The organism is Dietzia timorensis (assembly GCF_001659785.1).
Lineage (GTDB): Bacteria > Actinomycetota > Actinomycetes > Mycobacteriales > Mycobacteriaceae > Dietzia > Dietzia timorensis.
In genome coordinates this window covers 3,377,015-3,489,682 of the sequence record NZ_CP015961.1, presented here as the reverse complement: position 1 = coordinate 3,489,682, position 112,668 = coordinate 3,377,015, and the positions used below count along the sequence as shown (strand labels likewise).

Here is a 112,668-nt window from a genome sequence, read left to right as displayed (position 1 = left end):
ACGGCTGGCGTCGGTCAAGGCACGTTCTACAACCATTTCGCGGACAAGGGCACGTTCTTTCGGGACGCGCTCGAATACGGAGTGGACATCGTTGCCGACATGATCGACCGGGTCGTCTCGCCCGGCGGCGGCCACGCGCAGCAATGCTGCCAGGCATTTCGGGTAATCGGCCGGCTCCACCGCCAGGTGCCGACGCTGTCACTCGCCCTCATCAGGCGGGGCAGCGAGTTCTATACCGATTCGAGTAGTCTCGCCGTTCGCGTGCGCGAGGACATCGTCAAGGGCGTGGAGGCGGGGGAGTTTCACGTGCGCGATGTCGAAGGCGCCACCGGGACGATGTTGGGCGCGATCCTCATGCTTGGACAGCGGATCCACAACCATCCCGAGGAATCCGACGGCGCCGTGGCCGATGCTGTGTCCGGGGATTTATTGCAGCTTCTGGGCGTTCCCGGTGACCGGATCGAGGAACTTCTCGCCCTCCCGGTTCCGCTGCTCGAACTCTGATCGCTTCTGCTTGCTCAAGATCCAGGGGCTCACGCCCCGACTAAATTGACGATTTCGTCAGAAGGTGTTGACTTCTGACGAAATCGTCAATTAGCTTCGGGTGGTGCTGCGTCCGTGCAGCACACGCCGCCAGACGTGGCGGCCACGACAGGAGATCCGGAGCGAGTACGTGTCCTCATTTCTCTATAGCCTCGGCCGAGCGTGTTACCGGCTCGGATGGCGAGTGATCGCGCTGTGGTTCGTGCTGATCGCAGTATGCGCCGCGGGCGCGCTGGCCCTCGGCGCCGGTACGAATGACACGATCGAGATTCCCGGCGTCGAATCTCAGGAGGCGCTCGAGGACCTCAGCCGCATCTACCCTGAAGCAGCAGGCACCTCGGCCCAGGTGGTCGTCGAGCTGCCGGATGGCGTGACGACCGACGATGACGCCGCGCGGGCGGGTATCGACGAGGCTGTCCGCCAGTTGTCCGGTGTCGAACAGATCGCCTCGGTGGCGTCCCCGTACGACGATCTCGTCTCCGGCACGATCTCGGAAGATCGGTCCACGGCGATCATCACCGCGCAGTATGCGGTTCCGATGTTCGACGTCACCGAATCGTCCCTGGCGGGGCTCGAGCACACCGCGATGGCCGCCGAGGACGGGCTCCCGCAGGGTTCGCACATCCACCTGGGCGGGGAAGCGTTCTCGAATAACGTTCCCGAGCCGAGCGCGACAGAAGCGATCGGCATCGTCCTCGCACTCATCTTTCTCTACGCCCTGTTCCGTTCACTGAAGACCGCCGTCATCCCGCTGTTCACTGCGCTGATCGGCGTCGCGGCGACCGAGCTGCTCATCCAGGCGTCGACCGGATCGCTCGACGTGATGGCGACGGCGCCGATGCTCGCGTTGATGATCGGTCTGGCGGTCGGAATCGACTACGCGTTGTTCATCGTCTCCCGCTACCGCGACGAGCTGCGCGAGGGCGTGGACCCGGCGAAGGCCGCCGCCATCGCGACCGCGACCGCCGGTTCGGCCGTCGTCTTCGCCGGTGTCACGGTCATCATCGCGCTCATCGGCCTGTTCGTCGCGGGCATCCCCTTCCTCACGATCATGGGTGTCGCCGCAGCGCTGGGCGTTGCCATGGCGATCGCCGTCGCGGTCACCGCGATCCCGGCCATCCTCCGCTACCTCGGAAGGTCGCCCCTGGGACGTTCGGCGGCTCGAAAGCGGGACCAGGCCGAGAAGAAGCCGCGCCGGGCCCGCGCGACGCTTGGGGAGCGCTGGGTCGGGGTGGCCACACGGCACCCCGTCGTCACGCTCGTCGCGGGTTTCGCGGTGATCGCCGTCATGGCGCTTCCTGCTGCGGGGCTGCAGTTGTCGCTGCCCGATAACGGTTCCGAGCCCGCGGGCAACACCGCCCGGGACACCTACGACCTCGTGGCCGAGGAATTCGGCGAAGGATTCAACGGTCCGCTCATCGTCACGGTCGACCTGCTTGACAGCGTCGATCCGGTCGCGGACATGGACCGCCTCGGAGAGGATCTCGGCCGCATCGACGGCGTCCGAGAAATCGCCATGGCAACGCCCGAACCGTCCGGCTCGGTGGGGATCGTCCAGGTTATTCCCGACTCGGCGCCGGACTCAGCGGAGACCACCGACCTCGTTCATGAGCTGCGCGATGAGCGCGAGCGCATCGAGGCCGACTATCCGGTCTCAGACTTGCGGGTCACCGGGATCACCGCCGTGCAGGCCGACGTCTCCGAGCGGCTCAGCGCGTCGATCCTGCCGTTCGGCATCTTCGTCGTCGGTCTTTCCATCGTCTTGTTGATCATGGTGTTCCGCTCGATCATCGTGCCCATCAAGGCCGCGCTCGGGTATGTCCTGTCTCTCGCGGCGGGCCTCGGAATCACCTCGCTCGTCTTCGTCCACGGGGTCGGCGCGGACGCTCTCGGCGTCGCCCGCACGGGCAGCGTCGTCAGCTTCATGCCGATCATCCTCATGGCCGTGCTCTTCGGTCTCGCCATGGACTACGAGGTATTCCTCGTCTCGCGCATCGCCGAGGCACGGCACCGCCTGGGCGACGCGCGCGAGGCGATCCGGACCGGATTCGCCAGCTCCGCGCCGGTCGTCGCCGTTGCGGCGCTCATCATGGTCGGCGTCTTCATCGCGTTCGTCCCCGAGGACGACGCGACGATCAAACCCATCGCCCTCGCCCTCACCGTGGGTGTCGCCGTCGATGCGTTCATCGTGCGCATGACGATGGTCCCCGCTGTGCTCCAACTCCTCGGCGAACGCGCCTGGGGCCTCCCGCCCGCGCTCGAGCGCGGATTGCCGTCCTTCGACGTCGAGGGGATCGGCCTGCAGCACCAGTTGTCCCTCGAAGATTGGGGCGCGGACGCGGTTGTCGCAGTGCGGGATCTTTCGCTGGATGACGGCGGGGGCGCGCAGGTCGCCGGCCTCCACGAATTCCACGCCGAAGCCAGCGAGCTGGCAGTAATTTCAGGAGGCACGCCGGACGTTCGACGCGGGGTGATCATGGCACTCGCGGGGCGCCTCACCTCGTTCGGCGGTGACGTGAAATCCGCCGGATACGTCCTCCCCAACCAGGCGTGGCAGGCCCGTCGCCGACTGCCGCTCATCGCGAGCGAGAACGCCGCCGAGCTCCGCGCCGTGCTCGAGGTGCGCCCACCGCTGCTCTTCATCGACGACCTCCCGGCCGTCCTGGCCGCCGCCGACGTGCCCGATTCGGACATCGTCGCCGCCCTCGCAGACGGGGTCTGCGTCGTCACCACGGCGGAAGACGAGGACGCACTGAGCGCGCTGGCCGTGCCCCCGCCGGCGGCCACCGGCCACATCACCCAGCACGGCCTCCCGCAACGCGAAGGATCGCTAGTCCGATGAGCACGAACAACAAGCGAACGACCGGTCGCCCGAGCACCGAGCGCCCGGGTCTGCGCACGTGGATTGGTGTCGCCCTGCTTCTCCTGCCGACGGTGCTGCTCGCGGCGCTGCTCGTCGCGACCGGTAACCCAGGGGCGCAGGCGGCCAAGGTTTCCGCGGCGGTGGTCAACGAGGACGAGCCTGTGACGATCGACGGTCAACTCATGCCGCTCGGTCGGCAGTTGACCGCCGAACTCCTCCACCCGAAGGACGAAGACGCGAACATCGACTGGGTGCTCACCAACGCCGACGACGCGGCCGAAGGGCTGGCTGGCGGCGACTACAGCACGGTCGTCACGATCGGTAAGGAATTCTCCGCAGACGCCACATCCGTCGCCGCTACGGATCCGGCCACCGTGCGGAAAGCCACCATCGACGTCACTACCGCGCCTGACTCGCCGGTGGCGGACTCAGCCGTCACGGAAACTCTCCTGGACGCCGCCCGCGCCTCGCTCTCGGGCACGGTCACCGAAAGCTTCCTCGACAACATCTTCCTCAGCTTCAACGACATGCACGATCAGCTGGGCCAGGCCGCCGACGGGTCCGCGGCGCTCGCCGACGGCACGAACCAACTTCGCGACGGCACGCGCCAGGCGAAAACGGGAACCGGGCAACTCGCCGAAGGCCTGCCGCAGCTCGCCGGGGGCGCCGGCGAACTCGCCGGAGGTGCACGCGAGCTCGACTCGGGCGCCGGGGACCTCGGCTCGGGACTCACCACGCTTTATGACGGCGCCGGAAGCCTGTCGCAGGGACTGGGGGAGCTCTCGCGGCAGACGGCGGAGCTGCCCGCGCAGACCAGGGCGCTCGCCGATGGGTCCTCGCAGGTAGCCGAAGGGACGCAACAGCTCGCGGACCTCGCGGCCCCGCTATCCGCGACAGCCGGAGGGCACCTTGACGCGATCGGCGACTTCTCGCCGGCGGCGGCCGAGCTCAAGGAACTGGCCGATTCGTGCACAGGCGCCGCGGTATGCGGACAACTGCAGGACCTTGCCGAGCGAATTAGCGGAGAAGCTGCGAGCGCGGACGAACAGAAGCGTATGGCCGGCGAGTCGATCTCCACCCTGGCGGGGGATATCAATCGGCTCAACGACGGGGCGCATCAGGTGGCCGATGGCAACGCTCGGCTCGCCGATGCCTCCACCCAGCTTGTCGGCGGCATCGGCGCAGCGCGCGATGGCTCGAACGAACTGACCGCAGGGCTCGGCACGGCGAAAGACGGGGCCACACAACTGTCCGCGGGGGCGGGTCAGCTGTCCGGCGGGGCAACGGAATTGAGCGACCGCTCGCGCGAGGCCGCCGACGGTGCGCGGCAACTCGACGATGGAATGGTCGCGCTCACCGACGGTTCTTCTGGCGCCGCCGATGGGGCGCGAGAACTCGCCGACGGCCTCGGGGAGGCGCGCGGACAGGTCCCCACGTTCTCCGATGAGGGCAGAAAGGCGCTGGCCACGACTGCGGCCGACCCCATCCTCATGGCCGGCGGCGGGAAGGGCTATACACTCCCGCTTGCCGTTTTACTCGCCGCGCTGATTCTGTGGTGCGCCGCCACCGCGACCTCCGCGTACCTACGGCCGATCCCGGACGACGCGATGATGTCGGGAGAGACGACGGGTCGATTGTTGCTGCGCAATCTGCCGGTGCGCGCCGTCAACGCCGTAATCCATTCGGTGGTGGTGACAATCGCGCTTGTCATGGCGACGGGAGCCGGACTCGCCTCCGCGCCGTCGGTGTTCGGCTGCGCGCTCCTGACAATGGCCGTCTTCACAACCATCGCCCATGTGTTGCGAGCGTTGTGGCCGAGAGCAGGAGTCATCGTGATGCTCGGCGGGGCCGTCATAGCCGGAGTCGCCGGGGCGACCTCCTCCGGCCCGGGTTTCGTCCACTCGCTTGGTGATTTGTTGCCGCTGCGTCCCGCCGCCGACGCGCTTCGATTGGCGGTGGATGGCAGCGCCGGCGGCGCCGCACACGCCGCAGTACCGCTGCTGGTCTGGCTCGTCGCCGCGATGCTCGCGCTGTGGGTCGTCACCGAGCGCTCCCGATCGACGAGCGCCGAGAAATTCCTTCGCGCTCCGGTGTGAGACCTGCGCATCGGCAACAATGGCGGTAGCGCTGCAACGAATACGATGCTCGCGAGCCGGTACTCGTGGTGCTCGGCCACGTAACGCGCGACCTCGGCGCCGCCTCCGGTATCGAAAAACGTTGCTACGGAAGGGGTTGTCGATCCTGTGTGACGGCTGAGCCGGAATCCGCGCGAGCCGAGGCCGCCTGTACCTCAGATATTGATCTTGACGTCGGCGCCCTTACGCAGCTCGTCGGCCTTCTTCTGCATGGCCTCGGCCAGCTTCTGGTTGATGACCTGGTCCTGGAGCTGCGGGCGAACCTGCTCCATCGGCGGCAACTGCTGTGCCTGGCCGCCTTGGCCGCTCATCTGCTGCTGTTGCTGGACCTGCTGGTAGGACTGCTGCAGCTCCTCTTCCGAGGCGGTGAACTCGCCGTTCTCGGATTCGAGGAGTTTCTTGATCAGCGTCTGGGACTTGACCTCGTCGAGCACGCGCTTCTCGTCGAGCCCCTGTTCCTTGTTCGCCGCCATGAAGTCGTCGCGGCTCATCTGGTTGGTCTCGGCCAGTTTGGTGAGCTCCTGCTCGGCCTCGTCATCGGAGACCGAGATGCCCTGCTTCTCGGCGTCCTGTGCGAGGAGTTCGTTATCGACGAGCCCGTCGACGGTCGCCGACTTGAGCTGGTCCTGGTCGACCTCCTGTCCCGACATCTGCGACTGCATCGCCATCTGCTGGAACTGGCTCTCGTAGACGACCTTGAAATCGTCCTTCGAGATCTCCTCGCCGTTGACCTCGGCGACAACATCTGGGACGCCTTCGAGGTCCGGCTTCGGTTCGCCGGATTCGGCGGCCGGGTCGGAGCCTCCGGCGTCGCCTTGTTCGCTACTCGCCGCAGCCTGCTCCTCGGGCGGAGGGGTTCCCTCGCCGTCGTCGCCGGACGCGCCGCAGCCGGAAATAACGAAAGCCGTTCCGGCTACCGCGGCGATGAGCCGCTTCTTGCTACCAAGCACACAATCTCCTCATCGTGGGTGACTGGGGCGCCACCCTACACACGTGAGTTAAATGCGCAATGTGAAATCGAGCCTGCCGAGGGTCAGCGGCAGATCGCGCCCTCGGATGCCGGCTGCACGAGTTTCGAATACTTCGCGAGCACGCCGCGCGTGTATCGCGGGGGCAGCGGCTCCCAGCCTTCGCCTCGCGCAGCGATCTCGGCGTCATCCACCAGCAGATCGAGCGTGCCGTTTCCGACGTCGAGACGAATCCGGTCACCATCGCGGACGAACGCGATCGGCCCGCCGTCGACGGCCTCGGGCGCGATGTGACCGACGCACAGGCCGGTCGTTCCACCGGAGAACCGCCCATCGGTCATGAGAAGCACGTCCTTCCCCAGTCCGGCGCCCTTGATCGCGCCGGTGATCGCGAGCATCTCCCGCATCCCCGGGCCACCCTTCGGCCCCTCGTAGCGAATCACCACGACGTCACCAGCGGTAATGGTCCCGTCCGCGAGCGCATCCATCGCGTGGCGTTCGCGCTCGAAGACCCGCGCGGTCCCCTCGAACACGTCCGAATCGAAGCCCGCGGACTTCACCACGGCGCCCTTCGGCGCGAGCGAGCCGTGCAAGATCGTGATCCCGCCGGTCGGGTGGATCGGGTTCTCCATCGCGCGCAACACGAGCCCGTCGGGATCCGGCGGCGTGATGTCGGCGAGGTTCTCGGCGACCGTCTTGCCGGTCACCGTCAGGCAATCGCCGTGCAGCAGTCCCGCATCGAGCAGCGCCTTCATCACCACCGGCACCCCGCCGATGCGGTCGACGTCGTTCATCACGTGCGCGCCGAATGGCTTGACGTCGGCGAGGTGCGGCACCTTTGCGCCGACCCGGGCGAAGTCGTCGAGCGTCAGCTCCACCTCCGCCTCGTTCGCGATCGCCAACAGGTGCAGCACCGCGTTGGTGGACCCACCGAAAGCCATGACGACGGAGATCGCGTTCTCGAAGGCCTCCTTGGTCAAGATGTCCCTTGCCGTGTTCCCGAGGCGCAGCATCTCCACGACTGCCTCGCCGCTCTTCGCGGCGAATCCGTCGCGGCGGCGATCGGGGGCCGGCGGCGACGCGCTTCCCGGCAGCGACATGCCGAGCGCCTCGGCCGCGCTGGCCATCGTGTTCGCGGTGTACATGCCGCCGCACGCGCCCTCGCCGGGGCAGATCGAGCGCTCGATGGTGTCGACGTCCTCACGGCTCATCAGTCCGCGCGCGCACGCGCCGACCGCCTCGAACGCGTCGATGATCGTCACCTGACGCTCCGAGCCGTCCGAGAGCTTCGCAAATCCCGGCATCGTCGAGCCGGCGTAGAGGAACACCGAGGCGAGGTCGAGCCGCGCGGCGGCCATGAGCATTCCCGGCAAGGACTTATCGCAGCCTGCGAGCAGCACCGAACCGTCGAGTCGTTCGGCGCTCATCACGGTCTCGACGCTGTCGGCGATCACCTCGCGCGAGACCAGCGAGAAGTGCATCCCCTCGTGGCCCATGGAAATACCGTCGGACACCGAGATCGTGCCGAATTCCAGCGGATACCCGCCGCCTGCGTGCACACCCTCCTTCACCGAATCGGCGAGCCGGTCGAGTGAGAGGTTGCACGGCGTGATCTCGTTCCATGAGGACGCCACACCGATCTGTGGCTTGACCCAATCCTCATCGCCCATTCCCACCGCGCGCAACATCCCGCGCGCCGCGGTCTTCTCGATGCCGTCGGTGACGTCGCGGCTTCGCGGCTTGATGTCGACATTCTCGCCGCCGGACGGAGTCATCGAATCGGAATCAGTATTCTGCGTCGCACACATACCGACATCGTAAGTATCTCGACGTGCGCCCCGCGCCGTGTCGGCACGAGCACCCCCAAAGGCGCCACACCCCATGTATGACGGCGGACCCGGCGTGGCCACCGTGGCGCTATGTCCGCCTCTCGTGCAGCAAAATTCTGCGTGCCGACTATGAAGTAGTGGAGCGAGTAAGAGAGCGGAATGCAGTCGTGGAGCTTTCAAAACAGCGAAGCGCCCCGCTGTGAATGATGAGTTGGCTGTGGTCCGACCGAGTGCAAGTGGACAAGGTGCTCAATGTGACTGCAGTTGCACGCGATATAAGAGTCGAAAGTGCTGTCCGCCAACATGGTTCGATAGCATCGCTAACTTCAATCTGATCTTTGTGTATGAGCACAACCCGTGAACTGCATGTAAATGCACCGGACAATCTCAGTTCAAAATAAGGATGATTTTTTGTTACTTCTTATCTAGGTGACGGTCCTACTGTGCGGTGGCGCACGAAGCACATTCATCCCCTTCCGAGGAGAACTACATGCCACTGCACAATCCCCGCCGCCCAGGCGGGTTCTTCACCACCGGGCGGCGCGCGGCCGCCACGGGGCTGTCCTTTGCGGCAGCTGTGACCTTGCTGGCCACGCCGGCCACCGCCGCTCCGACGTCATCCATCCCCACCAGCTCCACCGAGCTACAGGGTTCGATCGAGGGACTGCCAGGCGGCTCGCTCGGCTCGGCCACCGGCTCGCTGCCCGGTGCCGGGCAGTCGGAGAACGAGGGGCTCTACGAAGGTAGTGTCCAGGTCGTCGATGGGGAAGCCGACGACCCGGAGACCCTCACGGGCCAGGTGTTCGACGACGTCAACAAGAACTCCACCCTTGACGGCGACGAGGCGGGCATCGAGGGCGTTCAGGTGTCCAACGGCGTCGATGTCGTCATTACGGATGCAGAGGGGCGCTACGAACTGCCCGTCCGCGAGCACTTCACCGCATTCGCGACGCAGCCGGCCGGCTACCAGGTTCCGGTCGATAGCCAGAACTTCGCACAGTTCAGCTACAACCACTCGCCGGAGGGGTCGACCGACCTCAAGTTCGGCGGGCTCGAGCCGACCGGCGAGACCCCGAAGGCCGTGAACTTCCCGATGGCGAAGTCGGCGCAGACCGCGCTTCCCGAGCAGACCTGCCCGGTCGCCTCGGACACGCAGACCTACGACAAGGAAGAGGTCGAGTACGCGCGCAAGGGCGCCGTTGCCGATCTCATGGCGCGCAACGACTACGCCAGCTGTGGCCTGCTTCTGCTCGGCGACAACGTGGGCGACGACCTGTCGCTCAATCCCGACCTGCGCGAACTCTACGAGAACGCCAACGGTCCGATCCGCGCGCTCCCGGGCAACCACGACATGGACTACGACGCGAAGGACGACGAGCAGGCTCTCGACACCTACCGCCAGGCCTTCGGCGCGCCGTATTACTCCTACGAGGTCGGCGAGACACACTTCGTGTCCCTCGACAACATCATCTACAAGGGTGCGAAGGAAGACGGCAAGAACGGCGGCTACACCGAGGCGATCACCGACGAGCAGCTCGAATGGCTGAAGAACGACCTCGAGTCGGTCGATCCGGGCAAGCGGATCGTCGTCAACGCGCACGCGCCGATCGTCAACTACTCGGGCGTCGTCACCGACAACGCAACCGAGCTGTATGACATCCTCGCGGAATTCCCGAACGCGACGACCATCGGCGGGCACACGCACACCCTGGAGCACCTGCGCAAGGGCGATAAGAGCGCGGACTGGGCCAAGGATGGCGTCGACGAGCTGCCGGTCGACCAGATCGTCGCCGGTGCCGTGTCCGGCTCGTGGTACTCCGGCGAGCTCAATGAGAATGGCGTCCCGCATGCCTACACCTCCGACGCCGCCGAGCCCGGTGTGCTCACCCTCGAGCTGGCCGGCAACGAGCTGACCGACTACTACACCGTTCGCAACGAGCCGCAGGACCGCCAGTTCCTCACCGGACTCAACTCGCCGTCCTGGCGCGAGTGGGCCGAGAAGGCTCAGAAGTGGCAGGACGACAAGAAGGAGGGCGACGGCCCGGGACCTGTGGAGACCGACGTCATCACCTCTGATGAGCTGGGCAAGGATTCGTGGCTGACCACGAGCTTCTTCTCCGGTGCGACGAATTCCGACGTGAAGATTGCTCTCGACGGCGGCGAGGCGGTCGACGCCGAGCACACCCAGCCGTTCACGGGCGAGGCGCTCAACAAGGGCTGGGAATTCACCGACCCGGTATCGGCGTCCCACAACCTGTCGAGCACAGGTGCCGTCGCACAGTCGAGCCCCCACCTGTGGCGCATCGCGCTGCCTGAGGATCTCGAGGCCGGCGAGCACACCGCCGACATCACCGCCACCGACAGCTACGGCAACGAGTACACCGAAACGTTCACGTTCACCGTGAGCGGTGAGGGCGAGGGCGAGTAACTGCCCGAGCACAACTGAAGTAATCCCAACTGGGCCGCCCCAGGGGATCACCGTCCCCGGGGCGGCCCTTTTTCGTATCGTCCGTCGGCTAAGTGCTGTCGCTGACACGGCGTGACGAGAAGAGTCGCCTTATCTCCCCTCGCTGGACGCATCCCGGAAGAGCCATCTGGAAATGGTGGTATACCAGTCGGCGGAATCTACATAGATTCTCTATCTATATTCTATTGTGCCGTCGGCCCCTAGGGTCGCCGGTAGTGAGGAGGCACCATGTGCGGAATCGCCGGATGGGTCGGTTTCGACCGTGACATCACGTCCCAGCGCAAGATCGTCGAGGACATGACCACGACCATGCAGTATCGAGGGCCGGATGATGCGGGCACCTACGTCGACACTCACGTCGGGCTCGGCCACAGGCGCTTGGCGATCATCGATCTCCCGCTCGGTAAACAACCGATGAACGTGCGGACGCCGTCTGGAGACGTCGCCATCGTCTACAGCGGCGAGGCCTATAACTTCCGCGAGCTCCGCGAGGAACTTGCTCGCCTCGGACATCATTTCGACACCGATAGCGACACCGAGGTCGTTCTTCATGGATACCTGCAATGGGGATCGTCCGTCGCCGAGCGGCTCAACGGCATGTACGCGTTCGCCGTGTGGGATGGGCGCGAAGAGAAACTCGTCATGGTGCGTGACCGACTCGGGATCAAGCCGTTCTACTACTCCGAGACCGATGACGGCGTGGTGTTCGGTTCGGAGCCCAAGGCGATCCTCGCCAACCCTTTGGTTCCCCACACTGTCGACGTCGATGGCCTGCGAGAACTCTTCGCCATGACGAAAACCCCTGGATGGGCGCTGTGGAGCCACATTCGTGAGGTCGAACCGGGATCTATCGTCACCGTCGATCGTGAGGGCGCCCGGGCGAGAACTTATTGGACTCTTCCCGCGTACGAGCACACCGACGATCTCGACACCACGATCTCCCACGTCCGGGACCTGATGACCGACATTGTCGATAGACAGCTGATCGCCGACGTACCTCGGTGCGTGCTTCTCTCGGGTGGGTTGGATTCCAGTGCTCTGACGGGACTTGCCGCCAACCGGCTGCGGGGCGAAGGGCTGAGCGTCAATAGCTACGCGGTCGACTTCACCGACCAGGAAGAGAACTTCCAGCCCGATGGCATGCGCGACACCCCGGACTCGCCGTTCATCCGTGACGTCGCACGCCACGTCGGCTCGAGCCACCGAGATGTCGTGCTCGACGCGGCGGAGCTCACCGATCCCGCCGTACGCCGCGAAGTGATCGCCGCCCGCGACATCCCGGCCGGCCTCGGCGACATGGACAATTCGTTGCTGCTGTTGTTCAAGGCGATCCGCGAAAAGTCGACCGTGGCCCTGTCCGGCGAATCGGCGGACGAGGTGTTCGGCGGCTACCGGTGGTTCTTCGACCCCACCGCGCAGCAAGCCGAGACATTCCCCTGGATGGCGTTCGCGGGCACGCAGATGCAGTCGCGAACCGCGATGCTCAATCCGGAACTCGGAAAGAAGCTCGACTTCGACAGCTATATCGCCGACGAGTACCGAAGCGCACTCGCCGCGGTGCCGAAGGTGGATGGCGAATCCGCGTCGGAACGCAAGATGAGGGAGGTGTGCCATCTCCACCTGACACGTTTCGTGAGGATGCTGCTCGACCGTAAGGACCGCACATCGATGGCCACGGGACTGGAGGTGCGCGTTCCCTTCTGTGACCACCGGCTGGTCGAGTACGTCTACAACACCCCGTGGTCCTTCAAGACCTTTGACGGGCGCGAGAAGAGTCTCCTGCGTGCGGCGACGAAACATGTGCTGCCGCAGTCCGTTGTCGACCGGACCAAGAGCCCCTACCCGTCGACGCAGGACACCAATTACGCGAAGGCCCTGCAGAAACAGCTCGCCGACGTCATTTCCGAGGACAGCGCCGTATTCGACATCGTCGACCGGGAAGCGGTGCGAGCGATGTGCGCCACCGAGCCCGAGGCCGTGACCGGAGAATTGCGAAACCAAATGGATCGGACGCTCGATCTCTACCACTGGATCGACATGTACGCGCCGACGCTCGAGATCGCCTGATCCACCCCGGGGCACGACGATGCTTTCTGGGGTGCACTGAGAGGGCATCCCACGAGCCGCGCAGCCCGTTTATGGTGGGGACATGGCGGCACGAGATCACACAGGAATCGCGGCAGGCAAGGGTGCCGTGCGTGAGTTCCTCATGTCCCGACGCGGGAAGATCACCCCGGAGCAGGCGGGGATCGCTACGCATGGTGAGCGCCGTGTCCCCGGGCTTCGCAGGGGCGAAGTAGCCGATCTGGCCGGGATCAGTCCCGAGTACTACGCGAAGCTCGAGCGCGGTGCCCTCGCCGGAGCCTCCCGCTCGATCCTCGACGCGGTCGCCCGCGCGCTGCAGCTCGACGAGGCCGAGCATGCGCACCTTCTCGACCTGGCGCGCGCCGTCGACGGCATCCCCACCTCGGGGCGGAGGCGTGGGCGTGCCGCGGCGACCGCCCAGGTGCGTCCGGGGCTCCGCGGCGTCGTCGATTCGATCACCGATGCCGTGGCTTTCGTGCGGAACTCCTATCAGGACATCGTCGCCATAAATTCTCTCGGCCGAGCGTTTTACTCGCCGGTGATCGGCTCCGGCGGTCGCACGCCGAACCTCGCCAGGTTTCAGTTCCTCGACCCCGCTTCCCGCGACTTCTATCCGGATTGGGAGTCGATGGCCCGGATGTGTGTCGGCGTGATGCGCACCGAGACTGGAATCGCACCGAACGACAGCACTCTGCAGAACCTCGTCGGCGAACTTGCCACGGGGAGCGAGGACTTTGCGCGGCTATGGGCCGAGCACGATGTGCGGATTCACGGCGCAGGCACGAAACGATTCGCTCACCCCGAGGTCGGCGAGATGGAGCTGAGGTTCGAAGAACTCGGAGTCACCGCCGACGCCGGCTTGAACCTCTACGTCTATAGCGCGCCGATCGGTTCGGCGGACCACGACAAACTTCAGCTCCTGGGCGCGTGGAGCCAGCCCGCCGCGGAGTTCCCCGCGGACGCGGTCGGCCCGCGGGCACGGGAAGCGACAACCAACGACTCGAAGGAGCACTAATGCGCGGAATCATCATGCACGGCAAGGGCGACGTCCGATTCGAGGAGCGCCCGGATCCGCGGGTCGAGCAGCCGACCGACGCCGTCATCAAGATCATCGCGGCGTGTGTGTGCGGCTCGGACCTATGGCCCTACCGCGGCTACGACCAGCCCGACCACCAGAAGATGGGCCACGAGTATGTCGGCCAGGTCGAATCCGTCGGCGACGACGTCACTACCGTGTCCCCCGGCGACTACGTCGTCGGCTCGTTCGTCATCTCCGACAACACGTGCGAGATCTGCGAGGCCGGTTACCAGTCGCGCTGTGTCAACGCCGTGTTCGTCGACGGCGAGATCGGCACGCAGGCCGAATACGCCCGCATCCCGCACGCCGACGGCACCCTCGTTGCGCTCCCGGGCAAGCCCGATGACGACCTCGTCCCGTCCCTCCTCGCCGCCTCGGACGTGCTCGGAACGGGATGGTTCGCCGCTGACGCCGCAGGTGCCGGTCCCGGCAAGACGGTCGCGGTCGTCGGCGACGGCGCCGTGGGGCTGATGGGCATTCTCGCGGCCAAGCAGATGGGCGCCGAGAAGATCATCGCCATGAGCCGCCACGAGCCCCGCCAGCAGCTGGCCCGCGAGTTCGGCGCCACCGACATCGTCGCCGAGCGCGGGGCCGAGGGCGTGGCGAAAATCAAGGAGCTCACCGACGGTCTCGGCGCGCACGCCACGATCGAGGCGGTGGGCACGCAGGAGTCGATGATGCAGGCTGTTCGCTCGACCCGCCCCGGCGGATCGATCGGCTACGTCGGCGTGTCCCACGACGTCGAGCTTCCGGGCGGAGAGCTGTTCTTCGGCCTCGTGCACCTACACGGCGGACCGGCCCCGGTACGCCGCTACCTGCCCGAACTCATCGATCTCATCTGGAATCGCACCATCGAGCCCGGCAAGGTCTTCAACATGGAGCTACCGCTGGCCGAGGCGGCGCGCGGCTACGAGGCCATGGACAACCGCGAAGCGATCAAGGTGCTGCTGCGGCCGTAGAACCGGCCGCGTGAGGATCGAGAAGAAGGGAACGACATGAGCTCGGACAACGGATCGCCCGCCCCCGTCGCGGACCTCATCTCCGCCCTGCGCGCCGGCGAGACCATCATCGGTGGCAGCGATCTGCACTTGGCGATGCACGGCGTCTCGCAGGAGGCGATTCGCGTGGCCACGGAACTCAACGGTTCCTACCACGACCAGGCCGGGGTGCGGGCGTTGCTGTCCGAACTCGTCGGGGAACAGGTCGACGACAGTGTCAGCCTGTTCCCGCCCTTCTACTCCGACTTCGGCAAGAACATCCATTTCGGTCGCGACGTGTTCATCAACATGGGCTGCAAGTTCCAGGACCAAGGCGGGATCACCATCGGCGACGGCGCGCTCATCGGACACAACGTGCTCATCGCGACGCTCAACCACGACATGGATCCGGCCAAGCGGGCGGACATGCACCCCGCCGCCGTCACCATCGGCAAAAAGGTCTGGGTGGGCGCGAACTGCACGATCCTCCCCGGGGTGACGATCGGCGACGGCGCGGTGATCACCGCGGCCTCCGTGGTCACCAAGGACGTCCCTGAAAACTCGCTCGCCGTCGGTTCGCCGGCGAAGGTCGTGCGCGAGGTCGTCCCCTCCGCCTAGAAGGGGAGCGGACTGTGGTCGGTAGGTACGATCAGCAGACCGACGATTCGCTGCTTTTCGTCCACGGCGACACGTCCCATAACCTCACCGGCTTCGCAGTTCACCGTGGTGACGCCGACAACGGTTCCCAGAACGCTGTCACCATCTTCAATTCGATCGCCTGCGGGCACGACGACGTGGGTGTCCTCGTAGGACTCCTTGCCGCCGATCTCACTGAGCACCTTGGCCCAGGTTTCGGCAATCACCTCTTGGGACAATTCCTTCCTGGCGTCGGGGTGGATGAGCTGTTCGAGCTCGTCGAGTTCTCCAGCGCCGATGTGATCGAAGACCTTCTCGGTGAACTGTTGAATCTGTGCGACGGTCATGGATCCTCCTGTGATCTTCTGGCCATTGGCCGGGTTGGTGACTTCTCCGAATCGTTTGAACGCCGCCTGGCGGCTCATGCCGAGCTCGTCTCCGATCTCGGCCCACGTTCGCCCGTTGCTCCGGGCCTCTCGAACGGTGGCGGTCAATTGTTCTCTGGCGCGATCGACCGCGCGCTGCGCCTTCGCGATTTCATCCATGGCCGTAGTCAACCAAAGGTTGACGGAATGTGTCAACCAATGGTTTACAACAACCGTGAGATCGAGTCGAAGGTTGCGTTCCAAGATGTGCCCCAGACCTCGCCCTCCCGCCATAGAATGCGGGTATGTCTGTGGCGCGCATGAAGGACCTGACGGTCCGGGTCGACACCGGCCGCTGGTCGGCAACAGTGGTTGACGGCGCGCGGCTAGACCTCGCCGGTGGAAGCGTGACCGCCCTGCTCGGAGACTCGGGCAGCGGTAAATCGATGCTGGCCAGGGCTCTCGCTGGAACGCTGCCGGCGACCGCCGAGGCGAGCGGAACTCTCGAGGTTCCCTCGGTCGCCTACGTCCCACAATCCGGAGCCGACGCGTTTTCCAGCTCTCACACCGTGGGTGAGCAACTGCGTGAGATCGCCGAGCCCCGGGGCACGGATCTCGCGGCCGCCTGCGACCGCGCTCTCTACCCGGCCGACCGGCTCGACCTCTACGTCGAGCAGCATTCGGGCGGCGAAATCGACCGCGCCGCGCTGGCCGCAGGGTTCCTCGCGGCCCCGGAATTGCTCATCGTCGACGAGCCCTCGTCATCTGTAGATGATGGCCTCGCCGAGGTGTTGTGGAGCGCCCTCGGCGCCTACCCGCGCGAGATGGTTCCCGGCGCGGCCGTCCTCGTCATTACCAGCGATATCGGGTTGATGAGCCACTCGGGGATTGTCGACAGCGTCGTCATGCTGCGCGATGGCCGAGTGATCGCCGACGACGAGGCCGCGGCCGTGCTCGGCAGCGATGACCCCTACATTTCGAGATTCCTCGGCGCGTATCTCGGCCGATAGTGGACTCGTAAGGCGAGACGGCGGCGCGATCAGCGCGCTGCGAAGTGCGCGGCCAACCTTCTGTGGCGATGGGCGAAGAACGCCTCCAATGTTCGGCGCAGGAGCGGACCGGCGGGGGTGAGAAGCATGCGCGGCGTCATACTGATCCGGTCCGTGACCAGCGTGGACCCGGACGACGCGGGTTCGACGGTGCGGTCGTGGACCCAGGCGCGCATGGAGGCCATGGTCGACTCCTCGCGAAAGCGGCGACCGGGTTCGAGGACGGCAATGGTGAGCAGGTCGTAGTCGAAGGGGACGAGGCCGAACAGCCGCAGCCAGGCGCGCCCGAGCGGCACGCCGACCGAGACGGTGTCGATGGTCAGGTTCGGGTGCCCGCGCGGGACCGACATCGACAACCACGGGTGCAATTCGTCGTTGATCCCCTCGGGGGTGACGACGCGGTTCCACACTTCGCAAGGGCTGGCGGCGATCTCGCTGCGATGGGTAAAAGTCCAGGTGTGCGCCATGTTCGTCTCCCGTGGCCGTGGCGTGGGACCCACCGTACCCGGAGTGGGTCGGCCCCTGTGGCGCAACGGCGAGGCGGCGTTATCGACTGTTACGGGGGTGAAGATTGATAACTACTGAGAAAATAGTAACGTTTCACAAAATCGTGCCGATGAATGTGTCGGTGTTCACCGACGACGGGAAAATCATGCGAAATAAATCTCAGAAGATGGCTGCGGCCCTCGTGTCCATGGCTGTTGTAGCCGCGGGTGGTTCCGCGCAGGCATTCGCCGCGGACATGGACAAGGCGCGCGCGGTGCAGAACGCTCCCGCCGCGCAGGGAGTCTCACCCGAGGGCGCTGCGACTCAGGCCGCCGGCACACTCGGCGCGATCAACCCCGACCAGCTCTCGCAGGTTCTCGGGTCCTCGGGCAACCCGGCGTTCGCCGGTTCGACCATCATGGGCTCGGCCGACGCGCTCGGCTTCTCGCCCGACCTCTTCGCCGGCAACACGCCGCTTCCCCCGGCTCCGGATCCGTCGATCACCGAGACGAAGGTGCTGCGCAAGACGGTCGACGAGGGCCGCTACGAGCAGTGGGAGATCGCCTACGCGCCGATGCAGCGCGTCATCACCATCGAGATCTACCGCGCCGCCACCGACGGCCCTGCCCCGAACCTCTACCTTCTCGACGGCGTCGGCTCCGAGCGTCCCAGCGGCTTCATGCTGTGGAACGCGAAGGAGCAGTTCAAGAACGAGAACGTCAACCTCGTGATCCCGACCGGCGGCCAGGCCTCCATGTGGGCGGATTGGCAGCAGCAGGATCCGAAGCTCGGAATCTCCAAGTGGGAGTCCTTCATCACCGAGGCGCTCCCGAAGCTCACCGCGGAGTCGCAGATCGGCCTCAAGCACAACGGCAAGAACGGTATCGGCGGCATCTCGATGGGCGCCGCGTCCGCGTATTCGATCGCCGTTCGCCACCCCGAGCAGTACCAGGGCGTTTTCGGCCTCTCGGGCTGCTATACGACCGACGATTTCGGGCAGATCCTCACCCGCTACACCGTGGAATCCCGCGGCGCGAACGTGCAGAACATGTGGGGCCCGCCCGGGAGCGAGGAATGGCAGGCACACGACGCGATCAGCCAGGCCGAGAAGCTGCGCGGCAAGGCGCTCTACCTCTCGTCCGGCACGGGCGCGGCGAAGGAAGGCGAGTTCGACGCCTACAACGGCGACATCGGTAACTTCGTCGCCGGCGCCGCGCTCGAGCAGGCGTCCAACGTGTGCACGCACCGCATGGATGAGAAGCTCAACGATCTGGACATCGATCACCGCTTCGACCAGATCCCCGCGGGCCTGCACAACTGGTCGCTCTTCGCGCCGCAGATGCCGATCGCGTGGAACCACATCAAGGGTGCTCTCGGGGCGTAGCGGCATGATGCTTTGGCACGGTCGACGCGCTCGAACGTTTGCCGGGGCATGCGCGCTGGTGGCGCTGTCTCTCTCGGCCTGCTCGAGAAAAGAAGAGCCCGAGGAGATGGCGTCTCCAGAGCAGACCCAGGCGGTGCTCGATCCGGCGATCGAAAAGATCTCGGAGTCGCTCGACATGCTCTCTGCGGCAGAGGGCGATACCTTCATGGCTTCTGAGACCGAGGGCGGGATGACCGAGTGCATGCTTACCGATGCAACCGTCGACGTGGACGCCATCAAACAAGGTAAGCGATACGAAGCCGGATCGACCACTGTCTTGACGCCGAGCTCCGGCAATTTCGAGGAGCTCATCGCGACCTTCCGGAGCTCCGCAGAAGAGCAGAATTTCGGCTCCTACGAGCTCGCGGAGAACGAAGCAGGCTGGAAGGAGCATTCAGTGAGCGACGCCGACGGCAATCGGATCATCCTCACCGTGGCTGAGTCCGTAGTCGAAGGGCAACCTCTATCGGCCATGCTCGGCGGGGAGTCGCGATGCATTTCCGACTCCGGTGAAGGCTGAGTGGTGAATCCGTCAGCGCACCTTGCTCTTGGGAATGGATAATTGGCACCATCCCGGTGGCCCGAAATTGCTTGACCTATCGAGAGGCGCGGAATCCACAGCAGGCCTATGAGCGCTACGAAAATTCGAAGCCCCGAAGCAACCAAACGGCGCCACGCTTGGTGGTGGTTCTTCGTATTGCTTGCGCTTGGCGCGTTGCTCGGCACTGCATTCGCGTTGTTCATGTTCATGCCCCTGGCCATGGCTACCGACGGGTGCTACGAGCGCATGATCGACGGAGTTTGTGGGCTGTCGGCAAACGGGCAACTTGTCTTGATCTTGATCCCCTGGATGAGCGTCATCGTGGGAATCATCACGGCGTTTTTGGGTGCTGTTGTAGCTACGCGCTTTCGGCGTACCCCGCTCTTCGGAATAGCAGCCGGCGTGCTTGGATATCTGGCCATGGTGGTCGTTGGCACTGTGATCGCGTATCAGATGTAGGACAAGAGCGTCGCCGCACAAACCCAACGAATGGTCGTCAGCTTAGCTTGCGAAGTGCATCCAGGTCCGCGATTGTCTCGGCAAGCGCCCGACGCAGTTGATCATGCTGAGCCGAAAGGGAAAATTCCGGTTTTGACCAATTCTCCGAAGGGTAAAGCCAGACAGGAAGATGGCGAACCTCGTCTGGTTCCCATTCATACCGCGGCCAAGCATGCGCATGAAGGAAACCGTGGGTATTGCCGAGGATCTCAAGATTGACCCTACGAAAGCTCGGATCCGCCTTACTACACACGCGCTCAATGGCCTCGCCGAGGAGATCCATATCGTCGAGAAAAGAAAGCCTGGCGAAGCGTTCCAGGTCGGAAAGTCGTTCGACCCCCGGTCGATCGGTGAGCAGCACGCAATACCCGGGAAGAAATTGAACGTCTCCGATCGCTGCGAAACCGGCGGAAAGGCGGGCCAAGATTGTGGGGTTCGTGCCGTCGATGGCGCTGCGCACTCGATCCGTCTTCCAAGCATCTGAGCTCATAAATTCACCCTAGAACAAGTCCAGACACAGCGAAGTCCGTGGACGAAGCCAGTCGTCCGTCGCCCACCGAGTTCCAGACCCGAACATGCCCACCTAGCCAGAACACGCTGGCGCTCGTAGCGTCGCAGGTGTGAACCTCTACGAAGCGCTCCGCGCCCGCCGCTCGCGCCGCGAATTCTCCGCCGAACCGGTCGCCCCCACAGACAAGGCAGCATTGCTCGACCTTGCCCGGGAGCGGCCGGAAGGCGGCTGGGCGTACCCATCTGCCCACGGCCTGCGCACCGTTACGCTGTATGACGTCGGGCCTCACGTCCCCCGCAACGCCGTCGAATCCGCCGTCTTCGACGAGCAGCCGTGGTTGCTTCATGCGCCGCTTCTGCTCGTGCTCTCGGCGGACCTCGGCCGCGCCCACGCCGAGTTCGACTTTCAGGATCCCAGCGGTAACCAGGCGCGCGATTTCGTCATGCTCGAAGCCGGTTGTCTCCTGCAGTCGGTGCTATTGACCTGCGCCGACCGCGGCCTCGCAGCCGTGCCCGTCGCGGGCCTGCGCAGGCCGGACATAGACGGGGTCTTCGGCCATCCCGCCCACGTCATCTCGTTGGTTGCCATCGGCCATACGGCCGCCAACTAATTGAAATCGGCAACCGCAATCTCACTATCACTTTGTCCATTGCGAGGGCCCGCTTCTCGCCGGATAGGGCAAGTGCGTCGAACGTGCCGCATTGTCTGCTCCGGGGTCGAGGTTGACGCTCGAAAAGTGCGAATCGAGAGCGTGAACACACGAAGGTACGATCAAGATCGAACCAGAAGAGGAGTTGGCATGGCGGATGAATACGGACATCCTTCGGTAGACGAAATGCGCATTGGCGACGTGCTCGCCGCCGTGGCCGATGACAACAGGCGGCACGTCGTTCGTGAACTCGCGCTTAGCGATGACACTGCCGAGCGCTCGTGCACGAGCTTTGGTCTCGACGTGTCGAAATCGACGAGATCGCATCACTTCAAGGTCCTGCGTGAGGCGGGAGTCGTTAGGCAAGTGGACCGCGGAAACAAAAGTGGCGTCACCCTGCGCCGGGACGATCTCGAACGTAGATTTCCGGGCCTGCTCGAACTGATTGCCGCAGAGGAACGATAAAGAGAGAATCCCGTAGGTTCGATTGACGGCGAACCTTGAGCCTTATAGGTTCGATATACATCGAACCTAGGAGGCTTTGTGCTTTCATCTCCATCGCGTCGGAGTCCGCTGGCGCTGCCTGTCATATTCTTGGCTCAACTCGTTATCCCCATGTCGATCGCGGGCACCGCCGTGGCTTTGCCGGAAATCAGCGGCGAGCTGGGCACCGTGTCCTGGCAGCTGCAGTGGGTCGTCAACGGATTCAATTTGGCTTTTGCCCTCATGACTCTCTTCTGGGGCAACGTCGCCGATCGAGTAGGGCACGACCGCACCTTTCGCGCAGGAATCGCGATCGCACTCTTCGGCGCGTTGGCCAGCACCGCTGCCGGCAATCTTCTCATGCTCGATGCGGCGCGCGTTATCGCCGGAATCGGTGCGGCGGCCGTGCTCACCGGTGCGGCGTCAATCCTCTCGCAAGCATGGAGCGGAGCCGAACGGCGACGAGCATTCGCTCTATTCGGTACCGCGAATGGGCTCGGCCTCGCGCTCGGCCCAAGCGTCTCCGGGGTCCTCGTCGATTCAGTCGGATGGCGGGGCGTCTTTGCTGCTCAGGTCGCGATCCTTCTCGTCGCATTCGTTGGCTCGGTACTTATTCCCCGTGTCCGCGCGGAGGAACCGAAAGAGACCGGACAAAGCGGAGACACGCTCAATCTGGCGCTGCTCAAGCACCCCGGATTCGCGGCGATGCTGCTCGTTCCCGTAGCTGGCTCCCTGGGGTTCGTTACACTCCTCACCTACTTGCCGAACGCCTTCTCGGCGGTCAAAGGCTTCCCCGCCGACACGGCAGGCTCGCTGATGCTGCTCGCCACAATTCCCGTCTTCGTGGCGCCGATGCTCGTCGGCGCACTGATGTCTCGGACGGGACTTCGAAGCGGCGTCGTGATCGTCGCCGCGTTCGCATTCCTAGTCCTGGGCAACCTCGGGGTGCTTCTTCTGGAACCGTCCGGAGACTTGGCGCCGGTTCTCATCTCGATGGTGTTTCTAGGGCTCGGGTTCGGCGTTCCTCTCGGGATTGTCGATGCCGAAGCTCTCGGCCAGGTGCCCGAAGAGAGGAGCGGCAGTGCAGCAGGCTTACTCAACTTTGTGAGGATCGGTTCCGAGGCAGTAGCCGTCGCGGCCTACGCAGCTGTTCTGGCAGGAATTATCGGTTCGCAGCTTGTCGACCAGCCAGAGCTCGCAGCGAAAGCGAAGGCCGGGCAGCCGGCGGCGCCTGATGTATACGCCAGCGCGCTCCACCTCGTAATACTGCTCGCAGTCGTGCTCGTGCTCCTGCTCGCCGTTGCTTTCGTTCTGCTCCGTAGGAAGAGCGTCAGAACTAGCTCGCAGACAATTGTCGAGTCGAACGCGAAAGGGTCTGGCGACTGCTGTGTCGACGCCCAGCGCTAGCGGAGCTACACCAACTCCAGCCTCCTGGCCATGTCGGACACGAATACGCCGTCGGGGTCAACGCGTCGGCGAACACTGATCCACTCGTCGATTCGTGGGTACATGGAATGGAACGTCGCCGCGCTCATGCGGGAGTCCTTCGCCGTGTACCCGCGACCGCCGAACTCGAGGACCTGCTTGTCGAGCGACTCGAGGAACTCGGCGAGCCCGCGCTTGTAGGGGAAATCCAGCGCCACGCTCCAGCCTTCGTCGGGGAAGCTCAGCGGTGCCTGGTTCCCCGGCCCGGAGAACTTCAACACGTTGAGCGCCGAATAGTGCCCGGAGCCCTGAATGGTGCGAATGATCGTCTTGAACTCCTCGATCGCACCCGGGGGAATGAGGAATTGGTACTGGCAGAATCCCGCCTTTCCGTACAAACGATTCCACTCTCCGACGAGGTCGAGCGGGTGGTAGAACTGCGTGAGATTCTGCACGAGGTTCCGTCCGCGTTTCGGCGTCTTGTAGTAGTACGCCTTCGACACGATCGTGAAATCGAGCTTGTTCGCCAACCCATTGGGAAAGACGTCGGGCACGTCGAAAAGGTGGGGCGCGTCAAAGGCGAGTGGATCTTTCGCCTTCTCGGGGGCGAACTCCTCGAGCTGCGCCAGCGTCGCGAGAGAGCCACGGGCGAGCCCCGCACGCCCGAGATGAGGCTCGTCGATAATCGAATCGAACCATGCAGAGGTATAGGTGTATGTCGATTCCGAACCGTCGGTATGCAGCTCGATCGTCTCGTCGAGATTCGCCGTGCGGTCGGTGTCCGCGAGGAAGTACGCGGTCTCGGTGTGGGTCATCTGCAGGTGGACCTCGAGGATGATCCCGGTCAGCCCGATGCCGCCGATCGTCGCCCAAAAAATCGACCCGTCCGGGTCGTCGAGCGACCCCTCCGGTCGCAGCGTCAGCACACTCCCGTCGGCGACGAGCAGATCCAGCTGGACGACGTGGTTGCCGAACGATCCCGCCGAATGGTGGTTCTTACCGTGGATATCGCAGCCGATCGCACCGCCGACGGTGACCTCTCTGGTCCCCGGCAACACGGGAACCCAAAGACCATGGGGCAGAGCTGCGCGCATGAGTTGGTCGAGGCTCACCCCTGGCTGCATGACGGCGATTCCCGATTCCGCATCGATGGAGTGAATGCGGTCGAGCCCGGAAAGGTCGATAACCAGTCCACCGGAGTTTTGCGCGTTGTCCCCGTACGAGCGTCCGAGCCCGCGAGCAACGACCCCACGCTTGAGGAAGTCCGGCGACGAGGCGTTGTGCTCGGCAACCGCGACGACCGCGTCGATAACCTCCTGCGGATCGCGCGGCGCGATGGTGTGACACACCGTCGAACCGCGCCTACCGAAGCCCCAGAGTCGCCGAACGTCCGGCGTGATCGCTTTGTCTGTCACTCATTCTCCTCGGGATCGTTTCAAGCAGAAACGAAAAGGCTACCGAGGGATCCTGAACGTAGTGCCCTCCGAAATCCGTGCATTGCGCAAGAGTGGGAACCGTGCTGGCTCCACGCTGAATTACCGACCGGGGAGCCACTGCGCGGTGAGGCGATCTGCGACGTCGCGCAGCTCGCGCTCGCGTTCGGTGTCGTAGGACTCGGCCGAGGACCACACTTCGCGGTCGCGGCTCACGTAGGCGCCGCTTGGGGCTCTCGCGTCACCTGTGACGACGTCCGCGAGCCACTGTCCCGCGTCGCGCTGGGTACTCGCGATCGGAGTCACCGTCAGCGCCGGGAGAACGTACTTCATGGACAGCCGCATGGGCAGCGGCGCATCGCGCATCAGGCCCGTGCCGGGTACCAACCCCGGGTTGAAGCCGATCACCGCTGGTCCGGCGTGCGAACCGGCGCCGTCCGTGCCGAATTCTCGGGCATAAGAATGCACCATGTAGATCGCCGCGAGCTTGCTCGTCGAGTAGGCGGTGCGACCGGCGGCGGTGGTCGTCGGTGCGCGAAAAGCGCCGGGCCGGGCGAGTTTCTCGGGCGAACGCCACTGCGGCCCGGGCATCACGCCGAGATTGTGCTGGAGGTCGCCGAAGTGGGTGTCGGACACCGTGATCACGATGCGGTCGGACGGATCCACGAGCGGGCCCAGATAGCGCACCAGCACGTGATTGGCGAGCACGTTGACGGCGAAAGTCCCCTCGAACCCATCGGTCGTGCGGCTCATCGCGCTGGGGTGCTGCACGCCCGCATTGAGCACCAGATGCCCGAGCGGCGGAAGCTGTCCCGACCGGATGCGCTCGGAGACATCGTGCGCCGCCTCGGCGACGGAGGACAGCGACCGCAGGTCGGCCGGGACGAACTCGGCTCGTACGCCGTCATCCAGCAGGGTTGTGACGGCGGCGGCGCCGGTCTCGGGGCGGGCGAGAAGTACGAAGGTCGCGTCCCGGTGGCGGTGGGTCAGTTCGCGTACGGCGACGAGGCCGATGCCGCGCGTCGCTCCGGTGATGACGATGGTGCGCGGCATGGGGCTCCTCGGTCTCGCTATTCGGATTCGGCGGGTTCTGCGCCGGTGAAGGAGGCGAGGATGTCCGGCAGCTTCTCGTGGACCGGCGTTCCGCCCGCCTGGCGGATGGTGTTCGCGGCGACGGCGGCCTCTGCTGCGGCGGCGATCATGTGACACCCGGCGACGTCGGTTCCGCCGCACGAGGCGTGCATGCGGGCGCCGAGCTGGGAATCGAGCGAGCGGCGCAAGCCCTCCGGGATCGGCACGTCGTGGTCGTGCGCGATGCGGAGCAGATCGTAGCCGAGGTCGTGGGTGCGGCACGCGTTGTCGAAGCTCGCGGGTAGCTCGACTGGGGACGAGCAGTCCCCGTCCGGGCGCATGGCGATGCCGTCGGCGACGCCGGGCTCGTAGCCGAGCGCGACTATCGTTTCGGGCGCGAAGTAGTCGGTCCCCGGCGTGCCGGCGGCGAGTTCGCCGGCCGCGCGCAGGGCCTCCGAGGTCTCCGCGGGCGGCGGCGCGATCTCGGCTCCGGCGCTGCCGATTCCGGCGGGGTTGAAGGCGATCGCGGCGATGCTCAGCGCGACGGCGACCTTACGCCTCGGTGATCGGGGCTTCGTCGTCGTGGATTTTCTGGGCATAGGGGTAGTTGTGCGGCCCGGCATCGCTGCGGAACGTCCGCGGACGCGTGGCCAACCTTTCGTGATCAACCCGGTCAGCGTACTCGATTTCCTGCCGTCGACGCAGCGATCGCTGCGCCCCCGGGCGCGTCTCGGCCATCGGCCGGGCCTTCCGGCGTGCAGTGCTCGGGCGGCAGCAGTGGCACGTAGGAGTGCGCTGTTCCAGGGGTTTTCGACTCCGAGCCGGGCAGCCGGGACAACACGCCCACGGCCTCCGCGGGATCTGCCAGGAGGTGCCACGATAGCTTCGTCACAGGATCGTCGCCGTTGACGGCGGAGATGGCGCAATCGCCGAGCGGCGCTGCGTTCGAGGCGCGCGAGAATTCCTCCCCGGGCCGTCCCTGCCACAGCACCGCCGAGACGAACGGCAGGAGGGCGCGGTCGGCGAGCGCGGCCTCGCCGGCCTGGGCGCCAAGGCTCTGTCCGTGCACGATCAGGCGAGGCCTTTCCCCGGGTTCCATCGTGCGCAGCCGCTCGGCGACCGCGGAGAGCAGCGCGTGGGCGGAGTCCTCGGCGACCTCCGGGCGCAGCGCGAACACCGCGCCGGAAGGCGCCCGGGAGTAGCGCATCGAGATCGTCGCGAGGTCGCCTCCGGCGTGGCGCTCGAGCGCGTCGACCTCCTTCGGGTCGACCCATCCCGAGCCCGTGGGCAGTGCGACGACGAGAGTGCTGCGGGCGAATCCACCTTCCGCGTCGAGCGCGTCGACGGCTTTCGCGGCTGACTCGCCTGGTGCCAGCTCCGGGGTATCGCCGTAGACGCGGACGGCACCGCTGGGGGAGGGCTCGGTGAGCACGATCTCGGGATCTCCGGTGAGCGGGCCGGAATTGAACGTCCACCACGCCGCGGACGACAGCGCGCCGATGAGCACGTAGGCGGCGAAAGCGACGGCCGCGGCGGCAAGCAGCCACGAAGACGCGCGCCGCGCGAGGCGCCGGGGCCGGCTCGCCACAGGAAGGCGTAGAGGGGCGAGGCGCAGCGGGCGCGTGGGCAGCGGATGGGCTACCACGGGAGTGACTCGCGGACCGGGGCGCCATTTCCCTGACGCATCGTGTTGATCTGGACCGCCTTATAGGCGATGGATGCCATCGCGTGGCATCCCGCGTTGTCGGCCCGTGCCCGCAGCGAGAAGCGGTGCCCGCCGGGCTCGCGTTCCCCGTGCTCGTCGCACGAGGCGTGGGTCGCGCGGGAGAACTGGGCGTCGAGTTCGTGGCGCAGGCCTTCGGGGAGCGGATCTCCGTGGCGGTGGGCGAGGCGGAGGAGGTCGTAGCCGAGATCGTGCGTGCGGCACGCGGGTTCGAAGGACGCGGGGAGTGGGATAGGCGACGAGCAGTCGCCGTCGGCCTTCGAGGCGATGCGGCCCTCCAGCGCCGGTGAGTACCCGAGCCCGGCGACGACGCTCGGCGGGAAATACTCGGTGCCTCCGACGTCATGGGCGAGGAGTGAAGCAGTGCGCACCGCTTCCGAGTCCGGCGCCGCGGTGGTGTTGGTGGAGAGTTGCCCGGCGTGGGCGCTGGGTTCGAGGGCCACGGCGCCGAGCGCGAGCAGGCCGCCGCACAGAGCGGCGAGGGCCAGGCGGCGAAGGCGGCGCATGCGGGATTCGGTGCGCAGATAGGGGCGGGGTTGGGCTGCGGGGAACGACTGGGGCGTGAGCATGCCGATCAAGCTATGGGCGCGGCATCGACGGCCGAATCCCCTGCGCAGGGGAACTTTCCCTCACTCCCGCGGGGTACTCCGGGCGGGGTAGGGGCATATCACTCTGTAGAGGGATTACGGGGTCGGGCGGGCGCACTAGCGTCGTAGGCATGAAACGTGCGGCGAAAGTAACGAAGGCGGTGGCGCGCTCCGGCGCGGCTAAAAGGGTGCGTGCCGAACTCGCGGGAAATTGGGGCGATCTCTTCTTCGTATTCGTCGCGCTGGTGTTCTTCGCGATCACGTGGCCAACGCTCACCGAAACCCACAACGTGATGGTGTCGGTGCTGCCGTTCCTGTCCGCGCTCGCGACGTGGCCGATCGCGTTGGTCAGGCGATTTCCCACCGCCGCGTGGGCGGTCGTCGCGTTCGCCTGCCTCATCGTCGTGCCGACGAGGGACAACCCCGAATACATGCTCGGCTGGCCGGTGACCTTCCACCTCGCCCTCGCTACCTGTGTCGCCGCAGTCGTCCTCACGGCTCCGCTCAGGCAGCTTCTGCTTGTCGTTCCGGCCACGGTCTTGCTCATGGGGCTCAACCCCACCTTCGAGATCAAGTTCGGGTGGATGCTCGGAGCGCTGATGTTCTCCGTGCTGTTCTTCCTGATCCGTTGGCTGGTGCTCTCGCGGCGCCAGCTGGCGACGTCCACCGTGCAGCTCGCTCGCGAGTCGGCGCGCTCCTCGGAGCAGGCGGACCTGCGCATCCTTGCAGAGGAACGCAATAAGCTCGCCCGCGATCTGCACGATGTGGTCGCCCACCAGATGTCGATGATCGTGGTCCAATCGCAGTCGGCGCCGTACCGGCTGCAGGGGGTCACGCCGGCGATCCACGCCGAGTTCGACACACTCGCCGAGACCGCACGCGGCGCGCTCGACGAGGTGCGCGGGCTACTCGGGGTGCTGCGCTCGGATGCCGAATCGCCGGAGGTCACCCCGGTCGGCGCCGACCAGATCTTGCCGACGCTGCACGCCGCGCGGCGCTCGGGGGTCGATGTCACCTGGACGGTGTCCGGGGAGATCGCGGATATCGACGAGACCGCGGGCGTCGCGCTGCAGCGGGTGCTGCAGGAGTCGCTGTCGAACGCGTCGCGGCACGCGCCCGGCGGCGCGGTGGTGGTGAATCTCGAGATCGGCGCCGACCAGACAGGTGGCTTCGGGGACGGTGCCAAGGTCGCGTCGATCGAGATCGACAACGGGCCCGCCGCCCCGGACGCGCTTATCGCGCCGGGCACGAGCGGCGGCTCAGGAATTCAGGGGATGTCCGCGCGCGTGCGGGCGGTCGGCGGCGCGTTTACCGCGCTGCCCGCCTCCGACGGCGGGTTCACCGTTACCGCGACCGTGCCGCTGCGTTCGCGCGCCCGCTAGCGGAGTCCGGCGCGACTAGGGTGAACCCATGACAATCTCGGTGATGATCGCCGACGACCAGGTGATGGTCCGGCAGGGCTTCGCCGCGCTCCTCGGCGCCCAGCCCGACATCGTCGTCGCCGGGGACGCGTCCAACGGCGTCGAGGCCGTGGCCGCCGCGCGATCGCTGCAGCCCGACGTCATATTCATGGATGTGCGCATGCCCGAGATGGATGGGCTCGAGGCGGCGCGGACGATTCTCGCCTCGGGGCTGGACCCGATGCCGCGGATCATCATGCTCACCACGTTCGACCTCGACGACTACGTCTACGAGGCGCTGCGGATCGGCTGCTCGGGGTTCCTGCTCAAGGACGCGCCGAGCGAGGAACTGTTCCGGGCGGTGCGGCTCGTCGTCACCGGGGAGGCGTTGCTCGCGCCGACGGTGACCAAGCGGCTCATTTCGGATGCGGTCGCAAAGCGGTCCCGCCCGCGCCACGCCCCGCGCGAACTTGAAAGTCTGACGCCGCGCGAGCGCGAAACCCTGGAGCAGGTGGCCACGGGGAAGACGAACGGGGAAATCGCCGACGAGCTGTTCATATCCGAGGAGACCGTGAAGACCCACGTGCGGCGGGTGCTGCAGAAGCTCGCGTTGCGCGACCGTGCGCAGGTGGTCGTGTACGCGTACGAGAACGGCGTGGTTTAAGAGCGGAAGCTGAACCGATTTGAAGAGATGACGCGTTTGCCGAAGTGCGTTAAGCGGCCATGCCGGTCAAAGATGGACACGAAGCGAATCAGCGAGCATCGGCAGATGTGTCTCCACGACATCGCGCACGACCTCGGAATCGACGCCGAAATATTGGTGCACGAGAATGTTTCGGAATCCTCGAATTTGTGGCCATGCGATTTCCGGATGCTCGTCTGTAATCGCAGAGGGGAGATGGTTCACGGCCTCGCCGATGATCTGAAGATTCCGCTCAATGGCATCCATCGCCATATCCACGAGTTGGGGATCGCCATCCAACAAGCGAAGGTATTTTTCGCACTTCGCGACCGCTTCGACAATATCCTCGATCCGCTGGTGAGAGCCTCGACTCACAGTGAAACCGATTCTGCGATAGCTTCGCGCGAAACCGGATTCTTGAGAAGCTGTGTAGGGAAAATGTCCACATCATCTCGCTCGAGAAGGCGTCGAGTTTCCTCCATGAGCCCCGATGCCCGCATCAAAAGATTGCCGTCTGCAGGATCCATATCGACGAGGATATCTATGTCGCTACCTTGATGGGCATCTCCGCGCGCGACCGAACCGAAGATGCGCGGATTCTTAGCACCGTACTTGTTCAAGAGAACCTGTAACTCGTCCGAACGCGCTTCAAGAAGCTTGCGTAGAGCAAGCGTTTCAGTCGTCGCTGAAATATCGGACATAGCTTCAGATTACCTAACGGGCCCGGCAAAGCGATGGCTTCTTAGATCCCCGTCGAATTCTCGAATTCGTAGAAAAGGCACGTTAGCGGAATCAATGTCTACACATCGCCGACGAAGTTTGATCGGCAAATGCTTGACCCTCACACGATGTAAGGGTGTTCTCTTGACGCCTGGAGGTGGTCGAGATGAACCCACAGCAGCAGACCAACGGCGCTCAGAGCGAGCGCATCGCGCAGGCGCTTGCGTACGGAGGCGCGTCGGTGCGCCTGAAGGCGGCGCTGGCCGCCGGGAGTGATCCAGATCCGGCGCTGGCTCCGCGACTTGTTGAAAGGTGCGGCGTCGAGCCCGATTTCTTCGTCCGCGACATGCTCACCTGGGCGCTCACTCGGCAGCCGCAGGACGTGGCAGTCCCACTCGTTCTCGCGGAGCTCGATTCCGCCACGCCGCAGGCGCGAAGCCAGGCGCTGCACACGCTGTCGAAGATTCGGCCGGCGGGCGCGTGGGACGCGCTGACCGACACCATGTTCGCCGATCCGGATGACGAGGTCGCCCGGGCGGCATGGAGGTCCGGCGTCATACTCGTGCCTGGTAAGGAACGGGCGAAGCTCGCGGCCACGTTGGCGACGCAGCTGGGGCGCGGATCCGCGGAGGTCAAGCGCAGCCTGGCGATGGCTTTCGTCGAGCTGGATTATGCGGCCGAGGACGTTCTCGAGGACGCGGCGCGCGCGGAGGACCCGGACACGGCGGCGCATGCGCGGGCGACTCTACATTTGCTGCGGAATCCGGAGGCGGGCTTCGGCTACGCTCTGGAGGAGGCGAACAGGGCCACGGCCCTGGGATTTCGGCAGATGGAGGCGGGGTAGCGATGCTCATCGGCGAGGTGTCGGCGCGCACGGGACTGAGCCGCCGCATGCTTCGCCACTACGACGAGCTCGGCCTCGTCTCGCCGTCCGCACGCTCGTCGTCCGGGTATCGCGAGTACTCCCGCGAGGACCTCGCGCGATTGCTGCACGTCGAGAGCCTACGCTCGCTGGGGATGTCGCTCGCCGAGGTGTCCGGCGCGCTGGCCGATCCCTCGCGGGGCGTCGAGAAGTCGCTCGCCGAGTTGGCGCGGCAGACACGGCAGCGCATTGAGCGCGAACGCGAGCTTCTCGCCCATCTCGAAGAGGTCGAGGCCGCGGGGCCCGGCGATTGGCAGGGCGTGCTGGCGGTGCTCGGGCGGCTGGGTGCGCTGCGGGACGCCGATCCCCGGTCGCGGCAGCGGGCCGTGCTCGACGCGGGCCCCGGGGTGGGCGCCGCGCAGCTCGTCGAGGCGCGCATCGGCGAGAGCGAGACGAACGTCGCGGGCGCGCTCGATTGGGCGATCGCCAGGGCCGGCGACGAGGCGTTGCCGTCACTCGCCGATGCCGCGCGCTCGCCCGACTCGCAGGTCCGTTCGCGGGTCGTCCGCGCGCTGGCGGCGCTCGACTCTTCGGGGTCTACGCAGGTGTTGCGCGAACTGCTCGACGACCCAGAACCCGGCATTCGCGCGGGCTCCGCGCTGGAGCTCGGTCGCCGAGGATTGCCGGATGTGGCCGGGCATCTCGTCGCCCTGGTGGTGGAAGGGAGGAATGACGTCGAAGCTGCCGAAATCCTCGGCGAGCTCGCCTCCCGCAAATCGGGGAACGCCGACATCGCGGCGTCGCTCATCTCGCGGCTCCACGATCCCGGCTGTTCGGCGGACGCGCGTTGCCGGCTGACGCAGGCGCTCGCCGAAATCCCGGGCGCCGACGTCAACCAGGAGCTGCGGGAACTCGCGCACCATGAAGAACTTCAGATCGCCATGACCGCCAAAGCCGTTCTCTCGATGCGCAGCGAAGCGAGCTCGGAGCGCTAGCGCGCGGATGCCGAGATCATGTGCAATACGCACGTAGTCCCGCCGGGATTGGAGAATCGATGCGGGCGATCCGCGCGGGCCGTGAGAGTGTCTCCGGTTTCGAGCGAATACTCCTGACCGTCAACCTCGTAGGTCACTTTTCCGCTGATGACGTGGAGCGTTTCCGACGTACTTTCCGCGTGCGCCGCGAACTGTGCCGAGGTCGCCTTGGGGGGAATGACGAACTTGATGAGTTCAATTCCGGGATCCGGGCGTGCCAGCGAGGTGCGCGAGATTCCGGCGTCATCTGTGTAGGTGGGCGCGTCGCCCGCGGGGACGAAGGTTGCCCGGGGAGGCGAGAGCAATGCGGACAGGTCCGAGCTCAGTGCACCGGCGATTGCGATGGCGTTAGCGAGGCTCGTCGACAACGCGTTGTTCTCGATGCGCGATAGCGTCCCGCGCGAGACGCCGGATGCCTCGGCCAACTGGTCCATCGTGATGCCGAGCTCGGCGCGTCTCGCCCTCACGGCGTGCCCGAAGTAGCCGATGTCCGAAGAATCCATGGGCAAGACTTTACACAGCGATGTTGTAAATATGGGAATTAATGTGCAGTATATGCACCATGGCTGTGCTGGCGTTCCTTCCGGTCTTGGTGCCGATGGTGATGATTGCCTTGAGGCGGCCTTCCATTCACGCAGCCTCGGTCGGAGTTGCGTGCGCGCTCGTCGTGTCAGCTCTCTGGTTCCCGGTCCGGCTCGGCGAGATCCCTGGCATGGCCCTCTCGTGGGCGCCTCTGCTTCTGGAAGTCTTGCTCATTGTGGCGGGCGGCCTGTTGCTCAGCGAGGCCAACCGAATCACCGGGCGGCAAGCTCTCTTGTCGGAATGGCTCGAGCGTTCGGTGGGGGCCGGTGTTGGCGCGGCGCTCATCGTCGTCCACGGGGTCACGCCCTTCGCTGAGTCGCTCACCGGCTTCGGAATCGGAATCACGGTCGCGGTTCCGCTGCTGGTGCGATTGGGATTCGGAAGTCGGCAGGCGGTAGCGCTGGGGCTGCTCGGGCTATGCGCCGTTCCGTGGGGCTCGATGGGCCCGGGAACCCTCATCGCCGCTGAGTTGTCGGGCATTGGTTTCCGCGACCTCGGCATTGCTTCGGCACTCGCCAATGGGCCGGTATTCCTCGCGGTCGGAGTAGCAGCAGCGCTGATCGCAAGCGGTAAACACGAGCGTCGAGGTGCCCTCTTGTCCGCCTTGGGCTCGGGGCTGGTGTTGTGGTTGGCGGTGACGGCGTCGAACTTTGTATTCGGGACGGCGACAGCCGGCGCGATCGGCTCCCTTCTCACCGTCCTGGTGCATCTGGCGTTCCATAAATGGAAGGGCCAGAAAGTCTCGATGGATTCCGTTCATTGTCGTGGACTTACCGGCTACGTCGTCCTACTTGGCGGCGTAATCCTCGCGAGCTTGCTGCTGGCGATCTTGGGCAAGACGGACGGAGCGGCCAGGTTTGCCGCGTCGCCGGCTTTGTGGCTATTTGTGGCAGCCGGATTTATCGTCTCCCGGCGTCACGCTCGGGAAGTGACGGTCAATGGGTTGAAGAAATGGGTGCACGTAGGTCCGGTGACGGGACTTTTCGTTGTCCTAGGGGTCGTCATGGCAGAAAGCGGGATGGCGACCGCAATCGCAGATGCGGTGTCCTCGATAGGTCCGGCCTACGCGCTGGCCCTGCCATTCGTGGCCGGAGCGGGCGGCTATCTCACCGGCTCGAACAGCGCGGCCAATGCCATGTTCGCGGCGCCGCATGCCCAGATCGCTTCCTCGTTGGGGACTTCGCTCGTGCCGACGATGGCCGTGCACAACGTGTCCTCGTCGATGTTCATGATGGCTTCACCGGGGAAAGTCGAGTTGGCTGCCCAACTTTCCGGGCAGCCGAATGAAGGGAGACGAGTCCTCGCGCAAGTGGGAACTGTCGTGCTTTCGACTGCCCTACTTCTTGGCATCGGGCTTGCTGCATTTAGCGTTCTCGTTAGCTAGCGTCGGCGCGATCGTGACGGGCGATTTTCTCGCCGACGAAATCGATTGAGTTCTTGATGAACTGCCCGTAGTCGTCGTCTCCGAGCGAGGAACACGCGCGTTGCGCGGCTTCGATATGCTCCTGCGCGGCGTCGAACGCCGACAATCGTCGAAGATTGTCCGCGATATTCAAGTGCAGGGATGGGTAGAACGCTGCTACCTGAAGGCCCGCCTCGAAACGCCTGGCGCGCTGGTCCGTGAGCTCGTCAGCGGCATCCAAAGCGCGGACGTCCCATATCAGCGCTTGAGCAGGATGCTTGAAAAGATCAGCAAGGTAGTGGGCGAGCGTGCACCGGTGGAATGGGTCTCCGTCAACGCCGATGTCGTCCCAAATGGAGAGCATCTCTAAGCGGGCAGACTCCGAGTCGCAGGCACGTCCCTTGGTTACGGAGGCGGTAATACGAGCCATGGTCTCGTCTGGATCTGGGGTGGAGTCTGCCATTGCACGCCTTCGATTCGATGTCCCTTAACTGACGAGCACCGTACCGATGGGCTCGGACATTTTTCGGAGTGTGAGGTCTTCGAGGCCAGGCGCGAATTGAAGAGCGCTACTTCTCCGGGAGTCGGAGCTTGTTCATGCGGTACAGATTCACCATCGGCGGGAAGAGCTTGCCCACCACACGCATGCCATGGCGGTACGTGAACGGCCACGTGCGCAGCACCTCCGGTTGCGGAGAGGCGAAGGTCCGCGTCTCGAGCAGCTTTGGACCCCAGTCTTCGATCTCGCGCGGGTCCTCGCACGTCCACTTCATCCTCGCGGTGACTCGCTTCATCGCCGCGTTCTTGTCCATCCCGTCCCTCATCGAGCTGTTCCCCGAATCGATGAGCAGAAGTGAACCGGGGAATCTATCGCACAGCTTCTCGAGGACAGCGCCCACCTCGTCCGGCGGGAAGTAGAGGAAGATCGCCTCTGCAACGAAGACCCAGGGTCCGCCGGTTTCGGCCACCTTGTCCATCCACTCGGTGTCGAACACCGACACCGGAAGCAGGGTGCGCCGATCGCCCTCGCTGAAGAACCGGCGCCACATCTTCGCGGTGTCCGGGACGTCGAGGTCGAACCAGCGCATGCGCTCGTTGTCGAGCCGCTCGAAACGGGTATTGAGCCCGCAGCCGATCTCAACGACCGTGCCCGTCGGATTCTCCGCGAGAAATTCCCGCACCCAGCCGTCGAAGATGGAGGAACGCAGCACCGAGCCGGACAGCGACGTTCCCCGGAACTTGGCGAAGTCGTAGTCGATGGAATCGACAATCTCTCGCGCCTTGACGTCGCCGAGCACAGATTTCCGCGACGCCGCGTCCTTCGCGCGGCCGTAGAGCGGGATGAGCAGGGTCTCCTGCACCTCGCCGAGATCGACGTCGATTTTGTCTTCCGGGTTCGTCCGCTCCGACATAGCACCTCAGCGTAGGGACCGGCGCCCCCGAAGTCAGTGGAAAATGTCGGGTTGGCCTGTCTCTCGGAGGCTACTGGGCCGATTGGGCGAAGGACTGCGCCTGCTCCATGTAGGCGTTGAAGCCCTTCTCGCTCGCCGAGGAATTCAGCTCCAGCCAGGCATCGATGTAGGCGTCGGGAAAGATCCCGGCCGCGCGGAGGATTTCCGCGGTGAACGCGATGGGGCGCAGTCCCGTCGCCGTCGTGATACCTCCATCGGTGATGGCGTCGACATGGCGATAGTGGCGTCCGCCGTCATACCCGGATTCGAGCAGGAAGCTGGGCGCGTTGCTGGTATGGGCGATGGAATCGAGGAGACCGTGCCGTGCGAGCGCAAACGTGGCGCCGCAGATGGCGCCGATCGGTACGTCCTCGGCGATAAGGCGGTCGACCGTTGAGAGGGCGTCGAGATGGCCCTCGGAGTAGGTGTCGCCGCCCGGCAACACGAAGGCGGCGGTGCTCGCAGCGTCGATCTCGTCGAGACCGAGATCGGGCGTGAGCGGAAGACCCCCGAGCGTGCGGATCGATCCTGTGTCGGCGCCTGCGAAACGGACGCAGAACCTGCCCGGACGGGCCCGCTCTGCCCGGGTGACTTCCGTTGTGAGGTAGGCGAACTCCCAGTCGGCCATGGTGTCGGTGGCGTAGATGATTATGTCGCGCATGTCGGTGTCCTCACTTCTGCTGGTCCCTCGTACTCCCAAGGCTAGGACAGCAACAGGACCCAATCGGTCCGCAAAGGGCATCTGCGTCCGCGTGTAGAGCAGGTCGGAAGGTATCGATGGATGGCGGGGCGGCGGAGCGGCCGTCACGTACCATCGAAGCCATGACTTCGACCTCCGATAACTCGTCAGTCGCCCTTCCACCGATGCGTTTCGACCTGTGGGGTACCGCGGACGAAGCGAAGCCGCTGAGCGATTCGATCAAGAAGCTTCTCTCGCAGGCGATGGGGGTCGATACCGATAAGGACCACACCGTCGATGCGGCGTCGGTGACGCTCACCGAGCCGCGGCTTTCGGAATCCGCGGTGCAGGATCTCGAGCGGATCGTCGGCGCGAAGAACGTGTCCCAGGACCGCGAACAGCGCATGGCGCGGGCGCGCGGGAAGTCCTCGCTCGACCTCCTCGAATGGCGCTCGGGGGATGTGGTCTCGGCGCCCGACGCAGTGCTGGTTCCGGGCACAGAAGACGAGGTCCTCGCGATCCTCGAGTACTGCTCCGAACACGAGATCGCGGTGGTCCCCTTCGGCGGCGGCACCTCGGTGGTCGGCGGCGTGAACCCCGTGTCCGGCGAATTCGACGCCGTGATCTCGGTGGACTTGCGCCGTTTCGACGCGATCGAGGACGTCGACCCGGTGTCCGGACTTGCCACGCTCGGCGCCGGGCTGTCCGGGCCGCACGCCGAGTTCCTGCTCGCCGAGCACGGACTGCAGCTCGGCCACTTCCCGCAGTCGTTCCCCTACGCGACGATCGGCGGCTTCGCCGTGACCCGATCGGCCGGGCAGAATTCTGCAGGCTACGGGCGCTTCGACGACATGGTGCGCGAGCTCACCGTCGTCACTCCGAAGGGCGTATTCCACCCGGGCAAGCAATCGCCGGCCTCGGCGGCGGGTCCGGATCTCAAGGAGATCGTCATGGGCTCGGAGGGCGCGTTCGGTATCGCCACCCGCGTCCGCGTCCACGTGCATCCGATTCCGCAGGTCAAGCGCTACGAGGCGTTCGTGTTCCCGAGCTTCGGGGTAGGCGCGGATGCGCTGCGCGCGGTCGAGCAGCAGGGGACCGGTCCCACCGTCATCCGCCTGTCAGATGAGATCGAGTCGGCGATCAACTTCACTTCTTCGGACGCGATCGGCGAGAAATCGCAGGCCCCGCAGGGGTGCCTGTGTATCACGGTGTTCGAGGGCACTTACGAGCACGCGGAGAGCCGTCACAAGGAAACCCGCGAACTGCTGCTCGCCTCCGGCGGCACGTCCGTCGGCGAGGGCCCGGCCCGAAAGTGGGAGGAGGGGCGCTTCGGAGCTCCAGTGCTCCGCGATTCCCTTCTCGACGCCGGGGCGCTGTGCGAAACGCTGGAGACGGCGACGGACTGGGCCAACGCGCCGCGGCTGAAGAAGGCGGTCGGCGATGCGCTGGCCACCTCGCTCAACGATTCGGGCACGATGGCGCTGGTCATGTGCCACATCTCGCACGTGTACGCGACCGGCTGTTCGCTGTACTTCACGATCGTCGCGGGGCAGGACGACCAGCCACTCGCGCAGTGGCGCGCGGCCAAGCAGGCGGTGTCGAAGGCGATCGAGGCGAACGGCGGCACGATCACCCACCACCACGCAGTGGGCACCGACCACATGCCGTACATGACGGACGAGATCGAACCTCTCGGCGTCGAGATTCTCCGCGGTATCAAGCGCACCCTCGACCCGGCGGGCATCCTCAACCCCGGCAAGCTCATCCCCGCCGGGGCGGAGTCGAATCCGTCATGACGGCGGAGAAGGACACCAGTGACGCGGCTGGAACCTCCGCAGCGCAGGACAAGTGGGGAGAGACGCCGATCCGGCGAATCGCGCTCCTCACCAATCCCGCAGCCGGCCTGGGTTCGGCGAAGGCCGTCGGCGCGAAGGCGCGCCGACGGTTCGCGGAGCTGGACATCGAGGTCTCCTCGATCGAGGGCGATAGCGGCGAGGCCTCGCAGGCGCTGGCCGCGGACGCCATCGCGGATCCCTCGATCGACGCTGTGGTGGCGTGCGGCGGAGACGGTCTCATCGGGCTGGCGCTGCAGGCGCAGGCGCAAAGTGGGAAGCCGTTGGGGATCATCCCCGCCGGGACGGGCAATGACCACGCCCGTGAATACCGAATCCCGACCGACACGAAACGCGCGTGCGACGTCATCGCGAAAGGCTTTTTCACCACCACCGACCTCGGCGTGATCCGCCCGGCAGGGGAGCCGGATGCCGACCCCTACTGGTTCGGGACGATCGCGTGCGCCGGCTTCGATTCGCGCGTGTCCGACCGGACGAACACCATCACATGGCCGCGCGGGCAGATGCGCTACAACCTCGCGATCGCGCTCGAGTTCTTCAACTTCCACTCGATTCCGGCGAGGATCGTGCTCGACCACACCACCGAGCTCACCGAGCCGTTGACACTCATCGCGGTCGGCAATACGGCCACCTATGGCGGCGGCATGCGGATCTGTCCCGACGCCGACCACCACGACGGGCTGTTCGACGTGACCGTGCTCGAGCGCATGAATCGCTTCCGCGCGGCGTCGAAGTTCGGGAAGATCTTTACCGGCTCGTTCGTCGAGGAAGAGGGCGTGAGCACGTACCGTGCGAAGCACGTGCGCATCGAGATGGAGGGGGTCAACGGCTACGCCGACGGCGACCGCTGGGGTCCGCTCCCGATGGACGTCGAGGTCGTGCCCGGCGCGGGGCGGTACCTCGTGCCCCCGCCGTAACTGCGTGTGGCTACGCGCCCTGCTCGCCAGTGACGTCGGAGTCCGTGTTCTCCTCGCCAAAGGGGATGCGGGTTTCGGGAAAAACGCCCGGCGAGGCCGGGGCTGCGGCGCGGCGCGCCGCGAGAATCCCGTCGGTGCGACTCACCTCGGCCGCGCTCGGGAAATTAAGCGCGCCGGCCACGGTGTTCGCCTGCGCGATCGCCGAGGCGCCGGGGTCGAACCGTGGGCCATGGGAGGACGTGGAGCCCGAGCTACTCCCGGTGAGCTTGGACAGCACCTTCGCGGTGAGCACGGGCTGCGAGACCTGCGCGCGGGTGGCGACGACATTGCGGACATAGTTGAGCGCGTTCACGCCTCCCAGTATGCCCGGTGATCGGAACCGGTCACCGGTAGATCGCTTCTCCGGCGTTGTCCAGAAAGTCTCCACTCATCGTTACTGCAGGCCCGGAGCTGTCTGCGCCTTCGATAAATGCGCAGAAGGCGACGTTGTCGACGATGCCCGCAAACCATCCGTGAGCGGACTTGCCATCGACCTCGGCGGTGCCGGTCTTGCCACCTAAGCCTTCGAATCGTGCGAGTGAACTCGCAGTGCCCGAGGACACGGTCTCCTGCATCATCGCACTCAGTGACTCGGCAAACTTCGGATCCATCGGCTGGGGAGATGCCGAAGCCTTTGTGTCCTCGCCGTCAATCAACCACGGGGGAACGACGGAACCACCATTGGCCACAGCTGCCTCCATGAGCGCAATGCCGAACGGACTGGCCGTCACAGTTCCTTGTCCGATGGCGGCCTCGACCCGTTCGGGCCCGTTCTTCGTGACCGGCACCTGACCAGTGATCGTGGTGATTCCGGGAGCGTCGAAATCCACTCCGAGCCCGAGCTGAGCCGCGGTGTCCTTCATGTCGTCAGCCCCGAGATCGGCCGACAGTATTGCCTGTGTCGTGTTGCACGACTGGGCGAAGGCGGTATGGAGTGGCACGTCGCCGAGATCGAAGTTCTCGTCATTTGGTATGGCTCGGCCGTCGACCGTTGTCTGCGCCGGACATGGCAGGACGGTGTCGGGATCGGCGGCACCTGTGCCAAGCGCGGCTGCAGTCGTCACGGTCTTGAATGTGGAACCGGGAGGAAATGAGCCGGACAACGCGATGGGGCCTTGCGCTGAAGCGGAGTCGTTCTGCGCGACGCCGAGAATGCCGCCGCTTGTCGGCTCCACCGCGACGATCACAGCGGGCTCTTGTCGGGCGTCCACTGCCTTCTGGGCTGCGGCCTGGATCGGAACGTCGATACTCGTACGGATCGACGGGAGTTCGTTGGGGCGCTCGGCGGCAATATCGAATGACCCTGCGGGTCCGGTTCCCGAGAATGACCAGCCGGCGCCGTCATCCAGCTTGTCGGTCCAGTATTCGGGCAGACCGGCGAAGGCTGGCGAGCTGATTTTCGGATCGGAGCCGAGGAGTTTTCCTTGCTCGCTGAGTGTGACACCTTCCAGTTGTTCAATTGTTGAGCGTAGCGGCGCGATGTCGTCTTCGCGCAGCGAAAGGGCCGCGAACCGTGTACCCGGTTCCTCAGCGTCGAGCTGCGCTCGGAAACCATCAGCGGTAATCGAGGGATCGATCGACGACGTTGTTTCGGCCAAAGCGTCGAGCGAATTTTCCGGAGTTCTCGAGTCGATGGAGATCGCCGTGACGGTGCTCCACTCCATGATCGGAATGCCGTGCCGGTCGACGATGGGGGTGGTCAAGGTCTTATTCTCGGCGAAGGTGAGGTGCCCGCCGGTACCGAGGCGGCCGTCGAAGAGCGCGGGTGACCACTTGATCTCCTCCGAGCGTCCATCGAGTGCGAAGTCCAGCGCACCTTCGCTGTGCGCTGTTTGGCCGTTTGGCAAGGTCCACGTGTTCGACAGCGAGTAACTGCGTGCGCCACCGTCGATGTCCGGTACGTCGATGTCGAGAGCGGAATCGCCCACATTGTCGAACGTCTTTCTGATATCCGCCTCCGCAGTCAGCGGATCGTTCGTCAATGACGCCGCACGAGCGAAATCCTTCGCGTGTAACGCATCGGCGAGCTCCTCGACCCTGTCCTGGCGCGGATTGTCGAATGGGTTGAGCGCGCTGCAGCCGGAGGTAAACCCAACGACGAAGGCGAGCGAGACGGCGGAAATTGGTGTGCTTGGACGCATAGTGTCCAAAAAACAGGGGTGGTTCGAGTTCGGCAATACTCTCGGCACCCGATTCGGCATTGTACTGGGTTATACGTGCAGGTCGTGTCTTTGTCGGAGTGCGTCGACAAGAACCCGGGCGATTCGGCCGATGGTCCTATCGACCTCGGGGAGTTCGGGCTCGGCACGCGCCGCCCTCGTGACGATCGAGAGGGCGATCGGGCGCTCACCGGATGGGGTGACGACCGAGGTTTCCGCCCGGACGCGATCGATCGTTCCCGTCTTCCCCGCGACTTCGAATCTGCGCGGGGAGAATCCGGAGGCGACGCGGTGGCGCCACACCTGCTCGGCAAGCAGTTGCCGCATGAAGGCGCATTGTGCGGCGTCGGCGGCAGTGTCCGTCCAGATGAGATCGAGGACCGTGCACATTTCTGCGGTGGTCGACTGTGAGTAGTACGCCGGGTCGAACTCGGTGCCGGCATCGTCGGCGGCGAACGCGGCAATCACGTACGCCGCGTCCTCGGCGGCAGTGGCGCCCGGCTCGGCCGATGCGGGTATCGAGCGCTCGCCGGGGTGGGGGAAGATGCGCGCCGCGGTCAATTCCAGTCTGGACAGAGTGTCTTCGAGTGCGCCGGAGGGGAGCAGTTCGTAGACGATCCCTGCCGATGTATTGTCCGACACGGTGATCATCGATCGGACCACATCGCGGAGGGAAACCTCGACGACGTCGGAAAACAGCGCGAAGCCGGTGGGGCCGGGTGCGTAACGCCCCGGCTCGACACGAATTCTGCGGTCGAAGTCGAGCAGGCCCTGTTGGTTGGATCGGCATGCGGCAACCATGAGGTGCACCTTGTACATCGACGAGATGACGACTGGGGCGCTCGAGCGGAGACCGATTCCCGTTCCGGGATCGCCTATGACCTGGGCATGGCACCAGCCATCGCAGCCTGCCTCGGCGAGCAGGTTTCGGATTGTTCGCGTCGTGTCGTCCATATCGCCTCGTTTATTCCCGGACCTGTGGGTTCGCTCGGCGTACCCCGCGGTCGAGGACAGAACGCACGTCCGTTCCGTCGGCGGCCACCTGGCGGTCGGGATGGACGAGCACGCGATATTGGGCCGAGAACGTCGCGGGTAATGGCACGAGCGTAGTGCCCGGCAACGCTGTTGCGCTCGCGTCGACCACCGCGAAACACGTCCTCCCCGCCACGGCGGGCAAAAGGTGATCAGTCGCTTCGACCTCGGTGATCGAGCGTGGCCCGGCGGCGTCTGTGAGGCGATCGGTGAGCTGATCCCAGGCCGCCGGCCCCAATGCACGAGGTGTTATGGCGAGATCAAGCCCGCTGACCTCGGACCACGGTGTCCGCGTCGACGCCGCGGAAGCGCGCCCTTCGGGAATCGCGAGCCGGCGCTCGGCGACATGCCCAACCCCCTTGACGAGATCGCCGAGCGGCGAAGGGAACTCGACGATCACCGCGGAGAGCTCTCCGGTCTCGACCTTCTCGATCAGGGCGGAATCCGCGCCGCGTTCGACAGCGACCCTGGTGGCCAGGGACGACGCCGCGCGGGCGGCTGCCGCAGCGACCCATGCCGGGGCGGCGAGTCCGACGCCGATGGAGATGGAATCTCGGTCCGAGGCGAGCTGGGTCGCCGCGAGCTCAAAACTATCCACATCGCGCACGACGACCCGGGCCAATGGGAGCAGCTGGCGCCCTTCTTCGCTGAGTACCGCGCCATCGCGGGTACGGCGGAACACCTCGAAACCTATCTGTGCTTCGAAGCGCCGGATGCTCTGCGATACCGAGGGTTGGCTGAGTCCGAGGTAATCCGCGGCCAGGCCGAAGCTGCGATGTTCTGCGACGGCGACGAAGATCCGGCACAGTCGTGTCACGTCGATGCGGCCGACACCGGTTGGCTCTGCACTAAATCCGCTCACCACCACATGATGCCCGCTAGGGGTGACGACCGGCCGACGGGGCGCAGCGGGGTTAGAGCGTATGCCGACCGTGCGGCGCGTCCGGCCAGGCGACCGAATAACTGCCGCTGAGCGAATTCGCTCGCAGCTTTTTCCACGCGAACCCGTAGATGTCGATGAGCGGGATCAGGTACGCGGCGGAGAACAGCCATGCCTCGAGATCTGTGTCCCGGGGGCCACCGCCGAGCACGTGCGCCCCGAGCGCGATGCCCAACACCGCCGTCATCAGTAGAAACAGTCGTTCGGGGCGGAACGCGGCCGAGTCCCGCGGGACTACGTACAGACCGCGACTCCTTGCCCGCGACCACAGGAACCTCGATGCGAAACTCACGCCGCTCAACAAAAATAGTGTGAGTATTACCGATTCACTCAACGTATCGGAAGACGAACCGATGAGGATGACGGCGAAGCCCGCGAATGCCAGGACGGCGCAGAGTGCGGGAGCGCGGGGCGCACGTCGGCGCGGTGCGCTCACGTCGCCGGGGAGCAGCGCAAGAGATCGGTCGACATACGTTCGTCCTCTCTCTGTGGCTGCCGGTTGGGTGGGCGTTGTCGGTGTGCGCGCGCTCTCGGCGCTTCGAACATACCACTGGAATATTTCGGTTCTCGGGCGGTGCGGGCAGGAATGCCCAGGTGTGCCGCTCTAGCAGGGTACTGGTGGCGATGCGATCGGCGTAGCCTGAGGGCATGAGAATTGCGGTGCTCGGTGCGACGGGCGAGATGGGCTCCAGGGTGGCGCAGAACGTGCGACGTCAGGGGCACGAGCTGGTGCCGGTGAGCAGATCGGCCGGTGTCGACGTCTACTCGGGCGAGGGACTCGGCGCCGCGTTTACCGGTGCGGATGCCGCGATCGATTGCCTCAACATGATGTCACTGAGCGCGAAGAAGGCAAGTGACTACTTCAGCCGGACCTCGCGCAACGTCGTCGCTGCGGCGCGCGACGCCGGCGTGGAGCGACTGGTGTGCTTGTCGATTGCCGGCGCCGCCGACCCAGAGGTCAACAAGATATTCGGCTACTACAAAGGTAAAGCCGCCCAAGAACGTGTGTACCTCGAAAGCTTTGCGGACTGCGTGGTGGTGCGCTCTACCCAGTGGTTCCAGTTCCTCGAGGTTCTCGTGGGAATGGCGGCGGTCGGGCCGGTCGCGTTGCTGCCGAAAATGATGATGGCCCCGGTGTCCGCCGATCGGGTGGCGTCATTGCTCGTCGACGCGGCCGTGTCTGGCGATCAATCGGAGGGAAGGACTCTCTCCATCCGAGGGCCGGAATCCGGGTACGCGGCGGATTTCGTCAAGCGGCAGCTCGCGGAGATCGGGAACGTCGCCGGTAAGTCGCCGCGCTTCGTGGGATCCGCGCCGTACATGGGTTCGGCGATCGCGAAAGGTGGACTCGTGCCGGGCGACGGCATCGTTGACGACATCACGTTCGCCGAGTACCTCGAAGCGCTGGCGCGCTAGTTTCCGCCCGCCCAGGTGGAGAGGAAGGACGCGCGCTGTGCTTCGTCGACCGCTTCGACGCGCACGCCGGAGGCGGGGAGGTCGACGTAGCCGAAGCTGCGGCCCGCCGGCCGGGAATCGTAGAACATCTCCCCGCCGGCGTCATGCCATTTATCCAGCGTCGCGTCGAGGCAGTTGGCCCAGAACCCCATGTGGTGGAAGTGCGGGGAATCGGTCTCCCAAGGCGAGCCGGGCACGCTGCTGATCAGCTCGATGTGGGGAGCCTCGCGAGAGAAAACCAGCGAATAGTCCCACGTCTCCAGACGTCCACGAATCGGCTCGCCCCAGCGGACGCCGAGCGCGGCGGAGAGCTCGCCCATCGCCGCCTCGAGGTCAGGCACCGCGAAGCACACGTGGTAGGCAGTCATGGCGTCGGTGGGCATGGCGGAATTTCCCTTCCTGCTGGGGACGTTCGTCATTGTGGCAGCGGAGTTTGGGGTCTGCCACCGTTCTAGGCGGCGCGGTAGATCAGCTCCACGTGGCCGTTGGCGAAGGGGTGACTCTCGACGAGGGAGAGTGAATCCGATTCGAACCCCTCGGGGAAGAGACGCCGTCCGCGCCCCTGAACTGCGGGGTAGAGGTACAGGCGGAATTCGTCGACGAGCCCGGCTTCGATCAGTGCATGGCACAGCTTGATGCTGCCGGTGACGACGATGTCGCCGCCGCCCTGTTGCTTGAGGTCGCGGACCTGGCGCTCCCAGTCTCCGGAGAAAATCGTCGTTCGAGACCACTGCGGATCGGTCATCGTCGAGGACACGACGAACTTGTCCTGGGCGTTGAGGTCGTCGGTGATCCCGGTCTGGTCGTTCTCCACATTGGGCCAGTAACTCCGGAAATCTTCGAATGTCTGCCGGCCGAGGAGGAGGGCGTCGCAGCGCTCACTTTCGGCGAGGAGCTGATCGAGCTCTCCTTGGTCGCTCTCCTGCGGATCGAACCATTCGCCGAGCATCTCGATCGACCCGTCGAGCGTGCAGTTCTGCGAGATGACGAGGCTGCGTGGCTGAGCGTTTGTGGTGGTCATGGAGATTCACGATCCTTCGTAAGTGCCGGGTGCTGGTGCAGTGTTGCTCCTTACTCACGTTCGCAAAGTAGCTCGCCTCTTCTTTGTCCTCGTGTGCGCGATTGCGGAAAAGATATTCGGGACCCTTGACGGATCACATTGTCAAATGGTTCATTAGTTGAGTAACTAACCAACGAACGAGGGGTTGCGATGGACAACGGCAAGCCGCTGTTCGTGCAGATTGCCGAACAGGTCGAGGACGCGATCGTCGATGGCAGCTTCCCGGAGGGCGGCAAAGCGCCGTCGACAAATGAACTCGCCGCATTCCACCGCATCAACCCGGCGACGGCGGCCAAAGGAATCAACAAGCTCGTCGACAAGGGAATTCTCTACAAACGTCGCGGAATTGGGATGTTCATTTCAGAGAATGCCCGGGAAGTCCTCCTCTCCGAGCGGCGTGAGGTGTTCGCCGAACGCTACGTGCAGCCGCTCATCATCGAAGCGCGAAAGTTGGGCCTCGGCCCAGACGATGTCGTCGCGCTGATCCACACACGTTCCGCGCATGAGGGCCGTCCCGCCTAGAACGCGCCGACCGAGCCGAAAGGGCCGAAATGAACTCCGTGATCGAGGTCCGCAACCTCACCAAGAGATACAAGAACACACTCGCGCTCGACAATGTCAGCTTCGACATCGAAAAGGACACCATCTACGGCTTCCTCGGCCGCAATGGAGCCGGCAAGACCACGGCGATGTCGATACTTACGGCGCAGGACACACACACCAGCGGCGACGTGCGCGTATTCGGCGAGCACCCCTACGAGAACTCGAAAGTGCTCAGCAGGATGTGCTTTGTCCGCGAAGGGCAGAGGTACCCGGACGATTCGACGCCGAAGCAGGCACTCAAGGCGGCGAAGATGTTCTTTCCCAACTGGGACGACGACGTCGCCGAAGAACTCATCGAGGAATTCCAGCTCCCCCTGAAGACCCCGATCAAGAAGCTCTCCCGAGGGCAGAATTCCGCCGTCGGCGTCATCATCGGGCTCGCCTCGCGCGCCGAGATCACCTTCTTCGACGAGCCTTACCTCGGCCTCGACGCCGTCGCGCGGCAGATCTTCTATGACCGCCTTATCGAGGAGTACGCGAAGTGGCCGCGCACCATCATGCTGTCGAGTCACCTCATCGACGAGGTGTCCAACCTCATTGAGCGTGTCCTTGTCATCGATGGCGGCCGCATCGTCATGGACGAGACCGCCGACGATGCCCGCGGCCAGGCCACCAATCTCGTCGGCGATGCCGGCGTGGTCGAGGGTGCAGTCGCCGGATACGAAATCATCCATCGCGAAACCCTCGGCCGAGTCACCTCGGTGACCATCCTCGGCTCGCTGCCGGACGACAAGCGCGCCGAACTCGTCGAAGCGGGCGTCGACTTCGCCCCCGTTTCGCTACAGCAGCTCATCGTTCGCCGAACCCAGCACCACCACGCGGCATCGGAGTCGAACATCTCCACCGCCAACACCGAAGGAGTCCTACGATGACCGCCGTAGCCGAACCCTCGATCTATTCCGCCCCGACGGCGCCACGAGGGCGCATCTCCAACGTCGTCCGCCTGCAGTTCCTCAACCTTTGGACCTTCGTGTGGACGCCCCTGTGCGTTCTCGGCGGCTCGTGGCTGATCTCGCTCCTCATCAATGCCATCATCAATTCCGCCGACGTGTCCGGTGACAAAGTCAGCTACGGCGCGCAGGCGCCGCTCTGGTACTTCCTCGTCATTGGCATCATGGCGATGGCCTACACATTCCCGTTCTCGCAGGCGATGACCATCACCAGGCGCGAGTTTTTCCTCGGCACGCTCGGCGCGGCCGCGATCAGCTCGGCCGGGATGGCACTCCTATTCGTGGCCTTCGGCCTCATCGAGCAGGCCACCGATGGCTACGGGATCAATGCGTACTTCGGCTACCTCGAACCGCTGTGGGTCAGCGGGCCGCTCGCTGCGGGATTCGAGTTCTTCGTCTTCTCGATGCTCGTGTTCATCTTCGGGTTTTGGACGGCGACCGTGTACCGGTTCGGCGGCGCGAAGGTGCTCACCGCCCTCCTCTTCGCGCTTGCGTTCGCCCTGGTCGGGCTTGCCGCGCTTGTCACGTGGCAGGAGTGGTGGCCGTCGGTCGGCCGCTGGTTCGTCGACACCGGGGCTCTTGGACTGGCTTTCTGGGGCCTCGCGGCCGCGGCGGTCTTTTCGGCGATCTCCTATGCGACCCTCCGACGCCTTCCCGCATGACGTCGGGCGCACGATAGCTGCCGGGCGGTACGCTCGCCGGTATGAGTAAGCAACGCTGAAGCGGCTGGCCGTAACATTCCGGCCAGCCACTTTGTCGTCTCCGAGGGTCGGGTGCCGCCGGGGAACGCGCGCAACCGGCCCCCGACGTCATTGGCGAGAAAGAAGCGCGAGCCGGCTCAAGGTGCGGCCCACATCGAGAGGAGGGGACGGGGCAAAACGCAGCTCGTCCGGCGGGCCCGCAGCGAACACGTCGAGCCGGATGTCGCGATCGCAGACGACATCGACGAGGTTTGCGAATCGTTGCGCCGGCTCTCGTGCCAGCGCCTGAGGGCTCGGAACGTCGGTGAGCGCGATTCCGTCAATGCCCCGAAGCAAAATGAGGTAGTCGGAGGTCGACCACGGACGGCCGCACAGCTCTGCAAATGTAAAGGCGAGCTGCGTACCGGGTGATTCTGCGCCGGCCGAGCGCGACACGGCGAGGCGTCGGCCGCCGATGGAAATCGTGCGCTTTGTTGCCGCCGACATAACTGACGTGCCGATGGTCCATTGCCCCGAGGCGAACCCTTGGGTGCGTCGGCGGGAGCCGAGGCCTCGGTGATCGACGCCATCGTCGAGGGAGAAGACCTCGAAATTCTCGATTATTTGCCCGATGACGGGCTCGGCCGCGCTGTGAAGCAAGGGATTGGGCATTAAATCGGACGGGCGATAGTTCGACGTGGCTAGTACCTGCGTGCCGTGGGCCTTCCACCACTGCAACGCACGGTCGAGGTAAACGGCATCGGCAACATCGTGCAGGTGGAACTCGTCGAACAGAACGAGATCAGCCTCGCCGGTGAGTGCGGCGAGAGTTTTGGGCAGGCTGCGGCCGTGTTCCGGGAGTCGCTCGTGGAGCAGGCGAAAGAAATCGCCGAAGTGCCAGCGTCGCGAGGATGAGCGAGCCGCGTGAAGCAGATCGAGCAGTGTCGTCTTTCCGCTGCCGGGAGGGCCGAAGATGTAGACGTTGGACACGCCGTTCATGATTTCGAGCGCGCGCCGCTGGTTTTCGGTGAGCGTGAACTCGCAAGGCTCGGCGATTGTCACCTGCGACCGAGGCGGCGAACGCCGAGGTCGCAGGCCAAGGTTCCGGCGAGGAGTCGGCCTCCACATAGCTAAACTCTATAATGCTAGAGTTTCATGTGCAACCTGCGCCGAAAGGGAGAGAGTCATGCCACGTAGGTCTCGACGTCCAGAAATCTGTGACGCGGCGATCGCTCTCGCCGCGAAGGGCGGCAGCCACGCGATTACTCACCAGGGGATCGACGCGTACCTCGGCATCGCTCGTGGATCGACGTCCTACTACTTCCGGACCAGAGCGGAGCTGATCGCCGCGGTTGCGGATCACATCGCCGCACAATCACGCGCGACTTTCAACGAGCTACTGGCGCAGGTTCCGGAGGGCCAGGCGGATTTGCACTCCGACGTCATCGAGCAATATATGCGGGTCCTCTTAGGGGAGAGGAGCGCGGCGTGCCGAGCGCGGATGGCGCTATTGCTCGACGCCGACTGTGGCGACGCTCAGCGACGCGCCCTGGCGGATTGTCTGTTCTCTCGCGAGGCCGCGATAGCGCTTTTCGACGACGGCCGCGACGATCCCGCCGCGGCCGCCACCGCGCTCATCGACTCGCTTGAGGGCGCGATCGTTCGGCACACGATTTTCGCCCTGGACGGTGACGGCGGGCCTATTCCTGCACGTTGAGCTCGGGGCGTCCCGACGGCACTGTTACCGTCGCGCGCCGGTGCAGCTTCTGCCCGGGAGCAGTGTTCTTGTCGGTGACGCGGACTTCGGTCGTCCACTCGTTCTTATCAACGGTGACGGCGACGTAGCCGCGCTGGGCATTGCCGAACTTGAACGCCTCGCTCGAGGTTTTGAATCCCTCGTTGGCCTCGTCGCTGTCGGCTCCGTCCTTCCCCGAAGCGATCGACGTCCCGGCGAAATCGACCCCCACCGCGGGGGAGGCGTCCTGGTAGTCGCGGCGAAGCTCCGAGAACGCGTTCCGGTGAATGTCTCCGACGATCGAGACGAGGTTCTTCGCTCCGCGCTCCGCGGCACCGTCGAGGATCCGGTGGCGCGAAGCCTCGTAGCCGCTCCAGCCGTCCATCGACACGTTGCGCTTGCCATCCTTGACCCGGGGCAAGTCGGAGATCACCGTCTGGTGTGCGAGCACTTTCCACGCGGTGGGAGACGAGTCGAGGCCGTCGAGAATCCACTTCTCCTGCTCGTCGCCTGTGATGGTCCGCGATGGATCTGCCGTCTCGGAATCCTGCGGGCTGTCCTTGTCGTCATGAACCTGATTCGAGCGGTACTGCCGCGTATCGAGAACCGAGAAGCGCACGAGATTGCCGTAGTCGGTGCGCCGATAAATCTGCATGTCCGGGCCGGTCGGTGCCGTGACACGCGTGGGGGTGTGCTCCCACCACACCTTGAAGGCCTGCGCGCGCCGGGACAGGAATTCCACGGGATCGTCATCATCCTGGGAGATCTCCGCAGCCCAATTGTTGTCGACCTCGTGGTCGTCCATCGTGACGATCCACGGGGCGGACGCGTGCGCGCGCTGCAGTGGCTCTTCGCTCTTGTAGAGGCCGTAGCGGAGTCGGTACTGGTCAAGAGTGTACGGCTCGGCTCGCACATCGGAGCTCAGCGCCGACACGTCGCGGATTCCGCCGTCCTTGATCTCGCTTTCGTAGATGTAATCGCCGAGGAAGAAGATCACGTCGTTCTCGCGCTCTGCCATGTCCTCGTAGGCGTTGTAGTAGCCGTCGTGCCACGCCTGGCACGAGGCCCAGACGAAGGAGAGCGAGCCGAGATCGGCGCCCAGCGGCGCGGAGGTGCGCGTGCGGCCAACCGGACTCTCGGCGCCGGCCGCGAGGAACCGGTAGTAGTACACGCGCCAGGCTTCGAGACCTTTGACATCGACGTGGACGGAATGTGCATGGGCAGGGTCGGCGATAGCGGTGCCACTATTGACGACTTTCCCGAAGGCTTCGTCGGTGGCGATCTCCCAGTCCACCGGGATGGCCACCGGAGGCATGCCGCCGCCGATTTCCAGTGGCTTCGGCGCGAGCCTGGTCCACAGCATCACCGAATCCGGAAGCGGATCGCCGGAGGCGACGCCCAGCGCGAACGGGTTGTCGAGGCGTACGCTCCCGGCCGCGAGCGAACCCGCGGGAAGCGAACTCTGCGCCTCCGCGTTCCCGCCGAGCATGGCGGGGGTGAAGGCAGCGGCAGACACGGCGGCTGTCCACGTGAGAAAGCTCCGCCTCGTCGTGCCGCGCGAAATCGAAAGGGCAGGGATATCCACGCGAGTATTGCTCATAACAACAGTTGACGCTCCGGAAGCAACGGCCCGGCAAATACGACGTTGTCATTGCGTGAAACGCGACGGTCGAATACGTTTCCGGCAGATAATCATTTCTTCCCCAGGGGCCGACACCGCCGGCCCCTTGATGGATCGGACAAGGCGATGAATCCCACTCCCACCGGCTACTACCGCGACGGCCGAATCGTTATCGAACGCGCACTCGCTTTCGGCACCGGCGAGGTTTGGGACGCCCTCACGGCCTCCGAACGCACCGCACGTTGGATCGGTCCGTGGTCCGGGGATCCGTCCACGGGCACCATCGACCTCACGATGACGGCGGAGGAGGGCAGCCCCACGATGCCGCTGCGGATCGACGAGTGCGATTCCCCGGTTCGCGTGGCCGTGAGCGCCGGCGAGGGCGACGACGTGTGGACGCTGTTCGGCGAGGTGCGCTCGGCAGGAGAGGGTGAAGTCGGGTCCGTCATCGCGCTGTCGCAAGTCATCGACGATCCGGAAAAGGCCTCCGCGATCGGACCCGGATGGGAGTTCTACCTCGACCGACTCGTGGCCGCCGAGACGGGCGGGGATCCCGAGGCGATCGACTTCGACAACTACTACCCGTCCATGGCCGACTATTACCGCGCTCTCCCCGGATAAGTACGGACGAACACGACGGAGCCGCGCACCCGAATCGGATGAGCGACTCCGCCGTCATGGGCGTCTGAGAGTGGCCGGCTACGGAATGTAGAGCGGTGCGGGGTTGCGCACCGTCGAGGACACGTCCGCGGCCCAGCGCAGCGGGCCCGAGGTGGGCGTCCACTCACCGAGAAGGGTGGAGATCTTGTACTCCATCTGGGCGCGGAGGCGGTCGAAGGAGTCCTCGTAATTCTCGCCCACGTAGCCGAGCAGTAGCCACCATGCCCACGCCACGGCGCCGGCGTTGGCGATGAAGTCGGGGAGAACGACGACGCCGCGGGTGGCGAGGTCGAGCTCGGCGTCTTCGGTGGTCGCCGCGTTCGCGGCCTCGACAACGATAGAGGCCTTGATGCCGAGGCAGTTCTCCGCGGTGATCGCGTACGACACCGCCGCCGGGACCACGATGTCGCAGTCGGTGTGGAGGATGACGTCGCGGTCAAGCAGTTGCACGCCGGCCGGAACGGCGGCGCGGTCGATCTCGCCGAAGCGGTTGCGGGAGTCGAGAAGCGCGGGAACGTCGAGGCCTGCCGGGTCGTAGAGCGTGCCGACTGCGTCGGCCAGAGCGACGACCTTCATCCCGGCCTCGTGCAGGTAGAACGCGGCGCCGCCGCCCATCGTGCCGACGCCCTGGATGGCGACGGTCGTTTCGGGTACGGCCCAGCCGCGCACCTTGGACGCTGCGAGGCAGGCCTGCGCCACGCCGTAGCCGCCGATGACGTCGCCGAGCGGTCCGCCCGGGGTCGCAGCGTCGAGGCCGGCGTGAACACGCGCGGTCGTCGCGGCCGGATCGGCCGAGCGCTCGATCGCTGCGTGGTAGGACTGGTTCATCCCGAGGCGGGCGAACACGGTGTCGACGAGGCTCTGCGGAACGCCGAGGTCTTCGGCGGTGACCCAGTGGCGGTCGAGGTACGGACGCATGGCCTCGTAGAAGCGGGTGAGCACGTCCACCGCGCGCGGATCCTTGGGGTCGAAGTCGACGCCGCCCTTCGCGCCGCCGATGGGAAGGTCGAACGCGGCCGTTTTATTGGACATGCCTCGAGCGAGATCCTCTACTTCTGTCACGGTGCACCCGGCGCGCATACGCGTACCGCCGGTGGCCATGCCCTGGACCATGGTGTCGATGACGAGATATCCGGTGGCGCCGGTGACGTCGTCGATCCACTGGATGCGCATGTACGGCTCGTGGTGCCTGCGTGTCGGGGTCGATACCGGCATCGGGGTAGCGGCGTGCAGCACGTCCGGAGTGGCCGTTGGTTCCGGTGTGGTCGACATGGGATTGATCGGCGTGAACGTCATTGTCGTCGCCTCCTCGCATCTTCTCGAACGGCGGAGTCGGGAGCTCTGCCTGTGCCTCAAGGATGGCGCCGATGGTGTGACGCAGTCCACTTATTGTTACTGCAGAGGAATGTTCACTTTTTCTTGACTATCGCGCGGATTCGCAGGCAGGCACGCCGCGAGCGGCCTAATCTCGGGTGTATGGAGGTCTCGCTGCATAGGCTCAAGCTTCTCCGCGAATTGCGATACCGGGGCACGGTCACCGCGGTCGCCGAGGCGCTGCACTACACGACGTCCGCGGTGTCGCAGCAGCTCTCGCTGCTAGAAAAGGAAACTGGCTCGACGCTGTTCGAGAGGCGCGGACGGCGCATCGTGCTCACCGAGTCGGGAGAGCTTCTGGCCGATCACTCGGAGTCGATCCTCGACGCGGTGGAGAACGCGGGGAACGCGATCGAATCCCTGCGTGACGGAATGCGCGCCACTCTGCGCGCCGGCGTGTGGGCTTCGGTTGCCACGGGGCTGCTTCCGACGGGGTTGGCGATGCTGGCCGAGAGTTCTCCGGGGATCGAGGTGCGCTCGGTGGAACTCGCGCCGGAGGCAACCTCGGAGGCCGTGCGTGACGGCACGCTCGACCTGTCCTTCGTGATCGACTACTCGAACTACCCCATGCCGCGCACGCAGCAGCTCGAGCGACGGCCGATCGCGGTGGAGAAACTGTATGCCGCTGTACCCGCAGCAGAGGCGACCGATGGGCCCGTCGCGCTGTCCTCCCTCGCGGGACGCGAGTGGATACTGTCTGATTCTCGCTCGCACTTCGGCCGAGCCGTTCGGCTGGCCTGCCGCGAGGCGGGGTTCGAACCCGATGTCCGCCACGTCGTCGGTGAGCAGACGACGGCGCTCGCTCTCGTGGCAGCCGGGCTCGGTGTGACTCTCGTGTCGGACCTCGGCGCGTTCGTGCGACCGGAGGGGATCGCACTCGTGTCGTTGGAGGACGAACTCGTACGTAATTTGTCCATTTCCTACCGCGTGCGCGACGCCGAGCGCCCTTCGCTGCGGGAATTCGTCGAGACGATGGCTCGTGCCGCGGTGAAGGTCGGGCTCACGGCCCCGCAACCGGCAACCAGGGGCTGAACCCAGCCCATCGCTGATGCCTGCGATTTTGTGCGGCGTTGGAGTCCGGCGGAGGTGTGCCCCGGGGTCGGACGGCCGAGGCTCTGGAGGGGTGGCGGGAGCCGGATTCTGGAGCGCTCCCAAATCTTGGCAAGCCCATTTTGTGTGAGTTGGGTCACATAAAATCGCGCAAGTTTCCGATTTCTCGTTTAGGAAGATGTGATCTGGATCGCCGTCCAAATCGGGGTTTGGGCGCCCAAATCCTTGCTGTTATGCGGCACACGCCGAGCGTCTTGGCCAGAAAGACTCGCGCCGGATCGAAGCCCGGAATATTAAAGAATTGCAACAAACCTATTTCGAACCGGACGCGAAAGTGCCCTTATGGTCGGAACCGTGCCCGATCGACCGAGTACCGATCGGCGCCACGCCAAACCAAAGATGCCCAAGAGTCATCTGATTGGAGGACTTCCATGGCAGATCTGAACAAGACCACCGGTAAGCACCGCACCACGACCAACCGCACCGTTGCCGCCGCTGCAGGCGCCGGCGCGCTCGGCATTGGTGTCGCGCTCTTCGCCCCGGCCTTCGCACAGGCCGCGGACGCACCCGAGGACGTTGCCCCCGCCGCTGCGGCAGAGCAGGCTCCGGCCGAGGACGACGCGACCGCCACCGACGGTTCGCTCGCCGGCATCAGCGAGGACGCCCCGGCAGAGGACGACGCCGACCAGGGTGACGACGCCGAGGAGTCCACCGGCTCGCTCGCCGGCATCAGCGAAGAGGCCCCGGCAGACGACGAGGGTGAGGAAGCTCCTGAAGAGGGCGACGACGCCGGCCTGCTCGGCTCGCTGTCCGGCTTCCTTCCCGAGGGCTCCCTCGAGGGCATCAGCGAAGAGGCTCCGGCCGACGACGCCGAGACCCCGGCCGACGATGCCGAGGGCGAGGCCCAGGATGTCGCCCAGTACCAGGGCGAAGAGGGCGAAGAGGGCTCCGGCTCTGCCGAGAACGCACTCGCCGCCGGTTCGGCTGCCGGCCTCGAGGCCGGGCTGACGGCCGCATCGAGCGAAGGCCCCGAGACCGCCTCGGCCACCGCGTCGCAGGCCGGTTCGGAAGCCGGGCTCGAAGCCGGTTCCGAGGACAGCTCCCTCTCGGGCTCCGGCGAGGGCTCGGGCGACCAGGGCTCCGCAGAGCAGGGCTCGGGCGACGAGTCCGGTTCGCTGGACACCTCCTCGCTCAGCGGCGGTGCGGAGGAGTAATACCCTCCATCCCGCGAGACCCGCGGGCGGTTCATTTCGCGAAGAAAACCGCCTGGCCTGTGCTCACGCGCCGGAACCAATTCCGGCGTCGCACACGGTCAGGCGGTTTTCGCGCGTCTGGGGTGCGCGCACCCCGCATCCACAGCCCATCGCCCATGACGGCGGAGGTGCCGAAATCACGGGCCCGGGACGTACCCGCGCTCCTTATCGACGGCCGGGCCCGGCTCCGTGCCGGAGGCGTAGTCGCGAAGCTTGCCCAGGAACTGCGCGGCCAGCGTGTCGCGCCAGCCGACGACATCGCCCGACAGGTGTGCGCTGATGTGCGCGCCGGGCAGCTCCCACAGCGGATCTCCTGCGGGCAGCGGCTCTTCGACGAGAACGTCGAGATGCGCGGTGATCCTGCCGGATGCGATCTCCGACGTCAGAGCCGGTTGGTCGATAAGCGGGCCGCGGCCGACATTGACGACGTGCGCGCCGTCCGGCAGCGCCGCTAGCTCGTCCGCGCCGAGCATCCCTCGCGTGGCGTCGGTGAGCGGGGCGACCATGACGAGATGGTCGACGCCCGCGAGGTGGTCGGCGAGGGCGCCGGAGTCGACGACCTCGCCGAAATCGGGGTCGGACTCGCGCACGGTCCGGCCCGCGCCGCGCACGTCGAGGCCCACGGCGCGGAGCTTGCGGGCGATCGCGCGGCCGATCGCGCCCGTGCCGACGACGAGCGCGTGCCGCCCGGCGACCTTGCGGGTCTCGCGCCAGCGCCACTGCTCGGCGCGTTGGAACGCCTCGGACTCGTGGAGCAACTTGTCGTTCGCGAACACGCACGCGAGAACGTATTCGGCGATCGGCTCGTCGAAGGTGCCGCGCGCGTTGGTGAGCAGTACGTCCGAGGAGCGCAGCCCGTCGAAGAGGATCTTGTCCACGCCCGCCGCCGCGACGTGCACCCAGCGCAGCGAATCGGCCGCGTCCCACGCCGCGGCGAGCGCGCCGGAGAAGATGTCCCACACGAACAACACGTCGGCGCCGGGAAGGGCGCCTGCGAGCGTCTCTGCGGTGGCCTCGCGGACCTCGGCGACCTGCCGGATCGCGCTGAGGTTGCTCGGCGGCGCGACCCCGTCCGCGGACAACATGACGACGATGGGGGTGGCCTGCCCGGAAGTGCTCGAATTCTCGCTCATGCCTCCCACCGTATAGACCCCCGACGGGAATGGAAACGAAATTCGTAAGATTGTCTACAATCCTACCGTTGACAATTCTGGTTTCGGCCTACAGACTTTCCGTTATGAGCAACGCATCGCTATCGCCACTCCTCAAGCAGGCCACCCCTGTTGTCGTCGACCACGCCTCCGGATCGTGGATCCACGGCACCGACGGACGCGACTACCTCGACTTCACCACCGGCATCGGAGTCACGAGCACCGGGCACTGCCACCCCGACGTCGTCGCCGCGGCACGCGAGCAGTGCGGGAAGATCATCCACGCCCAGTACACGACGGTCATGCACCAGCCGCTGCTCGAGCTCACCGATAAGCTCGGCGAGTTCCTCCCCGAAGGGCTCGACTCGGTGTTCTACGCGAACTCCGGCTCCGAGGCCGTCGAGTCCGCCGTGCGCCTGGCCCGGATGGCCACGGGCCGCCCGTACATCGTCACCGTCCAGGGCGGGTTCCACGGCCGCACCGTCGCCGCCGCGTCGCTGACGACCGCCGGGACGAAGTTCTCCGCAGGCTTCGGTCCCTTGATGTCCGGCGTGGCCACGACGTCATTCCCCCATGCCCTCCGCCTGGGTATGACGGAGGACGAGGCGGTCGACTATGCCCTCAAAGAATTCGACTTCCTCCTCGCCACCCGCGTCGCGCCGAACGAGCTGGCGGCGGTCCTCGTCGAGCCGTTCCTCGGCGACGGCGGCTACATGGCCGTGCCGCAGCGCTACCTCGCCGGGCTGCGCGAGCGCACCGAGCGCCACGGCGCGCTGCTCGTGCTCGACGAGGTGCAGGCCGGCTGCGGCCGCACCGGCAAGTTCTGGGGCCACCAGCACACCGAGGGGCTTCGCCCCGACGTGCTCATCACCGCGAAGGGCATCGCCTCGGGCTTCCCGATCTCCGCGATGGCCGCCTCCCGCGACCTCATGAACAAGGCCTGGCCCGGCTCGCAGGGCGGTACGTACGGCGGCAACGCGGTCGCCGCGGCCGCGGGCGTTGCGACCCTCGGGGTCATCGAGCGCGAGGGGCTCGTGGAGAACTCCCGCGTGCGCGGCGAGGAGCTCCTCGCGGGTCTGCGCTCGGAGCTGGACGGCGTCAGCGAGATCTGCGACATCCGCGGCACCGGGCTCATGCTCGGCATCGAGTTCGGCAACCCCACGGCGAACGCCGGCAGCGAGGAGGCGGCCGAGGCCGCGCGGCTGGCCGGCGCCGTACAGCAGGCGTGCATCGACGAGGACCTCCTCACGCTCACGTGCGGTCCCACGGGCAACGTAGTGCGCATCATCCCCCCATTGGTTGTGACGTCGGAGGAGGTCAAGACCGGGACCGAGCGGTTCGCCCGCGCCGTACGCGCGGTGGTGGGAGCCTAGTCATATGACCAACCCGCCCTCCGCCGCGCCCGCACCGCCCGCCGCGGAGCCGGCGCGGTCCGCGGCCTCCGTGGACGAGCTCGTCGCTGCGCTGCGCTCGGCCGGGCTCGATCCGGAGTATTCGGCGCGGCGCGTGGCCGAGTACACCTTCGACGCCTCGAACTACCGCGTCGTGCCGATGGCCGTGCTCTTCCCGCGCACCGAGGACGAGGTCGCCGCGGCGCTCGCGGTGTGCCACCGGCTCGGCGTCCCGGCGACAGCCCGCGGCGGCGGAACCTCGATGGCCGGCAATGCCATCGGCACTGGCCTCATTCTCGATCTCTCACGCCACATGAATCGTGTGCTGTCCGTGGACGAGGCCGCCGGTACCGCGACCGCGGAAACCGGCGCCGTGCTCACCCACATCCGCGCCGCCGTCCACTCCGCGACCGATTCGCGTCTCACCTTCGCGCCGGACCCGTCGAGCCAGTCCCGCGCGTGCCTCGGCGGCGCCATCGGCAACGATGCGTGCGGCAACCACTCGGTGCGCCACGGCCGCACCGCCGACCACGTCGTCGAACTGCGCCTGGTCACCTCCGACGGGCTTCGCCTCACCGCGACGCGCTCCGGGGTCCGCGCCACCGACCCGGATGACGGGCCCGCTCGCGCCCGCGCCGAACACCTCGAGCGCGAGCTCCGCGAGCTCGCCTCCGATCACCTCGCCGCGATCCGCGTCGAGCTCGGCCGCATCCCGCGCCAGGTGTCGGGCTACCACCTGCGCCACCTGCTGCCCGAGGAGGGATTCGATGTCGCGCGCGCCCTCGTCGGGAGCGAGGGGACCTGCGCCGTCATCACGTCGGCGACCGTGACGATCGTCCCGAAATCCCAGCGCACCTCGCTCATCGTCGCCGGATACGCCGACGTCGTCGACGCCGCGCGCGACGTCCCGCTGTTGCTGCGCCACCGCCCCACGGCGATCGAGGGGATCGACGAGATCATCGTCCAGACGATGCGCGTGCGCCGCGGCCCGGACGCCGTCGCCGACCTCCCCGAAGGCCACGCCTGGCTTTTTATCGAGTTCGAGGAGCCGGCGGACGGCGAAGGTGCAGCGGATGACGCCGGAGGAGGCTTCCCCAATGCCGACCTGCTCTCGGACGATCTTCGCTCCGATGGCCACGTGCTGGACCTGCGCCGCATCGACGACCCTGGCGAGCGGGCGGACCTGTGGCGCGTCCGGGAGGACGGCGCCGGGCTCAGCTCCACCCTCACCGATCCGGAGACCGGCGCGACGTTCTCCACGTGGCCGGGCTGGGAGGATTCGGCGGTGCGGCCGGAGCTTCTCGCCGGATACCTGGGCGAATTCCGCGAACTCCTGGGCAGCCACGGACTGACCGGCGTCATGTACGGACATTTCGGCGCGGGATGCATGCACATCCGCATCAATTTCGACCTGCGCTCGGAAGACGGGCGCGGAGTGTTCCGCGCGTTCTGCACGGACGCCGCGCACCTGGCGGTCAAGTACGAGGGGTCGCTGTCCGGGGAGCACGGCGACGGGCGGGCGCGCTCGGAGCTGCTGCCGATCATGTATTCACCGGAGATGCTGGGCGCGTTCGAGCGGTTCGTGCAGATCTGGGACCCGGCCGAGCTGCTCGCGCCCGGCGGGCTGCGCGAGACGCGGCCCATGGACGCCGACCTCGCCCTCGCCGGCATTGGCCACCGCGACCTCGGCCTGCTCACCTCGGGCGACGGGCAGCATCCGGTGCAGGCGTGCATCGGCGTCGGCCGCTGCCGGACCAGCTCGGGTGGGGTGATGTGTCCGTCGTTCCGCGCCACCGGCGACGAGAAGGACTCCACGCGCGGGCGCGCCCGGGTGTTACAGGAGTTCGTGCGCGGCGAGCGCATCGAGGCGGAGTGGTCCTCGACAGAGGTAGCCGAGTCGCTCGAGCTGTGCCTGTCATGCAAGGCGTGCTCCTCGGACTGTCCGACCGGCGTGGACATGGCGACATTCAAGTCCGAGTTCCTCTCGCGCCACTACGCGCGGCGCCTGCGCCCGCTCGCGCACTACTCGCTCGGGTTGCTGCCACTGTGGCTCAAGGTGACCCCTTATCTCGCCGGGCTCCTCAACCGCGTGCTGCGGACGCGGCTCGGGCAGCTCGGCGCGCGTGCAGGCGGGCTCGGAAAGAACCGGACGTTGCCCGAATTCGCTCGCGCCGCCGATGTGCGCGCGGAGATGGGCCGTGTACCGGACACGGTGTGGCATGCCAAGGATCCAAAGTCCGCGCCCGCCGCGCTGCGCAACTCGACGGAAGTAGTGTTGTTTATCGACTCGTTTACCCGCGGGCTGCGGCCGCAGGTCGCCGGCGCGGCCGCGCGCGTGCTCGGCGGGACGCACTCCTCGGTCGCGTGCAGCGCCGAGCATTGCTGCGGGCTCACCCACGTCACCACCGGCCGGCTCGGCGCGGCACGGCGCACCCTGCGCAAGACCGCGGAATTCCTCGACGGCGTGCGCGGCGAAGGCGGGGCCGAGGTGCCCATCGTCGTCGTCGAACCGAGCTGCGCTGCAACCCTCCACGAAGAGCTTCCGCGCCTGGTGAGCGAGTTGAACGACGGCATCGACGGCACCGAGGCCGAGCGCGCGCGCCGCGTCGCCGCACGCGTGCGCTCGGCTGCGGGCCACATCGGCACCCTGGCCGCGGACGGGAAGGCGCCGGCGTGGCCGGGTGGGGACGCGCCGTCCGCCGTCATCGTGCAAACGCATTGCCACGAATACGCGACCTTCGGCAACAGGGTGCAGCGCCAGACGCTCTCAGCCCTGGGTGTGGGGAGCGTGGTCGAGGCGACCGGCTGCTGCGGGATCGCGGGGGACTTCGGCTTCACCGCAGGTCACGAGGAGGTCGCCGATGCGGTCGCCGAGCAGGCGCTCGCGCCCGCGCTGCGCGAGCACTCGGACGCGCCTATCCTCACGGACGGGTTCTCCTGCCACGCCCAAGTCGCCCACTTGTCCGCGACAGACCCCACGACCCGGGCCGCGGGCGGCGCCGGGCGCCGAGGCGCCCACCTGCTCGAACTGCTCGACCCGGATCCCGCCGGCACACCCGCGGCGCCCACGACCACCCACGCGAATCGACCCCCAGGAGGCCAGCAATGACCCGCAAAGTCGCCGACATCATCGAAGGACTCGGCACCGGAATCCACATCTCGGGACAGTGGCGCGACGCAAAATCGTCCGCCACGTTCGACGTGGAGAACCCCGCCACCGGCGAGGTCATCGCCACGCTTGCTGACGGCGGAGAAGCCGACGCTCTCGAGGCGATCGACGTCGCCGCGGCCACTCAGGCCGAGTGGGCGGCGACCCCCTCGCGCGAACGGTCGGAGATCCTGCGCCGCGCCTACGAACTGATGGTCTCCCGGGCCGACGAAATCGCGCTGCTCATGACCACGGAGATGGGCAAGCCTCTCGCGGAGGCGAAGGGCGAGGTGAACTACGGCGCCGAGTTCTTCCGCTGGTTCGCAGAGGAGGCGGTGCGCATTTCGGGCGACGCGCGCAAGAGCCCGGACGGCAAGACCCGCTTCATCGTCACCAAGGAGCCGGTCGGCCCCTGCATCCTCATCACGCCGTGGAACTTCCCACTGGCGATGATCACCCGAAAGCTCGGCCCGGCGATCGCCGCCGGCTGCACGATGGTCTACAAGCCCGCCAACCTCACGCCTCTGACCTCGCTCTACATGGTCGACCTGCTGCGCGAGGCCGGCCTCCCCGACGGCGTGCTGTCGATGGTGTGTACGACGTCGCCGGGTTCGGTCGTCGAGCCGTGGATCGATTCGGGCAAGGCGCGCAAGCTGTCGTTTACCGGCTCTACACCTGTCGGGAAGCTGCTGCTCGAGCAGTGCGCTCGAGGGGTGTTGCGTACCTCGATGGAGCTCGGCGGGAACGCGCCGTTCATCGTGTGCGAGGACGCGAACCTCGATGTCGCCGTCGATGCGGCGATGGCGGCGAAGATGCGCAACATGGGCGAGGCGTGCACGGCGGCCAACCGGATTCTCGTGCACCGCGACGTCATCGAGGAATTTTCTCGGAAGGTCACCGAGCGCATGTCGGGGCTCAAGGTCGGCGATGGCGCGCAAGACGGCACCGATGTCGGACCGCTGGTCGAGGGCAAGGCCGTCGACAAGGTGGAGAAGCTCGTCGGCGACGCCATCGAGCGCGGCGCGCAGGTGCTGTGCGGCGGCGAGCGCCCGTCCGGCGCCGGCTACTTCTACCCGCCGACCGTGCTGTCCGGAGTCTCGCCGGAGTCGGAGCTGATGAGCACCGAGGTCTTCGGTCCCGTCGCCGCGCTCATCCCGTTCGATAGCGATTCCGAGGCGATCGAGCTCGCCAACGGCACCGAGTTCGGGCTCGTGTCGTACGTGATGACCGAGTCCGTGGACCGCGGCTTTACGATCTCGGAGAAGCTCGAGGCGGGGATGGTCGGGTTCAACACGGGGCTCGTGTCGAATCCTGCGGCGCCGTTCGGTGGGATCAAGCAATCCGGGCTCGGTCGTGAGGGCGGGCTCACCGGAATCGAAGAATTCGTCGAGTCGAAGTACGTTGCGATCCCGGTGCGATAGTACAGGTATGGCGGCTGCAAGCGAGTCGCTGGCGTGTCGAGAGCCGGTGAACTGCACGTAAATTCGGCCCGAAAGGGTTAACAGCGTGCTGTGGGCAGTCGATAGTGTGAGTGCGGCTCCAACGCGAGCCGAGACGAGCCATAAGAAGGGATTCCACCCATGAAGAAGAGCATCCTCACCCGCGTGGCCGCCGTGACCGGTGCCGCGACTATCGCCATTTCGGGCGCCACCGGTGTCGCCGGCGCCCAGGAAGCCCCCGAAGCGTCCGGGTCGATTCCGACCTCGAACCTCGGTTCGCTCGAGAACACTCCGATCAATCAATTGGTCAACGATCCGGAGCAGTTCTTTCAGACATCGTTGCTCGTTCCCGGGTCCATCGTTCTCGGAAGTCTCTGCTTTGCGTCGATGTCCAACTGCAACGTGACCTAAGCTCACGCCCGCCGCAATGCCGAGGGAGTGCGCGCAGCGAATGCGCGCACTCCCTTATTTTTCGCGTTCAAGCCAGAAGTAGTAGAGATCGTTCGTACCGAACACGGGCTCTAACTTGCCGTTCATGATGCCGACCACCGTGTCGCCGTCGACCTTCTTGAAATGGTCGAACACGCCCATCGCGTCGTAAACCATCGTGGCCGTGGATTCGCCCCGGAACTCGACCGACCACACGCTCGCGGCGCCGCCACCGGCCGCCGCCGCGTTGGCCTCGATCCCGCCGTCGTCGGAACGCACGACGATGGGGCTCACGTCGAGTGGGCCGTCGAACCATTTTCCGTGCCACTTGATTTTCTCGAGCAGCGCCGAGGCCGGATGCTCCATGGCGAAGTCGCCGCCTGCCCAGTGTCCGAGCATGTCCTCGACCGTCGCGACCTCGAGATCGGACCACAGCTCGTCTAGCTGCGCGGGAGTCGGCGCAACGGCGCTGCGGAGTTCATCGAAACGTTCACGTGTACTCATGGCCCCAGGCTAGTCATCTGATGCCATATATATCTGATTTCACGAAATGCAAAGTTGTTGGACACGCCCATATTGTTAACAGCAATCTCTGGCGGGCGATAGACAAAGTGAGTCTCAGGACACATGCAATGCAATCTATCGAGGAGTTCGGAATGCGCAAGTCAATGTGGGCACGATCGGCGGCGGTGGCCGGAGCCGCCGCATTTGCGATGGCGGCAACGGCGTCGCCCGCGAACGCTCAAGCCCCGGCCCCCAACCCCCTCGAGGGCTCGATTCAGATGGACGTTCTCGATTCCATCATCACCCACTCCGGAGAGCTTTCCGCCAACCCCTGGGTCTTGTCGATCTACGGTGGCTCGATCGTGGCGTGCCTGTTCAACGACTGCGCCGACGACAACAACATGTAGCCGAGCGGCGCTAGGACTCCAGGCGGGCGAGGCCATCGCGCATGTGCTCGTCGAGCGCAGCCCAGGCGCGCTCGAGGTCCCCCGCACGGATCGCCGCAGCGAGTTCGCGGTGCTCTGCAACCCGGTCCTCGCCGGGGCCATACGTCGACTGCATCGCGCGCAGGCACATGGAGGTTTCGACGATCACCGTCTCGTGCACGCGCGAGAGACGATCGCTGCGCGCCGCCTCGACGAGCTCATGGTGGAAATCGAGGTCAGCGGCGACCATCTCCGGCGAATCCGTGCCCTCGGAAATGCCGGCCATTTGGTCGACTACCGCATCAAGGGCGTCGGCGGCCTCGGCCTGGACGCCGAGCTGGAGCACCCGCTGGATCGCCGAACGCTCGATCGCGCGACGCAGCAAGTACATATCTGACACGGCCTCCGGCGTCAGATCCGGGACGAAGAGGCCGCGATTGCGGTGCGAGACGAGCAGGCCTTCCTGCGTGAGCCGCTGCATCGCCTCGCGCAGTGGGCCCCGGCTGACCCCGAGCTGGCGGGCGAGAGCGGCCTCGCCGAGCTGCGTGCCCGGCGGGAACTCGCCCGAGGAGATCGCGCGGCGCAGCGAGCGGGCGATCAGCGCGGGAGTCGATTCCTGCACAACCGGCTCGAGCGAACCGCCGAGGTCTCCGGGGGAGTCGTCGGCCACGTGGATCACGCCCCGCCCGCCGAGCACGCGTGCACGCGCGGTCGCGGGACGACGTTGCCAAGCGCCTTTTCCAGCGCCGCGCCGGCACGCATCACCGCGCGGTCGTCGAAACGCTTGGTGACGATCTGGATTCCCGTGGGCAGCCCCGCGGACGTCGCCCCGCACGGAATGGACAGCGCTGGTTGCTGAGTCATGTTGAAAAGATAGGTGTACGGCGTCCACGAGGTCCAATCCGGGCTGTGCCAATTCGGCGGCACATCGGCACCGACCTCGAACGGCGGGATCGGCATCGTCGGCGTGACGAGCAGGTCGTAGGTGTCGTGCAGCGCGCCCATTTTATTGCCGAGCGCCATCCGCACGGCGGTCGCGTCGAGGAAATCCTGCGCCGAGAATCCGTTGTAGCGTTGCAGGGCGTCGGCCAGGCTCGGGTCGATCCGGTCGAACAGCGCCCTCACATCCCCGCCCGGCGCGTACGGGCGTAGCACCGCCTCGGCGCCCGCGAACCACAGAACATGGAACGCGTCGACGGGGTCGGTGAGTCCCAGTTCGGGCTGCTCCACCTGCGCGCCGAGGTCTTCGAGAAGTCTGACGGCGGACGCCACATCCCGCTCGACCTCCGGGTCGTTGCGCACGAATCCGAGGTCCGGGCTGAAGGCGATGCGCACGCCCGCGAGGGGCTTGTCTGCAGTCATGCCCTCGCGCGCCGCGGCTTCGTATCCGTCCTTCGCGGGACTCGTCGCCGACGGCGGCATGCCGGACCAGTCGCGCCCGTCCGGCCGGATGAGCGCGTCCATGTACAGGGAGGCGTCGAGGACCGTGCGGGTCATGGGGCCCGCGTGGGCGAGGGTGCCGAACGGGCTGTTCGGGAACATCGGCACCACGCCGTAGGTGGGTTTGAGAGCGACCGTGCCGGTGAACGAGGCGGGGATGCGCACCGAGCCGCCGGCGTCGGTGCCCACCGACAGCGGGCCGAGGCCCGCCGCGACCGCGGCTGAGGAGCCGCCGCTCGATCCGCCCGGGGTGAGATTCGTGTCGTAGGGGTTGCGCGTCGGACCCATGAGCGGCGAATCGGTGACGCCTTTCCATGCGAACTCGGGCGTGGTGTTCTTGCCGACGATGACGCAGCCGGCTTCCTTCGTCGCGGCCGTGGCCGGAGCGTCTGCGGTGTTCTTCGCGTAGTCGTTCGCGCCCTCGGCTTCGGCGAGGAGCCTGGAACCGCGGAAGGTGGGCTGGCCCTTGGACAAGAACACGTCCTTGATCGATGCGGGCACCCCGTCGAGCGGGCCGAGCGTGGCGCCGTCGCGGTAGCGCCGCTCGGATTCCTTCGCCGCATGCCGCGTGGCCTCGGGGTCGACGAAGCAGAACGCGTTGATCTGTGGGTTGACGGCGTCGATCGCTGCGAGCACCTCGTCCGCCACCTCGATGGGCGAGAGCGAACCGGCGCGGAACTGTTCCGCGAGCTCGGCCGCCGAGAATGCGCAGGTGCCGAAACGGGCGTTGGTGTGGCCAGTCGTCATGAGAGACCGCCTTCCTCGCTACAGGGGTACAAACCGACGCGAACGTGACGATTGTCGACAATCCTACAGCCCGAAATATTTGAGTCAATAGGTTTTTGCGAGCGGTTATTATCGCCTCATGAAATCCGGTGCACGCCTTGTTGCGGCGGCGGCGAAATCTGCGGTGTGCGCGGTGACGTTCGGCGGATTTCTGGGCATTGTCGCAGCATTGGTGATCCAGAATTTGCATGTCGGCTGCACGGTGGTGAGGTCTGCGGACGCGGATTCGCTCTCGTGCCCGGACGGGATCGCTTATCTGTTTCCGGTGCTCAACATCATGTCGGCCACCGGGCTCGTCGCGCTGTTTTTCCTGTTGCGTGGACATTTTCGACAAGTCCCCGTGGTCGAGCGCGAACGCGTGGCGCGGAGTATCGCGGCGTGGTACGGCGGAGCGATGGTGGTGCTCTCGGGCCTGGTCTTATTCTTTTTGCTCAAGCAGTCGGCGGACCCAGGGCCGTATGCCGTCGAGCCGTCGCAAGAGACAATCGTCATTGTTCTGATCTTGTTGTTCGGCGCGCTGGCGTTGCTGCTTTGCCAGTGGATCGGGCCGGTGGTCGCCGGAGTGGCCTGCGTCATCTACGCACTGGCCCTCATTGGCGCCGGGATACACAGCTTTATCGGCTTGCCATTTCTCCTCATTCCCGCCGCTTTCCTCATCGCCGCGGTTAATCTCCGTCGTCCCTGAGCTCCGCGCCTGGCCCGCCCCGGGGGCAAATTTCGAAGGAGATTAACCGTGCATTCAGTCACATTTCGCAGACGGACGCAGTAAATTCAGCCCCCAAGTAAATAAATCTTCGCGCAGGAACCTCCGCCGCGCATCGACCGAATTGAAGGCATTCCATGTTCTCTTCGCGTTCCAAGATTCTCACCGGCGTGGCGCTGGCCTCTGTCGTCGCACTCACCGGCTGCTCCAGCGAGGGCGGCGGCTCGGGCGACGGAAGTGAGTCGTACAAGATCGGCATCAACCAGCTGGTCCAGCACCCGGCGCTCGACGAGGCCACCGCCGGCTTCAAGCAGGCCTTCGCCGACGCGGGCGCCGAGGTCGAATGGGACGAGCAGAACGCGAACGGCGAGCAGCCCACCGCCCTCACCATCGCCCAGCAGTTCGCGAACGCCGATCTCGACCTCGCGCTCGCGGTCGCGACACCGGCGGCGCAGGCGACGGTGCAGAACCTCATCGACATCCCGGTCCTGTTCACCGCCGTCACCGATCCGGTCTCGGCCGAGCTCGTCGAGTCGATGGACGCCCCCGGCAGCAACGTCACCGGCACCTCCGACGAGGCGCCGATCGACCAGCAGCTCGAGTTACTCAAAGACCTTGTCCCCGAGGCGAAGAACGTGGGCATCGTCTACGCCTCCGGCGAGGTCAATTCCCAGGTCCAGGTGGACGCGGCCACCGAGGCGGCCAAGGGGCTCGACCTCGAGATCGAAACCCAGACGGTGACGTCGGTGAACGAGATACAACAGGCCGTCGAGGCGCTCGGCGACGTCGACGCGATCTACGTCCCCACCGACAACATGGTCGTCTCCGGCATCGCCTCCCTCGTGCAGGTCGCCGAGGAGAAGAAGATCCCGGTCATCGGCGCCGAGGCAGGAACCGTTGAGGGTGGCGCGGCCGCGACCATCGGCATCGACTACACCGAGCTCGGCCGCCAGACCGGCGAGATGGCGCTGCGTATCCTCCGCGACGGCGAGGATCCGGCCGAAATGCCGGTCGAAAAGGCCACCGAGTTCACCTACGTCGTCAACGAGGAGGCGGCGAAGAACCAGGGCATCGAGATCCCGGAGAACATCCTCGCCGAGGCCGAAACCGTATGATCGGCGCCGTCGAGCTCGGCCTGATCTACGGGGTCATGGCCATCGGGGTGTACCTCACATTCCGAGTGCTCAACTTCCCCGACCTCACGGTCGACGGCAGTTTCACCACCGGAGCGGCCACCGCGGCCGTTGCGATCATCCACGGCTGGAATCCCTTCCTCGCGACGGCGGCGGGGTTCGTCACCGGATTCTGCGCAGGCATCGTCACCGGTCTGCTCCACACCAAGGGCAAGATCGACGGCCTACTCGCCGGCATCCTCACGATGATCGCGCTGTGGTCGGTCAACCTGCGGATCATGGACAAGGCAAACCTCCCGCTGCTGCGCACCGACACGGTGATCACCCCGCTGCGCGAGGCGAAACTCCTCGGCACCTGGGCGAGCGTCGGCATCCTCGCGGCGATTATCGTCGTGCTCGGACTGGTTATCGTGTGGTTCCTGTCCACCGACCTCGGCCTGTCGCTGCGCGCGACGGGCGACAACGGCCCGATGATCACCTCGTTCGGAGTCTCCACCGACTTCACCAAGACCTTCACGCTCGCGCTGTCCAACGGTCTTGTCGGTATGTGCGGCGCGCTCGTCGCGCAGTATCAGGGCTTCGCGGACATCTCGATGGGCATCGGTTTGATCCTCGTGGGCCTCGCCTCGGTGATCATGGGACAGGCGATCTTCGGACAGCGCTACCTGTGGGTTGCCGTCTTCGCAGTCGTCGTCGGCGCGGTGTTGTACCGCCTCATCATCGCCGCCGCGCTCAACGTCGGCCTCGACCCGAACGACATGAAGGCGGTGACCGCGATCCTCGTCGTCCTCGCCCTGCTGCTTCCGCGGTGGAAGCTGCTCCAAGGGCGCTTCCGCCGTAACTCCGGGGTCGGCTCCCCGGCCGCCGCCGCGTTGGTCGACGCCGGTCCGCAACCCGCGAAGGAGGCGTAGTCGCATGCTTACCGTCGACAAGGTCTCGAAGACCTTCTTCCCCGGCACGGTCAACGAACGCAAGGCGCTGTCGGGCGTCGAACTCACGCTGGACGAGGGCGATTTCGTCACCGTTATCGGCTCGAACGGCGCCGGCAAATCGACGCTTCTCAACGCGGTCTCGGGAAGGCTCGCCGTGGACTCGGGCCGCATCGAGATCGCCGGCTCCGCCGTCAACAAGTTGGGTGAACACTCCCGAGCCCGTTACGTCGGCCGCGTGTTCCAGGATCCGCTCGCCGGAACCGCCCCGAACCTCACCATCGAGGAGAACCTGTCCCTCGCGCTGCGCCGCGGCAAGCGCCGCGGTCTCGGGCGGAGCCTCAACGCGAAGCGGCGGGCGAACTTCCGCGAGGAGCTCGCCTCGTTGGAGCTGGGCCTAGAGGATCGTATGACGTCGAAGGTGGGGCTCCTTTCCGGTGGGCAGCGGCAGGCGTTGTCCCTGCTCATGGCGGGTTTCACGGCGCCGAAAATCATGTTGCTCGACGAGCACACGGCCGCGCTCGATCCGCAGCGTGCGGAGCTCGTGAGCACGCTGACCGAGAAGATCGTTTCCCAGGGCGGACTCACGACGCTCATGGTCACGCACAACATGGAACAGGCGATCCGCCTCGGCAACCGGCTGGTGATGATGCACGAGGGCCGGATCGTCTACACCGCGGATGCGGAGAAGAAAGCGAAACTCACGGTGCGAGACCTGTTGCAGGAGTTCGCGAACATCAAGGGCGCGACCCTTTCGGACAAGGCGTTCCTCGGGTAGGTGCGGCGCCCGGGGACCGGCCAGTTTTCCTGCTTCCCCAACGACTTAGCTGCAGTTTGAACCACTTAACCCCGCGAATAATTGGCGTTGAGACGTACAAACTGCAGTCAAGTAGCCGGACGGGTCAGCGCAGGCGGTGCGAGAACCGTCGGCGCGCAGGGATCCGGCCGGCGACATCAGGCCGGGCGCACCGGTTGGCGCAGGATGGTCCGCAGCTTCTCGGGCGCGGTCTTTCGAACGTCGCTGAGGTAGATCTCGTGGTGGGTGCCGGCGAGCGCCAGACCCTGGTCCGGGATGAACGAGGTGTGCATCTCGGTGAGAACGGGACCTTCGGCGTCAAAGGGGCCGACATGCAGCGTCTGGGCGCAGCGCCCCTCGGCGAGGGATTGCAGCCGAAGCTCGTCCAGCCGCGGCGGCGGGGCGGTGGACTTCGCGTCCGCCTTCGCGCGGGCGCCGGCGCATGCGGCGTCGACGTCGGCTGCGCCCAACCACTCGGGTACGAGGAGCATGAGCGTCCAGGACCAGCGCGTTTTATCGCGCGCGGTGGTGAACGACGCCATGTCCTCGGCCCACCACAGCCCCTCGAGCGGAGGGACGACGTAGTCGCGGCCGAGGTCGTTCTTGCTCGCGAACTTGAGCCCGTACGCGACCGGATAGAGCGTCTCGATGGCCTCGGCGAAGCCGGGCGAGGCGTTGGGATCGCCGTGGCCGTCGACCATGAGATAGTGCTGCTCCGGCACGTCGAGCAGTCGGAACGTGCCCTTGCGGGCCTGGTAGGAGTCGAGGGACTTCTTGAAGTCGATCTTCTCGGCCATCGGTGGTCCTCTCGTGCGCGGGCGGCGCCGACGGTTTTTGGCGGCGCCGGCGGGCGTGCTGTCCATTCATGATCGCAGGTATTCTGCGGTAGTGATTTCTCGCTCCGCGCACTCCGCCGCAGTCGCCCGCCGATTCCTCGCCGCCGGCGCGCTGGCCGCAGCCGTCGCGGGCGCGGCCGCCGGGTGCAGCGCGGACGGCGGCGCAGAGGGAACCGGCGGCGGTATGACGTCGAAGGAGGCAACCGCGCAGGCGGCCGCGCAGTCGGGTGCGGAGGCCACGGGGGAGATCGCACGTCCGACGTCATCCAGCGGGGCGTCCACCACGAGCTCGAGCGAGACCCCCACGCCGACCCCGACCGAGGTGCCCTACGAGGGCACGGGCGAGTGGGAATATGCGCTGGAGGCGTCGGCGCCGCAGGGCGACGGGGCGCCGTTCGCGATCGCGGTGCGCGTGGAGAAGGGACTGCCGGTCGAGATCGACGACACCGCCGATTTCGTGATGGCGACGCTGCGCGACGAGCGCGGATGGCAGGACCTCGACGGCGTGGCGTTCGAGCTTGTCAGTGATGAGTCGCAGGCCGATGCGCTGGTGAGCGTCGCGAGCCCGCAGACCACGGACCAGATCTGTTCGGGGCTGACGACGAACGGCTACACCTCGTGCCGGGAGGGCAATCAGGTCGCGCTCAACGCGAACCGGTGGCTCGGCGCGACCGAGGATTTCGACGACCTCACGGTGTACCGGCAGTACGTGATCAACCACGAGGTCGGGCACGCGTTGGGGCATGCCCACGAGTATTGCCCCGCGCCGGGTTCGCCAGCGCCGCTCATGCAACAGCAGACGCTCGGGCTGCAGGGGTGCACGGTGAATCCGTGGCCCTCGGTGGCTTAGAGGGAGATTGCATGGCTCGCTTGCGGGCTTCCGACCTAGATCGGCGCGATACGAAGGTTCCTTAGGTTTCCGCCCTCATTGATTTCCATATGGGTGAATGTCTGGTTGCCATGGACCTGACGCACGTCATGGAGTTTGACCAGCACCCCGCCACGATGCACTCGCCCATTGAAACAGTGTGGAACACATTCGACTTCAAATTTTTGTCCATTCCCAAGCGCGGAGTCATCTGTCCAGGAGGTCCATTGGATGTCCTGGATGCGAAATGTCCCGTCCGCGCAATGAATGATGATTTCACTGGGGAGGCGCTGCGGAGAGTTCACGCAGTCGAGGACGACGGTATCGCCGGAGTACCGATCGTATTTCGCTTCCCATTGAAAGGGGTAGGGCAGCGGCGGAAGGTCGGCTTCAGAGGATAGGAACGGGCGCGGTACGACAACGGGAGCAAGTTCAAAATTCGGAGGCACGAAATCCGGTACGGCGATGGTCGACGACCCCACTTGAACATCCGCCGCAGTCGCGGTTGGGGTCGTTGCAACGAAGGCGCCGACAAAAAATAGAGCGCAAAGCCGAGTGAGGCGAGACATGAATTACTCCATTTGGTCAAAGGAAACTGGAGTTGCCACCAGTGAGATAAAAAGAAAGTACACCCGTTGTATGCGTTTGAACAGTGCAATTCCGCCTTTCGTGTGAAACTGTTGAATAAATACACATGTTTTCGAGAATCGCGCATTCCGCTGAACCAGAATCGACGAAGTTCGAGGCGAAAAACCCCTTGCCTTTGAGCGCACTCGAAGGCATACAGTCGTGCCCATGACCGAGACAGCCAAGCTCGCACCCGAGTTCGGAACCGGCGCTGCGCAGGAAAAACTCACCGTCGCGCAGGCCGCCGAGCTCCTCGGGCTCAGCGCCCACACGATCCGCTACTACGAACGCGCGGGCCTCATCGCGGTACCTCGGGATTCCGCGGGCAACCGTGCCTACGGCGACAAGGAGCTGCGTCGCCTGGAGTTCCTGCGAAGGATGCGGGCCTCCGGGATGCCGATGAGCACGCTCGGTCACTACATCGATCTCGTCGACGAGGGCGAGGACACGATCCCGGCGCGGCTGGCTCTCATGCACACCCACCGCGAACGCATCGCCGGGCAGCTGCGCGAATTGCGCGCGGCGCTGGCGGCAACCGACTACAAAATCGCCACCTACGGCGGCACCCTCGACGGCCAATGCGATACCGCAGCCGCCCCGAACAGCGACGATTTCCTTCCCGATCTAGACAACCTCTTCAGGGAGAACAAGTGAACGCGAACCCCATGCCAAATAAGATCCGCCTCTCCTCCAACGCCGAGTTCAAGGTGTCCCCGATCGGCTTCGGCGGCATGGCGCTGTCCCACGTATACGGCGGAGGACTCAGCGACCACGATGCCCGCGCCACGCTCGACGAGGCGATCGACGCCGGCATCACCTTTATCGACACCGCCGACGTCTACGGCGAGCCGCGTCCCGGAACCGAAGGCCCGGCCGGCACGAACGAGGAGATGCTCGCCCCGCTCCTCGCGAAGCGGCGCACCGACGTGCAACTTGCGAGCAAGTTCGGCATCACAGGCGTCCCGTTGTCGGCCGACGAGGGCGCGAAACCGGGCAAGAGCGGCGTCGACGGCCGCCCCGAGTACGTTCGTTCTGCGGCGGAGGCATCGCTGCGCCGGCTCGGCGTCGACACGATCGACCTCTACTACCTGCACCGCCCCGACCCGAACGTCCCCATCGAAGAGACCGTCGGCGCGATGGCCAAGCTCGTGGAGGCAGGCAAAGTCCGCCACCTCGGCCTTTCAGAAGTGACGTCGGACGAGCTTCGTCGCGCCCACGCCACCAGCCCGATCACCGCAGTACAGAGTGAGTGGAGCCTGTGGTCCCGAGACGTCGAGGACCACGTCGTTCCTGCGTGTGCGGAACTCGGAGTCGGCTTCGTCCCCTACAGCCCGCTCGGACGCGGATTCCTCACCGGCACGCTCACGAAGGAGCAGGTGGCGAGCGATTTCCGCAGTCAGACGGCGCGCATGGGCGAAGGCTGGGACGCTAATCAGAAGGCGCTCACCGCGCTCGCCGACGTCGCCGCTGAAACAGGTGCCTCGCACGCGCAGGTCGCTCTGGCATGGCTGCGCGCGAAGGGAGAGCAGTACGGGCTCTCGGTCGTGCCCATCCCGGGCTCGCGGAAGTCTTCGCGGATGATCGAGAACCTCGGCTGCGTCGACGTCCACCTCACGGCGACGCAGATCGAGGCGCTCGACGGCATCGCAGCCGCGGTGAGCGGCGGCCGCAACATCGTCCCCAACCCCGAGTGGATCAGCGGCGGCCGGGAGTAGTGTCAGCGCGCTCGGCCCAGCGACCGCAGTGGTCGGCGAGTTCGCGAATCTCCGAGCCAAGTGGACATATTGGGCGGCAATGTCGGGTTGAATGTGGCGCGAGTACCCCCGAGCCCGACGACCCCAAGGAATCCCTCGTGCCCTCCTCCGCGCGCAAGCCGCACGTGTCGTACAGCTTCCTGGCCGGCGCCGAGTTCGCGATTCGTTTTCCGGGGCACCAGCTGCCCGGCGTCAATAAGTGGAACGAGAGGCCGTCCGAGGAACGCCCCGTCCCGGTCGTGCTCATCCACGGCACCGCCGGCAGCGGCACGACGAACTGGTACACGCTCGCGCCGTACCTGATCAATCGCGGATTCTCCGTGTTCACCATCACCTACGGCGCGCTGCCGGACGCCAAGTTCCCGATGTCCGAACTCGGCGGGCTGCGAGATATCGCGGAGAACTCCGTCCCCGAGGTCGCCGGATTCGTCGACAAGGTGCTCGCATCGACCGGAGCCGAACAGGTCGACCTCGTCGGACATTCACAAGGCTGCGTTGTCGCCGGGGCGATCGCCAAGCACGCTCGCCCGGGCAAGGTACGCAAGGTAGTCAGCCTCGCGTCTCCGTGGCACGGCGTCGGCTCGGCAAGGCTCGAACGCATGCTGACGTCGATGCGGCTCCGTCAGCTCGTCGCCGGGGCATTCCTCGCAGGTGAAAGCCTCGTGCGCGGTTCGAAGTTTCTCAATGATCTCTGGGATCCAGACGGCACTCCCTACGCGCGGGGCGTCGAGTACACGAACGTCGCGACGCGTTTCGACGAGTTCGTCTGGCCCCACACGACCTCGCTGGTCGAGCCGCCGCAGGGTGGCGAGTATTCGGTCCGGAACATCGTGTTGCAGCAGGGGTGCATGCTCGACTTCGTCGACCACGCCGCCCTGCCCTCGGATCCGCGCGCGGTCGACTACGTGCTCGACGCGCTCGATCCGGGTGCCGGCCACAAGATCCGCTGCCTGCCCGTGGCCCCGGTGCACGGCGGGATTCTGCCGGGCTGGCTCACCGACCGTCGCCTGTAGCGGAGGGATCCCGCGGCACGCGCAAATGGAGGTGGGCCGGGCGATCGGGTACGTCCGACGTCATAAAGCTGGGACAATAAAGATGGAATGAGGATCCGTTCGCGCTAGGAGGAGACGGTCCGCAATGGAGATCTGGGCGATATTCGTACTCGCGCTGGTGGCGCTGTCGAACCTGTCCGTCGCAGTTGTCGGCTACCTCGCGGCGAACGGCTCGCTGCGCCGCAACAAGCTCGTCGGGATCCGCACCGACCTTACGCTCGCCAACGATAAGGCCTGGTACGTGGCGCATTCGGCGGGCGGGCCCGCGATCACGATCGGCGCGGTGGCCGGCCTGCTCGCGATGATTCTGCCGATCGCGGTGATCGGGCTCAGCGAGATCGGCGTGATAGTGGCGGCGATTCTCGCGGTCGCGCTCCTGCTCATCGGGCTCGCCATCGGCGGCACGCAGGGACACCGCGCGGCACGGATCGCGCTGAGCACGCGCGCATAACTGCTCGAAATCGCTAGAGGAAGGCGCGTACCGTGGCGCCATGAGCATCCGAGTCCTGTCCGGCGATATCACCGAGTTCCGCGCCGACGCGATCGTCAACGCGGCAAACTCCTCGCTGCTCGGCGGCGGGGGAGTGGACGGCGCGATCCACCGCGCGGGAGGCCCCGCGATCCTCGCCGAATGCCGCGAGCTGCGGCGCACCTCGTTCCCCGATGGCCTTCCCACAGGTCAGGCCGTGGCCACCGGCGCCGGTAGCCTGCCCGCAACGTGGGTCGTGCACACCGTGGGTCCGGTATATGGACGCGATGACGCCGGACTTCTCGATTCCTGCTACGCCGAGAGCCTCCGCGTGGCGGCGGAACTGGGGGCGAAATCGGTCGCGTTTCCGCTGGTATCGGCCGGCGTCTACGGTTGGCCGAAAGACGATGCCGTGCGACGCGCCCTACGCGGCTTCGCGGGCGCGCCCGCGCCGGTCGCAGCGATCGCGCTCGTGCTTTTCGACCCGGAGGATGTCGCCCTCGCAGGGGACATCGCCGCCTCCGAAGGGATCGAGCTCGAGAGCTGACCCGCTAGGCCCGCCCGCGCGGCTGAAGTGCGAACACCGGGATGGTGCGATCGGTTCGACGCTCGTAGAGGTCGAAGTTCGGCCACACCTCGAGTAGCCGATCCCAAGCCGCGGAGCGGGCGGCGCCGGTGAGTTCGACGGCGCCGCACAGCGTATCCGTGCCGTGGTGGCGAACCGTGGCTTCATCCGCCGCGCGCACGTTGCCCACCCACTGCGGCATCGCGGCGCTCCCGAAGTAGGAGCCCGCAACCAGCCAGCCGTCCTCGGTCGGCGCGGCGAGCAACTGCGTCTCGCGTTCGATTCCGCTCTTGCGGCCCTTCACGACCAGGGTGACGTTGGGCAGGCCTGCGATGTCGAGCAGCGTGAGCCGGTGTCCGCTGAGCCGCTGAATCGTGCGGTCGACGGTGACTATCTGCGGCAGCAGGCGCGGCATCCACGAGATGGAACCGATGCGGACGGCCAGCGGGGTGAGGATTCCCATTCCCCGATTATGCGCGTTACGTCGCGCCGACGGAGTCGCTGGCCTGCAGCGCGACGGTCGCCGCGATGAACACGATGCACGTCACGAGCGTGAGCCCGGTCCACAGCCCGAACCACCGCGGGCCGAAGGCCCTGGCCAGCAGCGCGCCGACGAAGGCGCCGAGGGTGTTGAGGATCAGGTCGTCGACGTCGGTGTAGCCGAGCGCGAAGATGTATTGCGAGATCTCGATGGTCAGGCTCACGACGAAGCCCACGAGCGCGGTGCGCCGAACCGCTGCGGACCGGCGCACGAGCAGAATGTAGGCCAGAATTCCGAACGGCACGAAAAGGGCGACGTTGCCGATCGTGTCGATCGCGATGCCGCCGATCCACTTGTCCTGGAAGAAGTCGTCGAACGGCACGAGCTCGAGCGTGCGGACGTGCACCTCGTTCGGCCGCCACAGGCTGCCGATGGTCAGGTACCGCTTGAGGATCGTCGCCACGAGCAAGACGAATCCGTACGCGAGCAGCGCGAAGACCACCAGCGGTCGGTACCGCCTGGCGAAGCCGCTGCCTACGTCGTCATAAAACACCCCGGAACCCTAGCAACTCTTCCTGGGTAGGGCCTATGTTCCGCGCTCTACTGTTAACGGCGAATATATAGGATGACGGCGTGGCACCGACGTCCACTACGCGGTCCGGGTCCCCGAGGCGTTCGCCCAGCGCCACGAGCACGGCGAAGTCTTCGCGGATCTCACCTGCAGGCATTCCTAGACACTAGCAACGGCAGGCGTGCACCGGGCGCGCGAAAACGGTGACGCCGCTGCGGGAAACTGGGAGACTTGGAGAGGTGATGTCCTCTAATTCGGCAGACAACGAACGCGCGCCGGCCGGCGTCGAGCTCCCCGCCGACGAGGTGGGCCGTGTCCGCGCATTGTGCGAGCGCCTCGGCATCCCCGGCGTGATCGACGTCCACACTCACTTCATGCCACAGAACGTGCTCGACAAGGTGTGGAACTATTTCGACCACGCCGAGCGTCTCACCGGGGTGCCCTGGCCGGTGGCATACCGATTCGGCGAGGCCGAGCGGGTCGAGCGCCTGCGAGAGCTCGGCGTTCTCCGCTTCACTTCCCTTCTCTATCCCCATAAGCCGCAGATGGCGCAGTGGCTCAACGAGTGGGCCACGGACTTCGCCGCCCGGACCCCGGACTGCGCGCATTCGGCGACCTTCTATCCCGAGGATGGCGCCGGAGACTACGTCGCGGCCGCGATCGATTCCGGCGCGCAGATCTTCAAGGCCCACGTGCAGGTCGGGGGCTACGATCCCGCCGACCGATTACTCGATCCGGTGTGGGGCGTACTCTCCGATTCGCGGCTGCCCGTCGTCATACATGCTGGTTCTGGACCCGAGCCGGGGAACCATACCGGGCCCGAGCCGATCGCCGATGTGCTGCGGCGGTTCCCGAAACTCGCCCTCGTCGCGGCGCACATGGGGATGCCCGAATACGCGGCGTTTATCGATTTCGCCGAGCGGTACGAGAATGTGTACCTGGATACGACGATGGTGTTCACCGACTTCACCGAACGAATGCATCCGTTCCCGGCGGCCGAGCGCGGGCGGCTCGCAGGTCTCGGCGACAAGGTGGTTCTCGGCTCGGACTTTCCGAATATCCCGTATCCGTTCGTGCATCAGCTCGAGGCGATTGACAGTTTCGGGCTCGGCGATGAGTGGACGCGGAAAGTGCTGTACGACAATCCGGCGCGGTTGATCGGCGGTGGCCAGTAGCGGCGAAGTCCGTGCCGCCCTGGCCTAGCGGCCCTTGATGTGTTCGGCGTAATGCGCCAGGGCGATCTGCCGCTGCTCCTGGTGGTCGACGAGCGGCGGCGGGTAGTCGCCCACGCCGTCGGGGAACGGGCCATGCACCGCAGGCCCAGCGATATCTCGCAGCTCGGGAATCCAGCGGCGGACGTAATCGCCCTCCGGGTCGAAGCGCTTGCCCTGGGTGATGGGATTGAAGATCCGGAAAAATGGCGACGCGTCGGTTCCGGTGCCCGCAGTCCACTGCCAGCCGTGCTGGTTGGAGGCGATGTCTCCGTCGATCAGCACATCCATGAAGTGCTTCGCGCCGCGCCGCCAGTCGATATGCAGGTCCTTGGTGAGGAACGACGCGGTCACCATGCGAAGCCTGTTGTGCATCCACCCCTGCGCATGGAGCTGCCGCATCCCGGCGTCGACGATCGGATATCCGGTCCGTCCGCTCGCCCACGCCTCGAAGTCCGCGTCCGCCTCCGCGCCTTGTGCCCACGGATAGTCATCCCACACCCGGTAGACGTTCCCGTGCGCCGTATCTGGACGGTTGTAGAGGACATCGGCGTAGAACTCGCGCCAGGCGAGTTCGGAGGCGAATGCGTCGCGGGACGCCGAGAGGTCCGCGTCGAGGTCGTCGCTCGGACCGAGTGTCGCCAGATCGGCGAGCATCGTCCGCGGATGGATGGTCCCGAACTTGAGCTGCACGCTCATCCGGCTCGTCGAGTCGAGGTCGGGGCGGTCGCGTTCGCGTGAGTACGCGGCGAGGCCTGCGTCATAAAACGAAGCCCAGGAGGCCTGGGCGGCGCGCTCTCCGACGTCCGGGATCTCCATTCCCTCCGGTGCCGTGGCGCCGAGCGCCTCGCCCAGGCGCACGCCGCCAGGCACGGTCGCGGGGTCGAGCCATTTCGCGGTGCCGGGACCGGTATCTGCGGGCGCCGGCCAACCGTGCTCGTACCAGGCGCGGCGGAACGGCGTGAAGACCTTGTATGGCGCGCGATCCCCGGTGAGTACCCGCCCGGGGCTCACCGCATAAGGCGTTCCCGTGGCCACGAGTTCGGCGCCGTCCTCGGCCAATCGCTTGTTGACGTCGGAGTCGCGCCTCCGCCCGGCCGGCGTGGGTTCACCGGTGACGTGCACACGCTGCGCGCCGAGATGCCGGGCGAGCCGGGGGATCTGCTCGCTCGGAGCGCCGCGGACCAAGAGCAAATTGCCGCCGAGCTCGGCATCGAGGTTCCGCAGCGCGCGCCGCAGGCACTCCAGCCTCGCCGCGCCGGCGCCGGAGGTGAGCGAGGGGTCGACGACGAACACGGCTAGCACGCCGGCGTCGCCCGCATCTGCCGCGGCCGCGGCGAGCGCCGGATGATCGGAAAGGCGCAAGTCCCGGCGAAACCACAGAATTGCAGGGCCGGGTACGTGCTCGGAAGAGGAGCTCATTACCCGCCACTATTCCATGCACGTCCACCATTGGGCTGCGGACGGAGGCCGCAGGCGACCTCGGCGCAGTGCTACAAGCGCCCCGAGAAATTCCCGGGCCGCTTCTCGGTGAATGCCGCGAGCGCCTCGGCGTGATCCGACGTCGAGTGGGCGAGGGCCTGCATCGACGCGCTCATCTCCAGTAGCGATTCGAGCGATTGGTGCTGCGACTCACGCAGTAGCTTCTTGGCCATGCGGACCGCGCCGGGCGGATTCTTCGCCACTCGGCCGGCGAGAGCGTGCGCTTCGGCGAGTAACTCCTCCGGTGCGGCGACGTCGTTCACCAGGCCCCACGCCGCTGCCTGCTCGGCGCCCACGCGATCCCCGGTGAGTGCCATTTCCGCTGCGCGCGCCGGGCCAATCGCCTTGGTGAGCAGCCACGCCCCGCCGTCACCGGGGATGATGCCGAGCTGCACGAAACTCTCTGCGAAAAAGGCGGTGGACGAGGCGATGCGCAAATCGCACATCAGCGCGAGATCGCAGCCTGCGCCCACCGCAGGCCCGTTAACCGCCGCGACCACGGGCACTTCACAGTGGTAGAGGGCGCGTGGAATTCGCTGGATCCCCTCGCGGTATCCGGCGCGGATCTCGGCTGGAGATCCGCCAAACATCCCGCGCTTGTCGCGCATGTCCTTGATGTTGCCGCCAGCCGAGAACGCCGATCCGGCGCCGGTGAGCACCACGGAGCGCACATCCATATCGCCGTTGACGGCGGCGACCGCGTTCACGATGGCGTCCACCATCCCGGCATCGGAGATCGCGTTTCGTGCGTCCGGGCGGTTGAGCGTCCACTGTTCTACGTGTTCAGAGCGCTCGATGAGCAGTGGTGCGTCAGACACTCGTATCTCCTAGCATGCGTCCTCGCCGAACGCGGCGGAGTCGAAATCGATCTCCGCGTCTCCCAGCGGGCGTTTGATCGACCACGCCACGGTGAAATCACATTCGGACATTACCCACCGACCCTCTTCGACCACGTAAACGTCGCGGTACTCGCCGGTGGCCAGGTACTCGGTCCCCGAAAGTCGATCGACCTGCCGGAACTGCAGTGTCCACGTGCCCGTCGCGTGCGTCGGCTCTGCGCCCTCGGCGGGCTCGGTCACGGTAATCGTCGGCATGAACGCGTGGTGCATGTCGAGGACTACAGGTCCGCCATCGGGGTGCTCGGCGAGAGCGATCTGCCGAAAGATCTCGGCCATCCCGTCGGGATCGGTTTTCCCCAGCGGCCCATAGTTAAGCTTGCCGCCCGAGGCGACGAACGACGCCCGGAAGGTGTCTGCGTCCTTCGCGTCGCACGCGCGCAGATAGTTGTGTTTGAGCGCGCAAATATCTCGCTCGGTGGCCAGGCGTTGTTCGATGCTAAGCGGCACGTGCTTCTCGCTTCCTCCGGCGGGGAACTTCTAGATCTTGAAGTACACCATCTGGTGAGCGGTCGCGAGCAGTTTTCCATCGCGGGACCAGATCTCCGAGGTCTGGTCGTAGTAGCTGCGCCCGAATCGCCGCGCGTAGCCGGTGGCGAGCACGAAGTCGTCGCCGAGAGAATCCAGTTCGGCGGCGTCAGCAAGAAAGTGGATCGTGATGGTCACGGTTCCGGCAGGCAGGTACGTTCCCTTGCGCAGGAACGCGCGCGGGTAGAGCGTGTCGGATTTCGCGGCCACCGAGTAGAAGTCGGCAGGACGCGGCGGATTGTCGCGCACCCACATCGTCGAGCGGGAGGTGTCCTGCTCGCCGGAACTCTCGTTCGGGATCGCACCCTCGACGAACCGCTGGTCGTACGATCCGACCCAGTTGATGCCGGGGAACGGGTCAGCCGACTCGATCTCTTCGGGTGCCGCGGCGCTTGGCGGCTCCGCCTCTACGTCTGTCCAGGTGTCCTTGCGGACGGCGGTCACGGCGCTGGCCGTCGTCATGATCTGATCGCCCTGGGTTTGGGTGATCGTCCAGTGCTGGTTCGAGCGGTTCGTTCGCTCGGCCTTCACTGAAATCTCGAACTCGCCTTCCCCGAGCGGGCCGGCGTAGTTGACCGTCAGCGACACCGGCTCGCCGTGCACGTCCGGCTGCATGAGCACGGCGCGCAGCAGCGTCGCCGCCGTCGAACCACCGAAAGGGCCGACCATGTTCCAGTACTCCGGGGTAGTCTCCCCGCGCAGCACCGAGGTGTCTCCCTCGGTAACCGGCGCGAGCGAAATGGCCTTGTCCAAGCGGTGCAAATTATCCGAATCCGTCATGGATCCCAGTGTATGCCGAACACCATAATTCATGACGTCGAACGCCGCGTCCTAGTAGCGCGGAGCGTACGGCATCGGCTTCGGAATCGGCTGGTAGCCGCGGGTAGCGGCGTGGTAAACAACGGCGGAACCGACCATCATCATCGGGAAGGTGATGAGGTATCCGACGATCACCATTCCGCCGATAAAGTTCAAGACGCCGAAAACGATCGCGCACAAAACGCAGAGTCCGAAGTTCTTGGTCAGCACTCCCCAGGCGACGGAGAAGCACCCGCCGAGGGAATGGCCGTCGACGGCCGCATAGGGAAGGAAGTAGAGCAGAACGGCAGGAATGATGAGAAGAAATCCGAGCAGCGGGAAGATGAAGAACGCGCCATAGGCGAGGCCCACGAGAATGATGACCGCCATGTACATGCCGAAGTTTCGGAGTCTGAAGAAGTCCCCGATCGTCAGTTGCTCTCCGGCGGCGATCCTCAGGCTTGCGCCGTAGACCATGTTGAGCATGACCGCCGAGAGTACGAGGAAGACCAGGTAGAAGAGGGCGATCCAGCCCATTGCCCCCCACGCCAACCCATTGAAGGGGTCGAAATCCGTCTCGTAGGAACCCGTCCCCGAGGTGTAGGACGGATCGTCGACGAGTGGCGCGATCATGGCGGCTGCCCCGGCGATCAACGCGATAATCGCAGCGAAGCATCCGATGAAGTAGGCGATGCACCAGAGGATCCAGCCGCCGACATTCTGGGCGAATCCGTCCCACGCATCGGAGATGACTCGTCCGACGTCGAGACCTGGCACCGCCATGGTCTGACCACTCTGCACCGGTGCTTGTATCGCTCCGAACTGCTGAAAGTCGTATCCGTACTGCTGGCCGAACGGTTGCTGCCCGAATCCCGGCCCGCCGTGGGGCTGTTGGCCATAACCCGGCTGGCCATACGGCGAGTTACCGGCATTCGGTTGTCCGAATCCGTGCGGCGAGTTCGGCTGGGCGCCATACGCTCCCCCGTAGGGGTCGTACGGATTGTTTCCACTGGGGTCCTGGCTGAACGACGGCGGCTGGTAGCCGTAGCCACCTTGTGGTTCGTTCGGGTTGCCCGGTCCATATCCGCCGTACGGGTCTCCCGCCCCGGGGTCGCCTGGATAGTTCGTCATCGTCGTTCCTTCAGCCTAACTTTCATGCTTGGTCATCATCTGCCCGCAATTCGCGGGCTGCTGTCTAGATACGAGTGCCGCGGGAACCAAAGGGTTCCCGCGGCACTCGGAAAACCTGGAGCCTTCCCCGCGATCTAGAAGTTCTGCGGGTAGTCGGGCTGAGCTACGAAGTTCTGCTGTGCGAGGCCACGTGTGGCGGCAATGTAAACGACAGCTCCGCCGATGGCGTACATGGGAAGAGTGATGAGAAGCCCGAGGCCGAAAGGAATCACACTGACGATGATCAGGAGGATGAACACAATCGCGGATAGGAGGCACACGGAAGGATTGCGAAGGAGAATATCCTTTGACTTGATAAACGACGTCGAAAAGTCGTTTCCGTCCACCGCCGCGTAGTAGGCGAAGAAGACAAAGATCGCCAACACGATGGACAAGAGGCCACCGATGAACGGAATAAGGCCGAGAACGAAGTTCGCAACGGAAATAGCGACGTACACGGCAATGAAGTTGCCGAAATTTCTCAGCGAGAAGAAGTCCCCGACGCCCAGCGACTCGCCATTGGCGCATCGAAGCGCAGCTTGAATCGCCATATTTGCGATGACCGAGAAGATCAAGGTCGTCAGAATCCAGGTGAAAAACTGCGTTCCGAAATCGACCGCAAATGCATTCGGATCCAGGGTGTCGCCGGTTGAGTCTTCCAGCGCGCTAAGCGTGGCCATCGAAGTGGGGATGGTTGCCACGAGCATTCCAATAAAGGCGACGATCGCCAGAACGATCCAGCCGCCCACGCTGGATGTGAATCCCTTCCAGGAACGACTGATCACTTCGCCGACGTCAAGACCTTGGATGACCGCGACGCCGCTCCCTTGAGCGCCGGGATCTCCGCCGAATCCGCCTGGCTGCGCGCCATATGCCTGCTGGCCGCCGAACCCCTGCTGATCGTAGCCCTGGCCGCCAAATCCCTGCTGATCGTAGCCCTGGCCGCCAAATCCCTGCTGATCGTAGCCCTGGCCGCCAAATCCCTGCTGGCCGTAGCCCTGGCTACCGTAGCCTTGCTGGCCGTAGCCGGGCTGGCCGCCGTAACCGGGATTCTGCTGGCCGCCGAAGTTCTGGTCGCCGTAACCGGGGTTTTGGCCCCCGTTATTTCCGCCGGGATTGTACGGGTTGTTCCCGTACTGGTTCGGGTCGTAAGTCATTTCAACCTCTTTAGTCGTGTCGTATATCTACGCCATCGGCAATCTGGGCAGACTCAACCTTTGCATACAAAATGGCTCCTGCACATAGATAACGGGCCGGAACGAAATGTTCCCGCCCTTTAAAGGCTTTATCTATTCAGGTTGGTTACGTGACTACTACTTCGGAGGCATCCTGCCGCCACCGTCGACGCCGAAAATGCGGACTACCCGATATGCCCATCGAACGGGGCGACCGACGCCGTCGACACGATCGTGCCCTTCGTGCCTATATCCGAGGATTCGTCGGCTCCGGGGCCGTCTGGGTAGTTGTCCGTGGTCGTTTCTTCGACCTAATTATCGTATTTGGCCGTCTTTTTCCTGTGATCCGCGGGCTGCTGCTAAATGCAAGTGCCGCGAGAACCGATCGGTTCTCGCGGCACTCGCAATGCCCGGAGTCTGAATCCGCGTTCTAGAAGTTCTGCGGATAGTCAGGTTGCGGAACGAAGTTTTGCTGCTGCGGTGCGTGACCGCTCGTCGCTGCTCGGTAGACAAATGCGGCGCCGATTTGTTGCATCGGCGCGACGATGATGTAGCCGATGATGATGATTCCGCCAATGAAACCGAGAAGCGCGAAGACGATCGCACACAGGAGGCAAAGTCCCAGGTTTTTGGAGACGATGTCCTTAGAAATGCGGAACGACGATCCGAGAGAGTTTCCATCGACAGCGGCAAGCGGAGCAAAGTAGACGATGATCGCGAGCACGAGCATCACAATTGCGCCGAGAATCGGGATCAAGTTGAGCAGCATTGAGACCACGCCGAAAATGACGAGAAGCAGAATGTAATTCCCGAAATTCCTCAATTTGAAAAAGTCCCCGACAGAAAGTTTTTCGCCGTCGGCGCAGCGGAGCGCTGCCTGGTATCCCATGTTGGACAGAGTTCCCGCAAGGACGACGATGAGAACTGTGGAGAACAGCGATGCACCGAGGAAGCCGCTCGTGGAGGTCGCAGAGATTTCTCCGCTCGCAGAATTACTGGCGTCGTTGATCATTGAAACCATTGCCCCGCCCATGGGGATGAATGCGACGATCATTGCCGCCACGAGCGCAAGACCGTAAACGATCCAGCCAGCGGGGTTATTCGCAAAGCCCTGCCATGCAAATGAGATGACCTGCCCTACGTCAAGACCCTGCACGGTGACAACCTGGCGATCCTGCTGCGGGGAGTTGGGATCGTAGCCTGGCTGGCCGCCAAATCCCTGATGGCCGTAGCCCTGGCCACCGTAGCCTTGCTGGCCATAGCCGGGCTGGCCGCCGTAACCGGGATTCTGCTGGCCGCCGAAGTTCTGGTCACCGTAACCGGGGTTTTGGCCCCCGTCATTTCCGCCAGGGTTGTACGGGTTATTCCCGTACTGATTCGGGTCGTAAGTCATTTCAACCTCTTTAGTCGTGTCGTATATCTACGCCATCGGCAGTCTGGGCAGATTCAACCTTTGCATAGATTGTGGTTCCTGAACATAGATAACGGGCGGGAAAGAAATGTTCCCGCCCGTTAAGGCTCGTTCGAATCAGATTGTTTACGTGGCTACTACTTCGGTGGCATCCGGATGCCACCGTCGACGCGGACGACCTCGCCGTTCATATACGGGTTGGTGATCAGCTCGATCACCATCGAGGCGAGCTCACTGGCCTCGCCGAGGCGCTTCGGGAACAGCACGTTCTGTCCGAGGTTCGCCTTGAACTTCTCCGAGGCCTCACCCTCGCCGTAGATCGGCGTGTCGATCAGGCCCGGTGCGACGGCGTTCACGCGGATCCCGGCGGCGGACAGGTCGCGGGCGATCGGCAGCGTCATGCCGACGATGCCGCCCTTCGACGCCGAGTATGCGGACTGGCCGATCTGGCCATCGAACGCGGCGACCGACGCCATCGACACGATCGCGCCCTTCTCGCCGGTGTCGGAGGGATCGTTCTGGCTCATCACGGTCGCGGCCCGGCGGATCGCGTCGAAGCTGCCGACGAGGTTGATCTCGATGACCTTTTTCCAGATGTCCAGGTCGTGCGCCGAATCGATGGTGCCATCGCGTCCGATTGTGCGTGCCGCGGAGCCGATGCCGGCCGAGTTGACGAGCACGCGAAGCGGGCCGGCCTCGCGAGCTGCGTCGACCGCCGCCTGAACCTGATCGGTCTTGGTCACGTCGACGGAGACGAACATGCCGCCGATTTCCTTGGCGAGAGCCTCGCCCTTTTCGGCGTTGAGGTCGGCGACGACCACGGTCGCGCCCTTGTCGGAGAGCTGTCGAGCAACGGCGGCGCCGATACCCGAGGCACCTCCGGTGACGATTGCGCTTGCATTATTGAGGTCCATACCGCCACGTTAATTTCCGGCTGCGAGCTGCGCCACAATTTCGCAGGGCACGCCGGAAAAAATCTCGATGAAGCTACCTCAGCGCCTCGGCGAGCAGCCGCCAATCCTCAACCGGAGGTTCGAGCACGCTCGGCCCGAGAACCTGGACCAGCACATGGGAGGCGCCGGCCTCGAAATGCGCGTCGACTGCGGCAATCGTCGCCTCGATTCCTCGCGGGATAAGCGCCTCGGCGAGCCGCTCCGACCCACCACGGACGAAGTCCGAATCGTCGAAGCCCAGCCGTTTCCACGAGTTCCGATAGTTCGGCAGTCCGGTATACATCTCCAGGTGGTCGTGCGCCCTACGCCTCCATTCCTCTACATCTGTGACGGCGGACGGCGCGATAACCGCGCCCTGCTCGACCACGAGCAGCGGGCCGCTATCGGCGTCGCCACCGAGGATCTCCCTCGCGCGGGCGGTGTGTTCCGGAGTCGTGAGATAGGGATGCGCGCCGGACGTTTCCGTCCCGGCGAGTTCGAGCATCTTCGGGCCGAGAGCGGCGAGCACGATGTCGGGAAGTGTCTCCTCGCCGGCGGCTTCGGGGCGCGTAGAGTTGATTGCGCTTACATAATCGCGCATAGCGGCGAGGGGTTTGTTGTAGTCGTGTGAGCGGCGCTGCACGAGCGGCGCGTGGGAAACGCCGAGCCCCAGAACGAATCGGCCGGGGTAGAGCGCCTCGTAGGTGCGGCCGATCGAGGCGCTCGCGTGGGCGTCCCGGGCCCAGATGTTGGCGATGCCCGTGCCGATGCGCATGCGCTCGGTCGCCTCGAGAAGGATCTGTGCCTGCGCGAATGCCTCGCGGCCGATCGCCTCGCCGAACCACAGTGACTCCCAGCCCTGCGAGTCGAGTTCGGCGACTATGTCACGGAGTTGCGGAATCTCGACGCCGCCGAGGGATGCGCTCCACAGACCTATCCGGCCGCGTCGCTTCGCGTTGCCATCGTCGGTCCTTTCCGAATTTCCAGCTATGTCCATGCCCACCATTGTGTGTCACGGATCACGAACGCGTGGTTCGCCGTCCGCAGATGGGTGGTTTATCGTCGTACTGGAACACGCTGGAGGTGCGGCGGACTATTCGCCGTAAGCTCCGCGGGTACACGTTGTGAACGTTCCGAACTTTGCTTTCGGGCACAGTGAGAATGGGTATATCGCGCGGGAACTTCGGAGTTCCGCCGGGCGGCGCCTCGTAAGGCGTCTTCTCCCGTGTTTCCGTAGGATGATCGCGTTCCGTATCCTGGTATGTGGAACAGTGATGCCTACGTTTACGCCGAACCTCATGTGGATTTCATGACGTAACAGGTACATCAAGGTACATAAGGAGCGCTAGCGACATGACAAGCACCGTGCCGGGAATTTCCGACGCCCCGACAAAGCATGAGGAACTCATCGCTTGGGTGAAGGAGATCGCTGATCTCACCACGCCTAAGCGCGTGGTGTGGGTTGACGGGTCCCAGGAGGAATGGGACCGACTTACCGAGCAGCTCGTCTCGTCTGGCGCCGCCGTCAAGCTCAACGAGGAAAAGAAGCCGAACTCCTTCCTCGCTCTCTCGGACCCGGCGGATGTCGCCCGCGTGGAATCGCGCACCTTCATCTGTTCCAAGACCGAGGAAGATGCCGGACCTACGAACAACTGGGTCCACCCGGCCGAAATGCGCGCCGAGATGACGGAGCTGTACCGCGGCTCTATGGCGGGTCGCACGATGTACGTCGTCCCGTTCTGCATGGGCCCTCTCGACGCCGAGGACCCCAAGCTCGGTGTCGAGATCACCGACTCCGAATACGTCGTCACGTCGATGCGCATCATGACGCGCATGGGCACCGAGGCGCTCGAGAAGATCGGCGACAACGGCGAGTACGTCAAGGCCCTGCATTCGGTGGGCGCGCCGCTGGCCGAGGGGGAGAAGGATTCGCCGTGGCCGTGCAGCGAGACCAAGTACATCACGCACTTCCCCGAGGACCGCGAGATCTGGTCCTACGGCTCGGGTTACGGCGGCAACGCTCTGCTCGGCAAGAAGTGCTACGCGCTGCGTATTGCCTCGGCGATGGCGCATGACGAGGGCTGGCTCGCCGAGCACATGCTCATTCTCAAGCTCACCAGCCCCGAGGGCAAGGTGTACTACGTCGCAGCCGCGTTCCCGTCCGCGGCCGGTAAGACCAACCTCGCGATGATCCAGACGACTCTGCCCGGCTGGAAGGCCGAGACGTGCGGCGACGACATTGCCTGGATGCGCTTCGGTAAGGACGGCCGCCTCTACGCCGTCAACCCCGAGGCCGGCTTCTTCGGTGTCGCTCCGGGAACGAACTACTCGTCCAACCCCAACGCGATGTACACCATCGAAAAGGGCAACACCGTGTTCACCAATGTCGCCAAGACCGACGACGGCGACGTGTGGTGGGAAGGGCTCGAGGGCGAGCCCGGCCACCTCACCGACTGGCGTGGCAACGAGTGGACCCCGGCCTCGGACGACAAGGCCGCACACCCGAACTCCCGCTACTGCACTCCGATGGACCAGTGCCCATCGCTCGCTCCCGAGTGGGACAACCCGGAGGGCGTGCCGATCTCGGCGATCCTGTTCGGCGGCCGCCGCAAGACCACGGTCCCGCTGGTCGCGGAGTCCTACGACTGGGAGCACGGCGTATATATCGGTGCGACGCTGTCCTCCGAGCGCACTGCAGCCGCAGAGGGCATCGTCGGCCAGGTCCGCCGCGACCCGATGGCCATGCTGCCGTTCATCGGCTACAACGTCGGTGACTACCTCCAGCACTGGATCAACATCGGCGAGAAGGCCGATGCAGACAAGCTGCCGAAGATCTTCCTCGTCAACTGGTTCCGCCGCGACGAGAACAACAAGATCATCTGGCCCGGGTTCGGCGAGAACACCCGCGTACTCAAGTGGATCGTCGAGCGCATCGAGGGCAAGGCCGAGGGCCAGGACACCGCGATCGGTGTGGTCCCGGATTCCTCGCAGATCGACATCGAGGGACTTGATGTCTCCGCAGAAGAGGTCGACAAGGCCCTCGCCGTCAATGAGGACGAGTGGCGCGAGGAAATCCCGGGCATCGCCGAATGGCTACAGTTCCTCGGCGACCGCGTGCCCGAGGAGGTCTACGGACAGTTCGGCGCGCTCAAGGGACGCCTGGGAGTCTAAGGGGCTCCGCCGTCATACATAACTGAACGCTGCAGGGCGAAGATCCCGCCCCTCCCGACATGGACGCTGCGCGCGTCGATCGGGAGGGGCGGGAACTTTTTTGCCTGTGTGAGACTCAGAAAAAAGTGTGAGGAAGCCGAGAAAACGGTGGCCTCGCGGGCATGCGCAGGGCACGATACAGATGAGACGTTGCCGCGCATGCGCGGACAAGCCGCGAAAGCGGGAATGCGAGAACGTCCCACGAACGAGATGTAGCGCATAGAACACGACACGAAGAGGTAGAGAAAAATGTCCCAACCGCCCAATGGATCGCCCTACCCCGGCAGCGGGCCGAACTACGGATCCGGCGAGACGCCGAAACCGTACGGAGACGCCAACCCCTACGGCGGGGCGCACAATGGCAGCGGCGGATACCCGCCGGCCTCGGGACCGTCGGGTCAGGGGAACTCGCAGCCTTATGGGTCGAATCCGTACGGGCAGGGGCAGAACGGCCAGGGTAGGTACGGGCAGGGCTCGGGCGGAGCGAACCCGTACGGCCAGGGCTCGGGCGCGCAGAATCCTTACGGACAGGGTGGTCAGGGCGGCCAGGGCTATGGCGGCGCGGGAGCGGGTGCGTACCCCGGTGCCTACGGCGGAGCCGGACAGGGTGGCAACACGGGCGGCAACGCGCCCGGTGGGCCCAATGGGAACGGAGGGCCCGGTGGCCCGAACGGCCCAGGGGGCTATGGCAGCTTCGGACCTGCCGACGGCGGGGACAATTCCGGCGGCGGAAACAAGGGACCTCTGCTGGCTATTGCCGGGATTATCGTGGTGCTCGTGCTCATCGCGGCGGCCGCGACGTATTTCCTGACCCGCGGGGGAGATGATGAGGAGACGGGCCCGGCGACGGAAACGAGCCAGGCCTCGCCGAGTGGCGAAGCCGAGTCGACTGCGGGATCCGAGACGACAAGCGCGGCGCCGAGCGCCACCGAGAGTTCCACTGCGGGCGCGTCGGGTGCGGGCGAGGTGTCGACCGAGAGCGCGCCCAACAAGGAGATCACCGTCAACGTTCGTGCTGATAAGGACGTCGAAGTTTCGTTCACCGGCCCGGACGACGCCCCCAACGGGCCTCAGAACGTGGGTACCGAATGGACGGGTCAGAGCACTACGGGTGAAACGGGATACTCGTACACCTCGGTGATCGTCTATCCGGTCGATTACGGCGATGCCGATTTCAATGCTTCGTGTGAGATCCTCGTCGACGGCGAGGTTGTTGCGTCGAATGAGGGCAACCTGGACTCCGATTCATTGAAGTGCAGTTACTCTACAAGTAAGGAAAATCCCTAAAAGTACGTGGAGGATCGAATGACGAAGCCCCCGAACGACAACGGGAACCCGTTCGGGTCGAACCCGAACGGTGAAGGGACTGACGGGTATTACCCCGAAGATGCCACTTACCGCGGTGAGGGAGCGACGCCGTCTGGCGCCGGGTACCCAGGCGGCTCGCAGGGGCAGCCCGGCAATGTGGGCAACGGTTCGCACGGCCCGCAGCACGCGGCCGGACCGGGCCAACAGACCCCGCAGGTTCCGCAGGGCGGAAACCACAGCCCGCAGCACGCGGCCGGTCCCGGGCAGCAGTCCTGGGGGCAGGGCCAGCAGCCGCAAGGGCAAGGCGGTTCCGGGTACGGCAATCCGCAGCAGTACGGCCAGCAGGGCCAGCCCGGTCAGCAGCAGGGCGGATATCCGGGTGACCCTGATGCGCAGACCACCCAGATCCCGCAGGGGCCGGATCACGAGCAGCTCCCGCACCAGGGATACGGGGACAGTGCGCCAACCACCGCGTTCCCGGCCGGCTACCCGCAGCCGGTCCATGGCAACGACGTGACCCACCACGGCACGCGACACGAGGCCGGCTACGAGCCGCCGTACCAGCAGGATGTCCACCGCGGCGAAGAGGCGCAGGGCCAAGCCGCCGCGGGCGCCCCGGGCGGGTCGTCCAACGGGAAGATCATCGGCATCATCATCGGCGTTGTCGCGATCATCGCGATCGCCCTGATCGCGTGGGCGCTGATCTCCGGAGGCGACGACTCCGACGAGCCCGCCGAGGACACCGAGACCACGGCGCCTGTTGAGTCGTCCGAGGTCGTTCCGGCACCCGAGCCGGCACCGGCCGAAGATCCGGCCGCGGGCGAGGCTCCCGAAGCCCCGGCACCCGAGCCCGAGTTCGTCCCGGCTCCCGAGGCCGGCGGGGTTGCACCCGAGGGCATGCCCGAGGAAGGCGCGCCCGCCCCGGCGCCGGAAGGCGCACCTCCCGCCGAGGGCGCACCGCTGCCCGGCGCGGAAATGGGACAGGATCTCGGCGAGCCCGCACCCGCGCCGTAACCGCAGTTAAACCCGAGCGCGGTGATACCCGCGCCGGACCGCATACCTCCTGGAAGAGGAAGCGGGCCGGCGCGGGTATAACTATTTCCACGGAAAGAAAATACCTACCCGCACCACGCGAAAGGGGACCTCATTGAGCACCACCACTGGCGGCCAGGAAAAGCGCGAATTCCAGGCCGAGACCCGGCAGCTTCTGGACCTGATGATCCACTCGGTGTACTCGAACCCGGACACCTTCCTCCGCGAGCTCATCTCGAACGCCTCGGACGCGCTCGACAAGCTGCGCCTCGCCGCGCTCACAGAAGAGCTCCCCGGAGTGGACACCTCCGACCTGCACATCGAGCTCATCGCTGACGGCGGAGAGTCCGATTCCGCGCGCCGGCTGACTGTCACCGACAACGGCATCGGCATGTCGCGCGAAGAGGTTATCGACCTCATCGGCACGCTCGCCAAGTCCGGCACGGCCGCGATGCGCGAGCAGCTCGCCGCCGCCCGTGCCGCCGCGAAGGACGGGGAATTGTCCGAGCAGGCCTCGGCCGACCTCATCGGCCAGTTCGGCATCGGCTTCTACTCGACCTTCATGGTCGCCGACACCGTTACACTCGTGACCCGCAAGGCGGGCGAGGACGAGATCACGCTGTGGCGCTCGTCCGGCGAGGACACCTACGACATCGCGACGGTCCCGGTCGCCGAGGCGGCCTCGCTCGGTTTCGACGGGGAGGTCCCGATGCAGGGCACCGCGATCGCGCTCGACCTCAAGCCCACCGGCGGCGATACCGACCTCCCCGACTACGTCGCCGAGCACACCCTGCGCCGCGTGGTGCGGACGTACTCGGACTTCATCGCGTGGCCGATTCGGATGGCGGTTCCCGATAATTCCGCCGATGAGGCGGGCGAGGACTCCGGCGACGACGAGAGCGCCGACTCCGACGTCATAGATGAGGGTCCGAAGACGAAGGAGGAGACGCTCAACTCGCAGAAGGCGCTGTGGACGCGTCCCAAGTCCGAGGTGACCGACGAGGAGTACACCGAGTTCTACCGCCACGTCTCGCACGCGTGGGACGAGCCGGCCGAGACGCTGACGATCTCCGCCGAGGGCACTTTCGAGTACCAGGCGCTGCTGTTTATCCCCTCGCAGCCGCCGTTCGATTTGTTCTCCCCGGACCATCGCCGAGGCGTTCAGCTCTACGTCCGTCGAGTGTTCATCATGGATGACGCCGAAGCGCTGATCCCCCAGTACCTCCGCTTCGTCAAGGGCGTCGTCGATGCGGCAGACCTGTCCCTCAACGTCTCGCGGGAGATCCTGCAGCAGGACCGGCAGATCACGGCGATCCGCAAGCGCATCGTCCGCAAGGTGCTGCAGGCCGTCAACGCGATGCGCGAGAACGAGCGCGAGAAGTTCGACGAGTTCTGGCAGCATTTCGGCGCCGTCGTCAAGGAAGGCCTCATCGCCGACGACGCAAACCGCGAGCAGATCTTCAAGTTCACCGAACTCGAGTCGACGCGCGAGGCGGGCGAGGGCGAGAACCCGCGCACGACGCTGGCCGAGTACGTCGAGCGCATGGCCGAGGGGCAGACGGAGATCTACTACATCACCGGCGCCTCGCGTGCCGCGGTGGAGAACTCCCCGCACCTCGAGGCGTTCCGCGCGCGCGGCGTGGAGGTGCTACTGCTCACCGACCCGGTCGACGAGGTGTGGGTAGACGCGGCCACGGACTTCGAGGGCAAGCCGCTGCGCTCGATCGCGAAGGGCGATGTCGACCTCGACAAGGTCGGCACGGCGCCGGATGCGAAGTCCGAGGAAGAGGAGAAGAAGGCCGACGAGGACTTCTCGGACCTGCTCGAGTGGCTCGGCGGGGCGCTCGAGGACGAGGTCAAGCAGGTGCGTCTGTCCCACCGACTCGTCGACTCGCCCGCCTGCATGGTCGGCGACACTTTCGACATGACCCCGCAGCTCGAGCGCATGTACCGGGCGAACGGCATGGAGGTGCCCACCTCGAAGCGGATCCTCGAGCTCAACCCGAAGCATTCCGCGGTGGAGAAGCTGCGTAGCGAATTCGCGGCGACGAGCAACGAGGACCAGGCGGCACGTGCCGAGCTCGCCGAGACCGCGAAGCTGCTCGCCGGCGTCGCCGTGCTCGCCGAGGGTGGCGAACTGTCCGATCCTGCGGCATTCGCGAAGCTGCTGGCAAGCCGGCTCTAGGGCGGCAGAGTTCGGGCGAAGGCCCTGCCTCTCACTCGCGAGGGGCAGGGCCTTCTCGCATTGTGTTCGGACCTAACAATCGAGTTACATCGTGGCGAGGCGGAACCGGTTAAGGGACAATAAGTTCTGGATAACCGACGCCGAAGATTACCGTGAACGCAGATGTGAAAGGCCCGCCAATGAGTTCAGCGCCCCCGAACCTACGAAGCAATCGATTCGGGGGCCGCGGTGTCCGGTCGGTGTCTTCCCTGGCAGCGGCCGCGGTACTCGCTTTCGGCTCGTCGGCGGCGCTGGCTCCGGCCGCGATTGCCCAGGAGGCCCCCGCGGCCGAGGCTCCCGCGCAGGCGCTGAATTGGGGACCATGTCCCGAGCGCGTGACCACGCCGACCGCCGTGTGCGCGACGCTCAAGGTGCCCATGGATTACGACAATCCCGAAGGCGAGAAGATCGACATCTCCGTCGTCAAGCATCCTGCCGCGGATCCCTCGCAGCGCAGGGGCGCCCTGTTCGGTAACTCCGGCGGGCCCAACGGCGACGTGCTCTCGTACTTCGACGACGGCCTGTTCACCTGGCCGCAGGAGCTTCGCAATGAGTTCGATCTGATCGGCGTCCAGCCGCGCGGGCTTCCCGATTCGACTCCCGTGGATTGCACCGGCGCGGAACTCATCGACCCGGTTACGTCGGTGACCCATGGGGGCGGCGCACTACGCGCCGCGTGCGAACAAAACACCCCCGGCTACACCGAGCACGTCAACACCGAGAACACCGCCCGCGACTGGGAAGAGGTGCGCAAGGCTCTCGGCGAGGAGAAGATCGACATCTTCGGTCTCTCCTACGGCACGCTCCTCGGTTCGACTTACGCCTCGCTTTTCCCGGCTCAGACCGACAAGCTCGTGCTGGACTCGGGTGTGAGCCCGAACCACGTGTGGAACGGACTACTCAACGCGCAGGACCCGGGGTACAAGAAGCGCACACATGACATGTTCGAGTGGATCGCGCAGAACGACGAGACCTATCATCTCGGCGATACGGCGCTGAAGGTGTACCAGCGGTGGTCGGACCTCATTGTCGAAGAAGTCGGCGTCAACCCGTCGGTCGCCCCGCCGCCGGCTCAGGTCGGCGACGTGCCGCCGGCGTTCACCGCGCTCGCGCAGCAGTACATCGACGGCACCAACCTCACCAATCCCGCGCGGGTCCAGCTCGAGAACCTCGTCGGAACCCTGATGAACCCGGGTACCGCCCAGCAGGCGAATTCGATGGTGCTCAATCAGACCCGTAATTCGGTGCCGCAGTCGGCGTCGTGGCCTTACCTCGCCGAGGCGATCGCCGAAGGATTGGGCGCCGGCGCCGAAACGGAAGAGATTCCAGATCTCGATACCCCGATGGCGGACGCGTTGCAGCCGATCTTTATGCAGCAAATAGTCCTGTGCAACGAGAACCAGGTGCCGCCGAACCCGCTGAGCTACCCGGAATTCCTCTGGACGTCCTTCGTCTCCGGCGACGTCTACGACATGTACGGAGCGATGTACGACTCCGGCGCCGCGTGCGCGGGATTCCCGGCGACGACGAAGCTCCCGGCGCTCTCCGGCGATGCATTGGAGACGAAGCCACTGCAGCTCCAAGGCCTCGGTGACCCGCAGACTCCTTATCAGCCGGGCATGGTACTTGCGAACCAGATGCGCGCACACGTGATCACAGTCGGCGGGGGCGACCACGGCCAGTTCGCCAAGGGTAACGAGACCGTTGACTCCGCGGTGCTCGAATACCTGCGCACCGGGCACACCGGTGTGACCGAGGCGCCCGCGCCGCCGATCCCCATGCCGGAGACGTAGGTCCGACGTCATAAGGCGAAAATGCCCGGGAACCGTGGAGAGCGCGGCGCCCGGGCTTTCGCCATCCTGGGCGATGCCTTCGCTAACTCCCTACCGGCGAGTAGGGTAAGGGGTATGAACTCTCCTGCCGCGCAGAGCACCAAGCCCACCCCGACCATGCAGCTGTGGAACAAACTCTCGGCGAAGCCGCTGGGTACCCGCCTGTTCAGCCTCGGCGTCGCGCTCAAGGCGCCGTATTTCGGCACCGTTCTTCCGCACGTTGTCGAGATGCGTCCGGGCAAGGCGGTCGTCACGGCGCCGAAGTGGTGGGGGATCCAGAACCACATCGGTACCTTCCACGCGATCGCCGCGTGCAACCTCGCCGAGATGGCGATGGGGATGGTCGCCGAGGCGACCGTGCCTTCGACGCACCGGTGGCTGCCCAAGGGGATGACGACGGAGTACCTGAAGATCACCTCCGGTGGCCTGACGGCGACGGCGGAACTCGACGAGATTCCGGACTTCTCGGCCATTACCAGCGGGGTGGAGATTCCCGTGCCGGTGACCTTCTCCGACGCCGAGGGCAAGGAGTCCGTGCGCGCGACGATCACCATCTGGGTGACGCCGAAGAAGTAGGCGGGGGTCGCAGCCGGCTTTGGTCGGCGCGGCCTAGACCGTTTTGGCCGCGCGATCGGCGGCCACGCCTCCGGCGATGATCGCGACAATCTGCCCCGTGAAGGCTGTGATGGGAATCGCGGCGAGAGTGATCTCCCCGGCGCCGGAGGAGACGTCCGCGAACACGAACGTGCCGAGTGCGGCGATGATGGCAACAATGCCCGCGATGCACGCGAACACGAGATAGCGAAGTGATGCGCGGTGGCCGACCTCCCACGCCTCGTCCGAGGACAGCGTGGCCTTCGTGCGCATGCCGACAAGGCTGTTTCGGCTCAAGTCGCCCGCGTGGATCTGCGGGACCAGAATCCCAGTGACCAACGAAAGCACGGCAACGCCGACGAGGAGCGAAAGCGATCCCGTGGCGTCCATCGGCGGAGGGCTCCTTGGTGTCGGCGTGTTGGCTGCGGAGAATCGCACTGAATTGCAGTGCGGAAAAGTGGTGCGGTGTCGACTCTAATTGCTTCGCGGATTTGGGCGCGGGGAGAGTCGAAATCTTGCGATAGACAGATCTGTCTAGTATTACGGTTCTTAGAATTCGCGCAGGTGCGCGGGCGCTAGGAGTGGGACAGATGAATTACGTGAGCCTCGACGAGGATTCCGGGCGCGGCGGTGCGCTGAAGGGGGCGTTCGAGTTCCCGAACCCGGTCAACGACTATGCGGCGCGCTGCACGGCCGCGCTCGTCGTGGCGCTTGCTGTCGTGACTATCGCGAGCCCGCAACCGGTGGCGACGTGGCTCGCCGCGGTGATGGCGGTCGGGTTCGCGCTGCGTGTCGCCGGCGGGCCGCGGTACTCCCCGTTCGGCAGGCTGTCCGTGCATGTGTTGGCACCTCGGGTCGCGCGCGAGCCGAAGCTGGTGCCCGGTCCGCCGAAGCGGTTCGCCCAGACGATCGGCTTCACGTTCTCGTTTATCGCGTTCGCGCTGTTCCTCGCCGACTTCGGGCTCGCCGCGCGCATCGTGCTCGGCGCGCTCACCCTTGCCGCGCTGGCCGAGTCCGCGCTCGGTTTCTGCCTCGGCTGCTGGATATTCGCCCAGCTGCAGAAGACGGGGATCATCCCCGAGTCCGTGTGCGTCGAATGCGCGAACATCTGGAACCGACCGGCCGCATAGCGCAGCTCGACAACGGTAGAGGGGCGACGCGAAAACGGAGGGTTTCCTCAATTTCACGCTCCGCGTCGCGATTCGTCCTAGCCTGGTGGGGAACACGCCGGTGGCCCCGAAATCGCGCCACTGCGCCGTCATAAAGAAGTGATCCTTTTTTAGACCGGGAAGCGGACCAGGAGATATGAGCGAAAACCTCACCGCCAGTGCAAATTCGACTACGAAAGCCGCGGGTGCGACCCGCGTCGAGGAGGACCTCCTCGGCGAGAAGGCGGTCCCGGCGGAGGCCTATTACGGGGTGCACACGGCGCGCGCGATCGAGAATTTTCCGATCTCGAAACTGACGATCAACGACATCCCGGATTTTATTCGCGGAATGGTGCAGGTGAAGAAGGCGACCGCGCTCGCGAACCGCGACATGGGTGTGCTCACCGAGGAAAAGTGCGAGGCGATCGTGTGGGCGTGCGACCAGGTGCTCGACGAGGGGCGCTGCATGGACCAGTTCCCCTCGTGCCAGTTCCAGGGTGGGGCGGGCACCTCGATCAACATGAACACCAACGAGGTGATCGCGAACCTCGCCCTCGAGCACATGGGCGTGGAGAAGGGGCGCTACGACGTCATCAGCCCCAACGATGATGTGAATCGCTCGCAGTCGACGAACGATGCCTACCCCTCGGGGTTTCGGCTTGCACTGTGGGCCGCGCTCGAGCGCTACGAGAAGGCGCTCATCGCCCTGCGCGAGGCGTTCTACGACAAGGCCGAGGCGTTCCGCGACGTGCTCAAGATGGGCCGCACGCAGCTGCAGGACGCGGTGCCGATGTCGCTGGGCCAGGAGTTAGGGGCGTACGCCGTCAACCTCGACGAGGAGATGAGCGTGCTCGCCAGTTCGGCGAAGACGCTGCTCGCGCTCAACCTCGGGGCGACCGCTATCGGTACCGGTGTGAATACGCCGCCGCACTACCAGGAGTCGGTGATCGAGCACCTCAAAGAGGTCACGGGCCTGCCGGTCTCGGGTGCCGAGGATCTCATCGAGGCGACCCAGGACACCGGCGACTACGTGCTCGTGCACGCGGCGCTCAAGCGCACGGCGGTGAAGATCTCGAAGATCTGCAACGACCTGCGTCTGCTGTCGTCGGGGCCGCGCGCGGGGCTCAACGAGATCAATCTGCCCGAGATGCAGGCCGGTTCGTCGATCATGCCGGCGAAGGTCAACCCGGTGATCCCCGAGGTTGTCAACCAGGTGTGCTTCAAGGTCATCGGCAACGACGTCACGGTGTCGGCGGCGGCCGAGGCCGGGCAGCTGCAGCTCAACGTCATGGAGCCGGCGATCGCGCAATCGATGTTCGAGTCGATCGACCTTCTCACCAATGCCTGCTACACGCTCGCCGAGAAGTGCGTCGCCGGGATCACCGCGAACGAGGAGATCGCCCGCAACTTCGTGATGAACTCGATCGGCATCGTCACCTACCTCAACCCCATCATCGGCCACCACAACGGCGACCTCGTCGGCAAGGAGTGCGCTCGCTCGGGACGAGGGGTTCGCGAGGTCGTGCTCGAGATGGGGTTGCTCGACGAGGAAGAGCTCGACGACATCCTCTCCCCGCAGAACCTGCTCCACCCGGAGTTCAAGGGCACCCGCTACCTCGACAAGATGCGCCAGCGTAAGAACCCGGGCTCGCGATAGAGACGCACGTCACTACAGAGGTAGTGGACACAATATTGACAAATTGGGCCCTCGTGTCCAACACTTGTGGAACCGCGGCAAGGCGGTTGTGCAAGTGCGAATAGAGGGGGCCAAGTGGGCTATACACGTCGTGGACGGTTCGTCGTGCTGTCGACTGTGGGCCTGCTCGCCTCCGGGGTTGCCGGTGTCGCCACCGCGCAGAACGGGATAAATATTTCTACTGGTTCCGCGCTCGCGACGGCGAACCTCGAGGGCCTCCGCGCCACCAGCGCAGAGATCATCCCCGCTCACGGGCCCTTCGGTGACGATCAGGCACCCTCTGCGATGGTCCGCCTCGGCGACGCGACCATCGCCAATGCCTGCGTCCTGCTCAGCACTGTCGACGTGCCGATCATCGGCGAGGTTACGCTGGTCGGACACCTCGCCGGCGAGGGCGGTCTCAAGGCGCAGAACCTCGTTATCGACGCTACGGATATCTCGGGCGCGCTCACGCTCGATGGCGCGCAGATCGGCGCCGGGCTCACATCCCCGGACGAGCGGACCAATTCCGGCGGCATCGCCGTGGTCGGCAACGTGCTTGATTCCCCGACGCTCGAGGTCGACGTACTCGGGCTCACCGCAGACAAGCTCACCACTGGGGGAATCCGCCTCGAGGCACAGCGGGGGCCGGGTTCTTGTTGACGTCGAGGCGCGGGAAAATCGAGCGTCCCTGGCTTGCCATCATTCTTCTCTTTCTCGCCGGAGTGGTCGTGCTCGCGACCTTTCTGTTGCAGGATTCCTTCGCGCGGCTCGGTATCGCGCTGACGAGCTCGACCGCGCCGGGCGCGCTGCTCACCGGCATCGGGATGATCGGGTGCGCGGCATCGATGTACGCCCAGCCGAACACCCGGGTGCTTGCCGGCTGGATGGGCGGCGCGCTCGCCCTCGTGGCGCTTCCGGCCGCCAATTTCGGCGGCTTCGTCGTCGGCACAGTCCTTGGCGTCCTCGGGGCCGCCGCTGCGCTGTCCTGGTCGGAAGGCGACCGCAATTCTGCGAAAGTCCGCCGTCAACCTGCGGCGGAGCCGAAAGTGGAGATGAAGGGACCCGAAGAAATCCCGCACTGAGGTGTGTCGAACGCAAAGTCTCGGTATGGTTACAGAGCGTGAAATAACGGCGTTACCAAACCACACAGATAATTGGGGACTTAGTTAGATGACACACGGCACAACGAATACGCCCGACGGGCATGCGAAGACTTCGACCAAGGCTGCAAGCGGCGCGCGTCGCCCGCTCGGACGCATGGTCGCGGGAACGGTCGCGGCCGCGACCCCGCTACTCATGGTCACGCCCACCGCCGATGCGCAGGGCTCTGCGGATTTGGCGCTTCCGGATCCACAGCAGATCCAGCGCGATATTCACGACCAGGTCGTCACGGCCGTCCTCAACGCGCTCGGCGGCATGCCATCCATTCCGGGGATTGGCCGCCCGGCGGATATCGCCGCCAACATCGCCGCAGGTTCGGGCGGCGTGCCGGTGTCGGTCCCGGGTACCGGGGGAGGCCACGCCACCGACCCGGCGGCCATGTCCCGCTCGGTGTTCGACGCGACCAACAACTACCGGACCCAGCGTGGGCTGCGTCCGCTCGCCTGGAACCAGCACGCGGCAGATGTCGCAAGTGCGCACGCCGCGCACCTGTCGCGGGTCGGAGGGGTCGCGCACAACCAGGGCGCGCTCGATCAGGGCATGGGCGAGAACATTGCCGCCAGCTCCGATCCGTGCGACGCGGCCTGCTTCGTTCGCCTGTGGGAGAACTCGCCCGGACACAAGATCAATCTCGAGGACCCCGCATACCGCGGCCTCGGAGTCGGTGTCGCAGTGAATAACGGACGCGTGTGGGTCGTGCAGGACTTCACCTACTAACCCGACGCGCAGGGTGAAACCCGTAGTCAGCCCTGGGGAATGGCCTTTGCACGGGCTAAAATAACATTTAGCTACGAATTCACTAACGGTTCGTTATCGGTACGCCTAAAACGCTTCCTAGGGGCGTTTACATTGCCGATCCTGGGTGGAGGCGCCGGCCGACATCCCGGCGGGTAGCAAGAGTTCTCGCCCCACCCGGGCAGTGGTTTCGCTGCCCGGGTCGGCGCAGACGACCTACAGACGACCACTCTGCCCGTCGGAGTTCCGGGGTGCTGCGACCTAGGACGCTCATGCTCGAAAAGCTTGCGAATAAACTGCGGCTGAAAACGGACCCGGCAGTATTCTTCGTTTCCGTCGCCGCGATCATCGCGTTCGTGGCGACCACATTTTTCTTCGGGGACTGGGTCGATTCCGTTTTCGATACCGCGTCGAATTGGATCATGACCTACCTGGGGTGGTTCTACATCTCCGGTGTCACGATCTTCCTCATTTTTCTCATCTGGATCGGTATCAGCCGGTTCGGGCACGTGCGACTCGGCAGTGACGACGAGCGGCCGGAACACTCCACGCCCGCATGGTTCGCCATGCTCTTCGCCGCCGGGATCGGCTCGATCCTCATGTTCTGGGGTGTGGCCGAACCGGTCTCGCACTTCGCGACCCCGCCGCGCGGGAATGTCGAGCCGGGAACGCCGTCCGCGGCGCAGGAAGCGCTCGGATTCACGCTGTACCACTTCGGTCTCCATACGTGGACCATTTTCGCGTTGCCGTCGCTGGCTTTCGCATACTTCATCTACAAGCGGAAAATGCCGCCGCGAGTGTCGTCGATCTTCTCCCCGATTCTGGGTTCGAAGGTCTATGGGCCAATCGGCAAGACGATCGACGTTGTCGCGCTGGTGGGCACCGTGTTCGGTGTCGCTACCTCGGTGGGCCTGGGCACGATCCAGATCAATGCGGGCCTGTCCGACCTCCTGGGGATCCCGGAGGAGTCCTGGATCCAGGTGCTCATCATCGTCGTGGTCAGCACTTTGGCCTGTATATCCGTCGGCCTCGGACTGGAAAAGGGAATCAAGGTTCTGTCGAACCTCAACATCGCCATGGCGATCGGCCTGCTCATCTTCATCGTTGCGGCCGGGCCGACCTTGTTCTTGCTCAAGTCGACCACGGAGGCCTTCGGCACGTATGCGTCGATGCTCCCCGAGCTCGCCTTCTGGAATAACGCCTTCCCCGCCAACGACGACCTCGCCGACTGGCAGAATACGTGGACCGTCTTCTACTGGGCGTGGACCATCACGTGGTCGCCGTTCGTGGGCATTTTCATCGCGAAGATCTCGCGGGGCCGCACGGTTCGCGAGTTCGTCTTCGGTGTCCTCGCGCTTCCCGTGGGTTTCTCGATTCTGTGGTTCGGCATCTTCGGCAACGCCTCGTTCGATATCGAGCTCAACCAGGGCGGAGGCCTGGTGTCCAGGGTTGTCGACGACGGCGATATCCCAGGCGCGCTGTTCGCGTTCCTCAGCCACTATCCGGCCGCGACGCTGATCTCGGGCCTGGCCGTTCTCCTGGTGGTCATCTTCTTCACGACGTCGGTCGACTCGGCCGCGCTCGTCGTCGACATGATGGCGTCGGGGCGCGACGATCTCTCGCCCGCGTACCAGCGCATCACCTGGGGCGCGCTCATGGGTTTGACGACCATCTCGCTCCTCGCGTTCACCGGCGAAGGCGGTCTCGAAACCCTGCAGAAGGTGATCACGGTCGTCGGCCTGCCCTTCTTCATCATGGGTTACGTCATGATGTTCTCGTTGACGAAGGGCATCCGGGATGACCTCGGCGACCGCAACCCCGTCGTCACGAGGCAATGGGAACGCGCCTACACACCCGAGGAGTGGGAGGAGAACGAGCACGGTCCGACTCCCGAACCGATCGGCGCGACGAACTACATCCCACCGGAAGAGGACGACGACGAGGCCCACACCGAGGCCAAGTTCAACTCGTTCTTCGGTATCGACGAGGACGAACAGGGCGAAGCGTCCGGACCGGGCAGCGGCCCGGGTTCGGAATCCGTCTCCGCGCGCGCAGGTGATGGGGAAGGAGCAGGGGGTACGTCCGGCGAAAAGAGTTAGGCGGCTACCCTCGTCTTGCGCAAAATAGACAGATCTGTCTACATTGAGGTTCGTCAAGAACCTAAGTGGAGCCTGCGTAAGGAGTAATGGATGCACCCGGCGTCAGATAGCCCCAGTGGAGCGGGCGACTAACTGACGCCGGGTGCATTCCTTTCTCTGCGGCACTCTCCGCGCCGTAGAAGGGGTGTGCGTTGCGTACATTGATCGTCTTCCTGCTCGTCGGGTTCGGTGCACAGCTCGTCGACGGCTCGTTGGGCATGGCCTATGGAATCACCGCGACGACGATGGCGCTCATCGCAGGCGCGTCCGCAGCGCAGGCAAGCTTCGCCGTGAACCTGGCGCAGGTGGGGACGACCTTCGCGGCGGGCGTGAGTCACTGGAAGTTCAACAACGTCGACTGGAAAATCGTCGCGAAGCTCGGTATCCCCGGCACCGTCGGCGCTTTCGTCGGCGCGACACTACTGTCGAATATCTCGACCGAGGCCGCGCAGCCGATCATGACCACAATCCTGCTCGTGCTCGGCTTCTATCTGCTGTTCCGCTTCGGTCTCGGGCTCGGCAAGCCGCCCGTGCTCAACATCGCCGAGGAAAAGCAGCACTCCGGCGGCTTCCTCGCCCCGGTCGGCACCCTCGGGGGATTCCTGTCGGCCACGGGCGGCGGCGGTTGGGGGCCTCTGACGGTCACCACGCTGATGACGACGGGCAAGACCACCCCCCGCCGCGTCATCGGTTCGGTGTCCGCATCGGAGTTCCTCGTGTCCATCGCGGCATCGTTGGGTTTCCTATTCGGGATGGGTGACCAGCTGCGCGAAATGGGCCTCATCGTCCTCGGTCTCCTCATTGGCGGCGTAATCGCCGCGCCGTTCGCCGCGTGGCTTGTGGCAAGGGTAAATGCCGTAGTTCTCGGCACCTTCGTCGGTGGGCTGCTCGTCTTCCTCAACTTGCTGCGGATGTCGCAGACGATGGAGGTCAACCCGACTCTGATCGGGGTTCTGCAGGTCGCGATCGTCGTCGTCACCGTAGTGCTCGGCTTGCGTGCGTGGAAACGGATACGTGCGGCACGCGACGAAGGGGCAAGGGTAGAGGTGGCAGACCCCGAAGCCGACATCGACGCCAAATACGCTCATTTCGGTGCCGCGGAACGTTCCGCCGGCGACAGGGGCAGCGGCGAGAAGTGAGGCTCGCGATGTGAGAGGTTCGGCCGAAAGCTAAGGGAAACGCGCCTGGTGAGGGCGTTGGCCGAATTGGCTGAAGGGTTCGGTTCAAGGTGAATCGAACGTTGGACCGAATAGACAGATCTGTCTAGATTTGGTGAACGTCCGTCCCGCCGAAGCGGGGTGCAACGGATTTCACACTCCAACGGAAAGTCGCCGAAGACATGAGAACCTTGATCGTCTTTATCCTCGTCGGGCTGGGGGCCCAACTCGTCGACGGGGCCCTGGGCATGGCCTTCGGCGTGACGGCGACGACGCTGTTGCTGTTCTCCGGCATCGCCGCCGCGCAAGCGAGCTTCGCCGTGCACCTCGCGGAGGTCGGCACCACTCTCGCCAGCGGGCTGAGCCACTGGAAGTTCCAGAACGTCGATTGGAAGATCGTCGTACGCCTCGGCGTGCCCGGCGCCATCGGTGCGTTCGCCGGTGCCACCTTTCTCTCCCGGCTGTCCACGGAATCGGCAACCCCGTGGACCACGGCGATCCTCCTTGTCATCGGTGTCTACCTGCTGATCCGCTTCGGTTTCGGTCTCGGCAAGGCGCCTGCCCTCGCGCTGGATCAGGAGCAGCGGCAGAAGACGGGCTTTCTCGTGCCCCTCGGCGTGGTCGGCGGATTTGTCGACGCCTCCGGCGGTGGCGGCTGGGGTCCGATCACGACCTCTACGCTGTTGTCTTCCGGCAAGACCACCCCGCGCCGTGTCATCGGTTCGGTCTCCGCCTCCGAGTTTCTCGTCTCTCTCGCCGCGTCGATCGGCTTCCTTCTCGGCCTTTCCGACCAGCTCGCCGAGATGGGCTGGATCGTCCTCGGGCTTCTGGCCGGTGGCGTGCTCGCCGCTCCGATCGCCGCGTGGCTGGTCACCCGCATCAGCCCGATCGTGCTCGGCACGTTCGTCGGCGGCTTGCTCGTGATCACCAACCTGTTCAAGTTCTCCGACATCTTCGAGGTCCACGGCGCGATTGTGGGCATCGTTCTTGCCGCCGTCGCCGTGCTCACCGTGGTGCTCGGGGTGGGGGCGTGGCGCCGCACCCGCGCGGACGGGAAGGGTTCCTCGGCCGATGCGGGGGGATCGGGGGTAGCTGATGCGTCCACCATTCCCGAGCCAGCCCTGACCGAGAAATAAGACCAGAACTCACGAACTGGACAAACGTCCACCTGCAAAAACGCCCGTTGCTGAGAAATTAACAACGGGCGTTTTTATGTTTTTGCAGGTAGTGAGCGTCATTACGTTTCGACACCGGGTGTTTGCGCAGCGGACTTCCGCGCATTAGCGTCCTGGACATCCATTCAGCTGGCCCCGAAATCCGTGGGGCCGCGAACGATGATGCACGAAGGAGCGCGAAATGATCGCAGCGAGAGCAACGGTGGCAGCGTCCACTGTTACCCGCGTCGTCGGTTTCGGCCGTCGAGCCTCCAGGACCACATTCGCCGTTTTCATCGACCAGACGATGGGTCGACTGCTCGACACCGACCCCCGCCAGGCGAAATTCGGCTGAGCGTCTGAATAAACCGGCCCCTCACTGCCCGCGCGGGCAGTGAGGGGCCGGTTTCGGTTCCAGCGGAAGCCGGTCAGCTCTCGCTCACCGCGTGTGACTGCCCGGCGATATCGCGGAGCACATCGGCGAGCGAGGTGATTCCCTCGATCTCGCCCGTCTCCGGATTACACACCGACGCCACGTGCGTCAGGTCGCGGCGCATCCGCTCCATCACCTCGCGCAGTGGGGTATCCGCGTCGAAGGCGCCCATGCGGCGGATTTCCGTAGCGGGAATGGCCTCGGCGAGGTCATGCCCCTCCAGCAGATCCTTCACGTGCACGTAGCCGACGAACTCCTCGTCGTGTCCCCGCACCGGTAGCCGCGAGAAGCCGGACTCCACGCACGTGCGGTGCACCCGCGCGACCGTGTCGGTGCCCGGCACGGACACCACCCGATCCAGCGGGGTCATCGCATCGCTGGCCACGCGGGACTGGAACTCGATCGCTCCCGTGATGAGCGCCGTCTCGTCCTGGTCGAGCGAGCCGGTCTCGTTCGAGCGGTGCACTGCCGCGCGCAACTGTTCGACGGTGAACGTCGACCCCGCGTCGTCGGTCGGTGTCTCGCGCAGTACGTGCCGAACGAAGGCGTTGGCCGAGGTGTTCATCAGCCACACGACCGGGCGGAACACGATCGTAATCACCCGCAGAAGCGGGCCGAGCAGCAGCGCCGCGGGTCCCGGCCGCGCGATCGACATGCTCTTCGGCACCATCTCGCCGAACACCATGTGCAGAAACGTCACGATGAGAAGCGCGATGACGAGCGCGATCGGGTGCAGCAGCCCCGACGGCACTCCCCATGACTCCAGCGGCCCCTCGATGAGGTGCGCGAGCGCCGGCTCACCGACGGCACCGATGAGCAGCGAGCACGCGGTGATTCCCAGCTGCGTCGTCGCCAGCGAGTTCGACAGCTCATCGATCGAGCGCAGCGACATACGCGCGAATGTACTGCCGTTCGCCGCCGCCGGCTCGACGTGGTCGCGGCGAGCGGCCACCATGGCGAACTCGGCCGCGACGAAGTAGGCGTTGCCCACCAACAACAGGACGAGCACGCCCAGTGCGGTCATGTCACTCATCGCCCGGCCTCCTCACTCGCGTCGCGCGCTGGCGCACCGTGTATGACGTCGGAGTCCGTATTTTCCGAGGCGCCCGCGTTCTCGCGGTCCTCGGCAAGGCGGCCTCCGGCGTCATCGGAATCTTCTTGGGGGACGGTGGTGACGGACAGGCTCTCGACACGGTTGTTGGCGACCTCCTCGACCTCGAGGCGCACGCGCGCGGGGGTCGGCAGGTCGTCGGAATCGCGGTTGGCGGTGTCGAAGGTGTCGACGACCACCACGTCCCCGACGCGCGGGAGGCGGTCGAGGCGCTCGGACAGCAGCCCGGTGAGCGTCGCGGTCTCGTCCGGATCGGGCAGATCCATGTCGAGGATCCCGCCGAGCTCGTCGGGCCGCAGCAGTCCGGAGACGACGATCGCGCCGTCGGGACGTTCGGTGTGCATCGTGGTGCGCTGGTCCTGCTCGTCGTCGATCTCGCCGACGAGTTCCTCGAGGAGATCCTCGAGGGTGACGATTCCGGCGGTGCCGCCGTACTCGTCGACGACGACCGCCATTTCCCATTCCGATTCGCGCAGCACGCGCATGAGCGGGTCGAGAGTCATCGACTCGGAAACGATGGGGACCTGGCGGGCGAGCGATTCCACGGAGGTGTCCTCGCGTGCGGACGGATCGAGTTCGAGCGCCTGCCGGTAGTGCACGATGCCGCGGATGTCGTCGACGTCGTCGCCGATCACGGGGAAGCGGGCGTGGCCGGTCGTCGCGGTCAGGTGCAGCAGCTCGGCCGCGCTGGCCGAGTCGACGAAGGTCACCAGCGGACGTGGGAGCATCGCGTCGGCCGCGGTGCGGTTACCGAATTCGAGGGTCTGCGCGACGAGCTCCGCAGTATGTGAGTCGAGCGCGCCGACGCGGCTGGAACGGTTGACCGAGCTGAGCAGCTCGGCGCCGCTGCGCGTGTTCGGCGGCTCCTCACTCGGGTTGAATCCGAACGCCCGCAGTACGGCGTTGGCGGTCGAATTGAGCAGCCACACGAGCCAGCCGAAGGTCCACATGAAGATCGCCTGCGGGATCACGGAGATCCGCACGACCTTCATGGACGCGGCAAGCGCCCAGTTCTTCGGGATGAGCTCGCCGAACACCATCTGGGTGAATGTTGCGATGATGAATGCCGCGGTGGTGGCGATGCCGACCGAAGCGGCGCGTGGAACGCCGGTCCAGCCGAGGAATTCGGTGAGGAGCGCGCCGATGCCGGGGCTGGCGATGAAGCCGGCGATAAGGCTGGTGACGGTGATGCCGAGCTGCGCACCGGACAGGTTGGTCGAGGTCTTCTTGAGCGAACGCTCGGCGACGAGGGCGATCTTGTCGCCATTCGCGGCGGCGGATCGGACGGCCTCGCGGTCGACGGTGAGGAAGGAGAATTCCACCGCGACGAAGAGCGCGTTGGCCGCGACCAGGAGAAGAAATGCCAGGAGCAGAATCCAGGCAGTAAGCAAAATGGGCCTTTCTCGCGACGTGCGAAAATGAAAGCGCTGCGCCGGTTGCGCGCGCGTGTGGGATGAAGTTGTAAGAATTCTTTATAGCAGATGTACTAGGTCGCCGTCGCCTTCGCATTTGCGCCGGGGAGGCTATAGTGCCAGGAAGACGGCGTTTACAGGAGAAGGTGAGAAGCTTGAGTCAGAATCCCTTTGGTCGCGTGGTCACCGCCATGGTTACCCCGATGCACGACGATGGGTCGATCGATTTCGATTCGCTCACCAAGCTCGCGCATCATCTCGCGGACAATGGACACGACGGCCTGCTGGTCAACGGCACGACCGGCGAGTCGGCGACCACCACCGACGACGAGGATTACGACTGCGTCGAGGCCGTTGTCAAGGCCGTCGGCGACAGGGTCAAGGTCATGGCCGGCTGCGGCACGAACGACACCGAGCACTCCGCCCGCGCGGCTCGGGAGATGGCCGCCCGCGGGGCGCACAGCCTCCTCGTCGTCACTCCGTATTACAACAAGCCGACCCAGGCCGGGATCATCGAACACTTCCGCCAGATCGCCGAGGCGGGCGGCGGCCTGCCGGTCATGGCCTATGACATCCCGGGGCGCACCGGGACCGCGCTCACCTCGGACACGATCCGCGAACTAGCGAAAATCGAGGCGGTCAAGGCGGTCAAGGACGCCAAGGGCGACCTCTTCGAGGCGACCCGCCTGCAGTCGGAGACGGACCTCTTGTGGTACTCCGGCGAGGACGAACTCAACCTCGCGCACCTCGCGCAGGGCGCATCGGGCGTGGTGTCGGTGGTCGGGCACCTGGCCGGGAACCAGTACCGCGAGATGATCGACGCGATCGACTCCGGAAACCTGTCGCAGGCGCGCGATATCCACCGCCGTCTCGTGCCGCTGGTCGACGCCATCATGCACACCTCGCAAGGGGCGATCCAGGTCAAGGCGGCGCTGAAGATGCAGGGGGTCATCGAATCGGACCATCTGCGCATGCCGTTGTTGCAGGGCCCTTCGTCCCATAAGGACAGAATCTCGGCGGCGCTGGAGGCGGCAGGGCTATGACCGGCAAGCGGGGGCTCCGCTCCTACAACGGGCATCGGCTGGTGCTGGCCGGGAGCGGAGTTCTCACGCGCGAATCCCGGCTTGGATTCGACGTCGATGCCGAGGGGCTCGACGGTACACGCTGGACATTCCGCTGTGCGTACCGCGGGCGCCGCCTCTACCTCGCCTACGACGAGTACGGGCAGGTCGTAGGCGAGTTCTCCCGGCCGCTGCTCTTCGGCCGCACCAGTTCGCTCACCTGGTACGGCACCGACTTCGATTTCACGCCGTCCTCGCTTCTGCGCAAGGATTGGTCGTTGTATGACGGCGGGGAAACCGAAATCCTCTCGGTCCACGCGCATTCGATGATCGGCAAACACAAGGTGTCGCTTCAGCGCACGGATGCGCCCGTCGGTGCACAGAACCCGAACGGTCTCGAGCTCTTCTGCTCCTGGCTCGCGACGCGCTTCTCCCTCGAGCGCATCCGCCTCGCCGGCGCGTAGCCGACCAGCCGCGCCCGGTGGCGCTACTGCACCTCGCCGAGCCGCTTCTTCTCCTGCACGGCCTCGCGCCCGCGCAGCATCTGGTTCGTGATCGCCATGAGTGGCCGTTCCTTGCCGAACAGCTGGAAGGCCCACGAAGCCGCGACGAGGAAGCGGTTCGAGAAGCCGACGAGCCCCATGAGGTGCACCCACAGCCACATCGCCCACCCGACGATTCCGTAGACGCGGACCTTGCCGAACAGGTCCGCCACCGCGGAATACTTGGCGACGGTGGCCATCGAGCCAAGATCGGAGTAGACGAACGGCTCCCTTTCAGACACCGTCTCCTCGCCGTCAATCAGCGCCGCGATGCGCCTACCGGCATACTCGCCGCCTTGGATGGCGCCTTGGGCGAGGCCGGGAACGCCCTCGACCGCGGCCATGTCGCCGACACAGAAGACCTCGGGATGTCCGGGAAGGGTGAGGTCCGGCTGCACGTGCACGCGGCCGGCGCGGTCGACCTCGGCGCCCGAGGCCTCGGCGACGTGCCGTGCCAGCGGGGACGCCTCGACCCCGGCGCCCCAGACCTTGCAGGACGCGGGGATCTTGCGCGTCTCGCCGGTCTTCTTCTCCTTGACCGTGACGACGTGGCGATCGATGTCGACCACTCGCGTCTCGGACATCACCTCGACGCCGAGTTTGTTCAGAGTCTTGCGGGCGTGTTTGCCCAGTTGCGGACCGAAGGAGGAGAGCACTTCCTTGCCCGAGTCGACGAGGATCACGCGCGCGTCGGCGGGGTTGATGTTGCGATAGGCGCCTACGAACGTCTCATTCGCGAGCTCGCCGATCTGGCCGGCCATCTCCACGCCGGTCGGGCCGCCGCCGACGACCACGAAGGTGAGCAGCCGCCGCCGCTCCACCGGATCGGTGCACGTCTCGGCGCGTTCGAAGGCGTTGACGATGCGGCTGCGGATCTCGAGGGCATGGTCGATGGTCTTGAGCCCGGGAGCGAACTGCGCGAAATGCTCATTGCCGAAATACGACTGGTTTGCGCCGGCGGCGATGATGAGCGAATCGTAGGACAGCGGAATCTGGATCTGACCGCCATCGATGCCGGGCGATTCGAGCATGAGCGAACGCGACTCGAGATCGATGTGGGTCACCACGCCGAGCAGGGGACGCGCGTTCTTCTGCTTTTCCAGCACCATTCGCGTGAGCGGGGCGATCTGTCCGACCGAGAGCATGCCCGTGGCCACCTGGTAGAGCAGCGGCTGGAACAGGTGGTAGCCCACTGCGGACACCATCGTCACGTCGACATCGGCATCGGCGAGGGACTGCACCGCCGAAAGCCCGCCGAAGCCGGAGCCCACGACGACCACATGGTGCCTTCCGGTGGGGGCATTCGAATGAGGGGAATCCGTGGGCATCGGTCCTTCTTTCGCGCCTTGGGGGCTTGTCGGTCGCACGTGATGTTACTGGCGAGGGGCCTGCTGCGCGCGCCAAGCCGGTCATATCGAGGGGTTCGTCCTGCATACGAGGAAAATTCTCACCACTGCCATGCTGCATTCGAGTCCCACTTGTGACACAATCGTTACGTTCATTGGCGCGCGTGGTTGCGCGCACGGCTAAATCACTTATGGAGTACGCATGAGCCTGGATCGCCGATCCTTCCTTCGCCGCACGGGCATCGGGGCCGCAGCAGCGGGTGCCGTCGCCGCG

111 protein-coding genes (2 of these 111 only partly in view) are annotated in these 112,668 nt (G+C 65.4%); 64 read left to right on the top strand and 47 right to left on the bottom strand.

Annotated features, from left to right (window positions below; all coding sequences use genetic code 11):
- The 3 genes from BJL86_RS16115 to BJL86_RS16105 form a co-directional block, all read left to right on the top strand.
- On the top strand, positions 1–504 hold the 3' portion of the coding sequence (locus BJL86_RS16115) for a TetR/AcrR family transcriptional regulator (protein WP_197487605.1). 174 nt of this gene lie to the left of the window's left edge; the window shows 504 of its 678 coding nt (coding positions 175–678); its start codon lies beyond the left edge, outside the window; the stop codon is at positions 502–504.
- A 169-nt stretch (positions 505–673) separates the two neighbouring features.
- Positions 674–3,385, top strand: a complete 2,712-nt coding sequence (locus BJL86_RS16110; protein ID WP_075845104.1) for an MMPL family transporter — start codon at positions 674–676, stop codon at positions 3,383–3,385.
- A complete protein-coding gene (locus BJL86_RS16105; protein WP_067475554.1) occupies positions 3,382–5,502 on the top strand; it encodes a YhgE/Pip domain-containing protein in 2,121 nt (706 codons plus the stop codon). Before BJL86_RS16110 ends, BJL86_RS16105 begins: the two co-directional genes overlap by 4 nt.
- 194 nt (positions 5,503–5,696) lie before the next feature.
- Here the strand turns inward: BJL86_RS16105 and BJL86_RS16100 are convergent, their stop codons facing one another.
- Complete coding sequence (locus BJL86_RS16100) at positions 5,697–6,491, bottom strand: SurA N-terminal domain-containing protein (RefSeq protein ID WP_067475551.1); 795 nt, start codon at positions 6,489–6,491, stop codon at positions 5,697–5,699.
- Positions 6,492–6,574: 83 nt separating this feature from the next.
- Positions 6,575–8,317, bottom strand: coding sequence for a dihydroxy-acid dehydratase (ilvD, locus tag BJL86_RS16095; RefSeq protein WP_067475549.1), 1,743 nt, complete (start codon positions 8,315–8,317; stop codon positions 6,575–6,577).
- 511 nt (positions 8,318–8,828) lie between these two features.
- Between ilvD and BJL86_RS16090 the strand changes: the two genes are divergently transcribed.
- The 5 genes from BJL86_RS16090 (at position 8,829) to BJL86_RS16070 (ending at position 15,563) form a co-directional block, all read left to right on the top strand.
- The gene (locus BJL86_RS16090) at positions 8,829–10,766 is read left to right on the top strand and encodes a calcineurin-like phosphoesterase C-terminal domain-containing protein (protein ID WP_082908569.1); all 1,938 of its coding nucleotides are present in this window, start codon (positions 8,829–8,831) and stop codon (positions 10,764–10,766) included.
- A 267-nt stretch (positions 10,767–11,033) separates the two neighbouring features.
- Positions 11,034–12,872: an asparagine synthase (glutamine-hydrolyzing) gene (asnB, locus tag BJL86_RS16085; RefSeq protein ID WP_067475547.1), complete on the top strand. Its 1,839-nt coding sequence runs from the start codon at positions 11,034–11,036 to the stop codon at positions 12,870–12,872.
- Positions 12,873–12,954: 82 nt separating this feature from the next.
- The gene (locus BJL86_RS16080) at positions 12,955–13,905 is read left to right on the top strand and encodes a helix-turn-helix transcriptional regulator (protein WP_082908568.1); all 951 of its coding nucleotides are present in this window, start codon (positions 12,955–12,957) and stop codon (positions 13,903–13,905) included.
- Complete coding sequence (locus BJL86_RS16075) at positions 13,905–14,927, top strand: zinc-dependent alcohol dehydrogenase family protein (RefSeq protein ID WP_067475544.1); 1,023 nt, start codon at positions 13,905–13,907, stop codon at positions 14,925–14,927. The genes BJL86_RS16080 and BJL86_RS16075 overlap by 1 nt, the downstream gene beginning before the upstream one ends.
- A 36-nt stretch (positions 14,928–14,963) precedes the next feature.
- A complete protein-coding gene (locus BJL86_RS16070; RefSeq protein WP_067475542.1) occupies positions 14,964–15,563 on the top strand; it encodes a sugar O-acetyltransferase in 600 nt (199 codons plus the stop codon).
- On the opposite strand, the gene BJL86_RS16065 is transcribed toward BJL86_RS16070, so the two are convergent.
- Complete coding sequence (locus BJL86_RS16065; RefSeq protein ID WP_197487603.1) at positions 15,560–16,210, bottom strand: hypothetical protein; 651 nt, start codon at positions 16,208–16,210, stop codon at positions 15,560–15,562. The genes BJL86_RS16070 and BJL86_RS16065 overlap by 4 nt on opposite strands.
- Positions 16,211–16,251: 41 nt before the next feature.
- On the opposite strand from BJL86_RS16065, the gene BJL86_RS16060 reads away from it, so the two are divergent.
- A complete protein-coding gene (locus BJL86_RS16060; RefSeq protein ID WP_067475536.1) occupies positions 16,252–16,956 on the top strand; it encodes an ATP-binding cassette domain-containing protein in 705 nt (234 codons plus the stop codon).
- A 29-nt stretch (positions 16,957–16,985) separates the two neighbouring features.
- Here BJL86_RS16060 and BJL86_RS16055 read toward each other — a convergent pair whose 3' ends face one another.
- Positions 16,986–17,462, bottom strand: a complete 477-nt coding sequence (locus BJL86_RS16055) for an SRPBCC family protein (RefSeq protein WP_067475534.1) — start codon at positions 17,460–17,462, stop codon at positions 16,986–16,988.
- A gap of 149 nt (positions 17,463–17,611) precedes the next feature.
- On the opposite strand from BJL86_RS16055, the gene BJL86_RS16050 reads away from it, so the two are divergent.
- The 3 genes from BJL86_RS16050 (at position 17,612) to BJL86_RS16040 (ending at position 19,904) form a co-directional block, all read left to right on the top strand.
- On the top strand, positions 17,612–18,865 hold the full coding sequence (locus tag BJL86_RS16050; protein WP_067475531.1) for an alpha/beta hydrolase: 1,254 nt from the start codon (positions 17,612–17,614) through the stop codon (positions 18,863–18,865).
- 106 nt (positions 18,866–18,971) lie between these two features.
- Positions 18,972–19,424: a hypothetical protein gene (locus BJL86_RS16045; protein ID WP_067475528.1), complete on the top strand. Its 453-nt coding sequence runs from the start codon at positions 18,972–18,974 to the stop codon at positions 19,422–19,424.
- Positions 19,425–19,532: 108 nt separating this feature from the next.
- Positions 19,533–19,904 carry a hypothetical protein gene (locus tag BJL86_RS16040; protein WP_067475525.1) on the top strand — a complete coding sequence of 124 codons (372 nt, stop codon included), beginning with the start codon at positions 19,533–19,535 and terminating at the stop codon, positions 19,902–19,904.
- Positions 19,905–19,941: 37 nt separating this feature from the next.
- Here BJL86_RS16040 and BJL86_RS16035 read toward each other — a convergent pair whose 3' ends face one another.
- Positions 19,942–20,433, bottom strand: a complete 492-nt coding sequence (locus BJL86_RS16035) for a diadenosine tetraphosphate hydrolase (RefSeq protein WP_075845103.1) — start codon at positions 20,431–20,433, stop codon at positions 19,942–19,944.
- Positions 20,434–20,563: 130 nt separating this feature from the next.
- Here BJL86_RS16035 and BJL86_RS16030 point away from each other — a divergent pair, with 130 nt between their 5' ends.
- The 3 genes from BJL86_RS16030 to BJL86_RS16020 all read left to right on the top strand — a co-directional run bounded on the left by BJL86_RS16030 (position 20,564) and on the right by BJL86_RS16020 (position 22,993).
- Complete coding sequence (locus BJL86_RS16030) at positions 20,564–21,064, top strand: nitroreductase family protein (protein WP_067475519.1); 501 nt, start codon at positions 20,564–20,566, stop codon at positions 21,062–21,064.
- A 189-nt stretch (positions 21,065–21,253) separates the two neighbouring features.
- Positions 21,254–21,568 (top strand): ArsR/SmtB family transcription factor, encoded by a 315-nt coding sequence (locus BJL86_RS16025; RefSeq protein WP_067475516.1) that lies wholly within the window; start codon positions 21,254–21,256, stop codon positions 21,566–21,568.
- 78 nt (positions 21,569–21,646) lie between these two features.
- Positions 21,647–22,993 (top strand): MFS transporter, encoded by a 1,347-nt coding sequence (locus BJL86_RS16020; RefSeq protein ID WP_257787274.1) that lies wholly within the window; start codon positions 21,647–21,649, stop codon positions 22,991–22,993.
- Positions 22,994–22,998: 5 nt separating this feature from the next.
- Here BJL86_RS16020 and BJL86_RS16015 read toward each other — a convergent pair whose 3' ends face one another.
- The 5 genes from BJL86_RS16015 to BJL86_RS15995 form a co-directional block, all read right to left on the bottom strand.
- Positions 22,999–24,426, bottom strand: a complete 1,428-nt coding sequence (locus BJL86_RS16015; RefSeq protein WP_067475511.1) for an FAD-binding oxidoreductase — start codon at positions 24,424–24,426, stop codon at positions 22,999–23,001.
- 120 nt (positions 24,427–24,546) lie between these two features.
- Positions 24,547–25,497 carry an SDR family NAD(P)-dependent oxidoreductase gene (locus BJL86_RS16010; protein ID WP_067475509.1) on the bottom strand — a complete coding sequence of 317 codons (951 nt, stop codon included), beginning with the start codon at positions 25,495–25,497 and terminating at the stop codon, positions 24,547–24,549.
- 17 nt (positions 25,498–25,514) lie between these two features.
- Entirely contained in the window at positions 25,515–26,114 is a 600-nt protein-coding gene (locus BJL86_RS16005) for a hypothetical protein (protein WP_067475507.1), read from the bottom strand.
- Positions 26,115–26,188: 74 nt separating this feature from the next.
- Entirely contained in the window at positions 26,189–27,160 is a 972-nt protein-coding gene (locus BJL86_RS16000) for an alpha/beta-hydrolase family protein (protein WP_075845102.1), read from the bottom strand.
- Positions 27,154–27,807 (bottom strand): hypothetical protein, encoded by a 654-nt coding sequence (locus BJL86_RS15995; RefSeq protein ID WP_156515343.1) that lies wholly within the window; start codon positions 27,805–27,807, stop codon positions 27,154–27,156. The genes BJL86_RS16000 and BJL86_RS15995 overlap by 7 nt, the downstream gene beginning before the upstream one ends.
- Positions 27,808–27,956: 149 nt before the next feature.
- Between BJL86_RS15995 and BJL86_RS15990 the strand changes: the two genes are divergently transcribed.
- Together BJL86_RS15990 and BJL86_RS15985 are read left to right on the top strand one after the other, a co-directional pair.
- Complete coding sequence (locus BJL86_RS15990) at positions 27,957–29,207, top strand: sensor histidine kinase (protein ID WP_082908566.1); 1,251 nt, start codon at positions 27,957–27,959, stop codon at positions 29,205–29,207.
- A 28-nt stretch (positions 29,208–29,235) separates the two neighbouring features.
- Entirely contained in the window at positions 29,236–29,889 is a 654-nt protein-coding gene (locus tag BJL86_RS15985) for a response regulator (protein ID WP_067475494.1), read from the top strand.
- A 66-nt stretch (positions 29,890–29,955) separates the two neighbouring features.
- On the opposite strand, the gene BJL86_RS15980 is transcribed toward BJL86_RS15985, so the two are convergent.
- Entirely contained in the window at positions 29,956–30,282 is a 327-nt protein-coding gene (locus tag BJL86_RS15980) for a HepT-like ribonuclease domain-containing protein (RefSeq protein WP_067475492.1), read from the bottom strand.
- Positions 30,279–30,608, bottom strand: coding sequence for a nucleotidyltransferase family protein (locus BJL86_RS15975; protein ID WP_067475490.1), 330 nt, complete (start codon positions 30,606–30,608; stop codon positions 30,279–30,281). The genes BJL86_RS15980 and BJL86_RS15975 overlap by 4 nt, the downstream gene beginning before the upstream one ends.
- Before the next feature lie 185 nt (positions 30,609–30,793).
- Between BJL86_RS15975 and BJL86_RS15970 the strand changes: the two genes are divergently transcribed.
- Both BJL86_RS15970 and BJL86_RS15965 read left to right on the top strand, forming a co-directional pair.
- Positions 30,794–31,471, top strand: coding sequence for a HEAT repeat domain-containing protein (locus tag BJL86_RS15970; protein ID WP_067475565.1), 678 nt, complete (start codon positions 30,794–30,796; stop codon positions 31,469–31,471).
- 2 nt (positions 31,472–31,473) lie between these two features.
- Positions 31,474–32,484 (top strand): HEAT repeat domain-containing protein, encoded by a 1,011-nt coding sequence (locus tag BJL86_RS15965; RefSeq protein ID WP_075845100.1) that lies wholly within the window; start codon positions 31,474–31,476, stop codon positions 32,482–32,484.
- On the opposite strand, the gene BJL86_RS15960 is transcribed toward BJL86_RS15965, so the two are convergent.
- A complete protein-coding gene (locus tag BJL86_RS15960; RefSeq protein ID WP_067474746.1) occupies positions 32,481–33,026 on the bottom strand; it encodes an XRE family transcriptional regulator in 546 nt (181 codons plus the stop codon). The genes BJL86_RS15965 and BJL86_RS15960 overlap by 4 nt on opposite strands.
- Positions 33,027–33,085: 59 nt before the next feature.
- On the opposite strand from BJL86_RS15960, the gene BJL86_RS15955 reads away from it, so the two are divergent.
- Positions 33,086–34,489, top strand: coding sequence for an L-lactate permease (locus BJL86_RS15955; protein ID WP_067474749.1), 1,404 nt, complete (start codon positions 33,086–33,088; stop codon positions 34,487–34,489).
- On the opposite strand, the gene BJL86_RS15950 is transcribed toward BJL86_RS15955, so the two are convergent.
- From BJL86_RS15950 to BJL86_RS15940, 3 genes are all read right to left on the bottom strand, one after another.
- Positions 34,482–34,970 (bottom strand): hypothetical protein, encoded by a 489-nt coding sequence (locus tag BJL86_RS15950; protein WP_067474751.1) that lies wholly within the window; start codon positions 34,968–34,970, stop codon positions 34,482–34,484. The two genes, BJL86_RS15955 and BJL86_RS15950, sit on opposite strands and share 8 nt — an antisense overlap.
- A gap of 106 nt (positions 34,971–35,076) precedes the next feature.
- Positions 35,077–35,919, bottom strand: a complete 843-nt coding sequence (locus tag BJL86_RS15945; protein ID WP_067474754.1) for a class I SAM-dependent methyltransferase — start codon at positions 35,917–35,919, stop codon at positions 35,077–35,079.
- A 70-nt stretch (positions 35,920–35,989) separates the two neighbouring features.
- A complete protein-coding gene (locus BJL86_RS15940; protein ID WP_067474757.1) occupies positions 35,990–36,619 on the bottom strand; it encodes a DJ-1/PfpI family protein in 630 nt (209 codons plus the stop codon).
- A gap of 161 nt (positions 36,620–36,780) precedes the next feature.
- Here BJL86_RS15940 and BJL86_RS15935 point away from each other — a divergent pair, with 161 nt between their 5' ends.
- Positions 36,781–38,433 carry an FAD-binding oxidoreductase gene (locus tag BJL86_RS15935; protein ID WP_231887213.1) on the top strand — a complete coding sequence of 551 codons (1,653 nt, stop codon included), beginning with the start codon at positions 36,781–36,783 and terminating at the stop codon, positions 38,431–38,433.
- A complete protein-coding gene (locus tag BJL86_RS15930) occupies positions 38,430–39,407 on the top strand; it encodes a diacylglycerol kinase (protein ID WP_067474760.1) in 978 nt (325 codons plus the stop codon). The genes BJL86_RS15935 and BJL86_RS15930 overlap by 4 nt, the downstream gene beginning before the upstream one ends.
- Positions 39,408–39,417: 10 nt before the next feature.
- On the opposite strand, the gene BJL86_RS15925 is transcribed toward BJL86_RS15930, so the two are convergent.
- The 5 genes from BJL86_RS15925 to BJL86_RS15905 form a co-directional block, all read right to left on the bottom strand.
- A complete protein-coding gene (locus tag BJL86_RS15925) occupies positions 39,418–39,759 on the bottom strand; it encodes a hypothetical protein (protein WP_067474763.1) in 342 nt (113 codons plus the stop codon).
- Between the two features lie 31 nt (positions 39,760–39,790).
- On the bottom strand, positions 39,791–41,587 hold the full coding sequence (locus tag BJL86_RS15920; RefSeq protein WP_067474766.1) for a penicillin-binding transpeptidase domain-containing protein: 1,797 nt from the start codon (positions 41,585–41,587) through the stop codon (positions 39,791–39,793).
- 69 nt (positions 41,588–41,656) lie between these two features.
- Positions 41,657–42,559, bottom strand: coding sequence for a serine hydrolase (locus tag BJL86_RS15915; protein ID WP_067474769.1), 903 nt, complete (start codon positions 42,557–42,559; stop codon positions 41,657–41,659).
- Positions 42,560–42,569: 10 nt separating this feature from the next.
- Entirely contained in the window at positions 42,570–43,499 is a 930-nt protein-coding gene (locus tag BJL86_RS15910; protein WP_197487585.1) for a LysR family transcriptional regulator, read from the bottom strand.
- Positions 43,500–43,551: 52 nt separating this feature from the next.
- Entirely contained in the window at positions 43,552–43,764 is a 213-nt protein-coding gene (locus BJL86_RS15905) for a hypothetical protein (RefSeq protein WP_067474774.1), read from the bottom strand.
- 461 nt (positions 43,765–44,225) lie between these two features.
- On the opposite strand from BJL86_RS15905, the gene BJL86_RS15900 reads away from it, so the two are divergent.
- On the top strand, positions 44,226–44,993 hold the full coding sequence (locus BJL86_RS15900) for an SDR family oxidoreductase (RefSeq protein ID WP_067474776.1): 768 nt from the start codon (positions 44,226–44,228) through the stop codon (positions 44,991–44,993).
- Here the strand turns inward: BJL86_RS15900 and BJL86_RS15895 are convergent.
- Entirely contained in the window at positions 44,990–45,415 is a 426-nt protein-coding gene (locus tag BJL86_RS15895; RefSeq protein ID WP_197487586.1) for a VOC family protein, read from the bottom strand. The genes BJL86_RS15900 and BJL86_RS15895 overlap by 4 nt on opposite strands.
- 68 nt (positions 45,416–45,483) lie before the next feature.
- Positions 45,484–46,053, bottom strand: coding sequence for a dihydrofolate reductase family protein (locus BJL86_RS15890; protein WP_067474778.1), 570 nt, complete (start codon positions 46,051–46,053; stop codon positions 45,484–45,486).
- A 189-nt stretch (positions 46,054–46,242) separates the two neighbouring features.
- Here BJL86_RS15890 and BJL86_RS15885 point away from each other — a divergent pair, with 189 nt between their 5' ends.
- Genes BJL86_RS15885 through BJL86_RS15875 form a run of 3 tightly spaced genes read left to right on the top strand, consistent with a single transcriptional unit; the run spans position 46,243 to position 48,307 of the window.
- Positions 46,243–46,614 (top strand): GntR family transcriptional regulator, encoded by a 372-nt coding sequence (locus tag BJL86_RS15885; protein ID WP_067474779.1) that lies wholly within the window; start codon positions 46,243–46,245, stop codon positions 46,612–46,614.
- A gap of 29 nt (positions 46,615–46,643) precedes the next feature.
- Positions 46,644–47,567 (top strand): ABC transporter ATP-binding protein, encoded by a 924-nt coding sequence (locus BJL86_RS15880; protein WP_067474781.1) that lies wholly within the window; start codon positions 46,644–46,646, stop codon positions 47,565–47,567.
- Positions 47,564–48,307, top strand: a complete 744-nt coding sequence (locus BJL86_RS15875) for a hypothetical protein (RefSeq protein ID WP_082908520.1) — start codon at positions 47,564–47,566, stop codon at positions 48,305–48,307. Before BJL86_RS15880 ends, BJL86_RS15875 begins: the two co-directional genes overlap by 4 nt.
- 147 nt (positions 48,308–48,454) lie before the next feature.
- On the opposite strand, the gene zapE is transcribed toward BJL86_RS15875, so the two are convergent.
- The gene (gene zapE / locus BJL86_RS15870; RefSeq protein WP_067474783.1) at positions 48,455–49,387 is read right to left on the bottom strand and encodes an AFG1/ZapE family ATPase; all 933 of its coding nucleotides are present in this window, start codon (positions 49,385–49,387) and stop codon (positions 48,455–48,457) included.
- A 124-nt stretch (positions 49,388–49,511) separates the two neighbouring features.
- Between zapE and BJL86_RS15865 the strand changes: the two genes are divergently transcribed.
- Entirely contained in the window at positions 49,512–50,042 is a 531-nt protein-coding gene (locus tag BJL86_RS15865) for a TetR/AcrR family transcriptional regulator (RefSeq protein ID WP_067474785.1), read from the top strand.
- Here the strand turns inward: BJL86_RS15865 and BJL86_RS15860 are convergent.
- The gene (locus BJL86_RS15860) at positions 50,026–51,660 is read right to left on the bottom strand and encodes an alkaline phosphatase D family protein (protein ID WP_067474787.1); all 1,635 of its coding nucleotides are present in this window, start codon (positions 51,658–51,660) and stop codon (positions 50,026–50,028) included. The genes BJL86_RS15865 and BJL86_RS15860 overlap by 17 nt on opposite strands.
- Before the next feature lie 147 nt (positions 51,661–51,807).
- On the opposite strand from BJL86_RS15860, the gene BJL86_RS15855 reads away from it, so the two are divergent.
- A complete protein-coding gene (locus BJL86_RS15855) occupies positions 51,808–52,302 on the top strand; it encodes an SRPBCC family protein (RefSeq protein WP_067474790.1) in 495 nt (164 codons plus the stop codon).
- Between the two features lie 78 nt (positions 52,303–52,380).
- On the opposite strand, the gene BJL86_RS15850 is transcribed toward BJL86_RS15855, so the two are convergent.
- Positions 52,381–53,637, bottom strand: a complete 1,257-nt coding sequence (locus tag BJL86_RS15850) for a Glu/Leu/Phe/Val dehydrogenase dimerization domain-containing protein (protein WP_067474793.1) — start codon at positions 53,635–53,637, stop codon at positions 52,381–52,383.
- A gap of 180 nt (positions 53,638–53,817) precedes the next feature.
- Here BJL86_RS15850 and BJL86_RS15845 point away from each other — a divergent pair, with 180 nt between their 5' ends.
- The gene (locus BJL86_RS15845; RefSeq protein ID WP_067474795.1) at positions 53,818–54,747 is read left to right on the top strand and encodes a LysR family transcriptional regulator; all 930 of its coding nucleotides are present in this window, start codon (positions 53,818–53,820) and stop codon (positions 54,745–54,747) included.
- 449 nt (positions 54,748–55,196) lie between these two features.
- Entirely contained in the window at positions 55,197–55,979 is a 783-nt protein-coding gene (locus BJL86_RS15840; protein WP_067474797.1) for a hypothetical protein, read from the top strand.
- 176 nt (positions 55,980–56,155) lie between these two features.
- Here the strand turns inward: BJL86_RS15840 and BJL86_RS15835 are convergent, their stop codons facing one another.
- Entirely contained in the window at positions 56,156–57,151 is a 996-nt protein-coding gene (locus BJL86_RS15835; RefSeq protein WP_075845191.1) for a D-2-hydroxyacid dehydrogenase, read from the bottom strand.
- 104 nt (positions 57,152–57,255) lie between these two features.
- Between BJL86_RS15835 and BJL86_RS15830 the strand changes: the two genes are divergently transcribed.
- The 4 genes from BJL86_RS15830 (at position 57,256) to BJL86_RS15815 (ending at position 63,558) form a co-directional block, all read left to right on the top strand.
- The gene (locus BJL86_RS15830) at positions 57,256–58,542 is read left to right on the top strand and encodes an aspartate aminotransferase family protein (RefSeq protein ID WP_075845099.1); all 1,287 of its coding nucleotides are present in this window, start codon (positions 57,256–57,258) and stop codon (positions 58,540–58,542) included.
- 4 nt (positions 58,543–58,546) lie between these two features.
- A complete protein-coding gene (locus tag BJL86_RS15825; protein WP_083657659.1) occupies positions 58,547–61,669 on the top strand; it encodes an FAD-binding and (Fe-S)-binding domain-containing protein in 3,123 nt (1,040 codons plus the stop codon).
- Positions 61,666–63,129 carry an NAD-dependent succinate-semialdehyde dehydrogenase gene (locus BJL86_RS15820; RefSeq protein WP_075845098.1) on the top strand — a complete coding sequence of 488 codons (1,464 nt, stop codon included), beginning with the start codon at positions 61,666–61,668 and terminating at the stop codon, positions 63,127–63,129. The genes BJL86_RS15825 and BJL86_RS15820 overlap by 4 nt, the downstream gene beginning before the upstream one ends.
- Before the next feature lie 159 nt (positions 63,130–63,288).
- On the top strand, positions 63,289–63,558 hold the full coding sequence (locus BJL86_RS15815; protein ID WP_067474032.1) for a hypothetical protein: 270 nt from the start codon (positions 63,289–63,291) through the stop codon (positions 63,556–63,558).
- A 54-nt stretch (positions 63,559–63,612) separates the two neighbouring features.
- On the opposite strand, the gene BJL86_RS15810 is transcribed toward BJL86_RS15815, so the two are convergent.
- Positions 63,613–64,080 (bottom strand): DUF4334 domain-containing protein, encoded by a 468-nt coding sequence (locus BJL86_RS15810; protein ID WP_067474029.1) that lies wholly within the window; start codon positions 64,078–64,080, stop codon positions 63,613–63,615.
- Positions 64,081–64,232: 152 nt separating this feature from the next.
- Here BJL86_RS15810 and BJL86_RS15805 point away from each other — a divergent pair, with 152 nt between their 5' ends.
- Positions 64,233–64,487, top strand: coding sequence for a hypothetical protein (locus tag BJL86_RS15805; RefSeq protein ID WP_156515294.1), 255 nt, complete (start codon positions 64,233–64,235; stop codon positions 64,485–64,487).
- 10 nt (positions 64,488–64,497) lie between these two features.
- Here the strand turns inward: BJL86_RS15805 and BJL86_RS15800 are convergent, their stop codons facing one another.
- On the bottom strand, positions 64,498–65,175 hold the full coding sequence (locus tag BJL86_RS15800; RefSeq protein WP_067474034.1) for a GntR family transcriptional regulator: 678 nt from the start codon (positions 65,173–65,175) through the stop codon (positions 64,498–64,500).
- 5 nt (positions 65,176–65,180) lie between these two features.
- Entirely contained in the window at positions 65,181–66,692 is a 1,512-nt protein-coding gene (locus BJL86_RS15795; protein ID WP_067474023.1) for an amidase, read from the bottom strand.
- A 118-nt stretch (positions 66,693–66,810) separates the two neighbouring features.
- On the opposite strand from BJL86_RS15795, the gene BJL86_RS15790 reads away from it, so the two are divergent.
- From BJL86_RS15790 to BJL86_RS15775, 4 genes are all read left to right on the top strand, one after another.
- Entirely contained in the window at positions 66,811–67,416 is a 606-nt protein-coding gene (locus BJL86_RS15790; protein WP_156515293.1) for a hypothetical protein, read from the top strand.
- Between the two features lie 155 nt (positions 67,417–67,571).
- The gene (locus BJL86_RS15785; RefSeq protein WP_067474018.1) at positions 67,572–68,549 is read left to right on the top strand and encodes an ABC transporter substrate-binding protein; all 978 of its coding nucleotides are present in this window, start codon (positions 67,572–67,574) and stop codon (positions 68,547–68,549) included.
- Positions 68,546–69,478, top strand: coding sequence for an ABC transporter permease (locus BJL86_RS15780; protein ID WP_067474015.1), 933 nt, complete (start codon positions 68,546–68,548; stop codon positions 69,476–69,478). Before BJL86_RS15785 ends, BJL86_RS15780 begins: the two co-directional genes overlap by 4 nt.
- A gap of 4 nt (positions 69,479–69,482) precedes the next feature.
- Positions 69,483–70,274 (top strand): ABC transporter ATP-binding protein, encoded by a 792-nt coding sequence (locus tag BJL86_RS15775; RefSeq protein WP_067474013.1) that lies wholly within the window; start codon positions 69,483–69,485, stop codon positions 70,272–70,274.
- 176 nt (positions 70,275–70,450) lie between these two features.
- Here BJL86_RS15775 and BJL86_RS15770 read toward each other — a convergent pair whose 3' ends face one another.
- Positions 70,451–71,089 carry a GyrI-like domain-containing protein gene (locus BJL86_RS15770; RefSeq protein WP_075845097.1) on the bottom strand — a complete coding sequence of 213 codons (639 nt, stop codon included), beginning with the start codon at positions 71,087–71,089 and terminating at the stop codon, positions 70,451–70,453.
- Positions 71,090–71,180: 91 nt separating this feature from the next.
- On the opposite strand from BJL86_RS15770, the gene BJL86_RS15765 reads away from it, so the two are divergent.
- Positions 71,181–71,978 (top strand): DUF3152 domain-containing protein, encoded by a 798-nt coding sequence (locus tag BJL86_RS15765; RefSeq protein WP_198034333.1) that lies wholly within the window; start codon positions 71,181–71,183, stop codon positions 71,976–71,978.
- Positions 71,979–72,013: 35 nt separating this feature from the next.
- Here the strand turns inward: BJL86_RS15765 and BJL86_RS17325 are convergent, their stop codons facing one another.
- Positions 72,014–72,565: a hypothetical protein gene (locus BJL86_RS17325; protein ID WP_156515494.1), complete on the bottom strand. Its 552-nt coding sequence runs from the start codon at positions 72,563–72,565 to the stop codon at positions 72,014–72,016.
- Between the two features lie 226 nt (positions 72,566–72,791).
- On the opposite strand from BJL86_RS17325, the gene BJL86_RS15755 reads away from it, so the two are divergent.
- The 5 genes from BJL86_RS15755 to BJL86_RS15735 all read left to right on the top strand — a co-directional run bounded on the left by BJL86_RS15755 (position 72,792) and on the right by BJL86_RS15735 (position 76,445).
- Complete coding sequence (locus BJL86_RS15755) at positions 72,792–73,277, top strand: MerR family transcriptional regulator (protein WP_067478922.1); 486 nt, start codon at positions 72,792–72,794, stop codon at positions 73,275–73,277.
- An 11-nt stretch (positions 73,278–73,288) separates the two neighbouring features.
- Positions 73,289–74,338 (top strand): aldo/keto reductase, encoded by a 1,050-nt coding sequence (locus BJL86_RS15750; RefSeq protein WP_067478955.1) that lies wholly within the window; start codon positions 73,289–73,291, stop codon positions 74,336–74,338.
- A gap of 137 nt (positions 74,339–74,475) precedes the next feature.
- Positions 74,476–75,390, top strand: a complete 915-nt coding sequence (locus tag BJL86_RS15745; protein WP_067478919.1) for an esterase/lipase family protein — start codon at positions 74,476–74,478, stop codon at positions 75,388–75,390.
- A gap of 124 nt (positions 75,391–75,514) precedes the next feature.
- Positions 75,515–75,880 carry an SdpI family protein gene (locus tag BJL86_RS15740; protein WP_067478916.1) on the top strand — a complete coding sequence of 122 codons (366 nt, stop codon included), beginning with the start codon at positions 75,515–75,517 and terminating at the stop codon, positions 75,878–75,880.
- A 40-nt stretch (positions 75,881–75,920) separates the two neighbouring features.
- On the top strand, positions 75,921–76,445 hold the full coding sequence (locus BJL86_RS15735; RefSeq protein ID WP_067478913.1) for an O-acetyl-ADP-ribose deacetylase: 525 nt from the start codon (positions 75,921–75,923) through the stop codon (positions 76,443–76,445).
- 4 nt (positions 76,446–76,449) lie between these two features.
- On the opposite strand, the gene BJL86_RS15730 is transcribed toward BJL86_RS15735, so the two are convergent.
- Together BJL86_RS15730 and BJL86_RS15725 are read right to left on the bottom strand one after the other, a co-directional pair.
- The gene (locus BJL86_RS15730) at positions 76,450–76,926 is read right to left on the bottom strand and encodes a nitroreductase family deazaflavin-dependent oxidoreductase (RefSeq protein ID WP_067478910.1); all 477 of its coding nucleotides are present in this window, start codon (positions 76,924–76,926) and stop codon (positions 76,450–76,452) included.
- Positions 76,927–76,942: 16 nt separating this feature from the next.
- Positions 76,943–77,497 carry a VanZ family protein gene (locus BJL86_RS15725; RefSeq protein ID WP_067478908.1) on the bottom strand — a complete coding sequence of 185 codons (555 nt, stop codon included), beginning with the start codon at positions 77,495–77,497 and terminating at the stop codon, positions 76,943–76,945.
- A gap of 260 nt (positions 77,498–77,757) precedes the next feature.
- Here BJL86_RS15725 and BJL86_RS15720 point away from each other — a divergent pair, with 260 nt between their 5' ends.
- Complete coding sequence (locus BJL86_RS15720) at positions 77,758–78,690, top strand: amidohydrolase family protein (RefSeq protein ID WP_067478905.1); 933 nt, start codon at positions 77,758–77,760, stop codon at positions 78,688–78,690.
- A gap of 24 nt (positions 78,691–78,714) precedes the next feature.
- Here BJL86_RS15720 and BJL86_RS15715 read toward each other — a convergent pair whose 3' ends face one another.
- The 9 genes from BJL86_RS15715 to BJL86_RS15675 all read right to left on the bottom strand — a co-directional run bounded on the left by BJL86_RS15715 (position 78,715) and on the right by BJL86_RS15675 (position 88,115).
- The gene (locus BJL86_RS15715; protein ID WP_067478902.1) at positions 78,715–80,148 is read right to left on the bottom strand and encodes a cryptochrome/photolyase family protein; all 1,434 of its coding nucleotides are present in this window, start codon (positions 80,146–80,148) and stop codon (positions 78,715–78,717) included.
- Between the two features lie 71 nt (positions 80,149–80,219).
- Positions 80,220–81,026 carry a crotonase/enoyl-CoA hydratase family protein gene (locus tag BJL86_RS15710; RefSeq protein WP_067478899.1) on the bottom strand — a complete coding sequence of 269 codons (807 nt, stop codon included), beginning with the start codon at positions 81,024–81,026 and terminating at the stop codon, positions 80,220–80,222.
- Positions 81,027–81,035: 9 nt separating this feature from the next.
- Entirely contained in the window at positions 81,036–81,554 is a 519-nt protein-coding gene (locus BJL86_RS15705) for a nuclear transport factor 2 family protein (RefSeq protein ID WP_067478896.1), read from the bottom strand.
- 30 nt (positions 81,555–81,584) lie between these two features.
- Positions 81,585–82,412: an acyl-CoA thioesterase gene (locus BJL86_RS15700; RefSeq protein ID WP_067478893.1), complete on the bottom strand. Its 828-nt coding sequence runs from the start codon at positions 82,410–82,412 to the stop codon at positions 81,585–81,587.
- A 51-nt stretch (positions 82,413–82,463) separates the two neighbouring features.
- Positions 82,464–83,561 (bottom strand): V-type ATP synthase subunit I domain-containing protein, encoded by a 1,098-nt coding sequence (locus BJL86_RS15695; RefSeq protein WP_067478890.1) that lies wholly within the window; start codon positions 83,559–83,561, stop codon positions 82,464–82,466.
- A 134-nt stretch (positions 83,562–83,695) separates the two neighbouring features.
- A complete protein-coding gene (locus BJL86_RS17470; protein ID WP_075845096.1) occupies positions 83,696–84,757 on the bottom strand; it encodes a hypothetical protein in 1,062 nt (353 codons plus the stop codon).
- Between the two features lie 448 nt (positions 84,758–85,205).
- Positions 85,206–86,168, bottom strand: coding sequence for a DUF2189 domain-containing protein (locus BJL86_RS15685; protein WP_067478885.1), 963 nt, complete (start codon positions 86,166–86,168; stop codon positions 85,206–85,208).
- Between the two features lie 155 nt (positions 86,169–86,323).
- A complete protein-coding gene (locus tag BJL86_RS15680; protein WP_067478881.1) occupies positions 86,324–87,100 on the bottom strand; it encodes an SDR family NAD(P)-dependent oxidoreductase in 777 nt (258 codons plus the stop codon).
- Between the two features lie 73 nt (positions 87,101–87,173).
- Positions 87,174–88,115, bottom strand: a complete 942-nt coding sequence (locus tag BJL86_RS15675; protein WP_067478952.1) for a TIGR03620 family F420-dependent LLM class oxidoreductase — start codon at positions 88,113–88,115, stop codon at positions 87,174–87,176.
- Between the two features lie 356 nt (positions 88,116–88,471).
- On the opposite strand from BJL86_RS15675, the gene BJL86_RS15670 reads away from it, so the two are divergent.
- The 6 genes from BJL86_RS15670 to BJL86_RS15645 all read left to right on the top strand — a co-directional run bounded on the left by BJL86_RS15670 (position 88,472) and on the right by BJL86_RS15645 (position 97,300).
- Positions 88,472–90,289, top strand: coding sequence for a phosphoenolpyruvate carboxykinase (GTP) (locus BJL86_RS15670; RefSeq protein WP_067478878.1), 1,818 nt, complete (start codon positions 88,472–88,474; stop codon positions 90,287–90,289).
- 288 nt (positions 90,290–90,577) lie between these two features.
- A complete protein-coding gene (locus BJL86_RS17320; RefSeq protein WP_067478875.1) occupies positions 90,578–91,615 on the top strand; it encodes a flagellar basal body-associated FliL family protein in 1,038 nt (345 codons plus the stop codon).
- 18 nt (positions 91,616–91,633) lie between these two features.
- Positions 91,634–92,650 carry a hypothetical protein gene (locus tag BJL86_RS15660; RefSeq protein WP_067478871.1) on the top strand — a complete coding sequence of 339 codons (1,017 nt, stop codon included), beginning with the start codon at positions 91,634–91,636 and terminating at the stop codon, positions 92,648–92,650.
- Between the two features lie 133 nt (positions 92,651–92,783).
- Complete coding sequence (gene htpG, locus BJL86_RS15655) at positions 92,784–94,853, top strand: molecular chaperone HtpG (RefSeq protein ID WP_075845095.1); 2,070 nt, start codon at positions 92,784–92,786, stop codon at positions 94,851–94,853.
- A gap of 239 nt (positions 94,854–95,092) precedes the next feature.
- Positions 95,093–96,685 carry an alpha/beta fold hydrolase gene (locus BJL86_RS15650; RefSeq protein ID WP_231887361.1) on the top strand — a complete coding sequence of 531 codons (1,593 nt, stop codon included), beginning with the start codon at positions 95,093–95,095 and terminating at the stop codon, positions 96,683–96,685.
- A 114-nt stretch (positions 96,686–96,799) separates the two neighbouring features.
- Positions 96,800–97,300 (top strand): hotdog fold domain-containing protein, encoded by a 501-nt coding sequence (locus tag BJL86_RS15645; protein WP_067478867.1) that lies wholly within the window; start codon positions 96,800–96,802, stop codon positions 97,298–97,300.
- Positions 97,301–97,333: 33 nt separating this feature from the next.
- Here BJL86_RS15645 and BJL86_RS15640 read toward each other — a convergent pair whose 3' ends face one another.
- Complete coding sequence (locus BJL86_RS15640) at positions 97,334–97,708, bottom strand: SdpI family protein (RefSeq protein WP_067478864.1); 375 nt, start codon at positions 97,706–97,708, stop codon at positions 97,334–97,336.
- Positions 97,709–97,908: 200 nt separating this feature from the next.
- Between BJL86_RS15640 and BJL86_RS15635 the strand changes: the two genes are divergently transcribed.
- The 9 genes from BJL86_RS15635 to BJL86_RS17315 all read left to right on the top strand — a co-directional run bounded on the left by BJL86_RS15635 (position 97,909) and on the right by BJL86_RS17315 (position 106,844).
- A complete protein-coding gene (locus BJL86_RS15635; RefSeq protein WP_067478859.1) occupies positions 97,909–98,448 on the top strand; it encodes a DUF4395 domain-containing protein in 540 nt (179 codons plus the stop codon).
- 175 nt (positions 98,449–98,623) lie between these two features.
- Entirely contained in the window at positions 98,624–100,123 is a 1,500-nt protein-coding gene (aspA, locus tag BJL86_RS15630) for an aspartate ammonia-lyase (RefSeq protein ID WP_067478856.1), read from the top strand.
- Positions 100,124–100,237: 114 nt separating this feature from the next.
- Positions 100,238–100,804, top strand: a complete 567-nt coding sequence (locus BJL86_RS15625) for a DUF6230 family protein (RefSeq protein ID WP_067478853.1) — start codon at positions 100,238–100,240, stop codon at positions 100,802–100,804.
- Entirely contained in the window at positions 100,801–101,226 is a 426-nt protein-coding gene (locus tag BJL86_RS15620) for a DUF6114 domain-containing protein (RefSeq protein WP_067478850.1), read from the top strand. The genes BJL86_RS15625 and BJL86_RS15620 overlap by 4 nt, the downstream gene beginning before the upstream one ends.
- Positions 101,227–101,314: 88 nt before the next feature.
- Positions 101,315–102,022, top strand: a complete 708-nt coding sequence (locus tag BJL86_RS15615; RefSeq protein WP_067478847.1) for a CAP domain-containing protein — start codon at positions 101,315–101,317, stop codon at positions 102,020–102,022.
- Between the two features lie 290 nt (positions 102,023–102,312).
- Entirely contained in the window at positions 102,313–104,139 is a 1,827-nt protein-coding gene (locus BJL86_RS15610; RefSeq protein WP_082908773.1) for a BCCT family transporter, read from the top strand.
- 191 nt (positions 104,140–104,330) lie between these two features.
- The gene (locus BJL86_RS15605; RefSeq protein WP_067478844.1) at positions 104,331–105,317 is read left to right on the top strand and encodes a sulfite exporter TauE/SafE family protein; all 987 of its coding nucleotides are present in this window, start codon (positions 104,331–104,333) and stop codon (positions 105,315–105,317) included.
- Between the two features lie 200 nt (positions 105,318–105,517).
- The gene (locus tag BJL86_RS15600) at positions 105,518–106,471 is read left to right on the top strand and encodes a sulfite exporter TauE/SafE family protein (protein ID WP_067478841.1); all 954 of its coding nucleotides are present in this window, start codon (positions 105,518–105,520) and stop codon (positions 106,469–106,471) included.
- Positions 106,472–106,691: 220 nt separating this feature from the next.
- On the top strand, positions 106,692–106,844 hold the full coding sequence (locus tag BJL86_RS17315) for a hypothetical protein (RefSeq protein ID WP_156515491.1): 153 nt from the start codon (positions 106,692–106,694) through the stop codon (positions 106,842–106,844).
- 73 nt (positions 106,845–106,917) lie between these two features.
- On the opposite strand, the gene BJL86_RS15595 is transcribed toward BJL86_RS17315, so the two are convergent.
- Both BJL86_RS15595 and BJL86_RS15590 read right to left on the bottom strand, forming a co-directional pair.
- A complete protein-coding gene (locus tag BJL86_RS15595) occupies positions 106,918–107,955 on the bottom strand; it encodes a hemolysin family protein (protein WP_067478838.1) in 1,038 nt (345 codons plus the stop codon).
- A complete protein-coding gene (locus BJL86_RS15590) occupies positions 107,952–109,424 on the bottom strand; it encodes a hemolysin family protein (protein ID WP_067478835.1) in 1,473 nt (490 codons plus the stop codon). The genes BJL86_RS15595 and BJL86_RS15590 overlap by 4 nt, the downstream gene beginning before the upstream one ends.
- A 167-nt stretch (positions 109,425–109,591) precedes the next feature.
- Between BJL86_RS15590 and dapA the strand changes: the two genes are divergently transcribed.
- A complete protein-coding gene (gene dapA / locus BJL86_RS15585) occupies positions 109,592–110,488 on the top strand; it encodes a 4-hydroxy-tetrahydrodipicolinate synthase (RefSeq protein WP_231887360.1) in 897 nt (298 codons plus the stop codon).
- On the top strand, positions 110,485–110,970 hold the full coding sequence (locus tag BJL86_RS15580; RefSeq protein WP_067478829.1) for a hypothetical protein: 486 nt from the start codon (positions 110,485–110,487) through the stop codon (positions 110,968–110,970). The genes dapA and BJL86_RS15580 overlap by 4 nt, the downstream gene beginning before the upstream one ends.
- A gap of 23 nt (positions 110,971–110,993) precedes the next feature.
- Here the strand turns inward: BJL86_RS15580 and BJL86_RS15575 are convergent, their stop codons facing one another.
- Entirely contained in the window at positions 110,994–112,376 is a 1,383-nt protein-coding gene (locus BJL86_RS15575; protein WP_067478826.1) for an NAD(P)/FAD-dependent oxidoreductase, read from the bottom strand.
- Positions 112,377–112,596: 220 nt separating this feature from the next.
- Here BJL86_RS15575 and BJL86_RS15570 point away from each other — a divergent pair, with 220 nt between their 5' ends.
- A protein-coding gene (locus BJL86_RS15570) for a DUF1906 domain-containing protein (RefSeq protein ID WP_067478822.1) crosses the window boundary here: on the top strand, positions 112,597–112,668 show its 5' end (the start). The gene runs 795 nt beyond the window's last position; only the first 72 of its 867 coding nucleotides appear in the window; it begins with the start codon at positions 112,597–112,599; its stop codon lies off the right edge, out of view.

Bases quoted from the DNA above. Each gene is read 5' to 3' on its own strand.
- BJL86_RS16105 (WP_067475554.1), top strand. From the start codon at position 3,382: ATGAGCACGAACAACAAGCGAACGACCGGTCGCCCGAGCACCGAGCGC.
- ilvD (WP_067475549.1), bottom strand. From the start codon at position 8,317: ATGTGTGCGACGCAGAATACTGATTCCGATTCGATGACTCCGTCCGGC.
- BJL86_RS16090 (WP_082908569.1), top strand. From the start codon at position 8,829: ATGCCACTGCACAATCCCCGCCGCCCAGGCGGGTTCTTCACCACCGGG.
- asnB (WP_067475547.1), top strand. From the start codon at position 11,034: ATGTGCGGAATCGCCGGATGGGTCGGTTTCGACCGTGACATCACGTCC.
- BJL86_RS16080 (WP_082908568.1), top strand. From the start codon at position 12,955: ATGGCGGCACGAGATCACACAGGAATCGCGGCAGGCAAGGGTGCCGTG.
- BJL86_RS16075 (WP_067475544.1), top strand. From the start codon at position 13,905: ATGCGCGGAATCATCATGCACGGCAAGGGCGACGTCCGATTCGAGGAG.
- BJL86_RS16070 (WP_067475542.1), top strand. From the start codon at position 14,964: ATGAGCTCGGACAACGGATCGCCCGCCCCCGTCGCGGACCTCATCTCC.
- BJL86_RS16060 (WP_067475536.1), top strand. From the start codon at position 16,252: ATGTCTGTGGCGCGCATGAAGGACCTGACGGTCCGGGTCGACACCGGC.
- BJL86_RS16055 (WP_067475534.1), bottom strand. From the start codon at position 17,462: ATGGCGCACACCTGGACTTTTACCCATCGCAGCGAGATCGCCGCCAGC.
- BJL86_RS16050 (WP_067475531.1), top strand. From the start codon at position 17,612: ATGAATGTGTCGGTGTTCACCGACGACGGGAAAATCATGCGAAATAAA.
- BJL86_RS16045 (WP_067475528.1), top strand. From the start codon at position 18,972: ATGGCGTCTCCAGAGCAGACCCAGGCGGTGCTCGATCCGGCGATCGAA.
- BJL86_RS16040 (WP_067475525.1), top strand. From the start codon at position 19,533: ATGAGCGCTACGAAAATTCGAAGCCCCGAAGCAACCAAACGGCGCCAC.
- BJL86_RS16035 (WP_075845103.1), bottom strand. From the start codon at position 20,433: ATGAGCTCAGATGCTTGGAAGACGGATCGAGTGCGCAGCGCCATCGAC.
- BJL86_RS16025 (WP_067475516.1), top strand. From the start codon at position 21,254: ATGGCGGATGAATACGGACATCCTTCGGTAGACGAAATGCGCATTGGC.
- BJL86_RS16010 (WP_067475509.1), bottom strand. From the start codon at position 25,497: ATGCCGCGCACCATCGTCATCACCGGAGCGACGCGCGGCATCGGCCTC.
- BJL86_RS16005 (WP_067475507.1), bottom strand. From the start codon at position 26,114: ATGCCCAGAAAATCCACGACGACGAAGCCCCGATCACCGAGGCGTAAG.
- BJL86_RS15995 (WP_156515343.1), bottom strand. From the start codon at position 27,807: ATGCTCACGCCCCAGTCGTTCCCCGCAGCCCAACCCCGCCCCTATCTG.
- BJL86_RS15990 (WP_082908566.1), top strand. From the start codon at position 27,957: ATGAAACGTGCGGCGAAAGTAACGAAGGCGGTGGCGCGCTCCGGCGCG.
- BJL86_RS15985 (WP_067475494.1), top strand. From the start codon at position 29,236: ATGACAATCTCGGTGATGATCGCCGACGACCAGGTGATGGTCCGGCAG.
- BJL86_RS15975 (WP_067475490.1), bottom strand. From the start codon at position 30,608: ATGTCCGATATTTCAGCGACGACTGAAACGCTTGCTCTACGCAAGCTT.
- BJL86_RS15970 (WP_067475565.1), top strand. From the start codon at position 30,794: ATGAACCCACAGCAGCAGACCAACGGCGCTCAGAGCGAGCGCATCGCG.
- BJL86_RS15965 (WP_075845100.1), top strand. From the start codon at position 31,474: ATGCTCATCGGCGAGGTGTCGGCGCGCACGGGACTGAGCCGCCGCATG.
- BJL86_RS15960 (WP_067474746.1), bottom strand. From the start codon at position 33,026: ATGGATTCTTCGGACATCGGCTACTTCGGGCACGCCGTGAGGGCGAGA.
- BJL86_RS15955 (WP_067474749.1), top strand. From the start codon at position 33,086: ATGGCTGTGCTGGCGTTCCTTCCGGTCTTGGTGCCGATGGTGATGATT.
- BJL86_RS15950 (WP_067474751.1), bottom strand. From the start codon at position 34,970: ATGGCAGACTCCACCCCAGATCCAGACGAGACCATGGCTCGTATTACC.
- BJL86_RS15945 (WP_067474754.1), bottom strand. From the start codon at position 35,919: ATGTCGGAGCGGACGAACCCGGAAGACAAAATCGACGTCGATCTCGGC.
- BJL86_RS15940 (WP_067474757.1), bottom strand. From the start codon at position 36,619: ATGCGCGACATAATCATCTACGCCACCGACACCATGGCCGACTGGGAG.
- BJL86_RS15935 (WP_231887213.1), top strand. From the start codon at position 36,781: ATGACTTCGACCTCCGATAACTCGTCAGTCGCCCTTCCACCGATGCGT.
- BJL86_RS15930 (WP_067474760.1), top strand. From the start codon at position 38,430: ATGACGGCGGAGAAGGACACCAGTGACGCGGCTGGAACCTCCGCAGCG.
- BJL86_RS15920 (WP_067474766.1), bottom strand. From the start codon at position 41,587: ATGCGTCCAAGCACACCAATTTCCGCCGTCTCGCTCGCCTTCGTCGTT.
- BJL86_RS15915 (WP_067474769.1), bottom strand. From the start codon at position 42,559: ATGGACGACACGACGCGAACAATCCGAAACCTGCTCGCCGAGGCAGGC.
- BJL86_RS15905 (WP_067474774.1), bottom strand. From the start codon at position 43,764: ATGACGGCGGTGTTGGGCATCGCGCTCGGGGCGCACGTGCTCGGCGGT.
- BJL86_RS15900 (WP_067474776.1), top strand. From the start codon at position 44,226: ATGAGAATTGCGGTGCTCGGTGCGACGGGCGAGATGGGCTCCAGGGTG.
- BJL86_RS15895 (WP_197487586.1), bottom strand. From the start codon at position 45,415: ATGCCCACCGACGCCATGACTGCCTACCACGTGTGCTTCGCGGTGCCT.
- BJL86_RS15890 (WP_067474778.1), bottom strand. From the start codon at position 46,053: ATGACCACCACAAACGCTCAGCCACGCAGCCTCGTCATCTCGCAGAAC.
- BJL86_RS15885 (WP_067474779.1), top strand. From the start codon at position 46,243: ATGGACAACGGCAAGCCGCTGTTCGTGCAGATTGCCGAACAGGTCGAG.
- BJL86_RS15880 (WP_067474781.1), top strand. From the start codon at position 46,644: ATGAACTCCGTGATCGAGGTCCGCAACCTCACCAAGAGATACAAGAAC.
- BJL86_RS15875 (WP_082908520.1), top strand. From the start codon at position 47,564: ATGACCGCCGTAGCCGAACCCTCGATCTATTCCGCCCCGACGGCGCCA.
- BJL86_RS15865 (WP_067474785.1), top strand. From the start codon at position 49,512: ATGCCACGTAGGTCTCGACGTCCAGAAATCTGTGACGCGGCGATCGCT.
- BJL86_RS15860 (WP_067474787.1), bottom strand. From the start codon at position 51,660: ATGAGCAATACTCGCGTGGATATCCCTGCCCTTTCGATTTCGCGCGGC.
- BJL86_RS15855 (WP_067474790.1), top strand. From the start codon at position 51,808: ATGAATCCCACTCCCACCGGCTACTACCGCGACGGCCGAATCGTTATC.
- BJL86_RS15850 (WP_067474793.1), bottom strand. From the start codon at position 53,637: ATGACGTTCACGCCGATCAATCCCATGTCGACCACACCGGAACCAACG.
- BJL86_RS15845 (WP_067474795.1), top strand. From the start codon at position 53,818: ATGGAGGTCTCGCTGCATAGGCTCAAGCTTCTCCGCGAATTGCGATAC.
- BJL86_RS15840 (WP_067474797.1), top strand. From the start codon at position 55,197: ATGGCAGATCTGAACAAGACCACCGGTAAGCACCGCACCACGACCAAC.
- BJL86_RS15835 (WP_075845191.1), bottom strand. From the start codon at position 57,151: ATGAGCGAGAATTCGAGCACTTCCGGGCAGGCCACCCCCATCGTCGTC.
- BJL86_RS15830 (WP_075845099.1), top strand. From the start codon at position 57,256: ATGAGCAACGCATCGCTATCGCCACTCCTCAAGCAGGCCACCCCTGTT.
- BJL86_RS15825 (WP_083657659.1), top strand. From the start codon at position 58,547: ATGACCAACCCGCCCTCCGCCGCGCCCGCACCGCCCGCCGCGGAGCCG.
- BJL86_RS15820 (WP_075845098.1), top strand. From the start codon at position 61,666: ATGACCCGCAAAGTCGCCGACATCATCGAAGGACTCGGCACCGGAATC.
- BJL86_RS15815 (WP_067474032.1), top strand. From the start codon at position 63,289: ATGAAGAAGAGCATCCTCACCCGCGTGGCCGCCGTGACCGGTGCCGCG.
- BJL86_RS15810 (WP_067474029.1), bottom strand. From the start codon at position 64,080: ATGAGTACACGTGAACGTTTCGATGAACTCCGCAGCGCCGTTGCGCCG.
- BJL86_RS15805 (WP_156515294.1), top strand. From the start codon at position 64,233: ATGCGCAAGTCAATGTGGGCACGATCGGCGGCGGTGGCCGGAGCCGCC.
- BJL86_RS15795 (WP_067474023.1), bottom strand. From the start codon at position 66,692: ATGACGACTGGCCACACCAACGCCCGTTTCGGCACCTGCGCATTCTCG.
- BJL86_RS15790 (WP_156515293.1), top strand. From the start codon at position 66,811: ATGAAATCCGGTGCACGCCTTGTTGCGGCGGCGGCGAAATCTGCGGTG.
- BJL86_RS15785 (WP_067474018.1), top strand. From the start codon at position 67,572: ATGTTCTCTTCGCGTTCCAAGATTCTCACCGGCGTGGCGCTGGCCTCT.
- BJL86_RS15780 (WP_067474015.1), top strand. From the start codon at position 68,546: ATGATCGGCGCCGTCGAGCTCGGCCTGATCTACGGGGTCATGGCCATC.
- BJL86_RS15775 (WP_067474013.1), top strand. From the start codon at position 69,483: ATGCTTACCGTCGACAAGGTCTCGAAGACCTTCTTCCCCGGCACGGTC.
- BJL86_RS15770 (WP_075845097.1), bottom strand. From the start codon at position 71,089: ATGGCCGAGAAGATCGACTTCAAGAAGTCCCTCGACTCCTACCAGGCC.
- BJL86_RS17325 (WP_156515494.1), bottom strand. From the start codon at position 72,565: ATGTCTCGCCTCACTCGGCTTTGCGCTCTATTTTTTGTCGGCGCCTTC.
- BJL86_RS15755 (WP_067478922.1), top strand. From the start codon at position 72,792: ATGACCGAGACAGCCAAGCTCGCACCCGAGTTCGGAACCGGCGCTGCG.
- BJL86_RS15750 (WP_067478955.1), top strand. From the start codon at position 73,289: ATGCCAAATAAGATCCGCCTCTCCTCCAACGCCGAGTTCAAGGTGTCC.
- BJL86_RS15740 (WP_067478916.1), top strand. From the start codon at position 75,515: ATGGAGATCTGGGCGATATTCGTACTCGCGCTGGTGGCGCTGTCGAAC.
- BJL86_RS15735 (WP_067478913.1), top strand. From the start codon at position 75,921: ATGAGCATCCGAGTCCTGTCCGGCGATATCACCGAGTTCCGCGCCGAC.
- BJL86_RS15730 (WP_067478910.1), bottom strand. From the start codon at position 76,926: ATGGGAATCCTCACCCCGCTGGCCGTCCGCATCGGTTCCATCTCGTGG.
- BJL86_RS15720 (WP_067478905.1), top strand. From the start codon at position 77,758: ATGTCCTCTAATTCGGCAGACAACGAACGCGCGCCGGCCGGCGTCGAG.
- BJL86_RS15715 (WP_067478902.1), bottom strand. From the start codon at position 80,148: ATGAGCTCCTCTTCCGAGCACGTACCCGGCCCTGCAATTCTGTGGTTT.
- BJL86_RS15700 (WP_067478893.1), bottom strand. From the start codon at position 82,412: ATGACGGATTCGGATAATTTGCACCGCTTGGACAAGGCCATTTCGCTC.
- BJL86_RS15695 (WP_067478890.1), bottom strand. From the start codon at position 83,561: ATGACGAACTATCCAGGCGACCCCGGGGCGGGAGACCCGTACGGCGGA.
- BJL86_RS17470 (WP_075845096.1), bottom strand. From the start codon at position 84,757: ATGACTTACGACCCGAACCAGTACGGGAACAACCCGTACAATCCCGGC.
- BJL86_RS15685 (WP_067478885.1), bottom strand. From the start codon at position 86,168: ATGACTTACGACCCGAATCAGTACGGGAATAACCCGTACAACCCTGGC.
- BJL86_RS15680 (WP_067478881.1), bottom strand. From the start codon at position 87,100: ATGGACCTCAATAATGCAAGCGCAATCGTCACCGGAGGTGCCTCGGGT.
- BJL86_RS15675 (WP_067478952.1), bottom strand. From the start codon at position 88,115: ATGGACATAGCTGGAAATTCGGAAAGGACCGACGATGGCAACGCGAAG.
- BJL86_RS15670 (WP_067478878.1), top strand. From the start codon at position 88,472: ATGACAAGCACCGTGCCGGGAATTTCCGACGCCCCGACAAAGCATGAG.
- BJL86_RS17320 (WP_067478875.1), top strand. From the start codon at position 90,578: ATGTCCCAACCGCCCAATGGATCGCCCTACCCCGGCAGCGGGCCGAAC.
- BJL86_RS15660 (WP_067478871.1), top strand. From the start codon at position 91,634: ATGACGAAGCCCCCGAACGACAACGGGAACCCGTTCGGGTCGAACCCG.
- BJL86_RS15645 (WP_067478867.1), top strand. From the start codon at position 96,800: ATGAACTCTCCTGCCGCGCAGAGCACCAAGCCCACCCCGACCATGCAG.
- BJL86_RS15640 (WP_067478864.1), bottom strand. From the start codon at position 97,708: ATGGACGCCACGGGATCGCTTTCGCTCCTCGTCGGCGTTGCCGTGCTT.
- BJL86_RS15635 (WP_067478859.1), top strand. From the start codon at position 97,909: ATGAATTACGTGAGCCTCGACGAGGATTCCGGGCGCGGCGGTGCGCTG.
- aspA (WP_067478856.1), top strand. From the start codon at position 98,624: ATGAGCGAAAACCTCACCGCCAGTGCAAATTCGACTACGAAAGCCGCG.
- BJL86_RS15615 (WP_067478847.1), top strand. From the start codon at position 101,315: ATGACACACGGCACAACGAATACGCCCGACGGGCATGCGAAGACTTCG.
- BJL86_RS15610 (WP_082908773.1), top strand. From the start codon at position 102,313: ATGCTCGAAAAGCTTGCGAATAAACTGCGGCTGAAAACGGACCCGGCA.
- BJL86_RS15600 (WP_067478841.1), top strand. From the start codon at position 105,518: ATGAGAACCTTGATCGTCTTTATCCTCGTCGGGCTGGGGGCCCAACTC.
- BJL86_RS17315 (WP_156515491.1), top strand. From the start codon at position 106,692: ATGATCGCAGCGAGAGCAACGGTGGCAGCGTCCACTGTTACCCGCGTC.
- BJL86_RS15595 (WP_067478838.1), bottom strand. From the start codon at position 107,955: ATGAGTGACATGACCGCACTGGGCGTGCTCGTCCTGTTGTTGGTGGGC.
- BJL86_RS15580 (WP_067478829.1), top strand. From the start codon at position 110,485: ATGACCGGCAAGCGGGGGCTCCGCTCCTACAACGGGCATCGGCTGGTG.
- BJL86_RS15575 (WP_067478826.1), bottom strand. From the start codon at position 112,376: ATGCCCACGGATTCCCCTCATTCGAATGCCCCCACCGGAAGGCACCAT.